Raw genomic sequence first — 109,260 nt, forward strand, 5'->3', positions numbered from 1 at the left:
GCGTGGCTTTCAACGGCGTGGCTTTCAGCGGCGTTACTTGCACGCGTGACTAGAGCGCTTGCATGCGGCGGCATCGTATTTACCTGCATACCCTCCTCTCTGGTAATGTCGCTAGTCCTGCGCGCACGCACGTTCTAAACCCAAATCGGCATTCTTCGTGCTTGCCCGAACCGGTTACTCCACAGCCCAATCCGTTCAAGTGCTTTGGAACACTGTGAACGAAGCGTTCAACGCTTCGAACGACACGCGCGCGCGTAAAGTTTTCCACTTCGCTGCCAAATATGACGCTGCAACGTGAGGAGTCCGACGCCGATCCTGCCGCCGAACAGAGGCAGGATGAACCGCCATTCCCGGTGGTTCCCGAGCGCAACTTCGCCGCGCAGCGCCTGACGCTTTATGCGTTGCTCGTCGCCGCCATTTTGCTGCCCTGCATTTACGTTGCAGTCACCGCATACACCGACTATCACGACCGCGAGGCGCTCGCCGCCGAAACCGTCGCCCGCAATGCACGCGTCGCCGAAGAGCACGCGCTCAAGGTCTTCGATCTCAACGTCACGCTGAACGAACGTATCGTCGATCTGCTCGATGGACTCGACGACGAACCGATCCGCCGCGACAGTCGTCTCATCCACGACCGTCTCAAGATGATGAGCAACAACTATCAGCAAGTCGCTGCCGTTTCTGTGTTCGGCGCCGACGGCAAGCTGCTCGTGACGAGCCGCACCTGGCCGACGCCCGATGTGTCCGTCGCGACGCGCGAGGACTTCGGTGGCATGCGCGACGACCGCAGCATCGAACAGATTTCGCGCGTGATGCTCGGGCGCGTGGCGGGCGAACAGGTCTTCAACACGGCGGTCGTGCGACGCACCGACAAGGGCAAGTTCAACGGCATCGTGTCGATTGCGCTGCGTCCTGCTTATTTCAACGCGTTCTATCGCGAACTGCTCGGCGACAGTCCGACCGTTTCGCTCGGCCTTGCACGCAGCGATGGCGAAGTGCTCGCGTGGTATCCGCAACGGCCGCCCGACCGCATGGCGCTCGCGGCCAGTTCGCCCTTGCGCGAGGCATATCGCGCGGGACGGCGCAGCGGCGTCGTGGAGATGATGTCCGGGCTCGACAACGAGCTGAAGATCGTCGCGTTCCGCAGGGTCGGCGGCTATCCGGTCTATGTGTCGAGCGGCTATCCGATCTCCACGTTATGGGCCGAGTGGTATCGGCATTTGAGCGTGCTCGCGTTGTCGATTTTCGCGCCTTGCATCGTGCTGTGGGGCGTCATCGGGCAATCGCTGCGGCGTCTCGCCATCGAGGAAGAAGCGTGGGAACGCTGGCAAGCCGAAGCGTCGATGCGGCGCTCGATCGAATCTGCCTACCGGCAGGCGCGCAAGATGGAAGCGCTCGGCAATCTCGTTGGCAGCGTGGCGCACGACTTCAACAATCTGCTGATGATCGTCTCGACCAACGTGCAGATCGCGCGACGGCGCGGCGCGCCCGGTCTTGAACGTGAACTCTCCGCGATGGAACGCGCGCTCAAGAGCGGACAGTCGCTCACGCGGCAGTTGCTCGGCGTGGCGCGCAAGCAGCCATTGCGCAGCGAAACCATTGCCATCGGCAAATGGGTGCCGGCGGGGCGCGAACTGCTGCGCGCGTCGCTTGGCGCGAAGGTCGCGCTCCACGTCGAAGTGACCGCAGATGTCTGGCCCGTGCGCGTCGACCCCGCCGAGTTGGAGCTTGCGCTCATCAACGTCGCGGTCAACGCGCGCGACGCGATGCCAAGCGGCGGCACGTTCACCGTGCGTGCCGACAATGTGCGCTTCCGTCACGAAGACGGCTTTCCGATCACCGGCGATTTCGTTCAGGTCACGCTGGAAGACACGGGCTTCGGCATGAGTTCCGAAGTTTTGGGCCGCGCATTCGAGCCGCTTTTCACGACCAAGCCGAAAGGCATGGGCACCGGTCTCGGCTTGCCGCAGGTGTTTGCGTTTTGCGAGCGCGCGGGCGGACTCGCGACCATCGACAGCGCAATCGGCGCGGGCACGGCGGTGCGTCTTTATCTGCCGCGCGCGGCGGCTGAGACCGAGGCCAACGCGGCGGTTAAAGACGAACCCGCCGTGGTCAAGGAGACCGAAGGCTTGCGCGTGTTGCTCGTCGAAGACAACGAGGAAGTGGCCGCCGGCACCGAGGCGCTGCTCGCCATGATGGGTCATCACGTGAGCTATGTATTCAACGCCGATACCGCCGTCACCGTGCTCGAAGGCGCGCGCGAAGCGTCCGAATTTCCCTTCGATGTCGTGCTCTCCGACATCCACATGCCGGGCAAGATGAGCGGCATCGACCTCGCGGAAATGCTGCAACGCTTCGAGCCGCGCATCCCCGTGATTCTCGTCACGGGTTATGCGGAAGAACTGGACCGCGCCCGTCACGTCGATGCGCGCGTGCTTTCAAAACCATTCGATATCGCGCTGCTCGACGCCTTGCTGCACGAGATTCGCGAACGTCTCAACGAAGCTCGCGCAATCGGCCGCTGATCTGCTTTTTGTACCAGTTTTGTAAAAGCGCCTTGCGTGATCCATCGCTGCGAGCCTTGCCAGACGCGCCACGGCGCATCCGGCACGCTCGTTGCGTGATGGGCAAACATGCACGGCAACTTCGCAACGTTGCCGATTTCGAAGTTCCGCCCATCCGCAGGAGGCGTATATGCGACACACCGTCATCGGAGTTTTCGACACCTACGCGCAGGCCGAGGACGCACGCTCGGCCCTCGTTACAGCGGGCTTCCCGCGCGCTGATATCGAGTTGCAAGCGAATCCAAAACGCGACGATGCCGCCGAGCCGTCCGTCATGCCCGATGCCCAAACGCACGCCGAACCAGGCGTGCTGGCGAACATCGAGCGCTTCTTCAGCATGCTTTTCGGCGGGCGCGATCACCCGCCAGAAGTCGCGCATTATTCGGAAGCCGTGCGTCGTGGCGCAGTGCTCGTAGCCGTCGATACCCCGAGCGAAGAGCAAGCCGATGTCGCCCGCGCGACGCTTGCGGATCAAGGCGCGATCGATATCGATGAGCGCGCCGCAAGCTGGTCCACGCTCGAACACGGCACCGCGATGCCGCAAGCCGGCGTGGATGACCGCGATCATTCGATACTCGACGAACTGGGACTCGGACGCGGCAGTGCAGTGCCGGGCCGCGAGCCGGTGAACGATGCGCGCATGGACGTAACGCGCGCCCGCGCTTATCCGCGCACCGACGCAGCAAGCCCGGCTACAGGCGCCGCCGCCGATCCGCTGCTCGACCCGCTTGCCGATCCGCTCGGCGACCCGTTGACGCGCCGCGATGCCGCCGCACTGGGTGCACGCGACTTCGTGAGCGACCCGGCAGACGATTCGCTGATGCCGCATGCCGGCACGACGCGTCACGAGACGACGCGGTACACGCAAGTCGAGACGCGCACCGCCGCCGATCCGCTGTCGGGACGCGATCCCGTCACTGGCCGCGATCCGCTCGCCACCACTGGCATGGACCCGCTCGCTGCCCGCGACCCACTGACCGGCACGCCGGCCGACCCGCTCGCCGCCCGTGACGAACTCTCGGGCGAATCGCTTTCGGAGCGCGACGCTCTTGCCGGGCGCGATCCGCTGCGTTCGGGCAACATGGGCGATCCGCTGCCCGGCGTACGCACCGATAACGCCGCCGACTGGCGTCCGGTCGAACCGCTGAGCCCGCTCGATGAACCCGCGCAGATTCGAAGCGGCACGCTGAGTCAAAGCCAGTCGCAATCGATGGGCGCGATGGGTTCACCGGCTGGAACGGCTGCTGTGCCGAACGAGTACATGGAATATGAGGAAGACTTCCGCGCCGACTACGACACCCGCTACGCTGCAACCGGCGAGCCGTACGAGGATTATCAAGGCGCGTATCGGTACGGCGCCACGCTCGGCAACGACGACCGCTTCCGCAGCCGCGCGTGGGACGATCAGATGGAATATGAGATGCGCCGTGAGTGGGAGACGCGCCATCCGGAAGACGGAACCTGGGAGCGCTTCAAGGCTGCCGTGCGCCATGGTTGGGATCGCGTGACGGGACATCATCACGTCTAAGTGCAAAACGCTGCAGGCAATAACGAATCGGCCCGCACGCGCGGGCCGATTCGTTTTGGAACACGCCTTCTTATCCGGCGATTTTCTTGACCCACGCGACGTATTTATCGACGAAGGTTTGCAGATACTTGCGCGTGTCGTCACTGACGATTGCGCCGTTCGCATCGATGCGCGAGTCATCGTGCTTGATGTACATCTCGGGCTGACCGAGCATTGCAATGTCGAGATACGCGCACACGCCACGCAGATGCGACTGCGCGATAGCCGTACCGATCGCGCCCACCGAGGTGCCGATCACCGCGCCCGGCTTGCCGCCCCAGGCGCTTTGGCCCCACGGCCGCGAACCCCAATCGATCGCATTCTTGAGCACGCCCGGAATCGAGCGGTTGTATTCCGGCGTGACGAAAAGGAGCGCGTCTGCTTCCGAGATCTTCTGCTTGAATTTCACCGCGACTTCGGGATAGTCGCTGTCGTAGTCCTGGCTGTACAACGGCAGGCTGGCAATATCGAGATGCTCGAACGAGAAATCTTCCGGTGCGAGCGATTCGACTGCGTGCGCAAGCCGCCGGTTGAACGACTCCCGTCGCAGACTTCCGACGACCACCGCAATCTTGTAGGCCATGAGGTTTTGCTCCATGAAGGATGCCAACAAATCCGCGTGCGAAAACACGACGCGGCTTCGAGTCAACATCATAGGCGAGCCGTCTGACCGCCGTCACGAACCAAACAGACTGCCTATTTTTGCGATGATTTGAGCAACCCAGTTCCCCCCGCATTGTTGCGAGGTTTGTGGCCGATTATCCCCACTGTTATCCACAGAAACTGTGGATAACTCGGTGTTTGCCGAAAAGATGGTTCGAAAATGTTACTTTGACGAAACATTCCCGCGATAAGAGCATGATTTCAGTGCGTTCGACCCGCTGCGCCTCGGCAGATCAGTGGCCGAAAAACACGCTGCATTGCGATGCGGGACCTTGGCAGGATGTCGGATTCGAATCGGCGGCTTGCGCTGCGCCGACTGCCGAAAAAAGGGCCAGCGACGCGAGGACAGCAGAAAGAATGCGCTTCATTTGACATCTCCAGAATGAGTGTTTGGCCGACCGTGTTCGATCGATGCCGTGACTCTATCTATGAAGCATCCGCATAAAAAGCCCACAAAACTCAATTTATTCTTACCAGCATGGTAAGAATCGCGCTTGGTGACACCCGCCAATCCGCGATTCGTGCGCCAGCATTCAACCATTCCCGACAACAATGTGTTGGCTCAATGGGTATTTTTGTCCAATAGGAAAACTCCTAGACTTTTCTCAAGCGTCAACCGGACGCAAGCGAATCCAGGAGTTCTTCCATGAAAAACACACTTATCGGCGGCCTGCTCATCTCGGCGCTTCTTGCAACGGCTCCGGCCTTCGCTCAATCGGCTTATGGCGCAAAGTCGCGTGCCGAAGTGAAAGCGGAACTGGCGAGCGCCCGTCGCGCCGGCGATCTCGAAGCGGTCAACGCATTGAGCTATCCGCAACTGCGGCCGTATCAGGAACGTCATGCGCAAGTGCGAGCCAACACTCGCAACGATGGCAGCGCACAGTAATTAAGGACAGGCAGAACAAACCGGCCCTCCTCCACCATCGAACAGAAGGTGGCTTTGCCCGACGCCCGCGCGCCGGGCATTTTTTATCGCGGGCGAGCGACGGGTCGAATGCGGGCGAAGCCGGTTCAAAGCAGCACAGTCAGACAGAGCGTCACGGTGACGAGCGAAAGCACCGTGGAAAACAGAATGGCGCTCGAAGTGACGCCGCCATCGCGTCGATAAAACTCCGCGAGCATGAACGGACCGGTGCCGGTTGGCAGCGCGCTTAAAATCACGGCGGTCTTCGACCATAGCGGCGGCATGCTGAAGACATGAAACGCCAGCCAGTAAGTCAGCAAGGGCTGCGCGATCAATTTGAGCGTGACGAGTGCGCCCGTCGTTCGAAGACTGCGCGCCTCGCCTTTCGCGCCGAGAAAGAGTCCGAGCGCAACCAGCGCACAAGGACTCGCCGCGCCGCCGAGCAGCTTTAGAAATGCTTCGGCGCCATCCGGCACGCGCGCGCCCGAACCGCTCAGCAACGTGCCCGCAAGCGGCGCGATCAGAAGAGGGTTCTTGCCAAGCGACTTCGCCACGCGCCATAGCGTCCAGAAGATATGCTTTTCGCTTTGCAAGCCGAGTTCGAGAAGCACGATCGCCACGGCGAACAGCACGCACACAGTGATGATCGTCGCGATGACGGCGGGCGCGAGACTTTCCTTGCCGAACGCCAGCAAACAAAGCGGCAAGCCGACGAAACCGGTATTCGCATAAGCAGCGTTGAGTCCGTCGATGCTGGCATCGGCGAGCGGACGCGCACGCACGAGCCGCGCGATAAGCGTAAGCACGAACACCACGGCTGACCCGATGCCGAACACCGCGATGAACGCCGGTTGATCGAGCATGCTCCACGGCGTCCTGGACATCGTGTCGAAGAGCAACGCGGGCAACGCGAGATAGACGACGAAGCGGTTCAGTTCCGATGCGGCGGCGGGACCGAGCTTGTTGAGCTTGCGGCACGCGTAGCCCGCGAGGATGAGTCCGAAGACCGGCAGGATGATGGTGAAAAGCGGCGTGAGAAGCGAAGACAGCGAAGAGAAAGCGAAATGCAGATGATCCGGCGATGGCATGACAAGGCTTCAACAGAAAGGAGCCGAGAGAATAACCGCTGTCAAAAAGGTGAGGCATTTCGGGAGCGGCGTGATGGTGAGCCGCGAGAGCCGCCCAAGGCTCACGCCTCAAAGTTTATCCGTACCGCGAAACGTTTTAATGTGCTCTAAGTTCTTTCGGCAAGCCATTGTTCTGTAACGTTTTCATCTTGACGTCGAAAAATGCCAACCAGCACGCCGATTCGACACTGGACGACCGCTGAAGCGCTCCGTCCGTACAGCCGTTTGCCTGAGGTGAGCGAATACAGGAGCGCGTCAAAACGACCAGTCGAATCGACCTCGGCTTAGATTTCGACGAACGAAAAACGATATGGGACAAGGAGTTGCCTTCTATGCCGCAACCTCGGGAGACATGCAAAAGCCTTTTCCGACGCTCGAAAGGTGAGGCTTTCCGGGAGTGCAAAAACATCGGAATGAAGTTTGCTCAATGCTAGGTCTTCGCAATCAAAAGTAGACGCGCAACATGAAAATCAGAAGTCCATGGATCTACGGCGCCGCTGCGCTCATCACGCTTGGCGGCGTTGCGGCGCTTGCGGCATGCGCCTCGAACGGCGCACGCAAGAGCGGCAACGAGAACGTGCCCGAGCCTTCGAAGGCTGTCGATCTCGATCGATACCTCGGCCACTGGCATGAGTTCGCCCGCTACGAAAACCGCTTCGAACGCGGCTGCGAGGGCGTGACCGCGAACTATGCGCGTCGCGAAGACGGGCTCGTCTCGGTCATCAACGCATGCCACGAAGGCGGCTTGAGCGGGCCATATAAAACATCGGAAGGACGCGCGAAGATCGTTCCGGGATCGAACGGAACGAAGCTGAAGGTGTCGTTTTTCGGGCCGTTCTATGTCGGCGACTATTGGATTCTCGATCACGCCGACGACTACAGCTGGTCCATCGTCGGCGAACCGACCGGCCGCTATCTGTGGATTCTGACGCGCGACGCGCGGCCATCGCCCGATATGCGGCGCTCGCTGATCGAACGCACGCGCGCACTCGGCTACGACGTGACGATGCTGCGGGAGACGCAGCAAAGCTGACAACGGTCAGTCGTCGATAGCCGCATACACGAGCCGCTCGTACTCGCGCGCGAGCGGGAACGGTTCGAGCGCACGCCGCTGAATGAGCATGATGCCGATCATGTCCTCGACGGGATCGGCAAACCAGCTCGTTCCGAGCGCGCCCGGCCAACTGAACGAACCCGTCGAACGATATCCCGCAGGCAACTGAAACGCCGGATTGTCGACAACCGACAGCCCGAGGCCGAAACCCTGCGCGCGCCACAATGGATAGCCGAACGCCGGGATCTCGCGCTGCGCAGGCGTGAGAAAGTTAGAGCGCATCAAGTCGACGGACTTGTGCGACAGAAGCCGCGGACCTGCTGCGCGCTCTTTAGCGTTGCCTTGCAGACGGCCGCGTCCAAGCAACACACGCGCGAAACGCAGATAGTCGTCGGCGGTGGACACGAGCCCGCCGCCACCGCTTTGATAACGCGCGGCGTCGATCCAACGGCTCGACGAAGGATGATCCTCCACCACTGGTTGCGCGCCCGGGGAATCGACGACATAGGAGGTCGCAAGCCGCGTCGCCTGTTCGGGCGTCACGGCAAAAGCCGTGTCGTGCATGCCAAGCGGCTCGAAGATGCGCGTGCGGAAGAACTCGCCGAGCGGCATGCCTGACACGCGCTGCACCAGCGCGCCGAGTACATCCGTGGACACGCCGTACTGCCAGCGCTCGCCGGGATGAAACATCAACGGAATTCTGGCGACGTGTTCCAGCCAACTCGCGGGATCGACCATCGCATCGAAGCCGTTGAATACGCTCTCGTACGCGGCGGCGAGTTCGCCCGTCGCGGTGAAGTGATATGCGAAGCCCGCGCGATGAGTGAGCAAGTCGAGCAGCGTGATTTGCGTGCGCGCCGGTTCGGTCTGCGAGAGCGGGCCTTCGGGGTCGAGCATCACCTGCGCGTTCGCCAGTTCGGGCAACCACTTCGCCACCGGCGCTTCGAGCGCAAGACGGCCTTCCTCGACCAGCATGAGCGCGGCGACGCTCGTCACCGGCTTGGTCATCGACGCAATGCGAAACAGTGTGTCGCGTGTCATCGGGGTGCGCGTGCCGGTGTCGCGCCAGCCGAGCGCATCCACTTGTGCAATCTCGCCGCGCCGCCAGGTGAGCGTGACGATGCCCGCGACCTCACCGGAATCGACGAAGCGTTGCATGGCGGCGCGCATTTCGGCAAGGCGCGCGGAATCGAAACCGGCGTTGGACATCGGTGCTCCTTCGAAGAACAGAGAAAGACGCCGCATGCGGCATCACGCTTCGATGAGGAAGCGCGCGACGGGTTCCAGCTAGTTTGCGTTGCAGGCGATCAACAAGCCGTTCTGGTTGTCGGCGCTGGATTGTTCGAGCACGTCGTAGCCGCTCGGGCAGGCGACCTTCGCGTTGTCGGTGCAAAGACGCCAGCCGCCGTAGGCCGGGCATTGCACGAGCTGAGTGGGACGGCCATCGGCTGAGAAAAGAGGCGGCGCGCTGCTGCATCCGGCGAGTGCCCATGCACTCGCGGCGAGCATCACGGAAAAGCCGATCGCAGTGCCGAGTTTCATCCCTTACCCCTTGTTTTCAGTCGTTATTTTCGATGTCGATGCCTTCGCGAGTATGCCACGCCGGCCTTTCGCGACGATTGCCGCAAATGTGCGCGCGCTCACGTTTGACACAATCTCACATGCCTTTACATGTCCTATACGTCGATGCCCAACGCGGCGATCTTCTTGTAAAGCGTCGCCCGCCCGATGCCGATGCGTCCCGCCGTTTCCGCCACGCGGCCATTGTTCGCGCGCAGGGCGTCGGACAGGAAGCGACGTTCGAAGTCGGTCATCGCGGCGGCATAGGGCATGGACGCGCTTTCGATTGGCGGCGCGGGCGCGGCCGGTGTCGAATCGATGAAGCCTGCGAGCGCGCGGGCATCGATATGTTCGCTATCGGAAAGCATGAGCGCGCGTTCGAGCGTGTTGCGAAGCTCGCGCACGTTGCCCGGCCAGGCGTAACCGGCTAGCAGCCGCAGCGCGTTTTCATGCAGCACGAACTGGCGGATGCGGCCCGTGCGCGCCTCGCCCGACAGGTCTTCGAGAATGGCATAGGCGAGCGCTTCGATATCGCCCGGACGCTCGCGCAAAGGCGGCGCGTGAATGGTCAGCACGTTCAGGCGATAAAACAGGTCCGCGCGAAAGCGCCCCGCCGCGACAAGCGCGGGCAGATCGGCGGAAGTCGCGGCGATGATGCGAACATCCGCCCGCACGATGCGGTTCGACCCGAGCGGCTCGAATTCCTTGTCCTGCAGCACGCGCAAGAGCTTGCCCTGCAACGGCAGCGGCATGTCGCCGATTTCATCGAGGAACAGCGTGCCGCCATCGGCGAGTTCGAATTTGCCGACGCGTCCCTTGCGCTCCACGCCGGTGTACGCGCCAGGTGCCGCGCCGAAGAACTCGACTTCGAGCAAGGTATCGGGAATCGCGGCCACGTTGACGGTGACGAGCGGCTTCGCGGCGCGTGTCGAGGCACCGTGGATCGCGTGTGCAAGCAGCTCCTTGCCGGTGCCGGTTTCGCCGAGCAGCAAGACCGGCGAGTCGACGAGCGCCGCGCGCCGCGCTTGCCGCTTCACTTCGAGACTCACCGCACTCGTGCCGACGAAGCTCGCGAAGGTGTACTTGGCGCGCCGCGCCTGCGCGAGCGACTGGCGCGTCGCGATGAGTTCCTGCTGCACGCGCGAGTAATGCGCGAAAAGCGGCGTGAGCGCTTTCATCTCGTCGAAGAGCGCGAAGCCGATGGCGCCAACGGTCGCGCCCCGCTCGTCCTTCAGCGGCAAACGCGTGACGACGAGCGGTTCGCGGTCGGTCTCCAGCACGTCGAGCAGAATCGGCTTGCCGGTCGCGACGACTTCGCGCATCAGGCTATTGGGAATGACCGCTTCGCAATCGAGGCCGATTACGTCGGTGGGATCGGGGAAACCGAAGCGCGCCGCGTAGCGCTTGTTGATCCAGACGACGCGGGCGTCCGCATCGACGATGAAGGTGCCTTCGCTCAAATTTTCGAAGGTCTTGAAAAGCGATTCCATCGCGCGGCGCATGACGTCGCTATAGTCCAGGGGAACGTTGATCCAGTCGTTGAGCATGCTGCGTTTGTCTCCGATATCTCTTTATCGAGACAGGATATCTCAAACGGGAGACTGCCTGCATTGGGGCAATCTGCTAGGCTTCGAGGCGCGTGCCCGACCGTGACGCGCGAGAGTTTGTCTCGGCACAGAGACATTCCGAATGCATTTGCGGCCTTCATGCATGGTCAAACGAGCGCAAAGCCCTGTGACTACGCGGATGGCACGGAAGCTGCATTTGCCCGCGCGGCGCGCGATCAATCGCGTCGAGGGTCTTCAAGAGAGACCCGTGATAACAAAACATCAATGGAGACTCCATGTCGTTCATCATCGTGCTCGCCGCCCTGGCGTTCCTGATGCTGGCCGCTTATCGCGGTTACAGCGTCATTCTTTTCGCGCCGATCGCCGCTCTCGCGGCTGTTCTGCTGACCGATCCGGCAGCCGTCGCGCCCGTGTTTTCGGGCATCTTCATGGAGAAGATGGTTGGCTTCGTCAAGCTGTACTTCCCGGTGTTCCTGCTTGGCGCGGTGTTCGGCAAGGTCATCGAACTGTCGGGATTCTCGGAGTCGATCGTTGCCGCAGCGATTCGCTATATCGGCAAGTCGCGCGTCAATGCGGTGATCGTCGCGGTGTGCGCGCTGCTCACGTACGGCGGCGTGTCACTGTTCGTGGTCGTGTTCGCCGTGTATCCGTTCGCGGCGGAGATGTACAGGCAGAGCAATATTCCCAAGCGCCTGATGCCGGGCGCGATTGCACTCGGCGCGTTCTCGTTCACGATGGATTCGCTGCCGGGCACGCCGCAGATTCAAAACATCATCCCGACGACGTTCTTCAAGACGACTGGCTGGGCCGCGCCGTGGCTCGGCGTGATCGGCTCGGTGTTCATCATCGTGGTGGGACTGACGTTTCTCGAATGGCGCCGCCGCCGCGCGATGGCCACGGGCGAAGGCTACGGCACCTCGCTCGTGAACGAGCCTGAGCGCGTCGAGTCGACCAATCTGCCGAATCCGGCGCTGGCGATTGCGCCGCTGATTCTCGTGGGCGTCGCCAACTTCGCGCTCACGAAGTGGATTCCGACGTGGTACGGCGCGAGCTATACCATCGCGCCGGAAGTGCTGCCCGGCGTGCATGCGCCCGTGACCACGGCCGTCAAGACGGTCGTCGCGATCTGGGCAGTCGAAGGCGCGCTGCTGCTCGGCATCGTGCTCGTGTTGCTGACGGCTTTCTCGCGCGTGAAAGATCGCTTCGCCACGGGCACGCGCGTAGCCGTCGCGGGCGCTTTGCTCGCGGCGATGAACACGGCGTCGGAATATGGCTTCGGTGGCGTGATCGCCGCGTTGCCGGGTTTTCTCGTCGTCTCCGATGCGCTGAAGAGCATTCCGAATCCGCTCGTCAATGCGGCGGTATCGGTGAGTTCGCTCGCGGGCATCACGGGGTCGGCGTCGGGTGGCATGAGTATCGCGCTGGCCGCCATGTCCGATACCTTCATCAAGGGCGCCGAAGCCGCACATATTCCGCTGGAAGTTCTGCACCGCGTCGTGGCCATGGCAAGCGGCGGCATGGACACCTTGCCGCACAACGGCGCCGTCATCACGCTGCTCGCGGTGACGGGTCTGACGCATCGGGAGTCGTATCGCGACATCTTTGCGGTGACGGTCATCAAGACGCTCGCGGTGTTCTTCGTGATCGCGGTGTATTACATGACGGGGCTGGTTTGAGAGTTGGAAGTGCTGTTCGCGTCGCGCTTCAGAACGACGCCGAGCGGATGAAATCCAGAAACGCACGCAGCGGCGTCGGCACGTAGCGGTGACCGGAATAGTACAAAAACGGCCCCGGAAACCGCTGCCACCAAGGTTCGAGCACAGGCTCGAGCGAGCCGTTCTCGAAGAACGGCTTCATCCAGTCGTCGAAGAGTTGCACGATGCCGCAACCCGCCAGCGCGGCATCTATTCCAAGATCGGTTGCGGCGCCCGCTCGAACGATGAGCGGGCCGCTCGGCTCGACGCGAATGTGCTCGCCGTCGCGCTCGAATTCCCATGTGGTCATCGCGCCGCTCGCGAAGCGATAGCGCACACACGCATGCTGCAAGAGTTCGCTCGGATGCTGAGGACGACCGCGACGCTCCAGATAAGCGGGTGACGCACCGAGCGCCATTCGTTGCTCGCGCGGACCGATAGGAACGGCGATCATGTCCTGCTCCAGACGTTCGCCGTAGCGGATGCCTGCGTCGCATCCTTCCGCCATCAGGTCGATGAAGCCATCGTCGGCAATCACCTCCAGTTCGATATCCGGGTAAGCCGCGAGAAACGCCGGCACCAGGCGCGGCAGGATGAGTTTGGCCGCGACCACCGGCACATTCAGCTTCAACTTGCCAACTGGCTTGTCCCGAAAGCCGTTCACCACGTCGAGCGCTGCGTCGAGGCCATCGAGCGCGGGCTTGAGTCGAGCCAAGAGACGCGCACCCGCTTCGGTCGTTGTGACGCTGCGTGTCGTGCGATGAAGCAAACGCACGCCGGTGCGGGCTTCGAGACGGCGCACCGCTTCGCTTACGCCGGAAGGGCTGCTGCCGATGGCGCGCGCGGCATCGCGAAAACCGCCCGCTTCGACGACGGCCACGAATGCTTCCAGTTCCTTGAGGTTGGGTCCCATTGTTCGCTCTTTCAGTACACCCTGTGCAGACTCGAGCACGTTATCTTTCGAGGCTCGGTTGGCTATTCTGTCTCCTGTCACAGGAGAGCAAACATGTCCGCAGAAAAGATTGCGATTGTCACCGGCGGCAGCCGGGGCTTAGGCCGAAACACAGTGCTGAATCTCGCCAAGCGAGGCGTCGATATTATCTTTACTTATCACCGGAATCGCGAGGAAGCTGAAAACGTCATCCGATCCGTGTCCGATCTCGGTCGAAAAGCAGTGGCGCTTCAGCTAGACACCGGAAACGTCGGCGCCTTCGATAGCTTTATCGGCAAGGTCCGCGAAACTCTGGCCGAATGGAAAGCAGAACGCTTCGATTTCCTCATCAACAACGCGGGTACATCACATCACAACAGCATCGAGAAAACGACCGAGGAAGAATTGGATGGCCTATATAACGTGCACTTCAAAGGCGTGTTCTTTTTGACGCAGAAACTGCTGCCGCTTATTCGCGACGGCGGGAAGATCGTCAACTTGTCTTCCGGGCTGACGCGAATCATCGTACCGGAAAGCGGCGCTTACGGCTCGCTTAAGGGCGCGGTCGAAGTATTGACGAAATACATGGCGAAGGAACTCGCGCCGCGCCGGATCGCAGTAAACGTGGTCGCGCCTGGTGCTATTCAGACGGATTTCAGCGGCGGAATAGTTCGGGATAGTGCCGAGTTGAATAAGCGCATTGCCGACATGACAGCGCTGGGCCGTGCCGGATTGCCCGACGACATTGGCCCGATGATCGCGTCGCTGCTCTCCGAAGATAATCGGTGGATCAACGCTCAGCGTATTGAAGTGTCGGGCGGCATGGCGATTTAACGCCTACGCATAGGAAAATAGATCGCTGCGCCCGTGGTTCGAAGCGGGCGCGGGCGAGCTTTCTTTCGACTTAATGCTTTTCGGGGAATAGCGCGGCTTGAACCATCGCGCGGACATTTTCGCCCTTGTCGACGAGAAACTCGTCGCGGTCTTTTCCGGCAATCCATTGCGGCGCGCGGCCGCGGCCGCTCCAGGTCGCGCCGCTCACCGGGTCGCGATATTTCGCCGGGGCGTCGGCGCGCTGGGCGCCCGACTTCGGACCAAACAATTCGTTAAGCGAAATACCGTACTGTCGCATCTTCTGAACGATTTCCTTCAGTACGAGCTGCGTCTCTTGTTCTTTTGCTTCGTTCAACTGCCGCTCCAGCGCTTGCTGCTGCGCGACGAGGCGGGTAATTTCAGGGTTTTGATAAGCCATGTGCGTAGTATTTGTTCGATGAGCCGTATCGCCATCGATGCGTGGAGTAGAAGCATTATAAGACTTCTCGCGCAAGCCATGGACTCGAAACGAGTCTGCTCGTCCGTTTTGCGTCTTACGTCCACGCATGGAATCTCGCAGCGGCTTCGAATGCTCAAAGTTCGCGCGCAACCGTGAATCTGGTTCTGACGTGTTTTGGATTCTCCAGTTCATCGACCACTGCGACCGCTAAATCGGCGACGGAGATGCCGGCCGGCTTGTCGCCATCCATTAAAAGGTTCTCCGAGCCAAGTCGATAAGAACCCGTGCGCTCACCTTCTTCGAGAAAAGCGGGCGGGCTTACGAAAGTCCAATCCAGGACCGTGTTGCCGCGAATTGCATTGAGCGCGTCGCGGGCGGCGGTTGCGCCCGGAATGATGTTCGCCGGCACATGCGAACTGAACTCGTCGGTATCGATGAGTTGCACGCCAGGCGCGACGAACAGGCTCGCGGCGCCGCCAATGACCACATAGCGCCGAACGCCGCTTGCCTCGACGCCGCGAACGATTGCCGAATTGCCGCGAGTGAAGTTCTCGAACAGTTCGGGGTCGTTCCATCCGGGGTTGAACGCGGACACCACGGCATCGTGACCGCGCACGGCGTTCGCCACCGACTCCCACGAATACGCGTCGCCGACAACGACTTTGAGACGCTCGGACGACGCCGCGCTTGCGGCGTTGCGAAGCAATACCGTGACCTCGTGGCCTCGTTGAAGAAGTTCTTTCTTGAGATGCGTTCCAACAAAACCGGTCGAACCAATGAGAGCGACTTTCACGTGACATCCTCTAAAAAAATAGCGATACGAGGATGCTAGCTTCTCAAGCAGCGATTTATAATCCGCCGAAAACGACAATCAAATTTAAGTCACACTTCAAAATGAATGATCTTCGGCCGTTCGTGATCTTCGCGGAGACCGTCTCCCACGGTTCCATGAGCGCTGCCGCTGCGCGTCTAGGGATGAGTGCATCGGCGGTGAGTCAGGCAATCAAGGCGCTTGAACGGGAATCCGGTGTGACCTTGCTTCATCGGTCGACGCGCAAATTGACGCTGACCGAGGACGGCGAGCGCTGTTACGCCCATTGCCTGAGGTTGATCGAGGCGTGGAAAGCAGCGTCCGAATCGCTCGCTCAGGCACGGGACGCGCCAACCGGCGAATTGCGCGTCGCCGCGCCGATTGGCTTCGGGTCGTATATCGCGCCCGCGCTGGCTCCGGTCCTTTCCACGTGGCCAAAGTTGCGACTGCGCCTTTTGGTCAGCGACGAGATGGTCGATCTCATCGATGCGCGCGTCGATATCGCCATTCGCGTTGGCAAGCTCGCGGATTCCGGTTGGGTCGGCCGTCCACTCTGCGAACTCGAAACGATTCTCTGCGCCTCGCCGGCGTACTTGCAGCGTCACGGCACGCCGCAAAGTCCGCAAGAACTGACGACGCATCATTGGATATCGCTGGAACGCGAACTGGACGAATCCGGCCAGAACGCCAGCACGCCCGACGATGACGCACCTTCGCTCGTCCTCGATTTGCAAGGAGACAAGCGCGTGAAAGAGACGGTGCGCGCGCCAGTGCGCATTGCAAGCACTACACAACCCACGGTTCAACAGATCTGCGAACAAGGTTTAGGCATTGCGCGCTTGGCATATATCGACGCGCAAAGCTCGATCAAGCGTCGGACGCTCGTTCATGTGCTTCCAGACTGGCGGCTTCCTGTGCTACCGGTGACGTTGGTATCGCCGAAGAAGAGCACCGAGCCTGCGAAGGTTCGCGCAGCGGTCGAAGCGTTGAAGGCTTACTTCACCCGTCTTCCGTCGACTCGGGATAGGTGAACACCCCGCGCCCCAAAAACATCCAAAACATAAAAGTGAAAAGAGTTTGCAATTTGCAAAGACTTTTCACTAGAATGGCACGCATACCCCGAGTCGACGAACAACAACCGTCCGATGCCCCGACCATGAGCGCCGTCGCTGAACGCATTCTTCGTGTGCTGGAAGAGCTTGCCAACTCGCCGGAGGGCAAGACGCTCTCCGAGTTGTCGACGAGTCTCGACCTGCCCATTACGGCGACGCACCGCTTGCTCGCCGACCTCATGGAGCAGGACTACGTTCGCAAAGACGAACGGCGCGGGGAGTTCACGCTGACCATGAAGATGCCGTCGCTCGGACTGCGTTTCTTGAGCGCGGGCGGCGTCGTCGATATTGCGCAGCCCATTCTGGAGCGTCTCGCATCGACATCGGGAGAATTGGTGCGGCTTGCAATCGTCGATGGCGAACAACTGATCTATGTCGCGAAGGCGCAAGGCGCGCGGCAAGGCATTCGCTACGACCCGGAGATGGGACGCCCCGTTACGTTGTCCTGCAGTGCGGCGGGAATGATTTGGCTCGCGGGCAAGAGCGACGAAGAAGTCATGCGGCTCGTATCGAAACAGGGATTCGGCGTGCCGTCGGATTTCGGCCCGAACGCGCCCACGACGTTCAAGGCACTGATTCCGCATATCGATGCCGCCCGCACCAACGGCTATGCAACCACGCACGACATGTTCTTGCCTGCGATGAGCTCGATGGCGACAACCGTGCATGCCGAGAACGGCGAGGTTCGCGCAATTCTGATCATCGCGGGACCCATGTCGCGATTGACCGACGCAAAGATGAAAGAGCTCGTGCCGTCATTGATGTCGACGTCGAAAGAGCTGTCTGAAGCAAGCGGAGTGTCGCCCATGCTTCGTCAGGCGATGAAAGGCCCTAACTTCGCGGTCAGCATCGCTAGTTGATGCGCGGCGAAACAAAGCGTTGAAAACGCGTCCTCATTAAATCGTATAACTAAATATATAACCCGAAGATCGGTTCTGACACATCAGGAGGAGACACAAATGGGAATGGAAAACGCGGACGGCTCGCAACGCTCCATGGCGAATCGCGCGGTAAGCGCCGCCACGCTCGGAACGGCGCTCGAATGGTTCGACTTCACGCTTTACGGTTCGGTCGCGGCCACGGTGCTTCCCAAACTCTTCTTCCCGAGCATGGAGCCAAACTCCGCGCTGCTGGCGTCGCTCGCGACCTTCAGCGTGGGTCTCGCGGCACGGCCGCTTGGCGCCATCATTTGCGGCCATTTCGGCGACAAGATCGGACGGCGCAACCTCATGCTCGGCACAGTCTCGGTGATGGGCATTACCTCCGTGTTGATGGGCCTGCTTCCGACTTATCTGCAGATCGGCATGCTCGCGCCCATTCTGCTCGTCGTCTTGCGCATCATCCAGGGATTCGCGCTCGGTGGCGAATCCACCGGCGGACAACTGATGGCGCTCGAACACGCGCCCGCGGACCGGCGCGGAAAATATTCCGGCTTGATCGGCATGTGTGCGCCGCTGAGTCAGATCCTCGCGAATGCCGTTCTGTTGATTCTATCCGCAACAATGAGCGCCGATGCCTTCACGAGTTACGGCTGGCGCATTCCCTTCGTCATGAGTTTCCTGCTCGTGATCGTCGGCATCTACATTCGTCTGCGCGTGTCGGAAACGCCCGCATTCGTGCAGATGAAGCAGTCTGCGGTAGCCAACGTAAGCAGCCCGCTCAAGGACGCGTTTCGTCTTCACTACAAGACCATCATTCGCATGATGCTCTTCTTCTGCGGCCCCACGGCACTGTTCTATCTTGCGGTCGTGTTCACGCTCGGTTATCTAACGAACTCGCTCGGCGTGCCGAAGCAGACTGGGTTCACGCTGCTAATGATCGGCAACGCATGCGCAATCGCCGGTTCCATTCTCGGCGGATTGTTGAGCGACCGCATCGGCCGAAAGCGCGCGTTGCTCATCGCATCCGCAGCGACGTTCGTCATCATGATGTTCTACTTCCCGCTGCTCGCCACGAAGAACTTTGCGACGATGGCGATCGCCATGGGCCTCTTCATGGGCTTCGTTCAGGTTCAGACGGGCATTCAGCCGGTCGCGTTTGCGGAAGCCTTCCCGACGAACGTCCGATACTCGGCATCGGCACTCGCGTTCACCGGCGCAAGCCTCTTCGCAGGCGGCCCGATTCCGGTTGTCGCCACGTGGCTTTTGAATCTCAGTCACGGCTCGCCGTGGACATTGGTCGCACTCGTGGCGTCGTTGAATGCGCTGTCCTTTTGCATGATCGCGATCGGACCGGAGACGAAAGGCATCGACATGAATCGGCTCGATTCCACCGACGACGTCATCGGCAAACAGAATTCGAGCGCACATCAGGCTACTTACTGAGACGCGTGGAATCACGCCTCCATCCACCATTCAATCGATACCGCGAGAAAACACATGACCGATCGACACACAGGTTTGCTCGCCATTTGGAGCACGATCGAAGCACACAACGAAACCGATTACTTGCACTGGCTCACGCGTGAACATGTCTTCGAGCGGGTAGGCGTGCCGGGATTTCGTTCGGGCCGCGTATTCAAGCGTCGCGCAAGCAAGCCTTCGGAATACCTCATGCTCTACGAGCTCGACACTGCGAACGTGATGTCGAGTACCGGCTATCTTTCGCGTCTCAACGACCCGAGCGAATGGACGCAACGAATCATGCCGAACCTGATGCGCTTCCGGCGTGGCGGGGGTTCAGTGGTGCTGAAGGGGGGTCATGTCGGCGGGTATGGAAGTCATATCGCCATCGCACGCTTTGAAGACATCATGCCGGACGAGTTGACCGGTTCGACAGGGCAAGAACTGATCGACGCTTTGGCCCGGCTCGACTGGGTCGTCACCGTTCAGGCGATGACGGTACAAACCGACGGAACGTCCATTGCCACACGAGAAAAGTCGATGCGGCGTAGTCAGGAAGGCGCTTTCTGCGGGCTGCTCGTGATTGAGGCGCTCGATCATGCATCGCTCGATAACGCCATTACTCACGCAACTCGCGTGCTTCCGACGACCGAAGGAAAATTCGAGTTGTTCGACGCCATCTTCAGTTGCCATAAGCCTTGAGGCGCACGAGCCTAAGTGCCGTTAGACTAAAGGCATCCCCGGCCTATCCATAACGCGCGACATGAACGATATCGAATCGAGAATTTCATCGAGCTTCTTTGCTCAAGGCTTGATGAAAACGCTTGGCGCCACATTGATGTCGGTATCCGAAGGCGAAGTCCGAATCAGTCTGCCCTTTTCAGCGGCTTTATCGCAGCAGCAAGGCTTCGCTCATGCCGGTGTGATTACGAGCATCGTGGACAATGCTTGTGGCTATGCCGCTTTAACCAAGGCACCGGAAGGGCACGACGTGGTGACGGCGGAATTCAAGGTGAATTTTCTGCGGCCCGCAATAGGAGCGTCGTTTCTAGCCGTGGGCAAGGTCGTCAACGCGGGCAGGCTTCTGACTGTTTGTACCGGCGAGGTGTTCGCTATTGGCGATGCTCAATCGGCGCCGAAGTTGATAGCGGTGATGCAGGCAACCATCGCTACGGTTTCCTCGAAGGCATGAAGCACCGTTGAAAGCCGGCGGCCCTGGTGAGATCAGGAACCACTGGCAATGTGTCATCGTTCAATTAAAGCTTTAAACGTAGGCTTCGCGCTGCCACGGTCCCCACTCACCGCCCATCGCCTTGGTGCGCGTGTACGTTGCGCTTTGGCCTGTCGGCGTGTCCGAGGCATCGTCGGCCTGCACTGCATCCGTGGTGTGAAGCGCAAAGGCCTGGCGGTCGTGCGTATCGACAGTTACGCGTCCAATCGGACCCTTGACGGGTTCCGCATCGCCCTCTTGCGATGATTCAAGCAACGCGAGGTAAGGTGTCAGGCGTCCCCAAAAGTCGGTGAGCTCTTCCTGTACGTAACGCGTCATAAAGTGTCTCCCAAAGCCCTCTAGCTTACCGCACATCGCGCAAACGTCCTTCTTTGTCGGAAGATGAGTCGAGACATTGCGTCGGAGCGTGCGACTTCAAACGCCCGTCGCCATTCCCGTAAGTAGCCTTTCGACGGCCGCGCCGATGTGTGGTGTAGCGAATAGAAACCGCAGGCCTGTGACGTTACTTTGGTACACGAGAAGCATGGCCCACGCGTCCGAGGATGCAAGCGGATCCGTGACGTCCCGACAACGTAACGCCATTGAAGCAACCGTTAGAAAAGCAGCCAGAGCCATGCCTACGACCAACAAATACCTCTCTGAGAACTCGCAAGTGCGAATTGGCCTCGTCACGCAAGGCCACATTTCGACTATCGAGTGCATGCTGGAAGGCGGAGCGGCGTGGCCCGACATCGGCCGCGCAATCAACTGGGACCCCGCGGCCGCGGCTCAGGATTATGCAATCTACGCGTTCACGCAGCTTAGGCGCTTGCGTCAGGGGGCTAAAGATCACTAATCGCGTGAGTCGCGGCTAGCGAATAGAAGAAGGATGATGCGCCAGCGCAGTCACCTGCATCGTCATGAACGGAAACAAAGGCAACGCGGACAAGATCGTATGAAGCTCGTCATGCGAGTCCACGTCGAAGACGCTGAAATTCGCGTACTCACCAACCACGCGATGCAACTGCTGCCACTTCCCTTCACGCTGCAATTGCTGCGAATACGCCTTCTCGCGAGCCTTGATGTCTTCAGCTTGCGCTTGCGGCATGTCGTGCGGCAGATGCACGTCCATTCTTACGAGATACAGCATATTTCCTCCTAAGCGGCGACGCTGATTCCGCATGCGAAAACAAGCGTCATGTCTCATCCGGCAATGAACCTTCAGGCCTTCTTGTCGCGACGATAAAACGCCAGCTTTTCCTCGTCGATTTGCAGCCCCAGCCCCGGACCTGCCGGCATATGCAGATCGAAGTCGCGATACTGCGGACGAGCGGTCACAATGTCGTCCTTGAGCAATAACGGCCCAAAGAGCTCCGTACCCCAAGCGAGTTGCGGAAGCGCGCTAAAGCCATGTGCGGAAGCAACGGAACCGATACTCCCTTCTAGCATCGTCCCGCCGTAAATCAGCACGCCCGCTGCATCGGCAATCGCAGCCGTGCGCATCATGCCGAAGATGCCGCCGGACTTCGCGATCTTCAGCGCGAATACATCGGCGCATGCGTCGCGCACGAGTTCGAGGGCATCTTCGGGACCGGTCACGCTTTCATCGGCCATGATGGGCACGTTGAATCGCGCGGCGAGCCGGGCAAGCGCGCCGCGATGCTCACGCGGCGTCGGTTGCTCGACGAGATCGACGCCCGCCGCTTCCAGCGCTGCAATGCCGAGCGTGGCATCGACTTCGCTCCATGCCTGATTGACGTCTACCGTTACCTTGGCCCGGTCACCCAAAGCCGACTTTATCTTCGAGACATGGGCCACGTCATCGCGCACGCCGCGGCGGCCGATCTTCAGCTTGAACACATTGTGGCGGCGTTCGGCGAGCAGCATCTCGGCTTCTTCGATATCGCGATTCGTGTCGCCGCTGGCAAGCGTCCACAGCACCGGCAGCGTCTTGCGAACCGCGCCACCGAGCAACGTGGACACCGGCACGCCAAGGCGTTTGCCTTGCGCATCCAGCAGCGCCGTCTCGATCCCCGACTTGGCGAAGCGGTTGCCACGCGCGACCTTGTTCAGCTTGAGCATGACCGCGTTGATATTGTTCGCGTCCTGTCCGACGAGCGCCGGAGCCAGGTAAGTATCGATGGTCAGCTTGATACCCTCGGGACTTTCCTCGCCGTAAGACAAGCCACCGATAGTCGTGGCTTCGCCGATGCCCTCGATGCCATCGCTCGAACGCAGGCGGATGATGACCATGGTTTGTTGCTGCATCGTCGCCATGGAAAGCTGATGCGCGCGAATGGTCGGCAAATCGACCAGAATCGCCTCGACGGATTCGATGTGAGGGTTCATACCTGGATTGGCGAAGTGGATGGGTTGAACGAAGTATCGAACGGCGAATAACACCTTGTCCAAGACCTTCGACGTCTAATGCCATACTCGCCAGGTATCGAAACTTAGCGCCCTCGGTCGGTGCGAGGCGCGTAAGGCACGTGTTCCTCATCGTAGAGCCGATAAATCAATTCGAGCATCTCGCGAATGTCGCGCGATTCGTCGAGCGCTCGCATGCTCATGATGATGGGCGAAACCAGCGTGGGGTCGTCCAGGTCCTTGTAACTCACATCATCACGCTTGAGGCCATACACACTGCTCGGCACGATCGAGATGCCTTCACCCGCCGCCACGAGACCAAGCGCTATCTGCAGCTCGCGCACTTCGTAAATTCGCCGGGGTTCGAGCGCTCGGTCCTTGAAAGCGGCAAGCACCTGGTCCGCGTAACTCGGGCGAGGCGCCTTCGGATAGACGATCAACGTCTCGTTGAGCAAGTCACGCAGCGCGAGCACCGGCTTGAGAACCGAGAGCGCATGCCCCTGCGGAAGCGCCACGATCATCTTTTCTTCCCGCAGAATGACCCGGCGAATATTCGCGTCTTCATTGCGGATTCGACCGAACCCCACGTCGATATGACCGTCCTTGAGCGCGCGAAGCTGGTCCATCGTCGACATCTCATGCAGGCTCAACTCGACGGTAGGATTTTCGTCGCGAAAGCGGCGGATGATCTTGGGCAGCATGCCGTATAGCGTCGAGCCTACGAAACCAACGGACAAGCTGCGTTCGATATTGCCAACGCGCCTTGTCATCGATTCGAGTTCGGACGTCTGCGCAATCAGCTGCGCGGCATGCGAATAAAAGAACTTGCCCGTCTCTGTCAGCTTGAGCGGCCGCGAGTTGCGCTCGAGCAGTTGAACGCCCAGCGTCTCTTCGAGCTGCTGAATCTGACGGCTCAGTGGCGGCTGCGCGATGTTGAGCCGCTGCGCGGCGCGCGTGAAGTTCCGCTCTTCCGCCACGGCCACGAAATAGCGCAGGTGTCGCAATTCCATTTCTATACCTCCTTGGTATAGCCCGATACCAAATCAGTGTTGGACGGCGGTCTGGCGGCTCATTATTCTGCAATCACACTCTGTTTTCGCCGCCGATCATACCTTCCAAACATTATACGGACTGCGGAAAAACGAGGGTTAACCCCCACCGAACAAGAGATTCAGGAGCAGACAAATGAGCGTCAAAGTGTTCGATTCGAAGGAAGCGCAGGACCTCTTGAAGGCCGCTGCGAATCTCGGAAGCAAGGACGGTAACGCACGCGCCAAGCAGATCACTCATCGCTTGCTGGGTGACCTCTTCAAGGCCATCGACGACCTCGACATGACACCCGACGAGATCTGGGCCGGCGTGACCTATTTCAACAAGCTCGGACAAGATGGCGAGGCTGCACTCTTGGCCGCTGGTCTCGGTATCGAGAAGTATCTCGACATCCGCATGGATGCGGAAGACCGTGAAGCAGATATCCACGGCGGCACGCCGCGCACCATTGAAGGTCCGTTGTACGTTGCCGGCGCTCCGGTGCGTGATGGCGTCTCCAGAATCGACATCAACGCGGACGAAGACGCGGGTCCGCTCATCATCCGCGGCACGGTGACGAGCCCGGATGGCAAGCCCGTACCGAATGCGGTCGTGGAATGCTGGCACGCAAACTCGAAGGGCTTCTATTCGCACTTCGACCCGACGGGCGCGCAAGACGCCTTCAATCTTCGTGGCGCGGTAAAGACGGGTGCCGATGGCAAATACGAATTCCGCACGCTCATGCCCGTGGGTTACGGCTGCCCGCCGCACGGCGCGACTCAGCAACTGCTCGACCTCATCGCGCGCCACGGCAATCGTCCGGCGCACGTGCATTTCTTCGTGACTAGCGACAAGACTCGCAAGCTCACGACGCAAATCAACATCGAAGGCGACCCGCTCATCTGGGATGATTTTGCCTATGCGACTCGCGAGGAACTCGTGCCGCGCGTGATCGGGAAGACGGGCGGTGCTGCGCTGGGACTCAAGTCCGACGCGTACAAGGAAATCGAATTCAACATCGAGTTGACTCCGCTGGTTCAAGGTAAGGACAACCAGCTGGTCAATCGCCCTCGCGTATCTGTCGCGGCTTAACCGCCCGCGCGGCCGCCGCTGTTACGCGGCCAAACCTCTTTCGCAAATTCTTTGAACCGATGCAAGCGCTTCGCACGAAGCCTGCATAGGGAGACGAGTCATGCCCGCAACCATCGATAAAGCGCGACAACTGGACGACTTGCTGAACAACGCCGTTCAGGATGACAAGGAAAGCGGTGTGTTCCGCTGCCGCCGCGATATTTTCACGAACGCCGATTTGTATGAACTCGAAATGAAGCACATCTTCGAGAGTAATTGGGTGTATCTCGCGCACGAGAGCCAGATTCCAGACAACAACGACTACTACACCACGTGGATCGGCCGTCAGCCGATCGTCATCACGCGTGACAAGGTTGGCGAATTGCACGCCGTCATCAATGCTTGCGCACACAAGGGTGCGATGCTCTGCCGTCGCAAGCATGGCAACAAGGGCAGCTTCACGTGCCCGTTCCACGGCTGGACGTTTTCCAACGCAGGCAAGCTATTGAAGGTCAAGGACGAGAAGACGACCGAGTACCCGGTGCAGTTCAATAAGCAAGGCTCGCACGACTTGAAGAAGGTTGCGCGCTTTCAGAACTACCGTGGCTTCCTTTTCGGCAGCCTGAGCGAAGACGTCATGCCGCTCGAAGACTATCTCGGCGAGACCAAGGTCATCATCGATCAGATCGTCTCGCAGGCGCCTGAAGGTCTCGAAGTGTTGCGCGGCAATTCCTCGTACATCTACGACGGCAACTGGAAGATGCAGATGGAAAACGGCTGCGACGGCTATCACGTCAGCACCGTGCACTGGAACTACGCTGCAACCATGGGCCGTCGCAAGGTCGAAGGCACGAAGGCCGTCGATGCCAACGGCTGGAGCAAGTCCGTCGCTGGCGTATATGGCTTCGAGCATGGACATATCCTGCTTTGGACCAACACGATGAATCCGGAAGTGCGTCCGGTGTATCAACATCGCGAAGAGATCGCAGCACGCGTGGGCGACGAAAAGGCGAAGTACATTGTCAATCAGACACGCAATCTTTGCGTGTATCCGAACGTGTTCTTGATGGACCAGTTCAGCACGCAGATTCGCGTGATCCGCCCGATCAGCGTCGACAAGACTGAAGTGAACATCTTCTGCTTCGCACCCAAAGGCGAGAGCGCGGAAAGCCGTGCCATCCGCATTCGTCAATACGAAGATTTTTTCAACGTCTCGGGCATGGGCACGAGCGACGACCTCGAAGAATTTCGCGCGTGTCAGGCGGGCTATGCGAGCACGACATCGATGTGGAATGACATGTCGCGCGGCGCGCCGCTATGGGTGCATGGACCCGATGCAAATGCAAAAGGCATGGGACTGAAGCCGCTTATCTCGGGCGAGCGCAGCGAAGACGAAGGGCTCTTCGTGGTGCAACACGAGTACTGGATGCACGTCATGCGCGAAGCTCTACGCAAGGAACAGACGGAGGCGACGGTATGAGCATCGACTATCAAAAGGTCTGTGCCGCGCTCTATCAAGAGGCGCGCTTTCTGGATGACCGTCAGTGGGACGAGTGGCTCGCTTGCTACACAGAAGACGTCGAGTACTGGATGCCCGCCTGGGACGACGATGACAAGCTCACCGACGACCCGCACAGTCAAATCTCCTTGATGTACTACGCCGACCGCGGCGGCCTGGAAGATCGAGTGTTCCGCATCAAGACCGAGCGCAGCGGTGCGTCGATGCCGGAACCGCGCACCAGCCACAACGTGACGAACGTCGAGCTGCTGGCCGAACGCGCGAATGAAGTGGACGTGCGCTACAACTTCAATACGCAGAGCCATCGCTACAAGATGACCGACTATTTCTTCGGCACCATTTTCGTTACCTTCCGCAAGGTGGATGACCGTCTCTTGATTGCCAGCAAGAAGATTGCGTTGAAGAACGACTATATCCGCCAGGTACTCGACGTCTATCACGTCTGAAGCGCTTGATGGGAACGAGACACGAAGCAGGAGACAACATGTCTAGCTACAACATCGCATTGAACTTCGAAGACGGCGTGACTCGCTTTGTCGAATGCAAGGCGGGCGAGAAGGTCCTCGATGCCGCATTTCGAGCCCGGATCAACTTGCCGATGGATTGCTCCGACGGTGTATGCGGCACCTGCAAATGCCGCGCGGAAAGCGGCGCGTACGACCTCGGCGACGACTATATCGAAGACGCGCTAAGCGACGACGAAAAGGAAACCGGCCTTGTCCTCACGTGCCAGATGGTGCCGCAAAGCGACTGCGTGATTGCAGTGCCGGCATCGTCAGTAGTGTGCAAGACCGAGCAAAGCAAATTTGCCGCGACCGTCGCGAAGGTTGAACCGCATAACGACGCAGCCGTCGTGCTCGAATTCGATGTCGAAGCTGCCGCGCCTGTGTTCCTCGCCGGTCAATACGTCAATATCGATGTGCCGGGCAGCGGGCAGCATCGCTCCTATTCGTTCTCTTCCGCGCCTGGTGAAAGCAAGGTCAGCTTCCTGATCAAAAAGATTGCGGGCGGCGTAATGAGTACCTGGCTCGAATCCGCGCAGCCGGGCGACAAGACCCAATTGACAGGGCCGCTGGGTAGCTTCTATCTGCGCCCCGTCGAGCGGCCGTTGCTCTTTCTTGCGGGTGGCACTGGTTTAGCGCCCTTCTTGTCGATGCTGGAAGTCTTATACCGGACGAACGCGCAGCAAAGGGTTCATCTCATCTACGGTGTGACGCGAGACCTCGACCTCGTGCAAACCGATGCAATAGCTGCGTATGCCATGAAGCTCCCGCACTTCACTTACAGCACCGTCGTGGCCGATGCCGAATCGAATCATCCACGCAAAGGCTGGGTCACGCAGCACATGTCGGCAGAGTCATTGAATGACGGTGACGTCGATGTCTATCTCTGCGGTCCTCCTCCAATGGTCGATGCCGTGCGCAAGTACTTCGACGATACCGGCGTGAAGCCGAATAGCTTCCACTACGAGAAGTTCACCCCTAACGCCGCGCCGGAGACCGCATGAACACCAACCGATTCGCCGGCAAAGTCATGGTGGTCACAGGCGCGGCGCAAGGGATCGGGCGGGGCGTTGCACTTCGTGCGATCGCGGAAGGAGCGAAGGTTCTATTCGTCGATCGAGCGGACTTCGTGGCGGAAGTCGCCGCTGAAGCACAAAGCGATGATGCGGCTGCGTTTGTCGCCGATCTCGAAACCTACGACGGTGCGGCATCGACGATGGCTTTTGCAAAGAACAGGTTCGGTCGGATCGACATTCTCATCAACGGCGTGGGCGGCGCCATTCGCATGCGCCCTTTCGCGGAGTTCGAGCCCGCGCATATCGATGCGGAGATTCGGCGTTCGCTTATGCCAACGCTTTACGCGTGTCATGCCGTGCTTCCGTACATGCTCGCGCAGGGTTGCGGCACCATCGTCAACATTTCATCGAATGCGACTCGCGGGATTCGGCGCGTACCGTACTCCGCGGCAAAGGGCGGCGTGAACGCGATGACTCAATCGCTTGCGATGGAGTATGGCGCGTACAACATCCGCGTCGTTGCGGCTGCGCCCGGCGGGACAGAGGCACCTCCGCGACGAGTGCCTCGTAACGCCTCAGGCGATAGCGAGCAAGAGAAAGCATGGATGGGCGAGGCGGTCAAGCAGGTCACCGAGTCGACCTTCCTCAAGCGTTACGGCACGCTCGACGAGCAGATAGCGCCGATTCTCTTTCTTGCCTCGGATGAGGCGGCGTATATCACGGGTGCGGTGCTGGCCGTGGCGGGTGGGGATAATGGGTGAGACCAAGGAACACGCTGCTGCTCAGTGTTCGCAATGGCCCCTCACTCCACCGTGACCGACTTTGCCAGAGTCCGCGGCTTATCCACATCCGTGCAGCCCTTCGATCAATACGGGAACGATATTGCGTTGGGTATGGCGCCGACGATGCCATACATGGCTTTGCTCTCTCAGATGATGTTGTTCTTCGTTGCGTTCAATTCGCTGGTAGCGCTCCTGTACCTACCGTGGCGAGCGCGCCATCGGTGACATAGGGCACGATGCCGTCGGCCGCGATGCGTGCGGCCGTCGCGGCCTTGCAATCGGCGTCGGCGGGTGCGCAATAGTCGATCGAAAGGACCGGCAGATGGTATCGATCGCGGATGGTCGTGGCCTGCATCAGCAGCCAGTCGCGGTCGGCCTGCGGTACTTCCGTATAGCGTTGCTTGCCTGCATCCCAGCCGCGATACAGCGATTCGAACGCGACCATCCAGGCTGATTCATGCACTTGAGGCAGCACTTCAAAGCCGCGATTGAAGATCAGCTTCGCTTCCGGATAACGCGCCTTGATGGCGCGAATGACGCGCACGAGTCCCGCTTCCTGTGCCGCACGCGCGGCATCGGTCGTGGCGATCAGCTGATACGAATCGAGCGTATCGAGAAAGAAGCCGCGATAACCCTTCTTCCACAACGGTGCGATAACCTTGTTCACGACGAACGCCGGCCATTGCGCCGCCGTTTGATCCACCACATGCGACGCCCACGCCTGATTCACGCCAGGCATCCACGCAGACGGAATTGCCTTGAAGTAAGCGCGATGCGGATTCACTTCGCCGATGCTCACGTAAGCAAACCACGCCGTGTGCGTATCCGCATGAGCTTGCGGATCGAAATGTGCATCGGGCTCGACTACGACGACATCGAAACCGGTGAGTTCCTCGACAGGCGGATTTGCGCCGTAATACAGCGCGACCGATGGCGTTTGCGCGTGCGCGGCCGTCACCATCGCCCCGAAGGCGGCGATCCGCGCGAAATGCAGCAATGCGCGCAGGCCAGATCGTCGGACGAATTTTTTCATGTCGTTAAGCCACTCAGCCGCGCAGCATGTAAGTCTCGTATTCGAGAGACAGGAACTTGCGGTCGAGCACCTTCACGGCGGCCACCACGACGACGAGCAACGCCAGTGCGAACCCATAGCCGTAGAGATCCGGTCCGAGCCGCAACGTAATGCCCGTGAAAAGGCCATTCAACAGGACGAACGCGCCGGTGAGCTTCATGACGGTGCGTCGTCCATCGAGATAGAAGAAGACGTTGAGCAGGCCGAGCAGCAGCACTTGCAGACTCGCGGACACGACATCGACGACCAAGAGCGGCATATACAAGGGCGAGATGCCGAGCAAGCCCAGCACGCGCTCACCGAACGCAACGATCAGCAGCAGCACCACCGTCTGCACCTTGATGATTTCATAGAGCCCGGCACGCACGCTGCCCACCATCATGTCGCGCATCTCGCTGATATGGCGCAGCGTCGCGCCGCTGCGCACGGCGTCGTAGAACGCGTCGTAGTATTCGACGAAGTCCGCTTCGATACGGACGAGGAACGTCGCCATGCCCGGCATCACGCATACGTAAGCGATAAAAATGGGGATGTCGTAAATCACCGATGCGTTCAGCGGCCCAATGACTCGCGTGCCCGTGCCCGGCGCATACCAGAACATGAACTTGTCGAGCCACACGCCGATATTGAACAGCAAGCCGACGAGCGCGAGACTAGGATAGGCATAACGTCTTTCGAACACTTCGAACGACACGAAGCGCTCGCTGCGATAGTTCCGGTAAATCAAGCCCGACAAACCCGCCAGCAAGACGATATGGCCGGCCACGAAACCGCCCAGCAAACCGATGAGTCCATAGCCGTTCAGTGCGAGCGCAAGACAAACGACGCACGCATAACCCACGGCGAACACGTAAAGAATCTGCCGATACTGCTTCACGCTCGACAGAAAGATCACCGCGATCCAGATATTGCTGACCACCACGAAGCCGGTAATCATCAACAGGCGATAGACGATCGGCTCTTCACGAAAGCCTAGTAACATCGCAACGACCGCAACCACGCTCGAAAGAGCCGAAGACACGAGCACGACGCCGTTGTAATTGGACAGCACGAGGTCATCGCGCTTCTCGAACAAGCGGTCGGAAATGAAGCGCGTGAACGAGAGTTGCAACGGTCCCGTCAATATCAGACTAAGCGCGATCAAATATGTCACCGACACCTGAAACTGCACGATCGCAAACTTCGGTATGACTGAAGCCAGGCTGATGAGCCCGATGATCAAAATGCCGAAGATCGACAGAATGAGCGGACCTGAACTGATCAACCCTGCATAGGCATACGCGCGCGCCACGCCCGCGAGCGTGTCGCGGCGCATGATCTTGCGCAATTCGAAACCAATGCCGGCCATCAGCGTGACTCCTGCGATGCAAGCGGCTCTTTCGCGGCGCCTGCCGGTTTGTGATGATGCATCGGGCATTGCGCGGCGCTGGCCGACATGCCGCTGCGCGCGCGATCCGGCAGTGCCGACAGCCGGTCATACAGCGCGCGATAACGGTCGATCATCTGCTTCTTCGTGTAATAGCGGCGCACGCGTGCGAGGCCGGCTTGTTGTGCGGCTTGCCAGCGCGTTTCATCCGCGAGCAAGGACAGCACGGCCTGCGCGAACGCGGCCGGGTCCGCAAGCTGCACGACGCCGCCCGCCGATCCGAGCGCGCGATCTTCCTCATCCACGCCTTCGATCAATTGGCGGCACGACCCGACATCCGTCGTGATGGCGGGCACGCCCGCTGCGAAACCTTCGAGCACCACGAGCGGCAGCGCTTCGCTGATCGAGGTCAGTGCGATGACATCGACTTGCGGCAGCATGTCGTCAATACGCTGAAAGCCGAGAAACCTGAGATTGCGGCTCAAGCCGAGACTCTCCACCAATGCGCGGCATTCGAGCGCATAAGCGGGATCTTCTTCTTCCGGTCCGATGATCCAGCCTTCCAGGTCCGGCATGCTGCGCGACGCGATGAAGATCGCGCGAATGAAAGTCTTGATGTCCTTGATCGGCACCACGCGTCCGATCAGCGCAACCACGCGATTCGAACGCGGCTTGCGTTGCGCGACGAGCGGCCCGAGCGCATCGACGTCGATGCCGTTGGGGATACACTGCGTGCGCTCGGCACGCGCACCGTCCGTCACCTGACGCTGGCGATTCGCTTCGTAGAGCGCGACGATATCGTCGGCGGCGTCGTAGGCAAGCTTGCCGATCGCTTCGAAGAAACGCACCCACAGTTCGCGGAAGTAACTCACCCGCGAGATGTCGCGTTCGAACACACCGCGGTTGTCGCGAATCCACTGGCTTTGCAGCAAGTCGATCTTGCGTTCCTTCGTATAGATGCCATGCTCGGAGATCAGCAAGGGCCGTCCGGTACGGTAGTGCATCAACGCGCCGAGAAAGCCGCTATATCCCGTCGATACCGTGTGATAAACCTTGGCCGGCAACAACTGCTCCGCCACGCGCGCAAGCTGCCACAGCGGCTTGTGCATGATACGCACGGTCCAGAAGTAATCGGTAAAGGACGGGTCCGTGCAGAACTGCTCGTATTGATCGACGATGGTATGCCACGCCGCGCGACTCGTGAGGAACTGCTCTTCGTTGAGCGCGCCGCTCGTGCCGATCATCGGGATCATGTCGGCGAGCAACGCGCCAGCATCGCGGCCGTTACGCGGGTCGCGCAAGGTGTCGTGCAACTGCTGCGAGCGCACGAATGCGGCGCTGTCGCCAGCGGCCGCGCGCGGCGTGAAATCCGCCGTGGTCGGCTCGTACAGGTAATGCGTTTCGATATGCACGACGTTGTCGGGCAATGCATAAGCGACGCCCGCATAGTCCGACTTCTGACTGCCTATGAAGACGATCGCGAAGCGTGTGTCGGGGTAAGAGCGGATCATCTCGTTGACCCAGCTCGATACGCCGCCGCGCACGAACGGGAACGTGCCTTCGAGGAGAAGGCAGACATCGGCATCGGCGGCGCGGCGGATCGGGAGTTCTTTCATCATGACCAGTACTTCACAACCGGTTTGAGCGTGGGCAACGAAGCGGCATTGCCGAGCGTCGCCAGAAGGCTCGCCACGCGTGAATATTCGCCGCGCAGAAAGTCCGCTTCGGCAAGCCAGGGAACGAGACGTTCGCGCGGAAAGCCGAGCTCGAGCGCGCAGCCAATGTGTTCATGCGCTTCATCGGGCAAGCCGCTTGCGAGCGCCAAACGTCCGCGAATGAGCCACAGTGCGGCATCCGATGAATCGGTTTCGAGCGCGGCCTGCGCGTAGCGGTCGGCTTGCTGCAGCGTGTGCTTATAGACCGCGCCTTGCACGAGATTCTGGTACACGAGCTCGAAGTAGAGTTCGGCAAGCAGTCGATTCAGCGCGTGACGCTCGGCCGGCTTCTCGGTTGCTTCGAGCGTTTTGCTCGTTCTGAAGATTTTCTGCATGATCTCGTTCTCGGCATGGTCCAACGTGCCGTATGCAATCAGGCGAATATCTTCCAGGGGATCGGCGAGCAAGTCGCGCAGCAAGGTGCCGGTGGTGCGGGTCGGCATGCTCTGGATGGCAACCAGCGCGGACAGTCGATCCGTCGATGCCACCTGCGTGTTCGCAAGACGTGCCTGCAAGCGCGCGCCGCCGCCATGCTGAACGCGCGATACCAGATACGTGACGAACTTGGGACGCGCGACATCGTCGAGTTCGCCGCTTTCCTTGAGCGCGGGAAAGAGCGCTGCCCAGATGCAGCTCACGAGCACCACGACGCCACCCAAGAGCGGTACGAACGTGCACGCAAGCCACAACGAGAGCAACGACCACGCGAGCGGCTCGCGATAGTTTTGTGGCAACCAGGCGCGAAACGCAACGGCTTCGGCCAGACCCGCTGCGGCCTGCCAAGCCAGGAAGCGCATGAGCGGATCGAACGCGCCCGGCGCCTGCATCAGGCTCGCAATCGCAAGGTATTGCACGATTCCCGCGACGATAGCCGCAAGCGCGCCGAGGAGGAGTGAGGACCCTTTAGACATCGAGGCCACTTCGCTTGAGAAGACGCTTGAGCGCCGCGCCAGGTTCCTCGCCTCCGAGATGCAGCGTATGCACGCCAACGCGCGCGCCTTCGAGGTCGGTATTGAACTGCGCTTTCAGACTTGCTTCGATACGCGCGAGATAGCCGTCGATGCCGGTCGTATCCGTTGCGGGCATGAGATTGAGCAGCACGGATTGCCGCGGCGTCTGCACGGGCCACATGACGTCGAGCGAACGGCGGCGGCGTATGACGTGTTCGAAGAGTTCATCGCCTTCTTCATCGCGCGGAAACACGAGCGCGACCAGCGAGGAAGCCACGCCCGCCTTCTTCTGCAGACGCGTCAGACGGCCGAGATCGAGCGCGAATTCATGCGGGCAATCGGGTACCTGATCGACGATGCGCTGCACGAAGGACGCGTGCGCCACGCCATCGGCGTAGTAACCCAACAGCACCAGCAGGAGTTGCAGATTGTCGAAGTTGAGCGACAGGAACGGCATGCGCTTGATGACGAGCAACGCACGCAATTCGCCATCGGCGGAAACCAGTGGCGCGCAGACGAGATACTCGCTGACCGGCACGGTCGAATCGACGTTCTTCAGATGCGCGACGTTTTGCGTGGCGAGCGCATGCATGACGAGTTCATCGTCGAGCTTGAGCGTGAAGGCATCGCCGAGTTGGGCGATCGGCTCCATGCCCAGTTTGCCGCGATGCACCGGAAAAAGCGCGGCCACTTCAATTTGACATGCTTGCGCGATGAACTCGAGCAGGCCATCCGCGCCGCGCATCGATGAATCGTTCTTCGCCGTGTCGCCGGCGACGGAAAGCCGCCGCAACTCGGTGATCGAATCGCGCAACGTCGTCGGACGCGACAGCAGATCCTTCTCAAGCCGCTCATGCGAAAGACGCAGCAAGTAGTGACTGTTGGTCAACGCAACGAGGCGGTCGTTCAGATAATCGTTCAGCGACGATGCACGTTCCGCGCGGCTGCCCCACGTATCGCCGAAATGACCGGCAAGGATCGTCTGACAAAGACCGCCCGCGAAATACAACGCGGGAAACGTGCCGCCCGGCGGATAGAACAACTCCCACACACCGAACATGATGGAGCTGGACAGCAAGCCAAGCAGCGTACCGTAGCGCAACGCGACGAGCAGCGGCACCATCCATAGCCACGGAAAGCCGCCGCGCACGAGTAAGGGATCGTCATGCTGAAGCCAGCGCGCGACAGACAGCATGATGAGCATCAGCGCGACGCTTTCGACGATAGCGAAGGGCCGCGCCACCGCGGGCGCGAGAAAGCGGCGCACGCGGCCCAGATTGCCGAACGGATGCGCGTGGCGCTTGGCGGCGCCCGGGTTGGTTTCGACGGCTGCGGTATTCACGGCCATTTCCTTTTCTTGTCTCGTGCTTATTTCGTATCAACCTGCATCCTGTATCTCGGCGGCAGGCAGGCAAGCTTGATCGGCGACTTACTGGCGCGCTTGCAACGGCGACAGCACATTGCCGATCAAAGTGGTCGCCACACTCGACAATGCCGAGCGGCTCCAGCCCGTACGCGTTCCCGTTGCGCTCCAGACGACCGAGCCGTTCGCGACATCGATCAGTTCGAAGGTCACGCCCACTACCGGTTCGCCATCTACGCCGGTCTTGTAGCGCCATTCCTCGACCGCGCCCGTCAGCACATAGCGCGCGTTTTGCGAGCGTGCCCATTCGAGCGACTTGTCGCCATCGCCGCGTTGCGCGTTATCGAAGAGCGCGTTGCGGTTGGTATCGGCGGGAGCGATACGTACATCACCGACACCGCCTGCGCGCAGCGTATTCGCCGCGATGGATTCTGCGCTCTTGCCCGCATCCGGCGTTTCCGTGTAGTTGGCGATGGACACGACAGCCACCTTGTCGCCATGCGTGAGCGTCGGGCCGGCCGTCTGACGCACCGTTCCGCATGCGCTCATTGCAAGCGCGAGCGCGGTTGCCGCCACACACCATGCGCCTGAACGCGCGAGTCGTTTGATACCGTGCATGTTGCTTCCCCTTCCGTGGATCCAGAATCGTTTCAATAAAACCAGCTATAGCGCGCACCGATTTGCGTGACCGGCGTACCGAGACGCGACACACGCTGATGCGAGAAGTAAAGCGCCGCATGATCGCCGCCGAACACAGTGCCCGCGAGGCCAAGACTGATGGACGGTCCCCAGCCCTGATTCGAGTCGTGCAGCACGCCTGCATCGAAGAATGGCCGCCATGCGCGCGTGTATTGATCGAGCAGATCGTTGCCGAAACCGACGAACAGGCCGTATTGCGAGTAGCTTTGCGGAATGAAGCTCGCGGCACTCACCGGACCGGCGGTCACCGGAATGAGGCGCGAGATCAGGCCATCGGCGGCGCCACTTGCGCCGTATCCGCCATGCGCGCCCATCAGGCGCAGCGTGTAATCCGGATAGTTCGTGCGAATGCGATAACCGATCTCGCCCGCCGACAGCACGCCGCTACCGAGATAGTTACGCGCCTGGCTATAGAAGCGATCGGCTTCGACCGTGCCCGTGGCATAGAGGCTTTCCGTCGCGCGATACATCACGGTGCCTGCGACGTTGTCCTTCACACCGCCCACTTGCAACACTTGCGACTCGCGTGCGGTCTGGTTGTAGCCCGCCTTCACGGCGAGCGACAAAGCGGAATTTCGGCCCCATTCGGCACCCGCCGATACGCTGTAAAAACTGTCGAGCGCTTCGCGGCGGCCCACGGTGACCATGAACGCCGTGTCGTAAGTCTGGCTGCGCGCGAAGACTTCCAACGAGCGATCCACCGAAGGGACATCGGTGAGTTGCGATGAATCCGTCGAATGCTGGAAGCGTTGAACGCCCTTTACGCCGATCATGTATTTGTCCGCGATCTTGAGGCTGCCGCCAAGCGTCTGCTCGATGTAATCGAGCGGATGTTCGACATAACTCGTGACGCTTGCATCGAGCGATTGCGGCCACGTCAGTGAGGTCTGCACGAGGCGGCCATGAAGTTCGTCGTCATAGGGCGCATCTTCGAGGCCTTGAAACGCGAGCTTTTGTGCATCGCCCGGACGATCCACCGCGATCGATGCATCGATACGGTCATAGATCGGCAGGCGCGCCTTCTGATCATCGAGAAGACGTTCCATCGCGGGCTTGTCGTTGTCGGCAAGCGCAATGGCGATCAACTGCTCCGAAGGCTGAACCAGCACGTCGGCGTATTGACGCGCGAGCCAGCGCTTCGCCAACGGATTCGCTTCGTGCGACATGGCCCAGGCAAGCGCGACATCGCGTGCAACGGACGAGGTCAGTTGTGTCTCTTTCGGAGATGCATTCGCGTTCGATGCCTCCAATTGCGCAGCGGGAAGACCGGCCGTATCGCCCAACAAGGTGCGGCGTGCGGCGGTGTCGTCGTTGCGCCCGGCATCGGTTGCGAGCAGGTCGATCAGCAATGCCTTCGATACATCCGCGTTCTCGAATATCGATGCCAGCGTCACGCGCCGGCCTTGCAGTTGTTCACGCACTTCACTGCCTTGCGACTGGTGCGTCTGCACGATGTTCTTTCCCACCGCCGTGTTCGCGCGAACGGCCGCTTCCTCGTCCTGCATCTGGCGCCAGACATTGCGGCGAATGGACCATGCGACGTCGCTGCGTCCCGCGATCTCTTGCGCCTCGGCATAGCTCAACTGCCACAGCGGATCACGCGATGCGGACGCCGCTTGCAGACGCAAGTACTTGAGCGCGGCTTCAGGCTTGTTCAAGCGCATATAGGCAGCAGCGAGCGGGCCCCACAACGCGGGCTCTTGCGCAGGCGTATCGCGCCATGGCTTGAGCGCGTCGTGCAATTGCGCATCCGTGCCGTAGTCGACGAGCGTCCAGAGCAATGCCGCGCGCAAGTCGAGCGCGGCACCCGGCAGCGTGACGGCATGTTGAAGATCGGCGAGCGCATCGAGCGGACGGTTCGTCTGTCGATAGTATTCGGCGCGAATGCGCAGGAACGACGGCGACTCGGACGCAACGGCGAGTTGCTCCGGGCTCAGGCTTTTGAGCAATGCATCGGCGCGATCGTATTGCTCGGCATCGGTGTAATAGTGGACTGCGCTTTCCAGCGAGCGCGGCGAACGATCGCGGCGATACTGCAACTCCGAGGTGCGAGCGGCATCGACTGGATAAGCGTCGTAGAAGTACGTCATGGCGCTCAAGTCTTCGGGCGTGGCCTCGCCGCTTGCAAGCAGATGCTTGTATGCGTCGTTGGCGATGTCATCGCGTTGCAGAAGACGCGCGAGTTGCGCCGCGTTGCGCCAGAACAGAATGTCATCGTTCCTGGCGCCTTGGCGTGCAGCGAGCAAGGCATCGAGCGCACCCTTGTAGTCGCCATGACGATACAAAAGGCTCGCGGTGCGCAATGCGTATTGCGTGTTCGCCAGATTGCGCTTGTTCAGCGCGCGATAAGCGGCGAGCGCTTCATCGTCGTGGCCCGAGCGTTCCGCAAGTTGGCCGAGCCGCAAAACGATGGCCTCGTTCGATATCGTGCGCTGACGGGTGCGCAGGAACGCCAGTGCATCGTCCGGACGGCCGAGACGTTCGTATGCCGCGACGACCGAGTCGAGCAGCTTGAGATCGGCGGGTGCGGCATTCGATGCCTGGATCAACGCGGCGAGATACGCGTTGTCGTCGTTGAGCATCGGAGCCAGACGCATGACGTTTTTCCAGCCTTCCGGGTCGTGCGTGGCTTGCGCGTAAGCGAGCCACATCTTGAGCGCGAGCGGCGACGCGTGATTCCATTCGGATACTTGAGCGAGCCGCTTCGTCCACACCGTCGAGCCGGGATTCTTCTCGACCTGTTCGCTCGCGACGCGCTGTGCGTTCTGCAAGTCGTTCGATTCGAGGAACGATTGATACAGGAGACCCGGGACATCGTCCGTGGCGTTCGGAGCCGATGCAGGCGTGGCAACACGAACGACATGCACATCGTGACGGTGCGTATGCATCGGCTGCGAACCATCCATATACGCATATTCTTTCTGTGATGCGCGCTCGCGAAGATACGCGACCAGCCGTAGCGCGCCGTCTTCATCCGTTGGCTGCGCTTGCGCATACCCTGCGAGCGCCTTTGCATAACGATCCACGAGGTCCGGCCGATGCGCCGCGCGCGCCAGATTCAGCAGCACGACAAGCGTCGCGTGATCGTGCGCGAACGCTGCGCCATGTTCCTTCGCGGCGCCAAGCGCTTCATCGAGCAGATTGCCCGACTGCAGCGCGCGAATGCCGTTGATGAAGCAATCACGCTTCGCATCGAACGTGGGTGCCTTCGCTTGCAAACGGAACCAGCCTTCCGCCGCGCCGCGATAGTCGCCGCCATACATGGCAAAGCGCACCACTTCGCGATTCCAGCGCGTCTGTTGTGCCGGGTCCTGCACGGCAAGCCGCGCATAGAGCTGCCCCGCAAGCTGTTGCGCATTCGCGGATGCAGCCGCTTCGGTCAGCATTTGCAAGTCCGCATTCGACCACGACAGCGCCGCCGCCTTGGTCAGTTGCGTGCGCAGGCGAACCAGCGCGGCCTCGCGGCCCGGATCGTTCGCGGGCAATGCGAAGGTCTCGCGCGTATCCACGGTCAGGCGCAGCAACTGTGCGGCGCGATGAAGCTCGTCACCAGGCGCGGCGGCCATGCGGTCAGCAATGCGGCGCGCATCTTCATCGCGCCCGAGACGCACGTATTGCGTGCCGAGCACCGAGAGAATCTCCGTGTTGCCGGGCTGCACGCGCAGCCACGCTTCAAGATAAGCGATGCTGAGATCGCTCGGTGCATCGGTGGATGTCAAGCGGTTGCGCAATCCGCCACGCGGATGCATGAACCATAGCGTGATCAACACGACGCCCGCGAGCAACATCACGAGCCACGTTGGCGCAATACGAGGGCGATTAACGAGCACAGGCGACCTCGACCGGCTTGTAGTTCAAGATAGATCCGACGTCGGCCGACGTGTCGAAGCGCAGGAAATCGCCATCGCGTCGGACAGCAACGCTTTGACCGTTGACGCGAACCTTGCACTGCTGCGCGTTCGCTACCTTGACGAACGGCTGATAGTGGCCGGCAAATTCGAACTGCATGCCTTGCGGCGTGCGGCTAAAGTTGCGCACGAAACCATTTGCCTCTTCGATATACGGCGCGGTCGTGGTACCGCCCATGGCAAAACGCGCACTGCCGTTATCGATATGGATGTAAGTACCGTCAGGCCCTGGCGCGAAACCCGTGACGCCCGAAGCATCATCGACCGATGGCTTTGCCGCTTGCGGCCAGTGCAATTCCCGCACTTCGCCATTGCCGCGCACGAGCCATTGACCGGACTTCGAATCGATGTCTTTTGCCACCGCGAAGGTATGCCAGTCGAGCACCTTGCGGATGTACTCGCTCACATAGACCGGCATCACCGGCTGCTTGAGTGTCGTCGAAAAGATCTGATCCAACGCGCGCAGCGACGCCACCTTGGTGCCGCTATACATGTGGTAATAGATGTCGATCGGCTTGAAGCGCTGCGGACGCTCGGTCATCGCGAACGTTTCCAGCACGCGCGTGAAGCCATAGAACGGACCTTGCCAGTCGTTCGTGTAGACGTTCTCGTCTTGATTCGGCGCATAGACCTGATATGCGCCGGGTCCCTTGTCCACACCGACCGGCGCGATATTGGTCCAGCTACTGGCCGACTTCGTGATGACCGTATCGCCGCCATTGAAGTTGTAGACGCCCGCCTCGGCCACCTTGCGCACGACGAAGCCAGGCGGACGGCAGTCGCCGGACCATTGCAGGAGCACGGTCTTCTTGCCGGCAGGTGCAAGACGCGAGTTGATATAGTCGATCGAGCCCGTGATCTCACGATCGATATTGAAGCGATATCCCGGGATATTCAACGAGAACGCCGCGTCGCCACCGCCGCGATCCATCTGTGCGCCCTTGCTGTCGACCTGTTCCCACTGAAACGGATGCGAGTACGTATGCGTGCCGATCTCGACGTGCGGCAGCGCGAACATCTTGCGCGCGATGGCTTCCAGACGGGGCGAGATATCCGGATGCAGACCGGCAGGACCGACTTCGCCTTCGATGACGGAGAGCGTCATCGGCACTTGATAGCGCGTGAAAATCTGCTGATACAACGCTTCGCCCGAGTAGTCGGGACCGGGGAATTCCGCGCGTGAGGCGAAGCCATCGCCATCCACGTGCGACATGAAAAGGCGTCGGCCGTTTTCCGTCGTCACGCTCGGCGCGGGCATGTCTTGCAGATGCAGCGCCGCCTTCATGAAGGCCATTGGTTGAATGGCCCAGCGTTCCTGTTCGATGCTGTCCAACGATACGACTGTGTAAGGACTCAGCGCGTACCCGCCCCACGGCGTGAGCGCGACTTGGTCCACCTCCTCTCCGCTTGCCGAGACGCGCAGCAAAGCTTGACTGCGCGGACCCACGCGCACGCCTTGCAGATCGCGCGGTTCCGGTTTCGGGCTGATCTCGAAGCCGATCATCGGATCGCTCTTGACGACCGTGACGGGCGCCGCGAACGTTCCGCCGACCGGTTGCAGATCGAGCGCGGCGCCAGCGGAACCGGCTGAATCGAAACCGAACTGACCGAGAAACGCGACAGGAATGTGATCCGCCATGCGCGCGGCAACCCATCGTTGCCAGACTTGTGCATCGGGCACCGCGCCGCGCTGAATCCATGCGACCACGCCTGCGTAACGGTCGGGTGTGATGTTATCCGGCAAGCGCGACGAAAAGTCGGCGTACTCGACGTCGTAGCCCATGTAATTGAGCGGCGTGGCGAGGTCACGCACCCCCGCGCTTAAATCGAGCGGGTCCTTGGTATCGCGGTCCTGCACGACGAGAATCTTGCGCGGCAGCACTTCTATCTTGCCGATGCCGACCACATCGCGCGCCTTGCTCGTCACGTAAGGCAGCATGCCTGCGGACACGACGCGGCTCGCTGTATCGCGCGCGCACTGCCGGTCGTTGCGATTGCAATACTCGATCGACACGACCGGCACGCCGCTCTGCTGCGTGAATTCGCGCGCCGCCGCCATGCGCCGTGCGCGCAACGCTTCAGGAACTTCCGTGAACTGACCACTTTCGTCTATACCGCGAATCAGCGAATCGCCGACGACCGCATACAGCGCGCTTGCATAGGGCAACGCGCTTTGCGCAATGTTCTCGCCACCCGCGATAAGACGCGCGTCCGGATGCGCCGCATGAATTCGAAGGGCTGCGGCAAGAGCGATTGGCGTATCGAGGAAAAATCCGCGATAACCACGCTGCCACAGCGCTTCGATTTCAGCGGCATTGCCGCTTTGACTACGCGCGATCCATGTCGTATGCGCGAGCGGATGCATGGACGGATCGAAGCCCGCTACCGGGTCGAGGACCACTGCGTCGAATGCCTGCAATTGATCGACAGGCGGATTCGCCGCGTAATAGAAAGCGATATTGGGTTGAGATGCAGCGGACTGTGAAGCGCGCGGCGCATTGGACTGCAGCGCCGCTGCTTGCGCATAAGCGATGAACGGATCAAGGCCCGCCGTGCTCAACAGAACGGCTGCCAATACGCGCATCACGAAACGTTCAGGCGCCCGTTCCGCACGCGCGCAAGAGAACATACCGGCGCGTGCCCGGGTCCACTTCTCCATCGGCAAGATCTTTTCCCCGTTTGATTTTTATACGAGTGCAGCGCGCTTTTCTCAAGGACATCGCCTTGAGGAAATCGTCACCGCAAGCTCATTCGGCTAGCCGCAATCGCGCTACGCAAAGCCCGCGTTGCGCGGGTCGCGAAGCAATATTTTTTTGCTTAAATGCCAAGGGCGCGCACGATAGCACATGACCTTTAGCCGCTCAAGACCGCTTATGCATCGAAAAAACCAGTGCACGTTGCTAGGCATTAACGACCATGTTCAATAGAACTTTAAGGCAAACGTTTGGCGACGCGCTGAGAGATAACGAGTCGTCCAAGCGTCATCAAGCGATGCCAAAGATTCCTTTTATTACGCTAAAGAAATCTCAAAGCCTGCCGTTAGGGGAGAGGGGCAAAACCGGAGTGATCCGGCGACGCAAAACTAAAGGGACTTTCTTAACGAGAGTTTGCCAGTTGCCCGCCGTCTGTGCGGCGGGCCAAAAGACAGCGGCGTGAATGACCGCGTCAGGAGGCTAAATGCTGAACGCAGCTTTGAAATGCTTGAACTGTCTGAAGTGGGCAATGCCTCTCGCCGCCTTGTTGGGCACCGGTAGCACGGCCTTCGCGGCCACAACGGTCAACACGGCCACCAGCGTCGTCATCCCCTCGTATTTCAATGCCACGAGCAGCGTCTCGAACTGGAACAGCTTGACCGCCACCGCGCGCAAGGTTCCGACCACGGCCATTCTGAATCCGAACAGCGGTCCCGGTATCAAGGAAGACGTCGCCTATGCCGCCGCCGTAACACGACTTCATGCGGCGGGCGGCAAGGTGATTGGCTATGTATCGACGTCGTATGCAAAGCGCTCGCTTTCGGCGGTCGTGGCGGACATCAACGCGTACGTGACGCTTTATAAGGTCGATGGCTTTTTCATCGACGAGATGACGGCCGATAGCCAGATGTCGCACGTCCAGTTCTATCAGTCCATCTACAACTACATCAAGGGATTGAAGTCGACATACTCGGTCATGGGTAACCCGGGAACGAACGTTCCCGAGCTTTATGCGAGCCTGCCGACCGCCGATCAGTTCGTGGTCTTCGAAAGCACGGTCAAGAGTTACGCGCGCTATCAACCGATGAGCTGGCAAGCCGCGTATCCGAAGAACCGCTTCGTGCATATGGTGTATGGCGCAACGGCCGCGCAGTTGCCGGGCGTCGTTCAGTATGCGAAGACACATGGCGCGGGCGGCGTGTATGTCACGTCGCTTGCCGGTTCGAATCCTTATAAGGCGCTGCCGCCGTATTGGGATCAGGAAACGGCGGACGCCATCGCGCCTTGAGATCACGGCCACACGAAGCGACGCCGGACACAGGGCATCGCATTCAAAGCGCCCGAACGATTCCCCCATCGACGCGGATGTTCTGTCCGGTGATATAGCCCGCGCCGTCCGACAATAGAAACGCCACGGTCTTCGCAATCTCTTCGGTCTTACCGAAGCGCCCTGCCGGAATGCGTGCGACGATCTCCGGCGTTTCCGGCCAGCTATCGATAAACCCCGGCAGCACGGAATTGATGCGAATGTTTTCCGCCGCGTGCCGCTCCGCATAGAGGCGCGTGAATGCGCTCAACGCCGCACGCAACGCCGATGAAACCGGCATCACCGGCTCCGGCGCCACCGCTGCGAAGCTCGAAATATTGACGACGGCGCCGCCGCCCTGCTTCTGAAACACCGGCGTCACGCGGCGCAGCACACGCACCACGTTGAGGATGATGAGGTCGAGGCCTTCGTGCCATTTGGCGTCGTCGAGTGCGAGGAGATCGCCTTTGGGCGGATGCCCCGTGTTGTTCACCACGGCATCGATGCGGCCGTATTTTTCGAGCGTACCTTGCACGAACTTTTCGATATCCGCGTCCTGCGCCACCGAACCCGTCATGCCGAAGCCGTTCAACTGCTCCGCGAGCGTAACGGCGCTGCCCGAAGGCGACATCAGCGCGACTTTGTAGCCGTTGGCCGCGAGTTCCTTCGCGATGGCCGCGCCCATGCCCTTGCCCGCCGCCGTGATCAGTGCAACCTTGTCCGTGGTCGTCATACGTTTCTCCTTCATAGAGTCGAATGAAGCACTCTATGCGCTGCAAGCGCCTATGTCGAGAACGTCGCCAAATGCCGCGCTTCCGTTGCATCGTCGGCGGGAAAGAGACACTCGATGCGCAACTCCTGCGCGGCGATGGTTCGCGGCGTGCCGACCGTCGTCACCATCGAGAAGTAGTCGAGCACCGTACCTTCGAAAACGAAGCCGAGCGGAACGACCGGCAACGCGGAAGCGCCGCGTGATACTTCCCGCGAGCGCCAGTCGCGCGGCACATCGGGATAAGCGAGCAAGGCATCGAAGAGATTACGCGTGCCTTCATCGACAAACTGCCCTACTGCTTCGCGATGCACGCGTTGCAAGAGACTGCGCGCGACGTTACCCCAGTCCGCGATGAACGGGCGCATGCCCAGCGGATCGAACATCAGATGCAGCATGTTGCGCGGCCCCGTGCGCGCGGACATATCGATGAAACGATTGAAGAAGCGCGGCGCGGCAGCGTTGGTCATCAGCACGTTCCAGTGCCGATCCATGACGATGGCGGGATAAGGCTCGTGCTGACGCAACACGCGTTCGAGCGCGCGCACGACGCCCTGCATCTCTTCGGCGTTCCACGGCGCATCGGAATAGAGCGGCGCGTAGCCTGCTGCAAGCAACAGCGCATTGCGCTCGCGCAGCGGCACGTCGAGCGTCTCGGCAAGATCAAGTACAGTCTGCCGGCCCGGCACGCTGCGGCCGCTTTCGATGAAGCTAATCTGCCGCTGCGATACGCCCGCGTCCAGCGACAAGCCGAGCTGACTCACGCCGCGCACATCGCGCCAGTAACGCAGCAGGTCGCCGATAGCGTTCGACGTTCGACTTTTCTCGGCGTGAGCGGCTGTCGTCATGTGCTTTCCTCAACGTGTCGGCGCTTGCCACGCATACTCGGCGAACTGCGCTTCGAGCGGCGGTTGCGTGACGCTACCGGTGTAGTTCGTGATGGTCGATGCCGCCACGACCGCGATTACATCGAGTATCTGCGCGGCGCCGAAGCCGGCATCGATGAAACGCTTCTCGTCGGCGCGATCGATCCGGCCGCGCCTGTCGATGAGCGTGCGCGCCAGCGCCGAGAGCGCGGCGAGGTTTCCATCGGCGGGCAAGCGTGCTTCGCGGATGGCATCGACATCGGCGCGGCTCACGCCCTGTTGCAACGCGAGCGCCGTATGAAACGCGGCGGCCCATTCGCTGCGGTTCGTCACCGCGTTGGTGAGCAGCAGCGTCTGAATCTGCGGCTCGCTGAGCCTGCTCGCGTGCACGCGCTCGAACAAGCCGATGAAGCCATTGATCAGCGTGGGCGATGCAGCCATCGCGCCCGCGATGTTCGGCACGAGGCCGAAGGTTCGTTGCAGGCGTTCGAGCACAGGCTTCGATTGCTCGGGGGCGGTTTGAATCGTATGAACGGTATGGTTCGACATGAGAGGCTCCTTGTTCTCGAACGCTGCGGCCAACATGGCTGCATCGCGATGATGAGAGAGTAGGAGCGCGCGTGAGGCTCGCCAATTACATGGCATGTAATTAGGCGTTTTCGCGCTTTTCTCTTTCCTGTCATCCACTTAGGTTCGTTTTCCGCACGAAATCGCATGCCCTGAAATGCACAACACGGCACTAATAGAATCAAAGACATACAGCGGCATTCTAGACGGCGTTACTTTCGGTCGCCTAACTTCCAGCCGCAGTGCGCGATGCCCATTTTGAGGTTCGCCGTTACCTGGTCAAGGAACGGTCGAGACATCGCGCGCACGTCGGCATCGGTCGGCGTCTCGGGCTTGAAATACAGACACGAGTTATCGACGACCCGGGTCGGTCCCGGCACTTCCTTGACCTGTTCCGGGGTTGTCTGCACCGGAGCCGTGGAGCAGCTTGAGAAGCTCATCGCGAGCAGCGTCATCATCGAGACGCGCCTGAGTGTTTTCAACATCGGTTCTCTCCTGCGCGGCGGTGGCCGCAGTCTTTGCCGCGTCGGCGTCGGCTTGCACATCAGCCGTCTTGCGTGCGTTGAGGTTGTCTTCGGCAACGTGTTGCTGTGCCTTGGCGGCGGCGATGGCGGATTGAGCCTGCTGCTTCGTATCAGCGACCGTCGCTTTGGCGTTCATGTGCGTGAAAACTGCCCACGCGCCCACTAGGCCAGCGACGATCCATGGCCCAAGTTTCATCACTAGTTCGATCATTTCCCGTCCCTCATCATGTTGGCGAGGCGCAGCGCGCGGCCCGGCTTCGCGGCCGTGCCAATGCCGACGTCTTCGCGCGCCCATTTCGAATCAAGCATCTCGGCGGCGGCCGTCGAATAGTTCGCCGTGCGCGCCGCGGCGAGCATCTTCGTGAACCCGAGCAGACGTCCGATTCCCATGTTGAAGCACATGTTCGCGATGACCCGCTGCCGGACATCGTCGAGCGCACGCCACCACGACAGGTTGCGATCTAGATCGACGTACACGTCGTCGAGGTCGTCCTCGAGCAGCTGATCGACCTGGCTGTCCGACAGCGGGTAGGTCCACCCGGCCGGCAGCGGCTTCGCATTTAGGTTGTGCCCTACGCCGGTCGTCGGTATGCCTTTAGAGTCGAGGTAGCGGGTGTATTTCACGCCCTCGTCGCGCCGCAGCTCGTCGACGAGTTGCATCTCGTTCTGCGGCGTAATTGTCGGGAGCCGGGACGACAGAGCTACGGCGGGCGCGGAAGGCGTGGGCGCAGGTGGCGGAGGAAGCGGCTCAGGCGTCGGCAAGGGCTGGTAACCGCCGCCCTGCTGCTTTGGCTTGAACAGCGCGAGAATAGCGTCGAGCCAGCTCATTGCCGCGCCTCGCTATCGACGGCTGGAATCCGACGGATCGACGTGTAGCGGATCGCGAGGAACGTCAGCCCGAAGATCGTATAGGCGATCCACTGCTGCGCCGACTGCGGAAGCACTGCGCGCAGCTCCATCGGCATACCGGCCCATGCACCTGCGAGCGCCGGGCCTAAGCCGACAACCGTCGTGAACGCCGTACCGGCGATGACGGTGCCGCGGGTGTGAAGCTTCCGCCAGTTATCCGCGAGCGTGAGGCGCCAGCGAGTGAAGGGAATATTGAACATGCGACCTCCAGAATGCAAAAACCCGGCGCGCGGCCGGGTTGGTGTGAAATGAAATGGTCTATCGGCGGTTGCCGGCCCAGGGTTGAGGTGGAAGAGCGGGATGCTGCGCAGTCTCAAGTTTTTTGTCGACGGACTTGACGACGGTCGCGGTTTCTTCAAGCTTCGCCGCAGCCACGCTCGCTTTTTGCTCGGCGACCTGCGCCGTTTGCTTTGCGTCGACCGCAGCCTGCGCGGCGACCTTTGTCTGCTTCATCATGGCCGCGGTGCGTTGATCGTTAATCTTGGCGCGATCACCGAGAAAGCGAAGCGTGTAAGCTGCGAGATCGTTTGTCGTGGCCATCAGCTTCTTCATGTCGGCGACATCATCGGCTTGCTGCTTCGACAGCGCCTGTACGCCGGTGAGCTTCGCCTCGTACTCGCGGGTGCAGGACGCTCGCTCTTCCGCACGCACTTCTGGAAAGCGCTTGATGTACGCCGCACGCTCCGTTTCCCATGACTCACGGGCTATTGCATCGACGCGGTCCTTAACCGAATACGTGATAGCACAGCATGCAACAAGCAAGACCACTCCAAAAACTGGGCCGTCGACGCGGCGCCAGATTTCCTTAATCGGCATTCCGTTGATTCCTTCGATCCACCAGTGCGGTGAGTTCAGAGACATTCCGTTTGAGCATTGCGACTTCGTTTCGCAACGTCTCCATGACTTCGCGGTCCGCTTCGCGATCGGCGCGCCACGCCTTACGATCGGCGTCGTGTTCTCTTTCGGTAGTGCGTAGGTCCATTTCGGCCGCCTTTCGCAAAACGCGCTCTTCCTCGATCTCTGCTTCAAGGCGCTCGCGCGTCGCTTTGTGCGCTTCGAGTTCCTTTTTGTAGAGGCTGGAATCCTGGCGTTTTTCACCGAGCCAATCGACAACACGCTTCAGCGCATAAATTGCTATGCCGCCGAGAATGCCTGTTGTGCCGATCGAGTCCCCATCCAACGCCATTTCGAACCCTCGTAAGCCGGTCTTCCGGTCATCAATTGTCTAAGCACAGATTCCGCCCTACAGTGGTCTGCTGCCTAATCAGCAATTTGTGCGCCGATGAAGTTCGCGCGCGCGGCAGTCGGCGACGTCTTGTCGTCGGCGCTCGCGACGATCTTCTGCTCTGCATATTCGCGTGGATCAAGACCCGCCGTCGGCAGCTCTGAGAACTCGATCGACTGAGTAAATACCGGCTGCTTGCCATCTGAAAAGGTTTGCTGGTTCACGAACGATTCCAACTGCGCGGCGCTGCGCCCATTGCGATAGTCGATGGTTACCTGCTGGACGACGTGAAAGCTCGCCGTGGCGCCGGTGCCAGGCGTTACGTAGTCGATGATGATGGACATGGTTTTCCTCTCAATTACATGTTGGTGACGTCAACGATGATGTACGCGTAGCCGTTCCGCGCCGTCGAATTGATAGCCGGCGCTGGATCCTGCCGCGAGTAATCGATCAATTGCCCTGAAGAGGCAGAGAAGGTGTTGTTAGAAACTGCAAATGGCATAGCCAAAAAGTTCACGATGCCGCCAGTCTGCGGATACGGTGGTGTGCTAATTCCCCACGAATACCAGAGCTGCGTCTGCACCACTGCGATTGTTTTGCTATACGGCGTCGAAAGCGAAACATTCGTGCCAGTGCCGTTGATGAAATCGAGGATGCGCAGGTAAGACATCCGGCTGTCGAACACCGGCGACCCGCTGCTGTTCCGCACGATCAACCCATACGATCCCGAACCGGTGATGCCTGCCGGCGAGTCGAACAACCAATACGTGATGGCGACGCCGCTTGCGTTGCAGTAGAACTTATACGTGATGTTCGATCCGCTCACGCTCGTCGAGACGAGCACACACTGCCCGGACGCTGGTCGAACCGCCAACATAGGCGAGACGCCGTATGCGACGGTCAGGGTTGCGGCGTACCATCCGTTTGCCGTCGCCGCTCCGCCCGAGGTGATCGAGCCTTTCTGACGGAGCCCCAGATTGGCGTATGTGCTGTCGATCTGCAGGAAGCCATTCGCGTTCACGACCTTCAGGCCAAAGTCAGCCATCAGTACACCCCATACATCACGGTCACCGCACGCGTGCCATAAGTCGTAGACGGGAACGTCCACGAGATCGTATTGCCACTCAGCGTGACGATCGGCGCCAGAACCGTTCGCGAATACTGCGAATCGTCCAACACCATGAACCAGACAGAACCGGTCACGTTGACCGTGAAGCTCCCGTCGCTGCCGCCCGTCGAGAACGTGCCGATCACGCGCGTTAGACGATCGGTAATGTCCACGGTGATATTGCCGCTAGCATCGCGGCATCGAAGACCGTAAGCCATCAGGCGATGTATCCAAGTTGCACACGATTCACGCCACCGGTGTCATATACATAAACGCCGTTGTTATTTAGCGTAGTGCGCCCTCCTCCGCCCGTGCCGTTGATCTCAAACGTACCCGCCTTGTTGATCTGCCAGCCTTGCTGTCCGGAGACATAGTTGTCGCTCTGGATCGTGCTGCCGATCATCGCGTTCGTGATCCAGCCCGTGCCAATGAGCGCCTGGCTGATGAACACTTGGCCGCCCTGGATGACGAAGGGCAGCGTCACGACCGAGCCATTCGGGTCGAGCACGGCGAACCGGCTCGCCGCGACCAGCACCTGTGATTCGACGACGCCGCTGCTGTTGTCGACACCGATACCGACACCGGCGATGTACGTACGACCGTTTGACGTGATCTGCGTCTTGATGGTGTAAGACGCCGCGACCCGGCCATTCAGATCGGCATAGGAGGCCGCATTGGTCTGAACCGCTGCAGTGAGCGTGTTGTTGTTCGCAGTCACCTGCGACTGAACGTTCGTGATCTGAGATGCCTGCGCGCTGTCGGCGTCGACTCGCGCCTGCGTCTCGGTCTGGACTGCCGCAATGAGACTGGAATTGTTCGACGTGATCTGCGCCGTCACCGTCTCGACATTCTTGGCAATCGCAAGATCCGCCTCGGCGCGCGCGCTTTGCTCGGACCACACGCCGGCGTAGATCTGCGTTGAACCAGCATAATCGCCAGTCGAGCCAGCGAGCGGTGGAAGGAGTACTTGCGCACTGACGACATCAAGCCGCGTCGACAGAGCGTTGTCACCTTCGATGCGCGACTCAGTCTCTTGCGTGATCGCCGCGGCGGTTTCGGTAACGCTCTGCTGAAGATCCGGAATCAGCTCGATCTCGGAGAGCAGATCCTGCGCGAGTTGCGTGGCGGTGATTTGTCCAAGCAGGTAAGTCAGGATCGCGTCGGCGTCGTCGCTCGATGCCCCGAGCACACCCGCGTTCGGGTCCGTCGGATACCAAGGCCCGATGTTGCCCGACGTGTCTACAAGACGCCCCCAGAAGAAAAACTGCTGCCCCGCCGCGAGCCCCATCAGATGCGCTTGCGACTGCGGGTATGCGTAATCCGCCTGCTTCACTGCAGTCGACCGGTCGTTCGTGCGGCTATACCAGATCTCCGAGCGCTGCGTGTCGCCGGCAGAACCGTCCGCGGGGAACGTCCAATCGACCTCGATAGCGAAGATCTGCGAGATGGTCGTGAGCGACGTCATCGACGGCGGCGGGCTCGTCTTACCGGTGAGCTGCGTGTCTACGCCATAGGCCGGCACTGACGTGACGCCCATAGCGTTCTGCGCACGCACGCGCGCGAGATACGTGCCCTGATAGATCCCCGGCACTTCTGCCTGCAGCCCGCCCGTCGAACTGACCGTTACCCACTCGCCGTTGTCTTTGCGCCACTCGGGCAGATACGACACGGCCTTGTCGGCCGCATCCCAGGCGATGACCATGGTCGTTTTCGAGATGCCTTGGTCGATAGTCGAATAAGTGGACACGCGCACATTCGTCGGCGGCGGCTGCACCGAAGGCGGGATGACCGTAATCGGCCGCACTTGAATCGCGGCGCCATTGTCGATTGCCGCGTACTTGCCGGGCTCGTACTGCGTTGCGTTGACCGTGTACGTGATCTGTTCATCGTCGTCGGACTCCTGCACGCTCACGACGCGGAACAGTTGCGCAGCGAGGTCCGAACTCTCGAGCATCCACACCGCGCCGGCCGACGGCTGGGTGTCGAAGGCGGCGGTCACCGTGACAGCATCGCCGGCTGCACCTTGCACCGTGCGCGCCTGTGCGACGCCCGACGGTAGGATCACCGTGAGCTTGTCGCCAGCGGCGACGGTCGGTGCTTTGTCGAGAGTAATGACGCGCCCGTTGCTCGCGCGAATGCGCCCGCCCGTCCGTCTTCCTGCCTTCGCCGGATCGGCCACGGCAATGACACTGCCCGGCGGGCAGAGCGTACCGTCAAGGCCGACATTGAAAGAGACGGTGTTTGTCTCATATCGGCTTGTGAGAAGAGTCCACAAACCGAGTCGATGAGCTTGCCCCTGCGACGTGGTGCCGAACGCGGTGATCTCCGCTTTCATCACGCCGTAGCGCGCCATGCCGTCTTCATCCGGCACATACTCGACGGCTTGTTGATAGCCGTTCGCCGGATCGTTCCAGCTGATTAGTGCCGTCGTGTAGCGCGTCTTGCGCGACGAGCCGACATACTCGAAAGTCCCGTTCACCACGTTAGCGGCGGTGTAGACGTATTCAGGATCTTGCGGCATGTCCGCGTTGGCGACGACTTGCCCCGGACCCCAATATGCGATGCCGCGGAACACGGTCGCTAGGTCTTGCAGAACCTTGTATGCATCGGCGCGCGACTGGATGACAGCGTTGCATGTGAAGCGCGGTTCTTGGCCGCCCTTTCCATCCGACACCATGACGTCGCAATACTGCGCGATCTGATACAGATTCCACTTGTCGATCATCGACGCGTCGACCAGCTTCCCGAGACCGTACCGGTCGTTGATCACCAAGTCATAGAAGATCCACGCCGGATTATCGGTCCAAGCCGTCTTAAATGTGCCGTCCCAAGTACCTGCGTATGTCCGCGTGTCAACGTCATAGTTCGTCGGAACGCGGATGATGAGGCCTTTGATGTCGTAGGCGCACGTCGGCACCGAGCTGAACGATTGAGCATCGAAAGACAAACCGACGAGCGCGCTCATCGGATAGCGCAGCTTCCGATCGATGATCTCGGTGATGGCCTCAATGTTCACCGTGTCGGCGATCAGGGAACTGTGCGCATTAGCCGTGAGGCGCCGCACGCGCACGAGCCAGCCGGTCGTCGCCGGCGGCAGTTCGATGCGCACGCTGCGCTCATAGAGCGATGTCGTTTTCCCGTCGAACGCGCCGCTTAGCACCTGCGCATATGCGCCGCCATCAACCGCGACATCGATCGCATACTCGATTCGGTAGCCGGTGACATCCCCCGTCGATTGGTTCGACTGTTGCAGTTGCGGCACGCCGAAGCGAATGCGTGCCGCTGTGAGCTGCACGTTCTGGAGTTGGTGGACCCACGGCGTGTCCGACGTCAGCGCCGTGCTGACCGTGATCTCGTTTTCAACCGACGGAAAGCCAGACATGAAGGTCTGGTCTTGCGTGCCTGTCCGCGTGTCGACTGAATAGTTCGTGAAGTTGGTCGAGCCGTCGCTGTTTTGAATCGGCGTGTCGTCAAGATAGACCGACTGCAAGCCGTTCACCAAGCCGACGATCGGACCTTCAGAAACGATGTCGAGCACCTTAGCGGTCGCGGTCGAGTGCAGGCTATCGGGCGATTCGGTTGCCGTGCTCGACGAGCCGCCGCCCTTAGAACCGTAGAGGCGCATGTCAGACTTGGTCCTCTGCGTAGATGCCCGCGCTCGCTCTCTTCGAGCCGACGCGCATGCGGCCGTAGACGATAGGCACGCAGTCGCCCTGCGCCGCGCTATTGACGGCGCCATTGAAGTAATAAGACGTGCCGTTGTCGCCGCTCGAACTCGCAAGCCCACTGGTCTGTGGGCTGAGCATTTGCACAACGCCGCCGAGTGCCATTGAAGCACCGAGCCCAAGCAAAAGCGAAGACGCGGGCGCAAACGCTGGAATGAAAGACGCGCCGATCAGCGCGGCGCCGAGCAACACCTGAAACAGCCCGCCGCTTTTACTGCCAATGATGATCGGCGCGATCCGGATGTCATCGTCGCCTATCGGCTGCGCGAGTTGCTCTTCCGAGAGATTGCGGCGGCCATTGAAGACAGCGAACGTCAGGCCGTTGTCCTTCGCGTTCAACATGAACTTGCGGAATCCGGGCAGGATGACGCTAAGCGCGCGAACAGCTTCGCTCGTCGACGACACGGCAAGTTGGTGCATGCGCCCGAAGCGCGCGCCGAGCACGCCATATAGACGGATGGTCCGGAGTTTGTCGCTCACGCCCCTTCCCCTTTGTATCGAAGCACCGTGCGCAGCGCGTGCGCCCACATACCACCCCATACCGTTCGACCCGACAAGCGGCCGTACATGTGATGAAGCATCTGGTTATTTCCGAGATAGATGCCCGCGTGGTTCGGCACCTTCGATCTGATCTGCATGAGCAGGACATCGCCTTCCTGCAGCGCAGCGTTCTGGCCGAGGTCTTCGAAACCCGCTTCGGCGAAGTGATCCATATAGAGATTCGTTTCGCCGTCCTCCCACCACTTCTCCGCACGTTCGAAGTCGGGCAATTCGATGCCGCGCTCAATGCGGTACCAGTCGCGCACGATGCCGTAGCAGTCGAGCGTTCCGTGTGCCCACTCGCGGCCGATGAGCGGCGCGACATACCCGCTCGGGCCAAATTCGCACCAATCCTCAACGCCGTTGCTGCCACTCGCCTGCACACCGACCGAAATGATTACCCACTTGTCGACGCCGCTCTTCTCCGCCATCGCTTTGTCCGCCATGCTCGGGCGCGCCGGCGCGCCGGGATGCGAATGCACGACAGCGAGGATCGGTCCCATGTCTTCCGCGAGCGCGTAGTCTTCCGGCGACATCACGAAGTGCTCGCCCGGCGCGGCAGAGAGATTGCGGCACGGGACATAGCGCTCGATGCCGTCGTGCGCGACGACAAGTCCGCACGACTCGCGCGGGTACTCCGCGAGCGCATGATCTGCGATCGCTTTCTTCGTCTCTTCGTTCATCAGGAAAGGGTGTCGCTGAGAAAGCCGCCGAACGACAGCGGCTGGTTCACGCCGAAGCGGCATTCACAGCCGCTGATCCGTTTGCTGCATCGGTCTAGCGCCGGATCGCCAACCGGCTGATCGTTCGCGTCAAAGTAAGCGCTGCCCGTGTAGCCGCAATTCGCATCACGGTATTGCCATTGACAGATGGTCACGATCTGCCGCGCGGGAAGCTGTTGGCCACCGAAATCAAGAGCGCTCGAAAGCGTGAACTCGACCTGCACGTTCGTCTCGCTGCTCTTCTGCTCGACGTACCAGAGCTCGGTCGCCATCTCTTCCGACGGGTCCGCAGTCGGATTGCCGCCTGGGAAGTTGACGGCGTCGAGATACTTGCTAAGCGTGCGCCGCCGGCGCACTTTCGCGCCTACCAGATTAGCGAGGAAAACGCACAGTGCGGAGATCGTGCCGCCCGTGTTGCCGACCGTCAGCTTCGGCTCGGGCTGCTGCGCGTCTGACGTGTGTTCGAAGCCAGTGCCCTGAATTGGCCACGGCTTATATTCGTTGCCCTGCCAGAAGATCGACGCGGTCTGGAGGTGTCCTTGGAAGCGAAGCAGATCGCCGCCAATAGCAGTGCAATCGACCTCAAACAACTCGATCAACCGACCCGGTTCGAGTTGTTGAATGTCCGACGAGATCAAGACGACACCTTGCTTTCGAGCACCGCGATCCGGTCAAGCGCAGAAGCCAACGCTGACTTCAAGTACTGCACTTCAGCATCAACTTCAACGACACCTTGAATTGCCACGGCAGACGCTTGGGAATAGTTGAATGTCAAAGCGCGTCGGCACTCGATCGGCCCGCTTGGCGGCAATAGCTCTACGCCGTCTTCGTCGAACTGGCGCGAAACGAAGTCTCCATCGCTGTCGATCTCCGCTCCGTTTTCGCTGACCAACTCGGGAAAATCGTCTTTCCACTCTTGAGCGATAACTCCAACTTGCAACGGGCCGACGCCACCGCCATCAACCGCCGCAATCTTCATGCGATAGTTGACAATTCGCTTGTCGCGAAGCTTTTCGAGCACCGATGTGTACGGGACGACGGCCGTTTTTAGTGCTGCATCGGACGTCTGCGTCACGCTGAGGCAAGTGAGCGTGATGTATGCGCTGTTGGCGCTATTGACCAGCGAAAAGCCGAATGACGTCTGATCATACTGAATCTGACCGATAGCACCGCTACCGGTCTGCCATTTCATCGTGATTGCGCCTGCGGTACCAACTGCCTTGACGGTGGTACTGCCTCCACCGAAGACGGTCGTGCCGTTGAAGTTCGCCGCGCCCGCCACTGCCAAAGATTGCGCGGTCAAAAGTCCAGCGTCGGATAGCGACATCGTGACGCCGCTATTAGCCGTGTTGACCCATTCGGTCAGCGACGCGGTGCCGTTCGCTCTCACACGCGCCGTGTATCCGTTCGGCGCCACCATTGTCAACTGGGAACTATAAGTAGATGCGAGCGGCGCGATGGCGATGTTCCCGCCCACAGTCAAAGCGCCAGAAACGGTTTCGTTTGCGCTGTAAGTGCGGCTTCGCATCAGGCATCCAAGCGTGTGAATGCCATCCGAATCTATGATCGTCGATTCGCCGGCCGCGAGCGATGTGAGAGCAATCGTATCACCGGAGCCAGACGCAATAGCTAAAGTGACAAGCGTTGAACCTTGATTTCGTAGATGCACGATGCCATCAAGGCCCATCGTTGCAGCCGACGGAAGATTGATCGTGCCGGCTGCGGCGAGATTGATGTTCACCCGCTTACCAACGTGCGCGGCTGTGAGTGCTTGGGCACTCGTGATCGTCGCGGCCGCGCTCGTGAGCGTGGCTTGAGCATTCAGCACGTCCACGTTCGCGTTGGCCTTCGTGTTTGCGCCGCGCACGGTGTCGCCGTCAACCGCTGTCGGCGGAGTGCCGAGGTTGACCTTCTGGAGTGTGCTCATCGAGGTTTAAGGTGCGTAAGTCTGGTCGAAGGTTGCGGTGATCGTGTAGGTGTTGCCGTCTTTCGTCGGCTCACTCCACGTCTCACAGGTGAACAGCGCCGGGGCTGCCCATAGAAGCGGTGTCCACAGGAACGCGGTCGCGCCGGCATGCGCGCGCAGGAAAGCGACAATCGCGCTGATGGTCGCGGCGTCGCCTATAAATTGAAGGCTGAAGCTCGAAGAGGCGTTGTTCAGACCGTCAGCTACTCGTTGGGCGTATCCATCGCCGAATTGAGCTTTCCGCGTCTTCAGCGTCGTGCTGCCAGACGAGCCCGCAACTGTCGGCTTCCAGATAAATGTATCGGCCATCACGCAATTCCTTGCTGCATCTTCCAAAGCGCCCCGCCTTGTCGGCGTTCGTTCACGACGACGGCTCGGACAGCGGCAGTGATTTTCTTCTGGAGATCAGCGGCACCTGAAGCGTTGGCGCCGGCATCAGCGCCTCCTTGCACAGAAATTGGCGCACTTACGGTGATGTCGCCGCGCGCGCCAGGCGAGACGCCTGAAGCTGCCCCGACTAGCCCGCCGGAGGCAAAACGCGCTATGGCGTGCACAGCGGCGCCGCTGTTCATTGCATTCAAGCTCGATACGCCTATGCGGCGCACGGCGTCAGCGGTCATTACAAACTCGCCGTTGCTCAGGCGCGCCGGAATGCTGTCGCTTGTGCCGGAGCCTGGCCCAGAGATATAGCCACCAGCGGCGTGGCCGTACCCTGCGATGAGATCGTCAGGCGTGCTAGTTGCGGAAGCGCCCACCGCTTCGCTTCCACTCGCACCGAAAAAGTTGAACGAGGCGAGAATTGCTTTCGCTATCAGCGCTTCGGTCTCGAGTTTGATAAGGCTGCCGACCGCCGCTTTCACGAAATCGCCAAAGCTGAGTTTCCCGGACGTCGCGAACTCTGCAACTGCGTCGCCGAGACTGCCGATAGCGTTCTGCGCGGTGTTATTCGCGGCAGATGCAAGATCGTTTGTCTTATCGATGATGTCCTGCAGGCCACCCTTCGCGCCAGACATCCAGTCTTGGCTCGCGATGTCGCTTTTGTCGAAGAAGTTCGACGTCTCGTCGCGCCTGGCGTCGAAGCGCTTATTGATCGAGTCGCGCTCGTCCTTATCGTCTTGCGTGCCGTCTAGACGCAGCCCTACTGCTTTCTTCTGCCACTCCGCCAATTCTTTTTGGCGTTCTGTTTCGATGCTGAGCAGCTCGACTTGGCGTTGCCGCTCCTTAGTACCAAGGCTCAGCGTATCCAGCTGAATCTTGTGCTGATTAGCGATCGCGTCGTTTTGGTCGACAATCTTGAGGTTTGTCTCGTAGGCGTCCTGGTTCAGCTTGTCGCTTCGCGTGCGCAGGTCGAGCTGCTTTTCGAGCGACGCATTGAGGCTGTACTGCGCGAGCAGTTCGCTCTGGTGCGCGAGCACGCTCTGCTGCGCCTTCGTCAGCGTCTTGCCCGCGTAGCCGTCGATCTCCGCTCGCAGTTCGACTTCCTTGGCTGCCCAGCCCGTCAGCTTTTCCTGCCCGCTCAACGACGCTTCGAGAGTCGCCTGGGCCTGCTTCGCCTGATCAAGTAACGTGTCGCCGTGGCTCTCTTCATAAGGCTTCGGTCCAGCGTTGTTACCCTTCGAAAAATTAATCTGACCGGTGGCAGCGCCGCCATGGCTATCGCCGCCCGGTACGGTATTCGACCAAAGCCGCGACATGAAATCTGCATAGCCCTGCCCCTGCCGCTTCAAGTTATCGAAGCCGACCTGCGCAGCCGCCGAGGCGAGCTTGAACTGCCCGGTCAGACCATATCCGACAACTGTGGCAAGCGTAGCGACCACTTCCGCTGTCTGTTCGAAGCCAATCACGAGCGTGGCAACTGCGCTCGCCGCGCTCTTCATGATGAAGGCGACGCCCGTATAGAAATCAGTGAGGAGCGGCTTCAGCGCGACGTTATCAGCAAGCGCGTCCGTCAAATTGATGATCGTGGGCAGCAGCGCGGTCTTCGCCGACAGAGAAAGCGCCTCCATCTTCGCGTGCGACAGTTCGAGCTGCTCTTGCAGAGCCGACAATTGCGCGATGGTCTTGCCGGACAGCACGGCGCCGACGTCAGTCGCAGTCGCGCCGAGCTGATTTAGGCGCGCGGAACCCTGATCAAGCAGCGGTATGAGGTTCTTGCCCGATGTGCCAAAGAGTTCGTTCGCCACCGCGGCCTTGCCCGCGCCGTCAGCGCTCTTCGCGAACGCATCAGCGACGCGTCCAAGAAGGTCTTCAGGAGTCGCCGTCTTGAGCGTCTTGAGGCTGATCCCGACTGCCGCGAATGCTGCCGCCGCATCTTTGTTGCCGTGCTGCGCCTCGTTCTGCGCCTTCGTCAGATCCGCGAGTGCATCCGCGGCGTCTTTCATCTCGACGCCGACCGTCTTGGCAGCGAATCCGAACTTCTGGACATCATCGGTCGAGACGCCCGTTTGCTTCGAAATCTTCTCGACCGTCTCGCCGTACGTTGCGAGCTCTTCGCGCGCAGAGAATGTGGCATGGGCAGCAATTGCCAGCACGCCAATAAACGCGCCTACGCCGAGCACGACCGGATTGAGCAGCGCATTGAATGCGCCGGTCGCTTCGGCCATGACCAGCAGCGAGCCGGCGAACTGCTTGTAATTGCCCTGCGACAGTTCATGCCCAAGCACAAGCAATTCACGCTTTGCCGCCGATGATTCAAGGCTGAAACCGTGCGTGTGCTCCGATGCTTTCGCGATCTGATCGATGAAAGGCTTGACGGAGTCCGACAGGCCGAGATTCGCCGCGCGCATCGAAAGGATTTCGGCGCGAGATTTGCCCGCCGTGGCCGCGTTTTTCAGCAGCGCATCAGTGAAGGACTTTACCGCCCTTGCGCTAACGTCGGAGCCGTTCGCCGTCGCTTCTGCAATCGCCGCCTGCGCGACCGCGCTGCGCTGCGCCATGTCCGACTGCGTGTTGATGAACGCGTTTGCCGACTTACGTGCTTTCTCAAGCTCGGCGGTATAGCCGGACGCGTCGGCTCCTACCTTAACGACGGTTTCATTCGCCACGCCTGGCCTCCTCAGCCTTGTTTTGGATCACTTCTACGACTGCGTCAGCCGCAGCACGCTTCTTCGCTTCGAATGCTGGTCGAAGGAACGGTTTCGCCGCAGCGCGCGACGTGCCGAACTCGACGAACCGACCGTAATACGCTTCTTTCGACCAGGTCACGAGATAGATAGCCAAGTGACCGGTGATCGACTCTTCCTTGTCGTACGCGATCAAGATCGAGCGTCGCAACGTGCCCGGCGTGTGCTGAGTTCCCTTGCGTTCGTAGGCGATACCGATCGGCGCACGAAGGCGCACCTCCGCATGGATCACGCGCGCGCCTGCAACGGCCGCCTGCCGCAGCACTTCTTCACTCGCGACGGTTTCGAGACGGTCTAGAAAGTCGGTGAGTGCCGACGGATTGACGATCTCAATCTTTTTTGCCACCGCCGCCTCGCTTGATTCTGTACTTCTTGCCTTTGGCTTTCGCGAGGTCGATGCCGAATACCGCGAGCGCAACGAACTGCGCTTGCTCTTTCGGATCCTCAAAAAGGACAGCTTTCGGCGGGGCCTTGACCCACGGCATGAAGTCCGCTGGCTCGAAGGCTTTCGTCTTCGGGTCGCGGTGAATGTTTGCCGTTGTCGCCGCCAGCATGCCCATGCGGATGTCTGCTATCCGCTCGCCAAACGGCTCTATGTTGTAAAACGCCATCCAGTCGGCGAACTCAACGCTATCGATCTCGCGTTGAGCGCGCACCACTGACATTCCGAGCGCGAGTGCTAGGCGGTGCCAGAAGAGTCGCTCTGGATGGCGCCGGAGTTTTTTTCAGCTTCCTGCGTCTGCGACGCGCCGAGCGCGTTGACCTTGGAGCAGGCGAGGCCAATCCGGCGAACGGTCTCAGCGCTCATGCCTCGCAAAATGTCCAGATCGGCAGCCGAGAACATGGGTTCGCCCTTCTCGTCGACAACCGTCGCCACGATCACGGCAGAGAAGTAGACGCTATCGCTCGTGCCTTGCTCCTGCAGCGTCTTCTGGAGCAGATCGCGCGCGAAGCCGTCCATGACTTTCACGCGGATTTCGCCCAGACCTTCAACGTTTACGGTCTCGATCGCAGGCTGCGCTAATGCCAGAAGTTGCTCTTTCGTAAGCATGCTGTTCAGCGCTCCTTTAGGCGGTCGCCGGGGTGACATCGATGTCGCCGGTGATCTTGATTGCGACCGTGCCCTTCACGACGTTGTCGACGCCTGCCGTGATCGGGAAGCTCTTCACATAGGCTTCGAATTCGATCGTCGTGCCGTCGCTCAACAGCACCTGATACTGCGACACGACGCCCGAACGCTTGTCGGCAAGCAAAGCAGCGTGGCTTGCTTCCTTCATGTTGACGTTGATGTCGAACGACACGGTGTCCCAATCTTGCAGACCTTGGCGATACTCTTTCGCCGTGCTGTCGAAGTCGGTAACGTCGATGTCGCTCGCCGAGCCGGCGAAACCGTTAAGGTTGGACACGTTTTTGATCGCGGTCCACACCGGCGTTTGCGTCGTGCCGGTGTTCTTCGAGATCTTCGTGCCCTGCGACGAGATTGCGGTGCTGGTCATCTTTTCACTCCTTCCACCAGATTGAGAAATCCTGCTGACTGCCGTATAGCTTCGTGTCGTCATCGAAGACGCTCACCGGCGCGCCGATCGGCACACCGCGAACAGGCTCGGCAGTCAGCGCAGCACGAACCTGTTGAATGATGGTTGCCGCATCGCCTCGGCTGGTCGCCCAAACCGAAACCTGCATGCGGCTGTTTTGCAACGTGTCCGCGCCGTCAAACGTCGTTTCATCGACGCCGCCGACACTCTGATAGACGATGTATGGCTTAACGGGACTCGCAGGCGCGACGTCCGGATATACACGTCCGCCCGCCAGCGTCTTGATCGCCCCAAAGGTGACCGATTCCGCGCTAGCCATCGTTGCTTCCCGTGCTGCACGCCAAATCCGTGTAGTCGCGCGCGGCGATATTCGGAAGCGGCTGCAGGATGTTGAAGATCACGCCATCGACGATCGCCCGCATGCCGTTCGTGATGTCCGTGCGATAGCGGATTCGAATGCTTGCCGACGCGGTGCCGACATCAGCGTCCGACGTCAGGGTTTCCTTGCCGGTGAGCATGCGCACATTGCCCCAAACCGTGGCGACCTCCATCCAACCCTCGATCGGCTGACCGAGATCGTCGAAGCCGCCGCCGTTGCGCTCGATGCGCACGCGCCGGTTTAGATCGCCCGCGCGCACCGTCATACGCCGAGCCCTGCGCGGTATGGAAACAGCAACTGTTTCGAGCCGGCCGGCAATTCCATGACGCTCGACGATGTGCCGACTACAACATCCTCGCGGAATGCATAGAGCTTGCCGAGAATCAGCAGAATTGCCGCGCGCACCGCGTCGTTGATGACGATCGGATCGTCGCCAGCGGTGCCATCGAGCACAGCCGCTGCCATGTCGTCGGCGTTCGCGTAAATCTTGCGGTCGAGGTAGTCAGATGCCGACTGCACGGCCGCACTGATATAAAGCGCGATCAGGTCATCTTCCGCGCCGGCATCCGTGCGCAAATGCGCGAGCGCCTGCGCCGTCGAGATGATGGGCGTCGGATCTGCCATTTACTTCGCCGCCTTGCTCTTGTTTTCGGGCTCGGGGGCCTTCTTGTTGCTCGGCACCGGAGCAGCCTTATCTTCGACCGGAGCTTCGGTCTTCACAAGACCGGCCTTTTCGAGATCCGCGATCACTTCCGGCGTGTCGTGCACGGCATCGCCTTTGCGATAGTTCTTGCCGTGCATGAAACCGGTCGTGGCCTTCGCTTTTACCTTGCTCATGTCCGTCTCCAAAAAGAAAACCGCCCCCGAAGAGGCGGTTCTCAGTTCTTACGCTACCGTAGGTGCGGTTGCTTACGACACCAGGCCGAAATCGCCCTTGATGAACGCTGCCGGGCGATACACCGCCAAGCCGAGGCGCTCTTCCGCGCGGATCGTGACCATGTTGGTCGTGAAGTTGTTACCGTCTTCCGTCGACACTTGCACGTTCGCATCTTCGCGATCGAACACTTGCGCGCCGAGCTTGAACGCGCCGACGAGGAACGAATCGACGTCCATCGCTTGCGTGTTCACGACCGGCCGGCCCCACAGCGTCGGGCCGGCGATCGACTGCGGATTGGCGAAGAGATAGGCGCCGTCCGTGGTCTTCGTCAGTTCGATGCGAGTCCAGTCAGTCGGGTTCGTCACGATGCCGGTTGCCGGCAGTTCCGCGAGTTCCGACTGCAGCAAAGCGAGGCGCAGCATGTCGATGCTCGTCGCGCCCGACAGGACGAACGGCGCGGCGTAGGCGATAGCCTGCGTGTAGATGCCGTTCAAATGGCCGCCGGTGCCCGAACCCTTCAGCAGTTCGAGTTCTTCGACGTAGGCCAGGCCGTAGCGCAAGCGACCGTCGATGTACGAGGCGAGCATCGCCGCATCGTCGAGGATCTGCTTCGATGCCTTGACGAAGTGAGCGATCGTCGCGACCGTCGTCGTTTGCAGGTCGAACTTCATGGTCGATTCGGCCTTCGCCGCGCCTTCCGTCGCCTGGATGGCTGCGTTGTTCGTGAAGCCCGTTTCGCGCATGTACTCGATCGCGTTCGACGTCGTGCGGCCCGGCGTAAGCAGGTCGCGCACGGTCATACGGCGTTGAGGCGGAGCGACGATGCCCTGCACGCGGTCAGCGTTGACCAGCGCGCCGGCCGAGCCGTCCGCGTTCGTGGTCAGGCTGGTGATCGCCTTCAGGCCCATACGCGCCTTGCCTTCGCGCGCCGCCATCACTGCCTTGATGCCCTCGTTTTCGGTCACGAGTTGGCCAAGCGACTTGACTTGCTCGCCGCCCTCGCTGCCGCGGCGCGAGAGCTTCTGCTCAGCTTCCGTCAGACGGGCCTGCAGTTCACCCTGCTTCAGCAGCAGCTCGTCGACCTTGGCCTTCGTCTCGGCGCTGACATCGCCGGCGGACTTCGCTTGCTTCAGCGCTTCTTCGCCGGACTTCTTCACCTCGTCGCCGATCCGCTTGAGCTCCGCGGTCACCTTCTCCATTACCTGCTCGGGATTGTCGCCGCCCGCGCCGCCGTTCTTGCGACGGAAGCCTTCCGCCGCTGCAATGGAGCCGATGCCAGCGAGCGACCACGCATGATCGCCGAGCGCGCCCAGCATGTCACCGTGCTGAAGAGCGTGCTGCACCATGACGGAAGCGGCATGCGCGTCGACCGCGAAAACCATAGCGAGCAGAACGCCCGCCGCCATGAAAACCTTGCCCAGAATGTTGCGTTGCATATCGAGTTTCCTCAGAAAGTGAGAGATTTGAGGCTGTCCAGCAGCCGATTACCTACATCGTTCGCCTCGCTGCCAGACTCACTCTGGAGCAGGTGCTTCAGCCCGCGATTGGCGATCACCGCGGACTGTGATTTCGAGAAGTCTGCCTCACGCAGGAACCGCTCGAATTCTGAAAGAGATGGCATGCCGCCGTGTGCGATGACCGACTTCACGGCTTCAATGCGCGCGTCTGGGTTCGCCGGGTTCGTCACGATGCTGATCTCGACGAGATCCAGCTCGTTCAGCGTACGAACGCCGGTTTTTTCGTTGTAGCTGGAGTCCAGCACGTAGTAGCCGATCGACAGGCCAGTGATGGCCTTCGATTTCATGCCGCGATACGCGATCTTCGCGTTCGGCGCATCGTCGACCCACAGCTCGCCATCGCCGAAGAGGCCGTGATCATCCTCTTTCAAACCCGACCACGATCCGATCGGCGTATAGCTGTCGTGCTGCCACAGAATCGGAAGCGCGCGGCCGCTCGACTTGAGTTCCGTGAGGCTTTTGCCAAACGCGCCAGGCGCGACGATCTCGCCATAGCTGTCGACATTGCCGAAGACCGAGCCGTAGCCGGAGAAGTGCCCCGCGTCATCGACCGATTTGACGTCGAGATCGAACGCGCGGACCTTATAGCCGCCCTTGCCGCTCTTACGATTCATCCTTTTGCTCCTGATTCAGCCAATTTTTTAGCGCGTCCTGCGCTTGCGACGCCGCCGATGTCTCGCCGAGCTTGTCGATCGGCAGAAGTGCCGACTGGACGGTGAGAACTCCCGCATTTCCGCCCATCGGCGGCAGGTTCTCTTTCACGCGGCATTCGTCGCGCGTCATGAGCCCGTTTTGCGTCATCTGTGAATAAAAAGCCGCGCGCCCGGCGCTGTCAGCGCGCAAAAGACCCTCGACTGAAAACTCGGCGTAGTACTGATCGCGCTCGGAGATCGACAGACAGCCCTTCCGCACGGTCTGCTCGATCCGCGTGAGCCACGGACGCAGCGAGAACGTCAGGAAGCCGATCATTTGCTGCTCGATTCCAGTCCCCCAGCTCGTCGACTTCTCGCTATGGCCGACCATGAATGGCGGCACGCGAAACCAGCGGCAGATCTCTTCGACGTTGAATGCCTTCGTCTCCAGCAACTGCACGTCGCCGGGATTCATCGTGATCGCCTGGTACTTCATGCCTGCTTCAAGCACCATCGTCTTGCCGGCCTGCATCGCGCCGCCGAATTGCTCGGTCAGGCTCGTTCGAATCTCGTTGCGCTTTTCCTTCGCCAACACTTGCTCAGTCGACAGCACGCCGGACGGCCGCAAGCCATTGCGAAAGACGCTGCTGCTCGTCTTATTTGCCGCAGTGGCGTTGCCGATGACCTCGCGTGCATACGTGATGACCGAAAGGCCAAGCAGGCCGTCTAGGCTGAACCCTCGGAAATGCAAGACATCGTCCTCGGACAAGGTCGATGTCGTGCCGTCGAGGTCCTGATACGTGTATTGCAGCGCGCCGGTGTTGAGACGCTTCACTTGCGTCCGCTGCGGCAGCATGATTTCAAGGCCGATGAGCACGCCTGCAGAGCGCATCTTGCGCGCATAGCCATTGCCCCACAGCAACATGCTCGCGACGATCACTTCCCAGAACTCGGTCGCCGTGTTCTCGGCGTTCGGCTGGCTGTGCAAGATGCCGTAAAGCTGATGCGATGTCGCAATGCTGCGTGTACCGTCCGAAGCCTTCTTGTAAAGGTTCATCGGAAGCGTTGCGATCGTCTCGGCAATGAGCCGCACGCATGCCCATGCGGCGGACAGCTGAAGTGCCGAGTCGACCGTCACGTTCTCGCCGCTCGACGAGTTCTGACCGCCCCATGCTGCCCAAAACGAGCCGTCCGTCAGTGAAATAGGCACGCCAAGCCACTTCAGAACGCTCGCCTTGACGCGCCCTGGCGACTTTTGCTTGTCCTGTTTCATACGATGATGGGGTTCTCGAAGAAGTCGTTGATGCCCGCGAGGCTTTCAGGATTGAGAGCCATCAGCGAAATCGCATCGAAAGTCGCCATCAAAGGGTCGATTTTTCCCGTCCCCGAGGCCTGTTTTGTGATGTTCACGGCGTTGCCCACCGGCACGACGCGCGCATTTCCGACACACCACGCCATAAGCGGCTGGCCGCCATGGATGAGCACGCCTTCAGCAAGCTTCCGTTCCGCCGTTTTGATCGCGCCGGACAGCTTCCATCCTTGGGAGATGCCGATGACCTTGTCCTGAGGCACTTCCGCCTCGACGAGCGCGTCGAGCACGCCGCCGATGCCCGCCGGGTCCGCACCGACGCGATCGAGAAGCCCCGCGCGCTCGATAGTCGCGACAATATCGGCGACGTCCGTTACGTCATCGCCGATTTGATCCACAACTGTGAGGTCACCTTCCTTCTTGAAGTCGAGAAGCATCGGCGCGATCTCTTTGCGCCGCTCGAATACGGACGGATGCGCCCATGCGTGCGTCCACAGCAGCCAGCGGCGCGTCTCACGCTCGCGACCGACCACGGCTAGGCCCAGCAAGTCATCAAGCCCGCCACCGTCGATGCCGACATCGATCACTTCGCTGCGCTCGATGAGTTGCTCGAGCGTGATGCGCGGCGCGCGCGCAGCTTGCTCCCAAAATTCAGCACCGGCCCACCGATCGCTGCGCAACGCGAGGCCGATTTCGACGTTCGCATGCTTGGCGAGAAAGCCCCGAAACGACTCTTCGCCCTCTTCTTTCGCCTTCCGGAACTCGCGCTGCAAGAAAGCTTCGTCGACCGAGAAGCCCAGGTTTGGGTTCACCATGCCGAGGTTTTCGGCCAGCAGATGCTCCTTGCGGGCGACCATTTCGGGCGGATGCTCGAAGATCACGGGCACGAAGCACGGATCGTGAACCTTGCCGTCGCGCACGTCGCGCGCGTATTGCAGCTTCTGCTTGAAGACGCCCGCGGGCGGGTCGTCGGACTGCGTCGTCAGACAGATGACAAAGCCTTCAGGCCGCGACGCTAAGCCGCCGATTGCTTCGCGCAGCATGTTCTCGGCATTCGGCTGCTTGCCGAACAGCCACACCTCGTCGACAAGCGTGCCGACGCTCTTCTTACCGCCGACCGTGTTTGAATCGGCCGCGACGACCTTCAGCGTCGCGCCGCTCGTGCGGTGCGTGATCGTCTTGATGTGCGTCTGCACCTGGAACAAATCGTCGAGCTCTTCCTCGTGCTTGACCATGTCGCGGCTCGGCGCGAACGAGTTATTCGCAACCTCGATCGTCGGCGCCAAGATCGCGTATTCGGCCGACATACGCCAATTCAGGATCATCGCGGTCATCATGATCCCGGCCGCCAGCGTCGACTTGCTGTTCTTCTTGGGGATGCACACGAACCATTCGGTGATAAGCCGCCGGCCGGATTCGGCGTCGTAAGCTCCGAAGATCGATGCGACCAGATCGAAGACCCACGGCGCGCACGACTCGCCGAACGTCGGGCTGCCCGGCGCGTCGACGATCTTGAGCTCCTTGAACACTGCGAGCGCTTGCTCGGCTTGCTCGGGGAAGATCGGCGGCGGAATGATCGACCGCCCCGTCTTGAGCCGCTCAGCCCAATCGAGACACGCCGTCGTCCATTCCACGCTCAGACCTTCTTGCCGCCATTCGCGACCAGTTTCGGCGCAGTGAGCGCCGCGAATTTGCTCGCGGCATTCTTAGCGGCTTGAGCCTTTGCGTCTTTCTTGCCGCCCTCGCCAAGCTTCTGGTGCATGAATGGCATCAAAACCTGCGCGGCAGTGACGCGCAGCCGCGGCTCCGTCCGTCCATCGTTCATCGCCGCCAGCAGAAACGCCTTCGGATCGGAGAAGTGCGTCATCGCGTTCAGGTCGAACCCCGCCGCGCGCGCAGCGCTCGCCATAGCGTCAGCCGCGCTTACCGCATCGCTTTCATCCGCCGCTTCCTCTGCCTCGTTGGACGCTGAGGCCGCTTTCGGTGCTCGTACAGCCTTCGCGCCGCCCTTTTTGCGCCGCTCGGACAGGTACGCAGCGATGTCCAAGTCTTTAACAAGACGCGAGCCAGCAGCCGATGCCGTCTTAACGCTGTAGCCCGCCGCGACAGCCGCGTCCTTATTGGATTTGCCGGCCAAAACAGCGTCGGCAAACAGCCGTTTCTTTGCTGTTAAAGCCATTAACAAATCCTCAAAATGACGATTTTTTCTGTCCGTGCGGGAACGGGCGGTCTAGGCCAAAATTACCTGTGAACTTTTGACCCACCCCCACCTTTACAACGGCAAATTATACAATCCGCACCGATTTGGTGCTGGTCGCGCACCATTCGTTGGTTTCACACAACAGTTTCACGAAATACGGCCCGGCTGCTCATATATGAGGCAATCCAGAGCCCTCGTCATGCTTTTTCCCACTCAGCAATAAGACTTATATTGCCGAGTAAAAACCATGCCAGCTTTGCGCATCAGACCTGCGATTCCTGTCGCTGCTTCTCGCCGCTGTGATGCCGCGCGCACAGCGACTGCCACCGCGCACTGTCCCAGAAGACCTTCATGTCGCCGCGATGCGGGTCCATGTGGTCAACGACCGATGCGTACGGCAAAGCGAGGCGGCGCTCAGTGCATGCAAGGATGATGGCTTCGATGCTCGTCGCCGTGATGCCAGCGTCGCGCAGGCAGAACGCACAAAAGGGATGCGCGGCAAGGAACGCCGCACGCGCTTTCTGCCACTTGAAGCCGTAGCCACGCTGCGCGCTGCTCGTCTTGTCCGTGCGCCATGAGCCGGGCTGCATCGTTGCCACTCGCGCACTCGCCTGTTGCAGGCGTGGCTTGAGCGTTTGCAGTTTCGGTCGGTTCATGGCGCTTGTTGGTAGCGGGGTGCGGAATCGAACCGCATGCTTCGAGCTTATGAGACTCGCTGTCTACCGGTGGCTTACACCCGCTGTAGAATCTTTGCGCCGGGTGGGCCGGCACATCAAAGGAAAAATTATGGCTAAGAACGAGAAATCATCGAAAGCGATGGCTTCGCTTGCCGGTAAAGTCTTATCGCAAAAGAGTTCGACTAAGGCTGCAAGAGAATTGGCTGGGTCGGTACTCACCCAAGCGCCTGATAAAAAGAAGCCGCCGAAAAAGAAGAAGTAATGCAAAAAGCCCGCTTGGCGCGAACCGAGCGGGCTTTTCTTTGGGCGAGCGAACGCCCCACGCGCGAAATAGTACGATACGACGGACGGGTTTACAACCCCTTCGTGCAAATAAGCCCCTTCCCGATTAATGCCGGCCGCATCAGAGCTTTCGCTTCCACATAGTCGCGGTCCTGCGTCGCCGGACTACGCGGATTCTGGAATACAACCGCGCCCGCGATGAAGTTGCGCACGGCAGTCATCACAGCGATGCGATGCGCAAGCGACAGCTTCTGGATGATCGGATCAACAGCTTTGCCGGTTGCAGCGCGAAGCTGGTTGTCTACTAGGTCGCTCAGCTCGGAATGATCCATCCACTGTCGGCTGATCTTGAAATCGCGACACGTAGAATCCGCCCGGCCATATCCGAGCGCTGGCTCATAGGCCTGACTCCACTCATACCATTCAGTCAGCACAGCGTTGATCTCGTCCGCAGCAATGGCGCTCGTCGTCATGTTGGTCCTCTTTCCGTATTGTTCGCAGCGGTGTCCGTGATTCTTGCCAATGGCGCAGATGGTTTGCATGGAGCCGATGAATTCGAAAGTTCGTTGGTGCGGGCAGCCCTTGCAGGTGCTGCTCTCCTTGTCGATCAGTTGCCGAAGCGGATCGCGGAATGAGCGCGGCGCGCGCGGTATCACTCGGCCACCTCGAAGCCGAACGCCTCGGCCACGCGCAGACGACAGATCGCCACCTTCGGCGACTCGTCCGTGCACATGCCATGAAAGTCGGGATTGAGGTGCGCTTCCGCCAGCCATTCGAGCTTTCCGTCTTCGCGCAGGCGCGGATATGTCAGGTAGCGCTGGCGTTCGGCAATCGGTGCGGTGATGTGCCAGTTCTCAGACGGCTGATACTTGAGATAGCCGACGTGTTGCACGTCGATTTGGCACCAGTCCGCGCCGCACGCGTGCTTCACTTCAGCTTGCATGCCTTCGGCTCTCGCGACCCAATAGTCGAGCTGCGCGCCGGTCAATTGATCGACGTTCATTTGGCGTCCTTCGGCACACAAAGAGCGTGCACTGATGCTCGGCTGCTCCCATAAAGCTCTTCGGTCTGCGCTTTCACCTGCGCGCGGACGGTGTCCGCAGCCTTCGCGCAGGCCAACTGCGAACCGAACTCCTGCATGGCGACGGATGTTGCTGGGGCCCATATGCCGCCCGAGTAGAAATTCCATGCCGTCGAAACAACGAGGATCCACGCGTTCATTTCTGCTCCACAGGTTTAGTCCAATCACGGCGCTTGATGCCGAGCGCCACCCAAAGAGGATCGAAGTTGTCTGGGATCATTTGATACCTCGTTTGAGACCTGCCTCAAACCCGACGGCAATGAGCTCCGCAATGGCATCGGGAAGCCTCAGGGGCATGCCGGCAAGTTCACGCGCTCTTTCAGAGACAGCTTTCCGGCATGCATCCTGATCGAACGCAGGTGCAAATTTCGAGTTATCGAGTTCGTTCATGCTGCGGCTCCTTTCGATGTCGGCGCGTCCGGCGCCATCCAGATGTAATCGTTGCAGTCGCGAAATTCGGCTAGCGACTTCCAGTTCTCTGCGTACAGGCAATCGACCCAGGCGTATTCACGATCCACCCATGCCTTCTTCGGGATCGAGCCGCGATAGCCTTCAGGAATAAATGCCAGTGCCAAGCACATGTATTCGGCGCCGCTACGGTCGAGATGCCGGACGCGGCGCAGGCCGTGCACCATCGTGTCTTTCGGCGTCTTCTGCGTCATGTACGTGTAGCGGCCGCGCATGCCTTGCTCAGTCACAAGACCAACGACGGGTATCCGCACCGTCAACTTCTTCGGCTCCATCGTGTTCACGCTGCTTCTTCCTCTTTCAGACCCATCTTTCGAGCACGCACCGGCTCCCAGCGCTCGTATGCGCGATCCCACGTCGCGAACTTGACCTCGCGTGATGCGTTTCCCCAGTCGATCCATGCGTGACACGTCATGCACCCGGGCACCGTGAATTCGTGGCGCGCTTTGATCCCCATGCCTTTGCCGTGCCGGCCTTGGTTGCTATGCGCGGGCACGACCGTGCCGCCGACCGAGCCGATGCAGACACCGGGCACGGCCAGGAAGCACCGCTCTCCGCGGCATGCCGCCAGATACTTCGAGCCTTCGGCGACGGTCGGCTTCTTCACGCGCGCCTTGATCTTTGCGCGCTGCTGCATCGTCGAGCGGCTGGCAATCTTGCTGTATTGCTTGCCGGGCTTTCGCTGGAAAGCGGAGCGCTTCATTGGTCGCACCCTTTGCCGACGACGTGCGAATCACCCGGCGCGGTGAATTTCTGCCAGTGCACCCAGCCTTGCATCGGACAGTGAAAGCCCCAATGGCGATAGCGCGGACCGGTTACGAAAAGCGTCCAGCACTCGCCGTGTGTCAGCTCGATGCGGTGCGCAAACGTGCCAAGCAAACGCAGCTTCCATTGGCCGGCCGTGCGTTCCGTGCGCACGTTGATGCCGCCTGGATCGATCGTGTGCTCGGTGTACGTACCGCGTAGCAAGATCGACAGGTTCGACCACGGGTGATCGTGCAGCGCGCGGTCGTCGTCACTGCGCATGAAGCGATGCAAGTAGACGTTGAAGAGCCGATTGCGCGGGATCACCCACCAGCGAATTAGATACGGGTCGTCATGCCCGCCGATGACGACGTCGGGCACGCGGCGAGTGATACGCGAGATGAGCCATTCGGCGAGATTCATGCGGCCACCTGTTGGGCGATGGTTGAAAACGGGTTGTGGCCGTGCCGCTTCAGTTGCTGACGGAAGCGCCACTCACGGCAGGCTTGACTGGCCGATTTGCGCGGCGGCTTCACTGCGTCATCGGCTTTACCGACCATCCAGCGCGCAGTCAGATTTCCGTACTGGCTCATGCGCTGATAGCCTGCGATGTGAAACGCTCTGCCGTGGCGGCGGCGAAGCACCGTCTCGATACCGTGAAACGAATGTCCGGTGCGCTCGACCATCTCCTTTATCGTCAAAGGGATCCCTTCTTCGAGAATCGCAGCAACGACGCTTTCGAGATGCGAATAGCCGGTGCGCCCGAGCTTCTTCTTTCGGTAGGTCAGACCAAGGCGTTGCGCTTCGGCGCGCGCGGAGTCGTACGAACGGCCAGGCAACTGCTTCAAGCCGACCTTGATGGACTGTTTGCCGCGCCAGATCTTGGCGAGAATGGCCTTTTCTTCTTCGCTCCAAAACCGCTCATTAGCGATAGCCATCCCGTACTTCGATGCCTTCGACTTGGCAGAGTGAAATGTGCGGCCTGGAAGCCGATGCATGTTTTCGGAAAGGCATGCTTCAGCGTCGTAGATCTCGCGCAGCACAGCCTTTTCCTCGTCGCTCCAGCGCTTGCCGCCCATTACGCAGCCTCCAGCTCGAAGCGCTTTGTCAACGTGCCACGCTTCACGCGGACGACCTGACGCGACTCGACGCGGCGCAGCGATTCGCCGTTCGCACGGGTGTATTGCAGCTTTGTGACCGTCTCCAGCAACTGCTCGAACAACTCGATGCCAGCGTTCACCGCAGGCAAGCCACCCGTGCCGAACACGAGCCGCGCGCGAGTGTTGAAGTTTTCAGCGCACTCGATCATGGCGTTCTGGGCAGCGAAGATCACGTTGATGCCGATCTCGCGATTGCCAGCTTCCTCGCAAAGGATCTGGGCGATGTTGAGAGCGTTCGTCACCGTATGCCAGGCGTCCTTCTCGTTCGTGCCGCGCGACAGCGAGAACGCGGCAGCATGCACCGCCGTTAAGATCGACGTGCGCGTATTGGCATCGAGCGGCTCAGATCCGTTCGAGATGAACGAGATGATGTCGGTCCGCTTCGACTTCGGCATGTAGCGCTTGCGCGGTTTCTTGGTCGTGCCCATCAGATTTCCTTCACCGAGATGTTGTGCACCGCGAGCATCTGCTTACGCTTTTGGATGTAGGTGCGGTTCTTCCGCGTCGCGATAGACTTCACGTCTTCGACGACTTCCTTGCCGGCATCGACATCGAAATAGACGAAGTCGGCGACATACTTCGATGCCCGTTCCCATGTACCGTCGTCGCGCTGCTTGCGGGCGGTGAGGACATACGGGACCTGCAAACGCAGTTCGCGGATGCGGCCGGCGGCTTGCAACTGGACCAAGTGGAACCAGCGCGAACGCTCTTTCTCGCTGTCGAACTTGATGCCGTTGTGCTCGCACTTTGAGTTGCGGTACTTCGGCGGCTTCTTCGACTGCATGTGAAGCATCAGTTCGCGCGACGGCTCGAACCGCGCGGCGCAACTCGCGATCGTTTTGCCAAACGGGTCAAGCGGGTCGTCCAGCGCACTCGACTGAGGCGGATTGCCGGTGCGCTTGTAGATCTCGCGCTGGGCGTGCGTCATCTGAGGTAGAACGCTGTCGTCGCGCACGCGCGCGGTGCCGACGTTTTTCGTTCCTTCAGGCACGTACATCGGCCAAGGTGCGGAGCGCTTCGTCATGCGGCACCCATGCGTTTATCGTCTAGCTGCAAAAGCGTCGCGGCCTCGTCGCCTCCGGCGTGGCCCACAGCTTTCGCGATTAGAACGTGCAGGCCACGGATGCCGTCTTCGGTCGTCAGGCCGCCTTCGCGTTCGAGTCGAGTCTGTGCGATCGCACGGCGCGCGCGCTCGATCTGCTCGGTGCGCAGCGCTTCGCTCATCTCTAAGCGCGGCACGTCGCTTTTCGAGATCCACTGACGCGGCATGAGCGACTTGCAGATGTCGCGGAACTCAGGCAACGTCGGCGGAAACGTCTTGTGCTTTTCCGAGCACTTCGCCAGCGCTTTCAGCACCAGCGGCTGCGAAAATTCGCGCAAGCCGTTGAGCCAAACTTTGCGCGCCGACACCATCCCGACGTCTTCGCCGTTCTCAACCTGGCCAATGCGATACTTGTCGAGCACCGAGTTCCCGTACATGCCATGCAGAAGCATGAACAAGTTCTTGATTTGCACTTCGTCGATAGCGTCAGACATCGATGTACTCCGCAGGAACGTTGCTGGCCGGGAAAATCGCGGCAGCTGCTGCCGATCGATCGTTCTTGCCCGTGCTGCCGCGCTTGTTCTGCCCGGCCCAATCTGCTCGGATCGCCTCCATGAAGGCCTCATCCCAATCGGCGTACGTGTAGCCTTTGGCTCGGCACTTGCCGACGAACGAATCGAAATGCGCTTGCAGGTTGCGATGACCCTTCTCCGCCGCCCAGGTACGAACGCGCTCAGAGATCGAGAAGTCAGCCGAAATCGTCGTCTTTGTCGGAGCACGTTTCCGGGCGCGCGCGGGATGCGCAGCATCCTGTACTTGGTTCATTGACGGTTTAAGGACGGTTAAGGACGGATTGGGTGTCACCGTGACACCCCGTGATGCCTCTTTTGACACCCCGTTAGCGTCTGGCTGACACCCCGTTGCCGTCTCCGTGACACCCCGTTCGTCACGACCCGTCACGGTGACACCCCGTGACTTCTTCATCGACATGTCGTAGCAGACCGGCCGACGGTCACCGCGAGCGATATATGCCGCGACGACTTTCTGGTTTCCTTTCACGATCAAACCGAGTTCTTCAAGCAAATCCAGCTTGCGGCGGATGGTGCTTTCCGACATGCCCGTGTCTTGCTGCAGAGTCGCTGTCGATGGGAATGCTGCCTTCCCGGTGTTGTCTGCGTAGTTGGCCAGACACAACAGCACGTGGCGCGCATGCGCTTCGGTGACGATCTGCTGTTCGATGGCCCACGCCATTGCTTGGATACTCACGCTACGGCTCCCACGACGCGCGAAGACACGAGCCCATGCAGATCAGCAAATCGCTCTACGTACCAGTGCGGCTGCGTCTCGCGCGGGCTGTTCGGATTGGTGATGTTCTTGCCGTAGAGAAGACCTGCCTCGGTGACCGCCCAGAAGCGCTTCGTGCCATTTACGGCGCGCTTCGACGTGCTTTTGCGCACTCGCTCGGCTTGCATGCCCGCGTCGGCGAGAAGGCGGTTATACGTGCGCGGCGAGATCGAAATGCCGTGCGCGACGAGCAGCTCCGTCAGCGGCTTGGTTTCCATCGAACTGCCCGCCGTCGAATCGGAAGCAGCATCAACGGCATACGCCGGCAGAAACGTGGATTCCAGACCATGGTTCTTGGCGATGTGAGCCAGCATGGCGATCTGGCTCGACGGAGAAGGCTTCAGCAGACGCGTGAAACACTCAGCGATAGCGATCTCGCCCGCAAGTTTCGATTGCGAGAGCGTCGGCTGCGTGCGCGTCTCAAGTTCCGTCCAGCGATCGATGATGCGAGCGCGCATCTGGATGTTGTATCCGGAGACGAGAATCAACGTCTCGCGCTTCGGAAGCTCGAAGATTTCCACTTCACGAACCGAGCCATTCGGACCTGCAATTTTTGCTACTGCTGAAAAGTCAGCCGCAGCTTTTCCAAGATCCACAAGCATCTTGCGGATGTCTGCGAGCACGTTGCGGTGCTCTTTACCCGTCAGCTCCGCGATCTCTCGGCTGGACATCGTCGGGCCACTGAGTTTTGCAATGTCGTTCATGGATGACCTCACAGGTCGTTGTCGTGACCGCACGGCAAAGAGCCGTCGGCGTTTTGCTTCGCACCGCACGCGATGCAGATCTTTTTCGGCTGTTGCGCGCGCTCGCGCTCTTGCCATTCGGCAGTGAGCGGACCGTCGAACATGCGGCCGGTCGTGATGAAGTCGGGGAATGCCATCGGGATGAAGCCAGGGCCGGCGCTCATCACGAAACCTTCTTCACGAGCGCCGCGGCAGCCGATTGCGGCTCGCGACGGTAGATGCGCTTCGTCAGCATGTTGATTTCCTCGACGGCTCGGTGAATCAGGCCGCCGATGCGCTCAAGGTCAGCCATTTCCTGATCGTCGACTTCGCCATCAGCGGTAGCTTCGCGGAAGCGCTTGGCGAGCTGGCCGTAGTGCACGGTCAGGCTCATGAACTTGTCGACGATCTCTTCGTTGTCGGGCTCTTCGCACGCGTCCGGCAACTTGACCATCACCGCATTGCGTTGCGCGAGCCAAGCTTCGATGATTCGCTCGTCGTCGGTCATCTCCGTCATCTGGACGGCGTTCATCAGCGTCAGGTGATGGGTTTCAGTGTTCGGATTGACCTTGCTGCGAAGCACAGCTGCCGACATTCCAAGACGCGGCGCGAGCGACTCACACCCGCCTTTGTAATCGTGAGCAACTGCGTGCGCTGTATCGAGGATGTTCAATTGAATCTCCAGACGAACGTTTTTACTAAGGGTTGACCCGGTTACAGTGGCGTCGTAGGTAAAAAGAACGACATGAACGGGGTAAAACAAAAATGACAACAAGCGCGAGTGACCAAAGCGCCGTTAGTACTGCGAATCACAGACCGGTGAGCCATCCACTCAAACCGGCAGCAGACTCGGCGCCGCTTACTTCGTTACTTTTGCTGGTCCTGCTGAGTCCGTGTGCAGTTTGCGGGCTTGCAGGACCGCTTCTTTACGCGCCTCGTCGAGTTGGTTACCTCGAATCCCCGCCGCGATAAGACCGAATAGCATCGTTCGAATCTCTTTCTGGACAGCCGCGCTGATTGGCGTCTCGGTCATACAGCCGCCCGCTGAGACACCACCTGCTCGTACAGCCGGACAATCGCCTGCAGCGTTGTGCCCTTGCAGTCAGGCTGACCATTGAGGATGCGGTTGACGGTCGGCTGCGAGGTGCCCAATTTCTCGGCGAGCGCGATCTCACCAAGCCCCAAAGCGGACTTGATCTCTTTCAGCATTTGGCGGGCAGTTGGCGTGTTCATAAAAATCATTCTATACGCAGATGGATAGACGGTCAATACATCAATGGATACTTGTTTGTCTAGTTCTTATACGCCCGCGTATATTCACGGGATGAACATCTCAGACCGTCTCGATTTGCTGATGAAGCTTCGCAACATCGGCAGCCAAAGCGCGCTCGCGCGCAGCTCAGGGGTTCCTCAGCCGACTATCAACCGTATCCTGAAAGGCACGACCTCCAGTCCGGACGTTCCGACGCTTCAGAAGCTCGCGACTGCGCTCGAGAGCAATGTGAACTGGCTTGCCGAGGGCCTCGGCCCAGGGCCTGATAGCCCCGATCACCGGCCAAAAGACCCCGTTATTCACGGGATTGGGGACGGCGGCCTCGCCGCTAGAATTAAGTCTTTGCTGGAGGACTTAGGCGGGAACGAGACCCGCCTAGCAGCGGGCGCGAAGACAGATCTCGCGACGGTGCTCGACCTTCTCAGCGGCAAGATTCAGCGTCTGGACGTCGATTTGGCGGTTGCGATGCAGGAGGCCTTCGGTGTCAACTCAGTCTGGTTGATGCTCGGTAAGGGTCCGCGGAAGACAGCTATCCGGCACAACGACCCGTATGAACCAATCCCTGTCACAGGCTGGCGGGGTGTACCGGTAGTGGGAATGGCCCAGTTAGGAGACAACGGTTTTTGGGCTGACGTGGAGTACCCCGTCGGCCAAGGCGATGGCTTCGTAGATGTGCCGACGAAGGACAAGGACGCGTACGCCATTCGTTGCAGCGGGGATTCCATGCGCCCGCGGATTAAGGATCGTGAGTTCGTTGTGATCGAGCCGAACCATCCGATCGAGCCAGGCGACGAAGTGCTCGTGAAGTCGAAAGACGGCCGGGTGATGGTCAAGGAGTTCCTGTACAAGCGATCTGGGCGCGTGCATTTGATCTCAACGAACGAGCAGCACGGCACCATCTCGTTTGCGGATGAGGAAATAGAGAAGATGCATTACGTAGGATGGATCGCCAAGCCTTCTGCATGGCGCCCTGATTAAAACAAAAAGGAAAATATGAACACCACGAGAGAGCCGGCATGGCAGGAAGAAACGACGGCAGCGTCATCGAGGACTGAGCGGGTATTCATGGACGAGGGACCTATTCGCGTGACGAGCGCGCGGTTCCTGGTTCCGGGGAACACCTTCGCAATGAGCGGCGTCACTTCGGTGAGACATATCGAGAAAGATCCGGCGCTCGTTTTTGGTTACCTTCTGATCATCGGCGGTGTTTTCTTGTGTCTAAGCCCAAGCTTGATCGCGATGGGCGTCATTTTCGTCTTGGGCGGTGCCATCTATCTGTGGAAAGGAAAAGGGAGATACAACGTCCGACTGCAAACCGCGTCTGGCGAAATCAAAGCTTTGACCTCCCGCGACAAGGATTTCGTCCGGCGCGTGGTATATGCCTTGAACGAAGCAATTGTCTACAGAGGCTGAACGCATGCGCAGATACGTTTTCGCCTTAGTACTTAGCGCCTCGATCGTAGGCTGCGCATCGAGCGGCGACATGCGCGAGCGCGCGCCTGTATTTTCTGGAAAGACCTCCCGGCCGGCAGTCGAATATGCCGGCTGCGTGCAACAGGGTTGGATCGACGCCGGTTACCTTGGCGTCAATTTCGTCCCTACGCCTGGCGGCGTTACGTTGAGCACCACTGGTGTCTCGGGAACATATCTCCTGCTCGACGTTGTAGCGGATAGCGATACGCGGCGAGTGACGTTCTACAGCCGCGCCGTCTTCGGCGAGCAGAAGTACATCGATGTGGCGCGGAAGTGTTTGTAACGCCCATGTCTTTCCACAAGATGGCGGACCTATGAATGAAAACGATGTCGCCTGGACGAAAATCCAGATGTTCAAAGCCATCCGGGCCTACCAAACCGGGTTAGCAGAAATCTCCGCTCGGGCAGACGATTTCTCCGGGCAGCTGCAAGGGGCTGCGCTTACTCCAGAGGTGCGCACGTTTCTCGACCAGATCGCCGGCCTAGTCGTCAGCACCACAGTCGACGTAGCGGAGCTACTCGACAAGTAAGGCGCGGTGAAGCTACGCATCGCGGGGCCGCCTTCGGCGAGCATAGGTACGTTGATGTGGTGAGGAAGTGTTTGTGAATATGTAGACGGTTACAGATTTAGTCCCACATCCTAGGTGTGGTTCGGCACAAATATTCGGCTAGCCGGGTTGAAATGTGCTATCACAGACAATATCATGAATAATGCGAGACTTGAGAAGGTCAAGCGCGAGCTTCGCGAGGTAAGGCGGAATCCTCAGAACAGACGAGCAACTGAACTTGAAGCGTTTGCTAAGCAAGTAGGAAGGAAGCGTGATAACCGCGGAAAAGAACCCACTTGGGTCCGAGAAATCGACCCCCAGCTCAGTCCTCCATTGAGCATACCGCACCACTCTAAAGATATTCCGCCAGGAACCGTTAGAAGCATCGTAGACCAGTTAATCGACGATGTAGATGAGTGGATACAGTTTCTTCAGGACGAAGATGAATACGACGATGACGACTCCTAGTGAGATCCTCAGCAAGCCTTACGCGCGCCGGATTGTTAGAGATGAGAGCGGAGCGTACACGGCATCAATTTTGGAATTTCCGGGGTGCCTCGCTTACGGCGATTCTGCATCAGATGCTTTGGCTGAACTGGAAAAGGTGGCCGAGTCTTGGCTTACGGTGGCGCTAGCCAACGGGAACCCAATCCGCGAGCCATTCGATTCCGACGGCTACAGCGGGAAGATCGCTCTTCGCTTGCCGCGGACCCTTCATCGACAAGTGGCCGAGTTCGCTGAACTGGAGCATACCAGCATCAACCAACTGCTTGTTCACGCAGTATCCCGTTACATTGGCGGGGCGGAGACGATACGAAACGCGGCTTCCGCAATGTTCTTTCCCATCCACATCAACCTTGCCAACCTAGGCAGCCTGCAGAACTTTCGCGTAACGCGAAAGCTCCCAACTGCGGGGACGATGATTGCATCTCCGGAGGCGCTAGCTCCTCTTACCAAGACTGTGACGGGCGTTGAGGTAATCCATGGCTGAACCTACTCAATTTATGTTAACTCATAAAGAGCTTGTGACAGTGCTTGTGAAAGAGGCTGACGTTCACAGCGGCATTTGGCAGCTATCGTTCAATCTGGGCTTCGGTGCTGCCAATATGGGATCTGGGCCCGAGAAGGACGACCTGAATCCCACAGCCATAATCCCTATTCTGGGCGTAGGCATCCAGCGAGTCGATGAAATCACTAATTTGTCTGTTGATGCCGCGCAGGTAAATCCTGTCCAACGTTGATTGGGATACGAAACCCGCTCCGGCGGGTTTTTTGTTGCCCGCACGCTTGCCTTCGTTGATGCGTCTCCTATACTCGAATCGGCCATAGCTCAACTTCAGTCGTCCACACGACTTGAGGCCAATCCCGCACCAATCTCCCCGGTGCGGGATTTTTTTTGCCTACGCGCAGCACCCTCCCCGGCTGTTACAAATTTATCCGTCGATCTATTCATTTGCGTATTGACTGCGTCTATTCATCGACGTATAGTTACTCCCATGCACTCACTCACCGACCTCGGGAGACGAACATGGGAAAGCTCGCTGCAATAAGCGTAGGTCTCTTCGTTGGCATCCTCGCGACGGCGGGTGGTCTTTGGCTCATGACCATCTAACCGGGGAAAGACGATGGAACGCGCAATCAACGACAACGCTCTGCTGGACATCGCTCGACTGAGCCGCGTTGATCGGATCTACAAGACGATCGGCATGGGCTCGGCGGTCGCAATCTCGATCGGGATGGTTTGGTTCCTCTGCGTCGCTGTGCCGGCCGGAGCGCTCTGGAAATGAGCCTGCTGAAGATCTGGGGCGTCGTCCTCATCGTCGCGGCCGTGTTCCTGGTCATCGATTCCGAGACGTCTCACCGCAAAGCTGAAATGGAACGCTGCGCGCATACGCGCTGCATCTGATAACGCATCCCGAAAAGGCTCACCCTCATGTCCACTTTGCCGATAGTAGTCCTCACCGTTTGGTCGCTCGCCGCAATTCTTGCCCTTCTCTTCAATCGCGGCGCCGCTGCTTTCGAAAAGCAGCAGCAGTGGCTTGACTCGGTGCAGATCCAGCGCCCCGCCTCGAACTAATCACCCAGCGAGGGGAGGCCGCCGTCCATCGAACCAGGCGTGACAGTTCGGAGAGACGGCCAACTAACAGGGGAAACGAAATGGGCGAACTAGCCGACAAGCTGGAAAACGTGCGGGTTGAACTTATGGATTGCTTGCGCTTGGCAGATGAGGACCAGAGCAACGCGTTTGTTGGACAGCTTGAATTTATTGTCGAAAGACTGGAACTCCTACAAAAGAAGGTCGAGTAACGGGACACGACGCGACACCTGCCGGGCCTGTTGTGGGCGCAAAGAGTGGTGTGACAGCCGGAGAGACGGCTTGTTGAAGTGTGGCGAATGCGCAGGCTGATGCGGTCGTGCATGAACCGATGCCGATACATCCGCGCATGCGTGCGTGGAATGTCAGAAAGCGGCAACGCCGGAGATCAGCACCGGCCGCCACCCTTGAACAGAACGCACAGGGCGAAGCCCGCAGCACCTACGCGGAAGTTGCAGGCGTAGGCCGTTAGCTGAGGACGGGCTCCTCGGCCTACCCGCCGGAGATGGTGAATATTCCCGGCGCCGGACGAAGGGTAACCGGCACATATAAAACGGCCGCACGTCCGCCACGTGCATTTCACGAGGAGCACCAGAAATGAAGAAGCAAATCGCATTGGCAGTCGTCGCAGCAGCATTCGCATCGTTGTTCAACGTTGCTCACGCAACGGGTATCGAAGGTGGGATCGTCGTCGGCGCCGGAGCATCGGCATTCGGCGGCAGCGTGTCAGGCTCGGCTGCCAGCATCAGCAACGGCAACGCAGTGACGGCCGCGCAGGTCGGCGGCACGGGCGCTTCGTATCAGAACGCGTTCAACAACACGGGCGGCACAGCAACGATTGGCGGTGGCGTGAATAGCGTCGGCGCGACGGTCGTCACCAACACGACGCAGTTCTCGAACTCAGGTGTCACGGGCTCGGCGGTCGGCAATGCCCCGACGAACGTCGGCAACAGCATCGCGAATGGCGGCGCGGCATACGGCAACACGACGACGGCCGCACAAGGCAGTGCGCAGTTCGCGACGGGCGCCATCGGCGCGGTTGGTGCAATCGGCGGTATCGCAGGTATCTCGGTCATCCACTAAGCGCAGCGCTTCCCATAACCGGTAGCGGGGTCGAGCGACCGACCCCGCGCCCAGGAGCCTCACATGAAAACGACTTTCATCGCCCTCATAGCGCTCTTCGCGGTTGCACCCGCGATGGCTCAAGTGTCGGGCAACGCAGAGAACACGTCAACCACGTCTTCCGTGGCAGGCGCGACGAATCAAGGCAACGCTCAACAGATCACCTTCAACAGCCCCAACAAGATCGAGTACAGCGGCAGCTACACGGCGCGCACGACCGGCAATGCGGTCCTCCCTGGCTTCGCAGGTTCGTTCTCTGGTGATTATTGCGGCGGAACGGCTGGTCTTGCCGCTGGCGGACCGGGTTTCGCGGTAAGCGTTGGCGCGCCAAAGATCGACGAGGCGTGCGTGATGCTCCGCACCTTCGAACGCGTGCAGCAAGCCGCGGTATCTGATCCCGAAAACGCAAAAGAACTCCGATCGGCAGCGCTGGACATCCTCGCTTCGATCGACCCGAGAGTCCGCTCGATCTTCGTGAAGCACAAGCTGCTGAAGGGCGAGACGGAAACGACAACGACGAACGCCGATGGCCAGCAAGTCTATGCGGTAGCGCAGCCCGAGTCGACGCGCGTTTCATCCGGTAACTGAGAATCCGCAAATGATGCCCCAGAGAGCCTTCACCTCAGTCGTCTCCATAAAGCTCTTGGCCGCTCGGTTCATCTGCATGGGTCGACGCGAAGCTTTGGCACTGCTGCATCACGAGCGAAATGTATCTCTCGATCTCATCTATCCGCTTGCTCCAATTGAGAGCCATATCTTCGGTAATGGGGACTGTGGGATCTTGAGAGCCTCTGGCTATTTGTTTGACGATCTCTTCTCGCGCGACTTCATGAAGCGATATTGCTTTGGCAAGCCTGAACCCGCTTTTTTTTGGCAGTTCGGCGAGTGCCTCAAGATCCTCGCTCGAAACGCGCAGAACCGGAATATCCAGAAATTCATCTGCTTCCTGCTTAGCATCGCCTCTATCGTTGTCAGTCGAAAAATCAAGGCGCGCAGATGCTGCCGCCAACTGATAGCGAAGACGGGCAAGTCTTGGATAAAGTTTTGCCGCAACCAACGCAGCACGCGTTCGATTGATGCCCAAGCTTGTTCGATAAGCCAAAACAGATGTCCCGACCGCAACTACAACTGCAAGCGTCCCAGCGGAAGCCTGTGCAAAAGAGAGCCAATCTTCATGGTGCCAACTCATGCGTGACCTCCCGATTTTATTTTCTGGCGCGATGGTACGAGCCATCCTCGACGGACGCAAGACACAGACGCGGCGCGTCGTGAAGGCGCGACCGGGCTGGCCCATTGGATTCGTCGGCGGCGCCGGTGACCAGAACGACCCGCGATGCTACGGCTTTGAGGACTTGAACACGGCGCAATGGTGGACGCTGCAGGCCGACGGTAGTTCTGACAATCACCAGATTCCATGCCCGTACGGTGCGCGCGGTGATCGTCTGTGGGTGCGCGAGACGTTCCAAGGCCCTATGTGGGAGGAAGGAACGTGGGATCCGGACACTGACTACCACTCGCCGAAGTATTGCGAGTACCGCGCCGACGGAGGTCCGACGCCGGAGTACGTCGACTTCGAGGACAACCTGCATCAGGGCTGGAAGCCGTCAATCTTCATGCCGCGCTGGGCGTCGCGCATCGCGCTCGAAATCACCGGCGTGCGCGTCGAGCGCTTGGAGGACATCGGTGAAGAAGACGCTCTTGCTGAGGGTGTCGAAAGAGGTCACGAAGGCTACCACATCGACGGCGGGCGACACTTTCACGCGGCGAGCCCGCGCGGCTCCTTCGCGTCGCTTTGGGACAGCCTGAACGCCTCACGCGGTCTCGGCTGGGACGTCAATCCATGGGTCTGGGTCGTCGAATTCAAAAGGATCGAAGCATGAGCGGCGCGGAGATCAAATTTTGGGGCGAGCGCGCATTCGAGGCTGTTTACAGTGCCGAGGCATGGTGCGCAGAAAACGGCTACTCAGTCGGCGCTGCGCAACAAGGCGCACCTCGCGGGCTTCTTCGTGGTGACTTTGCGATTGCCAAATGGCGGAATCTCTCGCCTGCTGAGCGCCTTTCCCTCGACGGAACGATGACCGGCGACATGCGCAACGGACCCGTCACCATCCATATCAAGGCAACCGGAGAGAAAGCATGAGATTCACCATCGCTTGCAGAAACGGAGAGTCTCTCGAAACAGTCGGCGATCCTGTCGCGCTGCCGAACACGGGCGACGAGCTTTTCGTCGTGCACTTCAACCCGTTCTTCAAGAACGATTTCATCGAAGCGTACGGCGGCGCGGCTCCGTTGTACGAGAGCGAATTGTTCCGGGTGTCACACGTTCTCAGCGGAGCCCGCGTCGCGGGCGGCGACACGATCGACGAGGCTATCGAACACGCGATAGCGAAGCTCATCGACAAAGGCGAAGAGGGTTTTCAGCGTGCGCTCCGGCGCGTCAACGAAGAACGTGGCCACTCGGCAGGCTGATTTGCTTTCTGCGGTATCGCACCCGCGCCCATAAAGGAGAAGAACGTGAACGCCGGAAAGCTCGAAATGTGGATGTCGCCACTGACGAACCGGATCTTCATCGGCAAGTCTCGCGCCGACGCACACGGGCGCGTTGCAACGTCGAAACAGGACGTCACCGCGCAGTGCATTAACGGCGCGATCGCGCACCTGGTGGCGCAGAACGACATGGAAATCATCGTGACGCTGGACGAAGGCAAGCGCTATCGAGTGCGCATCACGCCCGAAACGGAATGACGCGAGCCTACTACAACGAGATAGACCCATACGCCGCGCAGTGGATGCGCAATCTTATTGAAGCCGGGCATATCGCGCCCGGCGACGTTGATGAACGGAGCATCGAGGATGTCAGACCTAGCGACTTGCGCGGATACACACAATGTCATTTCTTCGCCGGAATCGGCGTCTGGTCGTATGCCCTTCGTCTCGCTGGATGGCCTGACGACCGACCTGTTTGGACCGGTTCCTGTCCGTGCCAACCTTTCAGCGCGGCAGGCAAAGGACTTGGGTTTGATGATGAGCGGCACCTTTGGCCCGCTTGGGCATGGCTCATTGGCGAGTGCCGGCCTCCAGTCGTCTTTGGAGAGCAAGTTGCAAGCAAAGACGTCGAACCTTGGATCGACCTTGTTCAAGCTGACGTGGAAGCGATGGGTTACGCCCTCGGGTGTGTCCCGTTCCCGTCTGCGGGCGTCGGTGCTCCGCACATCCGCGACCGATCGTACTTTGTGGCCCACACCAGCAGCCAGGGATTGGAAAAGCGAAAGCGCGACGGACGAATTCAACGCGGAACGATGGGCGCACGCTCGCGGCAAGCCATTGTCGGCAGTGGCAACGCTGGCAGCTTGGAATACCCCAGCGGCAGCTCATTGCCAGGGATCGCACGGCGGCGGCCAGTGCTCGGACTTGAGAACGCAGGTAGCGCTGGCAGGATGGCCGACGCCGACAGTCGGGAACAGCAAGGGATCGCAGTCGTTCGACGGATTGAGCGCGACGGGTCAGACGTCAGACGGGCGCAAGGTGGCAGTGAGCTTGAATCACGTCGCGACTTTCGCGAGTTGGCCGACACCGACATCAGCACTCGCAGACAAGGGTGTGCGCTCGACGGAAGGCGGAATTCGGGAGGCGATGCGATCGCACGGGCCCGACCTTGCCGCGATGGCCTGCCTTGCGAGTTGGCCAACTCCGAATGCGCATCCGGATGCGCCGAACATGAGCACGAATCGGGGCGGCGGAGAAAGGGCCCGGCTGACGCTACAGAGCCTCGGGGCGATGGCAAAGAGCATGTTGCCGGCCCGACTAACGGCTTCTGGCGAGATGCTGATTGGCTTCTCTGCAGGGACGAAAAGTGGCGGCCAGTTGAACCCCGCACATTCCCGCTGGGTGATGGGGCTCCCTCCCGCGTGGGACGCTTGCGCGCCTACGGCAACGCGATCAATCCGCACCAAGCCGCAGCGTTCATCGAAGCCGCTGACGAAGCAATGAGCTCGAACGCCTAAGGAGAACAAGATGAGCACGAAGACGCAGAGCACGCGCAATCATTGCGGAGATGAATAAATGACCTTCGATGAATGGTTCATAGAACAGGTATGGAGCGGGTCTAAGCTCGCTCGGAGCGTTGCGGAGAAAACGTGGCAAGCCGCCATTGAATCAATGAAGAGCGACAAGAAAGAGGCGAAGAGTTGCCGCACAGGATATTACGATATTTGTCATGCCGCGAAATTCGATGGCGTCGTGTGTCCAGAAGACGAATGCGACATTGATGATGGCGTTCGGGCTGTTGCTAAGCGCGACAAGCAAGAGGCGATGACCTGCAGGTGCAGGTGCAGTGGCTTGGGTCCATGTGAAAAACTAGCAAATTGTCGTCTGCGTAAAAGCGACAAGCAAGAGGCGGTAATGAGCCGCGAGGACTGGAAAGAGCTATACAACATCGCCTACGACCATGATTCGTTCGAGCGTTTCATGGAGACCGCGAAGTTCAATCTCGCAGCTAACCGCGCATCCGAGGAAGGGGGTTCCAATGGTTGAGCGATCCTGTAACGAATCGCGCGGCTCTGACTGGCCCTGCAAACACTGCAAAGTCGCTGACGTGTGGTTCACGTCCGATGAGACGTTCGACGGAGCTTATGACCGTTATCACTATCGCTGTCATTCATGCGGCAAGCAATGGACAGTGGTTGATGAGACCGACTGATAAGCGTATCCACCGACACGAAGGAGAAGACGTGAGCGATGTTCGAAAACTACCAACGCCGAGCACCACCGACCGACCTGCCCCAAATCGAATCATGCGTCCGTGCGAATGGGGTCTGCTCGGCACAGTGCGCGATCTTAAAACGCAGAAGGGAAGCAATATCTCGCTACGCCGCACACGTGGCGTGCGAAGAGACGCCGCCATCACGAAGGATCTATGAAAATGAACGACAGCCAAGAGCGGTTCGAAAAAGAGTTTGGCGTGATCGAGGCACACCCGATCGCATGGGCAGCGTGGATCATCGCTGAAAAGCAGGCACTTGAGCGTGCGGCGCAGATGTGCGACGACAATGCAGCCGCGCTCGAAAGCGTTCCATCGACTGCAACCGCTGCGTTAGCGCTCGTCTGTACTGCGCGAGATATTCGCGAGTTGGTATTGGATGACGCGCATACCGGACAGTAGAAAAGCGATGAAGATTCCAGGAGTTGAATCAAAGACGCTCAATCCTCAATGGCCTATGCGGGTTCGACCTTGGCTAGACATCAAAACTCTCGAGCCTGTGTATTCCGTGGAAACGCGTCATCCTGAGTTCAAGGTGTGGCTAGCGATATACACGAAGAGCCGCGGCCTCAAGCGGTTCAAGTCACGCGAAGCCGCACAGGCATTCATCAACGAAGCCAAGAACAAGCCATGTGCGCCCACTGCGGAAGCATGAATATCACGGAAGGAGAAGCATGATGGGCTGGAGCATCGGATACGACGAACACTGGAAGCGCGATGTCGGCTATGGCGTACCGACGTACTGCGATCATCCGGAATGCAATGAGGTGATTGACCGCGGATTGTCGTATGTGTGTGGCGGCGACATATTCGGCGGAGAGCGAGGCTGCGGTCTTTACTTCTGTGCCCGCCACATGTACCTGCCGATGCGTCGTCCTCAGATGTGCGAGCGATGCGAGAAGCGCCGAAAGCCCTTCAATGCGAAGCCTGATCATCCAGATTGGATCACCTGGAAGCTGACGGATGCAAGCTGGCAGCAATGGCGCGACGAGAACCCTGAGTTGGTCGCCGCGCTGCGCGCCATTATCGAATCGGAACTGAAGTGACCTGCAACATCGAAGAATTCATGCGCGTGACGCGCGCGTATCTCGGAGTCGAGAAATGGCGAAGCTAGTCTCCCTTGAGCAGTGGGCTGAACTGCTGTTCGGAAAAGAGAAGCCGCATCGAAACACGCTGCGCAACTGGCGTAAAAATGGCCGTATCGTGCCGCAGCCCATCAAATGCGGCGCCAAGTATTTTGTCGAACCGACCGCCGTTTACTACGACGATGCAGGCGAGATGCAACGGAGATTTGGGAATGGCCGCAAGGCGTCGTGAAGCAAAGCGCTGGCACTGGCCCGCGAACCTGTATCAGAACAGCACGGGCTATTTCTACTGGCGCAATCCTGACACCAAGAAGGATTACGGTATTGGCCGCGATCAGGCGAAGGCGTTTGGCGAAGCGCGCGCCGCCAACGCAGAGCTCGAACAGAGTCGAGGCCATCGATCGATCGTGCAGCGCATGACTGCACCGGATGACAGGACGCTGCGCGCCTGGTCGGCAGAGTACGCTGTGATCTATGCGGAGACTCGCAATCCGACACCGAGCACGATGAAGACTGTTCGCGCCGGCATCCGAGCCGTTTGCACCGCGCCGTTCGTCGACAGGCTCCTGAGAGAGGTGAAAACAAGCGAGGTCGCCGACTTTATTCTGACCGCTACCACGGCACGCGGCGCGCCTATGGCCGCTCTGATACGCAAGACCATGCACGACATGTTTCGCGAGGCTGAGACGAAAGGCTTGATCGAAGGAGGGAAGAATCCTGTTTCCGTCACGCGGCGGCCCGACATTGAAGTCGTGAGATCGCGGCTCACCCTGGAGAACTTCCTCGCCATCTATAAGCAAGCGCAGAAGTCGCCTGATCCGTGGATCGCGCGAAGCATGGAGTTGGCACTCATCACTGCGCAGCGCCGGGAGGATGTCTCGAAGATGCAGTTTGCCGAGGCGAAAGATGGATTCTTAGCGGTCGTTCAGACCAAAGGGCGAGGATCTGTGCGGCTGCGCATTCCGCTGTCGCTTCGACTAGGGGCGATCAAACTGTCGCTTGACGACGTGGTGAAGCGGTGCAGAGACGACGCCGTATCCGCGTACATGCTGCATTACACCGAGACGCGCGGCGGTCAGAGAAGAAGCGCCCGCGTAACAGCTGAAAAACTCACACGAGCATTTGCAGACACCCGCAACTCGACACCGGGTTTAACGTGGGAGGATGGTCGCACACCGGCTTCGTTCCACGAGATTCGGAGTCTTGCGGCACGTCTCTATACCGAGCAGTACGATGCGAAATTCGCTCAGGCGCTCCTCGGTCACAAGTCGGCGGAGATGACGTCTTTGTACCGCGACGTGCGCGGCGCGGAATGGACGGAATTGAAAATTGCCATATAAATCGTTTCAGACGAATAGTAGACGATTCTAGACGGTGGCCCGCCAGCAAAGGCTTAGCGGGCCGCAACGATTACATGGCATGTAATCATTCACAAGACTTGCGCTTCAATCGCCGCCTTATCGATGACCGACCACACCCGCTCGATACGCTCATCGCGAAACCGATAAAACACGTTCTCGCGAAAGCACACGCGCCGGCCGTTCACGGGCACGCCGAGGAACGTCCCTTTCGGCGAGCAATCGAACAGCAGGCGCGCCGCCACCGTCTGCGTATCCTCAATGAGCAGTTCGATATTGAAATGCAGATCGGGAATCTGCTCGTAATCTCGCTCCAGCATGCCGATATAGCCCGCCAGCGTGCCTGGCACGTCGTTATACGACACCTCGTCGTGAACGAACTGCCCGAGCTTCGTCCAGTCCTTTTCGTTCAGGCAGGCAATGTAGTCGCGGTAAATGAGTGAGAGCATGGGTCGGGCTCCTTGGGATTGCTGGCAAAGATAACATCGGCTCCTTGCGGCCGTGTTTCGATGCGCGGTGTTTTACGCACTAGGCAAACTTAGCGACGTTTTGTAAAGTCAGCCGAACGCGCATCTCCCTTCAAACTCATCGAGAAACCCGTCCATGACTCAACTCGCATCAAAATCGCTCGCCGGCAAGACCGCACTCGTCACCGGCTCGACGAGCGGCATCGGCTTAGGCATTGCCACGGCGCTTGCGCAAGCCGGCGCGAATCTCGTGCTGAACGGCTTCGGCGATGTGAACGGCGCCCTCGCGCAGATCGAAGCCATCGGCGTGAAAGCGGTGCATCACGACGCCGATATGACCAAGCCCGCCGAAATCGAAGCCATGCTCGCCTTCGCCAACGAAACCTTCGGTGCGGTCGATATTCTCGTGAACAACGCAGGCATCCAGCATGTCGCGACCATCGACCAGTTCCCGGTGGAACGCTGGGACGCGATCATCGCCATCAATCTCAGCTCGACGTTTCACACCATGCGCGTCGCGCTGCCCGGCATGCGCGAGCGCGGCTGGGGACGCGTCATCAACATCGCTTCGGTGCACGGACTCGTCGGGTCGGTCGGCAAGTCCGCTTATGTGGCGGCCAAGCACGGCATCCTCGGACTCACGAAGGTCGCCGCGCTCGAAAACGCGCGAAGCGGCGTGACGGTCAACGCCATCTGCCCCGGCTTCGTGCATACGCCGCTCGTGCAGAAGCAGATCGACGATCTCGCCGCACGCGAATCGCTCTCGCCTGACGACGCCCGCGCGAAGTTGCTCGGCGAGAAGCAGCCGTCGGCGCAATTCGTGACGACGGAGCAGATCGGCGATCTCGCCGTGTTCCTCTGCTCCGACGCCGCGAGCGAAATGCGCGGTTCGGAGTTGAAGATCGACGGCGGCTGGAGCGCGCAATAAAGCGCCCAGCGAAGCGGCACCGTTATCGGCACGAAACGCACGCCTCGTCACGCGCACGACGCGCCAATGCGTGCTATCGACGAAGCAGTGAACCGCGTATGACGATCATCATGGAAGTGGCGAAAGCCAGCAGCGAGCAGGCGGATGGATCGCGCAAGTGAATCAGGCAGTCTCGCATCTCGACGATTCGACCCAGCAGAACGCGGCGCTGGTCGAACAGGCGGCGGTGACGGCCAAGCGCCCGGCGAAGCGGGCGGTGGTGCTGGAGGAAGCGGTAAGATTGTTCACGGTCGCCGGCCCAAAAGCGACGGCTTGAGTCGGAGTTGGACCGCGAAGGCTTCCGCGCTTGATAATATCGGGCATTGTCAACAAGGAGTGCCCCACATGACCGCAGAAGCCAACCGGCAAGAAGAAGCGCGCGCGATGGAACGCATCGTCAACGCGACGCGCCAGGTTCAATCCGCCTTTCTTGCCTTGCAGAAGCAGTTCGCGCCCGAAGGCGACGGCCGCCCGACGCAACTCGCGCTGACGGCTTTCGACGCCGCCCTGCAAGAGCTCGAAGAGGCGCAAGCCGCATTCGACACCATGCTCAACGACTTGTTCGACGGCAACCGCTAAGGCGGCCGCAGGCTTCAGCCGTTGCGCAACGCCGGCGCGTCCTCTTCGGGCGCGGGCGGTCCTTCGAGCGCGGCTTCGCCATCCGAGGGATCGAGTCCGGTCCATGAGACGCCATCGGTCGATTGACGGCGCGCCGCCGCCACGCATGCCTCGACCAGTTCCTTGAACGACACCGCCGCCGAACTCGTGCGCACCAGCGCTTCGCCCTGCAGCGGACTTTCGGGGAACACGAGTCCCACGATCAGCTCGGCTGCCGGCGCACGCTGATGCAGGCGGCGCAAGAGATTGCGCAGATATGGCGGCGACTCGGCGGCATCGAACGAGACCACGCAGATGATCGACACGCCGTGCAGGTTCACTTCGCCGAAGCGTCCGCGCGAGAAGCGTTCGTAGCCCGCCAGATCGGCGCCCAGCCCGTGCTTCCTAAAGAGTTGCACCGCGATTGTCGCGGCCAAATCGTCCAGTTCGCTGCGCCCTGCAATGCACAACACCGACGCCGTGTGACCTTCCGCTTGCGCGTCGAAATGCGGCGGCGGCGCTTCGTAGGCGAGCGGCACCGCTTCGTCCGGCGACTCCAGACTCGCGGGCGGATCTTCGCGATGAGGCGGCGGCAGCACGGCGGTATCGTCGGTTTCCTCCAGCCCTTCGATGATGTCAAGCGCCGACTCGTTGATGCGCCGCAGCTGATCCACCGTCACCACGCCGCGCAGCACGTCGTTATGCGCGAGCCGCAAGCCCTCGAGCGCGACTTCGTCGTAGTAAGCGATCAGCGAGCGTTCCGTCAGCAGCGATTCCGCTTGCGCCAGCGCTTCGTCGGGATCGTTGGCAAGCAGGCGCTGATAAAAATTTTCCGCAGGGGTGAGCGCTGGCCGGTCGCCGAACAGCACATCGAGAAATTCGAGGCGATCCACATGGCGCCCGAGAATCACGAGGCACAGCGTGAGCGGCGTCGACAGCACGAGACCGATTGGCCCCCAGATCCAGCTCCAGAAGATTGCCGCGACGATCACCGCGAACGGCGAAAGCCCGGTGCTGTGACCGTACAGGAGCGGCTCGACGATCTGTCCCGCGACGATGTCGGTCACGCCGAACAACACGATGGTCCAGATCAGCATGGTCCAGCCGGGGCCAACCGCCGCCGCGAACACCACTGCGACGAGCGCGGCGATCCACGTCCCGACGTACGGCACGAAGCGCAGAAGCGCCGTCATCACGCCGAACAGCAATGCGCCCGGCACGCCGATAACCGCGAGCCCAATCGAAATGATGATGCCCACGCTCACGTTGATGCCGAGCTGCGCCAGAAAATAGCGCGAAAGACGGCGCGCGGCTTCGTCCATCGCGGTGGTTGCCCGATGCAGATCGCGCGAGCCGAATAGACGGATCAGCCGGTCGCGTAGATCTTCACGCTGCAACAGGATGAACACGGCGACCACCAGCACGATGCCCGTCGTTTCAAGCGGACTGATGACCGGCGAGAGAAAGCGCTGCGCCAGTTCCAGCGGCGACGGCGATGGTTCGTGCACTTCCACCGGCATCGGCTGATCGATCGGCGAGGCGGCGGGATTGTTCTCGGCGGTGCGCTGCTCCTGCTCGCGCGCGGGCGAAATGCGTTTGAGCGCACGCGATGCGCGCCCGAGAAATTCGTCGGCGCGACCGACTGTCAGGCGCTGCACGGAGTCGATCTTGCGTTCGACCGCGACCTGATACTTCGGCAGATCGCCCGCAAGTTGCGCGACCTGCGCGCCGATCAGCGCGCCGACAGCCGTCAGCACCGACAACGCCAGCAACACCGCGACGATCACCGATGGCACTTGCCCGAAGCGAATGCGCCGCAACATATCGACGAAAGGCGCGAGCAGAAAGCTCAGCAGAATCGCGAGGATGATCGGAATAAGTACCGCGCGCCCGAAGTACAAAGCGCATATGACGATGACACCAGTCACCAGCGACGCCAGCGCGCGCAGGCCAGGCGCGTCGGGCGGCAGTATTTTGGCGGGTGGACGGCGCGAGCCGGGTGCGGGAGGCATTTGAATTATTCGCTCGCTCGTGAGGAGGGAAAAGCGTCATCGGCGCAACGGACGTGTCACGCATTTGTCCGCATGAAGCAAGCGTCATGCCGCAATTCGGGTCAAAGGTGAGGGTTTGCGGGGCACCGCTAGGCGGCGCTATGAGGATCATCGAAACAATCAGTTGGCGACGCGGGCACGCAGCGTGCGAAATTGTTGGCCCACTGTCACGCCCATGCGGCACTTTCACGGATAAATCATGGGAGTCGATTCGCCCTGCATCAGCATCTGCAAGTTCGATGAAAAGACGGGCTTCTGCATTGGTTGCCTGCGCACGAAGGAAGAATGCAAGGAATGGAAGAAGATGAAGGACAAGCATCGCGTGCGGATAATCGATGAGCGCGGCAAGCGCAAAGCCAAACTCAAGAAACACAAGAAATAGCGCGCGCTTGAGACAAACGCTGGACTGGTCGACGGTAGGGAGATCAGCGTTCGTCGCACGGCGCGGGTTTAGACTCAAGCAATGCGGACCGCTTCGCGCCGCCACCTCGGGAGTTTTGTCATGAACGTTCGCCTTTGTGTTTTTACGGGGTTGTTGCTCGCGGCGTCGAGCGCGTTTGCGCAGTTGCATCCGCCGAGTGCGGAAACGGATATGAGCGCGCCTCAGAACAACCCCAAGCTCATGCCGGACGCGCCGCTTGGAAGCCAGTACCCGACGCACGGGAATGCGCAGGCGGGAGAGTTGAATTTGAATCCGAGCGATCCGCGAGCGCAACTAGTCAATGGACTGCCTAATAACGCGAATAGTGGCGGGTATGGGTCGCCGCTGGCGGGGAACAAGGCGAATGTGCCGCCCCAGAATTAAGGTTGCGCGTGGCCTGCGGCGCCTGATGCGCGTAGCAGTCTCGTTAACAATGAGCGCGCTTGCCCGGTAACTATTCCAAATCGCGGCTGATACGACCGTTCGCTTCGTTGGCTCGGCCACACGGCGCAAGGCGCTGTGTTTATCGCGTGCTGATGGCACTGTCCTTGCATACGGAGCTAGCAACTCAACCAACGCGCGAACGGGGCGACTTATGCAAATTCTGGTGTTGGACGACGATCGCGATTTCGCGGCAGGCATTGCTTCGCTGATCGGCAAACTGGGGCATCAGGTTCAGCTTGCTCACGATTGCGGCGTCGCACGCGAACTTGCGCATGCACATACCTTCGATGTGATACTCGCGGATGTCGAGCTACCCGATGGCGACGGCCGTGAAATGTGTGAGGGCTTGCGGGCCGAAGGCGCTTCTCACGATGCATACATGATCGCGATGACAGGGCGCACGGAATTGGGCGACAACGACTTTCCGTCGTTCGACGGGTATATGCATAAGCCGGTGACGTTTAGTGGTCTCGAACGAGCGCTCGAGGAATGGCAGGCTGCGGCGGGATTGGATTGAGAGCGTTGACGCGATGCTGATGGCCCGTGTTGTTATGCGGGCCAAGTCTAAGAAATGATCGACTTGCCTTTGCCATGCACACGCGGTATCGAGCCTTTGATGCCATACATCTCATAAAATCTTATTAATTTCGAGGCCATTGCGAGCTTGTATTCGCGAGGCAGCGCCGCGCTTTGCGCGTTCTCCGTATCCGCTCGGGAACCAGGAGTCTCTTCGCAAAAAGAAATCCGGGCTTCGTATCCGCTCGGGAACGAAGCGCCTCGCGACGCGCATTTCAAATGCGGTCGCTTGCAGTTCAATTAAGCTGCCCTTCCACCGCGCGCCTACTCAAGCGTGAATCAAAATCTCCCAAATACCTCACCGTTCTCCAAACAAGAACAGTGATTTGAATCTATCTGGTATTCAACTCAGCAGGGCAAGTCCCCATACTTGGTACGTACACGGAGAGACCCTCCGTGAAGGTCAGCGAAACGCGCCTCCGCGTCAGAAGACCGCCAAGAACCAACCATAAGGACTGAAGCCCGCCATGAAGCTCTATCACCATCCCCTCTCCGGCCACTCCCACCGGGCGCGGCTTTTCTTGCACCTTCTTGCCCTCGATCACGAAGAAGAAGTCGTCGACCTCGCCGCCAACGCGCACAAGTCGCCTCAATTCCTGCGCCTGAATCGCTTCGGCCAAATCCCGGTGCTTACCGACGGCAATCACGTCATCGCCGATTCGAACGCCATCCTCGTCTACCTCACGAAGAAAAGCGGCGATGCCCGCTGGCTCCCCGAAACGCCCCTCGAAGCGGCCCAGGTGCAACGCTGGCTCTCCGTTGCCGCAGGCCAGATCGCCTATGGCGCATGCGCGGCGCGTCTCGTCACCGTGTTCGGCCGGAAGTTCGATACCGAAGAAGTCATCGGCCGGGCGCACGCTTCGCTCGAAGTGATCGACGAAGAATTGCAGTCGCGCGACTGGATCGCCGATATCGGCAGCTCGCATCCGACCATCGCGGATGTCGCGCTCTACAGCTACATCTCCAGCGCGCCCGAAGGCAACGTCGATTTGTCCGGTTATCGCCATGTGAACGCGTGGCTGGCGCGCGTGGAAGCGCTGCCCGGATTCATCGAGTTCCAAAAGACGGCGGCCGGGCTGCGGGCCTGAGACGATCATGTCCTTCTCCAGTCCCGTCACGATGGACGCGCCGTGGCATCGCGGCGAAATCACGCTGCAGAAAACCGCGGGCGTCTACGAGCGCATGCAGGAACAAGGGCGGCGCGTGGTGCGCAGCTTCATGCCGGAGCAGCATCGGCAATTCTTCGCGCAGCTGCCGTTCATCGTCACGGGCGCGGTCGATCGAAACGGCGACGCCTGGGCCACGCTCCTCGCGGGCCGTCCCGGCTTTCTGCAAACGCCTGACGCGACGACTCTCGCCGTCAGGCATCCGCGCGACAAGAACGATCCCGCCGATGCCGGCATGAACGATGGCGCATCGGTCGGCATGCTCGGCATCGAACTGCATACGCGGCGGCGTAATCGCATGAACGGCGTAATACATCGCCATGGCGACCGCGCGTTCAAAGTGGCCGTCGAGCAGAGCTTCGGCAATTGCCCGCAATACATTCAACTGCGCGATTTCGAATTCGTGCGCGAGCCTTCCGAGCCTTCGAGCTCGAAGCCGGTCGAAGAAGATCCGCACTCGCCACGCGCAAGGGCGATGATCGAACGCGCCGACACCTTCTTCGTGGCATCGTATTTCGACCGCGAAGACGGGCATCGTCAAGTGGATGTGTCGCATCGCGGCGGCAAGGCGGGTTTCGTGCGCATCTCCGACGATGGCGTGCTCACCATTCCCGACTTCGCGGGCAACCTCTTCTTCAACACGCTCGGCAATATTCTTGTGAACGGACGCGCCGGTCTGCTCTTTACGGACTTCGAAAGCGGCACGCTGCTGCAACTTACGGGCGACGCCGAAGTGCTCACCGATTCACCCGAAATCGCGGCGTTTCAAGGCGCGGAAAGGCTGTGGCGCTTCACGCCGCGTCGTGTCGTGCTGCGCGAGAATGCGCTGCCCTTGCGCTGGGCGCTGCGCCGCGAAGGCTTTTCGCCCAATGCGCTGATGACGGGCGACTGGGCGGAGGCATCCGAACGCATGAAGGCGGCCGCGCTCGCCAACGCGTGGCGGCCGTTCAGGGTGAGCCGCATCGTCGATGAAAGCGATGTCATCCGCTCTTTCCATCTGCAACCGGCGGATGGCGCGGGCATTGTGGCGCACGCGGCCGGCCAGCATTTGCCGATTCGCGCGCATCTTCCCGGCGAAGCGAAGCCGCTGATCCGCACGTACACGCTGTCGGTGGCGCCATCGGACGGGATGTATCGCATCAGCGTGAAGCGCGAAGGACGCGTGTCCGCGCATCTGCACGACACATTGAAAGTGGGCGATGTCGTCGAGGCGCGCGCGCCGGCGGGCGACTTCACCATCGACGCGCTGGAGCGACGCCCGGCCGTGCTGATCGCGGCGGGCGTCGGCATAACGCCGATGATCGCGATGCTGCGGCACGTCGTCTACGAAGGCCTGCGCAAGCGCCGCATCCGCCCGACGTGGCTGATCGTATCGGCGCGAACGCTCGCCAATCGCGCGTTCGCCGCCGAGATCGATGCACTGGTGCAAAGCGCGGGCGGCGCGGTGCGCGTGATTCGCGTGCTGAGCGACCCGCAAGGCGCGACCTTCAAGGAAGATTACGAGGTGTCGGGGCGGATCGATATCGACTTGCTGACGAGCTTTCTGCCGTTCAACGACTACGACTTCTATCTGTGCGGACCGGGCGCGTTCATGCAATCGCTCTACGATGGCTTGCGCGCGCTCAACTTGGCCGACACGCGCGTCCATGCCGAAGCCTTCGGTCCCGCATCGCTGCGACGCACGGCCGATCGCGGTATCGAGACGAAGCCGATGCCGCCAGCGGCCACGCAAGCCGTATCGGTGAGTTTCCTCAAGTCGGACAAGCGCGTGCAATGGTCGCCCGAAAGCGGCTCGTTGCTCGATCTGGCCGAAGCAAACGGCGTCGACGCGGAGTTCAACTGTCGCCGTGGAACGTGCGGCACGTGCAGGACGCGCATCAGGGAAGGCGCGGTGACCTATGCAAGCGAGCCCGCGTTTCATGTCGGCGACGACGAAGCCTTGATCTGCTGCGCGCTTCCCGCGGAACAAAGCGCGCCGCTGCTACTCGATCTCTAGATTGCGCGGCGCGCCAGCATGCCCGAGAATGCACGGCAACTTCCCAGCCCGCAGGCCGTGCGCCCCAACATGGATCGTTTCCAGGCAATGTCGACCTTCGTCACCGTGGTCGAAACCGGAGGCTTCGCGTCCGCCGCGCGCAAGCTCGAAGTGTCGCCATCGGTGGTGAGCCGCGTCGTCACGGAACTCGAAGAACGGCTTGGCGTGCGGCTGCTCACGCGCACCACACGCGTCGTGCGTCTCACCGACGCAGGCCGTGGCTACTTCGAGGACTGCCGCCGCATTCTCGGCGAACTCGACAGCGCCGACCTCGCCGCGACCGGCACCCATTCGTCGCCGCGTGGCGTCCTCGCCATCACCGCGCCAGTCATGTTCGGCCGACTGCATGTCATGCCGGTGATGCTCGACTACCTTTCGCGCTATCGGGAAGCGGACGCCAGTTGCTGGTTTGTCGATCGCGTGGTGAATCTCGTCGACGAAGGTATCGACGTGGCGGTGCGGATCGCGGAACTGCCGGACTCGTCGCTGCAGGCGATTCCCGTGGGCCACGTGCGGCGGGTGCTGTGCGCGTCGCCCGAATATCTCGATGAACACGGCACGCCGCAACATCCCGCCGACCTCGATGACCATACGATCATCACGTCCACCGGCTCCTCGACGCCGCCCGAATGGCGTCTTTACGAGGGCGAGCGGCATATCGTCGTGCGCGCGCGGCCGCGCCTTTCCACCACGACCAACGACTCGGCGATGGAAGCCGCGCTCGCGGGCTTCGGCATTGCGCGGCTGCTTTCTTATCAGATCGCGTCGCATCTGAACGAAGGCTCGCTCGTCACCCTTCTCGCCGATTTCGAACCGCCGCCGCTGCCGGTGCATCTCGTGCATCGCGAAGGGCGCCATGTCGCGCAGAAGGTGCGCGCTTTTCTCGATCTCGCCGTGCCTGCGTTGCGCGCGAATCCATCGCTTAACTGGCGTTAGTTTTTGGTTGCGCGCGGCGGGCAAGATACGCGCGCTTCGAAGCTCGTCCGCTCGAATCGAACGGCCGTTAGCGCGCGCCCCGTGCAAAATGCCGGCAAACCATGCAACATAGCTCTCTCGACCGGATGTCACGGTCGCCGCGCTTCGGCTTTCCTGAACCTTCAACGGCTCACGCACCATGACGAATCAAACATCTTCCTCGAATGAACGCCCGCTCGACATGATCATCTTCGGCGGCGGCGGCGACCTTGCCGCACGCAAGCTGCTGCCCGCGCTCTACATGGCTCATTCGCATTGCAATCTGCCGCCCGACACGCGCATTCTCGCGATCGGGCGCAAGGACTGGACGCGCGAAGACTATCTGAAGAATTTCATGGAGAAGCAGTCGCGCCCGTTCATCGACGAAAAAGGCTTCGATGCGCAGTCGTGGGACAAATTCCTCGCGCTGTTCGATTACGTGCGCGTGGATGTCGAAAACCCGGACGACTTCCGCCGTCTCGCCGAAGCATCGCGCGAAAACGCGCAGCGCGTGTTCTATCTTTCGACCTCGCCGGAACTGTTCACCACCATCTGTGACAATCTCGCGGCAGCGGGTCTCGTGGACGAGCAGTCGCGCGTCGTGCTGGAAAAGCCGCTCGGTCACGATCTCGCCTCGGCGGTCGAGATCAACAACGCCGTCGGCAAGCGCTTCAAGGAAGAGCAGATTTATCGCATCGACCATTATCTCGGCAAGGAGACGGTCCAGAACCTGATGGTGCTGCGCTTTGGCAACGCCATCTTCGGTCCGCTGTGGCAAGCGCCTTACATCAAGAGCGTGCAGATCACGGTGTCGGAAACGGTGGGCGTGGGCAGCCGCGCGGGCTTTTACGACCACACCGGCGCGCTGCGCGACATGGTGCAGAACCACTTGCTGCAACTGCTGTGCATCGTGGCGATGGAACCTCCCGTCTCGCTCGATCCCGACGCCGTGCGCGACGAAAAGCTCAAGGTGCTGAAGTCGCTGCGGCCCATGTCGGTCGCGGATATCGCCCGCGACACCGTGCGCGGTCAGTATGCGGCGGGCGCGGTCGGCGGCGAGGCGGTGAAGGGCTATCTGCAGGAAGACAACGTGCCCGCCGAAAGCCGCGCCGAGACCTTCGTCGCATTGCGCGCGCATATCAACAACTGGCGCTGGGCCAACGTCCCGTTCTTCCTGCGCACCGGCAAGCGCATGCAGAACCGGCGCTCGGAGATCGTCATCGACTTTGCCGACTTGCCGTTCTCGATCATTCCGGCGGGTCCGCGTCATTACGGCAACCGGCTCACCATCACGTTGCAGCCGGAAGAATCCATCCAGTTGCAGATGATGGCGAAGGAACCCGGCAGCGGCATGCAAATGCTGCCCGTCAATCTGAACCTCGATCTGCAGCAGGCGTTCACCGAGCGCCGCGCGGAAGCGTATGAGCGTTTGCTGATCGACGTGATTCGCGGCCGTCTCACGCACTTCATGCGCCGTGACGAACTCGAAGCGGCTTGGGCGTGGGTCGAGCCCATTCTCAACGGCTGGAAGGAACTTGGCGACAAGCCGCGCGGTTATACGGCGGGAACGTTCGGCCCGGCGGCTTCATCGGCACTGATGGCGCGCGAGAATCTCGCGTGGGCCGAGGAAGCGTGATGCGTTGACTTCACGCTGACTTCGCGGCGGGCGCTTTATCGCATCATCGAGCGAGCGCCCTGCCGCGCGGACCACGCCGTGCCGACCGCCATCACCCAGGCGAGCACGACGATCCCGCACAGAATGCCGGACAGCCGCAGCACGGCGGGCATCGGGTCCGACGACCAATGGTGGTCCTGCACGAAGACCATGATGAACGCGATGCTAAACTGCCGCCCGACATAGCTCGCGCCCTGCGAGCCCGTCTGCACGTGACAGCCAAGCCACACGCCCGCGCACAGGGCGAGCATGCAGGCGAACGCGTTGTCGCCCAGCAGTGGCAAAAGCGCGAGGCTCACCGCTCCCGCCAGCAGACAGCCGACGAGCCGCTGCACCATGCGCTGCGTGACGGGTTTTTTCGTCGGCTTGTCCAGTGCGGATGCGGGCAAGATCAGCACGGCAACGGCCGTTACCATCGCCTGCGCGAAGCCGGGCAGATTCCACGCATACGCGAGCGCCGCGAGAATCATGATCGACCACGCGGACTGCCATGCCAGGCGCTTGCGCATGACGTCGGCAACGTGCTGCGCGTGCGCGGCTTCGAGCGCTTGCACGGCTTGCGCGGCATCGGAGGGAACGAGCGTGATGGCATGCGTGACGGCGAGGCTGTTGGCATTCACCCTGTCGGCCGTGGACGACGCCTGCGCGCCCGGCACGAGCGCCGCGCCACGCTTTTTCCGATAATGCTGCACGCCCGCGTGAAAGAGCGCCGACACGGCCACGCACGCCACGGTGCCAACGATCACCTCGACCACGCGCAGCACCGCGAACGAAGCCGTCGCCGATGCCGAATCGAGCCGATGCGCCTCGAACGTCACCATCAGCGCGGTCACCGCGCCGAGCACCCAGGCGTAGCCGGCATCCGAAACGAGCGCGCGAAACACCGAGAAGCCTGCGATCAACCCGAGCAGCGGCACGAAGAGCCACGGCACATCGCCGATGAGCGGCCCAGCCACCGCCCCGAGCAACGCGCCCGCCACCGTGCCGAGCACGCGATGCACGCCGCGTTGCGCGCACGCGGAGAACTTGGTCTGCATGACGGCGAAGCCGCTGATGGCGGCCCACCAGATGTGCGTCAAGTGAAACGCGTAGGCTAGCGCGACCGCGAGCGCCACCGAGAACATCGCCTGCGTGGCGAAGAGCGCGCGCTCGGGCGTCGGTTTGATCGCGATGAGTTCGCGGCCCAGCGAGACGAAGGCATCGCGCAGAACGGGCGCGAGCGCGTCCACGCCGCTCAGGGCGTCACGTTCGAGCGGCGGGGCGGCTCGGGTCGAGTTTTCGTTGGGCATTGTCCGAGCGTCTTCGAGGATGCACTTTGCAGCGTAGTCGCGATGCGGCCCGAGCGCAAAGGCAAGACAAAAAGACGGCGGATTGCGTCAGACCCGCGAAGTCAGCAGTCGAATGCCTGCAACTGCAAAGACGAGCGCGAGCGCGGCGTCGAGACCGCGCTGGATGCGCGTGTAGATGCGGCGCGCCGATGCCATCGAAAAAAGCGCGGCATAGCCGCCGAACACGCATACGCCGATACACAGACAGCCCGCGACGACCGCGAGCATGTGCGCGGTGCCCTCGCCCGCCGATGAGCCGAGCGCCGCCACCGACATCCATACGAGAATGGCCTTCGGATTGGTCAGATGCAGCAGCGCGCCGCGTGCATAGAGCTTGCGCGTGTCTGGTTGCCCAGTCGTTTCCACCGACGATGCACGGCGCGCCGGCCGCCACGCCGAGCGGCCCGACTTGAACGCGAGCCACAAGAGATACACGCCGCCACACAGCTTTACCGCGACGAGAAAGCCCGTGTATGCCGTCAACACGGCGGAAAGGCCGAGCGCGGCGAGCATCGCCCAGAAGAAGGAGCCGGAGATCACGCCCGCCGCGAAAGCGAACGCCGCGCGCCGGCCGGAAGTGCTCGCAATCGACATGATCGCGAGATTGCTCGGGCCGGGGCTTGCCGTGCCGACGAAATAAGCGGAATAGGCCAGCAGAAGGTTGGCGCTGACAAATGCGTGAGCAGACATGGAGTGGCTCCGGCGAGTCGAGTGTTTGCCGATGAGCGCGACTTTCGCGCCCGCCGATATTCTCGCCGACCGAAGCACCCCCGCACATGCACGATTCCCACGTGAACCGGCAGGCCAGTGCGTGATCAGTCCGCATAGCGCTCGATGCCATCCGCCAGCGCGTCGAACACGGCGCGGCAGCGCGGACTGCCGCGCAGATCTTCGTGCATCGTCACCCAGGTTTCGAGCTGAAACGTGAATATTTTCGGCAGCACGCGCACGAGCGACTCGTTGCGCCGGGCGAGCGCCACCTGACACATGCCGAGGCCCGCGCCCGCGCGGATCAGCGCAAGTTGCGCGAGGTCGCTGTCCGAGCGCAGGGCGAACGTATCGCGCGAAAATTCCGGCAGCGACTTGCTCGCTTCGCGTACGAAGGCGTTCGGCTGATCGAAACCGATGATCGCATGCCGATCCAGCGCCGCGACGTTGCGCGGCGTGCCATGCTTCGCGAGATAGTCGCGATGCGCGTGCAAGCCCACTTCGATCCGCCCGACGCGCCGCGCGACGAGTTGCGTCTGCTTCGGCCGCACCATGCGCACGGCGATGTCGGCTTCGCGTCTGAGCAGGTCCTGCACGCGATTGCTGAGGACGAGTTCGATCACGAGACGCGGATGCCGCTCGCGCAACGCCGCGAGAATGGGCGGCAACAGTTCGACGCCCACGACTTCGCTCGCCGATATCCGCACGGCGCCCTGCACGCTTGCGCCATCCGCATGACCCGTCGCGGCGCGTTCGAGCGATGCGGCCGTGCTGTGCATCGCCTCGGCATGCGCGCGCAGGTCGAGCGCGACATCGGTAGGTTGCAGGCCGGTTTGCGAGCGCGTGAACAAGCTTACGCGGAGCGCCTTTTCGAGCGCCTCGATATGCCGTCCCGCAGTAGGCTGCGTGATGCCGAGCGAACGCGCCGCGCCCGAAAGCGAACCTTCCTGCAAGACCGCCAAAAAAGTGCGGTACAGCTCCCAGCCAATACTCTCTGCCATACGAATTTGTATATCTGCTCAACGAGGTTAGGCAATTTTATTGTATCGCTGCACGGCACAGAATAAGGTCTTCGATCCATAAGAGGCGCAAGACATGACACACGGCGAACAGGCATTGGTGCTCGGGGCGAGCGGCGGAATTGGCAGCGAAGTGGCCCGGCAGCTGCGCGATGCGGGCTGGCGCGTGCGCGGCATGAAGCGGGGCGCACCCGACGCGCGGCCCGACGTGCACGGCATCGAATGGATTCAGGGCGATGCCATGAACCGCGCGGATGTCACGCGCGCCGCACGGGGCTGCGCGGTCATCGTGCATGCGGTGAATCCGCCGGGCTACAAGCGCTGGGCCGACTTCGTCTTGCCGATGATCGATCACACCATCGCCGCCGCGAAAGCCGAGGGCGCGACCATCGTGCTGCCGGGCACGGTGTACAACTTCGGGCCGGACGCGCTGCCCTTCATCGATGAGCGCGCGCCACAGCGTCCGCTCACGGAAAAAGGCGCGATACGCGTGGAGATGGAAGCGCGACTGGAACGCGCGAGCAAGGAAGGCGCGCGCGTGCTGATCGTGCGCGCGGGCGATTTCTTCGGGCCGAAAGCGGGCAACAACTGGTTTTCGCAGGGACTCGTGACGCCGGGCAAACCGGTCAGGAAAATCAGTTGTCCCGGTGCGCGCGGTGTCGGACATGAATGGTCGTATCTACCCGATGTGGCGCGCACGATGATCGAGTTGCTTCGACGCCGCGATACGCTCGCACCCTTCGCGCGCTTTCACATGGGCGGACATTGGGACGAAGACGGCATGCAGTTCGCTCGTGCTATCCAGCGCGTCGCCGCGCGCAACCGGCCGCGCATCGTCGGGTTTCCGTGGTGGTTGCTCGCGCTGGCATCGCCCTTCAATACGACGTTTCGAGAGCTGCGCGAGATGCGCTACTTATGGCGCACGCCGGTGCGCATGAACAATGCCTTGCTCGTCCATACGCTCGGCCACGAACCGCACACGCCGCTCGATGAAGCCGTCGAAGCCACGCTCGTCGGACTCGGCTGTCTCGATCTCGGCGAGCGCGCCTGACCGAAGCGCGGACTACTTCTGGGCGCAATGAAGCTCGGCTTCGTAAGCAGCCGAAGACGACGGCTCCCGAAAGCGCTCACCTTTAGACGCTCGAAAGCCGCCAAATCGATGGAAAAGCCCTTTGTTTTCAAGGCTCCGTGCCAACCGCGAGCATGCCTCCCGAATACCCTCACCTTTCGCGCTGATACACGTCATCCGCCTCGCACGCGCTAGCGGCTTTTTGCCTGCGCTATGCTGCCTTTCCTTCCAACGGCGATTGCAGGAGACAAGTCCATGAGCATTACCGCGCCCGCGCCCAAGCAGCAAAGCGACGCTTTTCCGCCGCAAGGTCTCACGCCCACGCGCGAGCAGATCATCCGGCATCTGCGGCATTCGAGCGTTATCGCCGAGCGTGCAACCTTGCTCGGTCATCATCCGTTCGGCGCGATCCTCGTCGGTCCTGACCAGGAAACCGTGTTGATGGAGCAAGGCAATGTCGATACCGTGAATCACGCGGAGTCGGTGCTCGCGCGCGTCGCGGCGCTCAACTTCACGCCAGAGTACTTGTGGAGCTGCACGCTCTATACGTCCGTCGAGCCGTGCTGCATGTGCGCGGGAACCGCGTATTGGGCGAATATAGGACGCGTGGTGTATGGACTGACGGAAGCGCGTCTGCTGGAAGCCACCGGCAATCACGAAGAGAATCCGACCATGAGCGTCTCGTCACGCTACGTGTTCGATCACTGCCAGAAGCCCGTCGAACTGATCGGCCCGGTTGCCGAAGTAGAAGACGAGGTGCTACGCGTGCAACGCGAGTTCTGGGCCAAACGCTAGACAAGCCTCTTGCAGTGCAACATGAAGCAAGCAAGATGGATTGGCCGTCATGCGTTGACTGCATACATGAGCCGGGTTCATGCATGGATGAACATCGATCGTTTGTCATCGGATCGCGGCGGGGAGACTATAACGATAACGAGGCAACAAACATTGGAGACCCGCCATGAACGAAGTGCTCGAAAAACCCACATTGTCGATCGTCAAGGAAGGCAAGGTATCGATCTATCAGCCGGAGCAGGAAGGGCTGATCTTTCCTGAATTGCCGGAATTCAAGAATGCGGCCGAACATCGGCAGTATTTGAAAGAGCGGCTAGTGGGTGCATGTCGCGCGTTCGCGCTGCAAGGCTTCGATTACGGTTTCGCCGGGCATCTCACCGTGCGCGATCCGGAAAACCCGGGCCTGTACTGGACTAATCCGATGGCCATTCACTTTTCGCAAGTGAAGGTGTCGAATCTGATCTGCGCGGATCACAAGGGCACCGTCGTCGAGGGCAATCACGCGATCAATCGCGCCGGCTTCGTGTTGCATGCGGCCGTGCATGAGATGCACCAGGATATCGTCGCCATGTGCCACGCGCACACGCTCTACGGCACCGCGTTCGCGTCGCTCGGCAAAGCGCTCGAACCGATCTCGCAAGACGCCGCTGCTTTCTTCGAAGATCACGTCGTGATCGGCGAGGAAGCGGGCAAGGTTGCAGTGGAAGTGAAAGGTGGCAACAAAGTCGCGCTCGCCTTCAAGGGCGTGAAAGCCGCGATCCACCAGAACCACGGGCTGCTCACGGCGAGCCGCCACAGTATCGACTCCGCGGCGTTCTGGTTCATTGCGCTGGAGCGCTGCTGCCATCAGCAACTGATGATCGAGCAAACCGGCATCACGCCTAAGCTCGTCACGCCGGACCGCGCGCGTTACAGCCGCGAACACGTGGGCAGCGACTATATCGGCTGGCTGCACTTCCAGACTATCTGGAACGACCTCGTCGCCACGCAGCCGGACATGTTCGACTGATCAGATCACGTTGAGCATGTTCAACGCCGTCTCCTGAAGCGGCGGCAAGACCCGAGCGAGCGCAGCCTCGCTCGTTTCTTTTCCGATCGGCATATTTGCCGACAAAGCCGCGACCACCTGCCCGTGACGGTTCTTCATCGGCACGGCGATCCCGCGCACGCCCACCTGCAATTGCTGTTCGATTGCAACGTAACCCTCCACGCGCGCCGCGCGAATCTTTTCGTACAACCTTTCCTTGTTGGTAATGGTGAGCGGCGTGAACGGCTTGAACTCCGTGGCGTCGAGCCACTTGCGCACCGCTTCCTCGTCCGGCTTGTGCGCGAGCAGAACGATGCCGCCCGACATCAACGCCGCCGGCACGCGCGCGCCGAGCACGAACCCGGTGGTCATGACGCGCGTCGAGCCGTTTCGCGCGATGATGACGAGATCCCATTCGTCCAGCACACTCACATACACTGACTCGTGGATCAGCGCGCTCAACTGCTGCAGATAAGGCTGCACGATACGCGGCAGCCGCGCCGAGTCGAAGTACGACCAGCCCACGCGCAACACGCGCGGCGTCAGGTTGAAGAGCTTGCCATCGGTTTGCACGTAACCGAGATGTGCCAGCGTCAGCAAATATCGGCGCGCGGCCGTGCGCGTCATGCCGGTGCGCACGGCGGCTTGCGTCGGAGTCATGCGAGCGTGCTGGTCGTCGAAGGCTTCGAGAATGGCTAGACCTTTCTCCAGTCCGGCGATCCAGTCGCGCTTGTCGAGTGTCGATGTTTTCGTCATGTTCGTTGCTCGAATGGGGCAGCCGGCGTGCACTGACAAAGCCGAAAGGTCAGTGCTAACCCCCAGTTCGGTCGATTATCGGACACACGCGTACGATTATCGCGCAAAATGCGTCATAAGTCGTTGCCGCGATCAGCCAGCGCTCTTATGCTCGAAACACTTCTGAGCGAGGCGTATTCCGGTGATCCGAATGCCCTGCCGCTCGGCCACGAGCAGCAGGCCAGAAAGCGGCGGCCTCGGTGGCAAACGGGTTCTACTCATAACCATTGTCGGAGACATTACATGGCTAGCCTTCAGGACGAAGCACACGGCGGCCGCCAGGCGAAGAAAGCGACGGCGAGCGGCTGGATCGGCTCGGCGCTCGAGTACTACGACTTCTTCATCTACGCCCAGGCGGCAGCGCTCATCTTCCCGCAGTTGTTCTTTCCCTCGGGCAATCCGAAGGTGGCTATCGTCGCGTCGCTCGCGACTTACGGCGTGGGTTATGTCGCGCGTCCTATCGGCGCATTCGTGCTCGGCCATCTGGGCGACACCCACGGCCGTAAGAACGTCCTGCTGGTCTGCATGTTCCTGATGGGCTTTTCCACCATGGCCGTGGGCCTGTTGCCGACATATCACAGCGTCGGCATGCTCGCACCGACCTTGCTCGTGATCTTGCGTCTGGTTCAGGGCTTCGCCGTGGCCGGCGAAATCTCCGGCGCAAGCTCGATGATTCTCGAACACGCGCCTTTCGGACGACGCGGCTTCTTCGCGAGCTTCACGTTGCAAGGCGTGCAGGCGGGCCAGATTCTCGCCGCCGCCGTGTTCCTGCCGCTCGCGTACTTCATGCCGGAAGACACGTTCAACTCATGGGGCTGGCGCATTCCGTTCCTGCTGTCGGCGGGCGTGCTGGTCGCGGGTTACATCATCCGTCGCGAGGTTCACGAAACGCCGGCGTTCACGGCAGAAGGCAAGCACGGCGATCTGCCGAAGTCGCCGATCAAGGAAGCGTTCGCCAACAGCACGCCTGACATGCTGCGCGTGATCTGCATGGCGCTCATGAACGTCATTCCCGTGGTCGCCACGATCTTCGGCGCGGCTTACGCGGTGCAGGCTTCCTACGGCATCGGTTTCTCGAAGAGCGTGTATCTGTGGATTCCGGTCGCGGGCAACATCCTCGCCGTGCTGGTGATTCCGTTCGTCGGCAATCTGTCGGACAAGATCGGGCGCCGTCCGCCGATCATCGTCGGCGCTATCCTGTCGGGGCTGCTGTCGTTCGCTTATCTGTGGGCGATCAGCATCCACAACGTGCCGGTTGCCATCGTCATGTCGCTGCTGATGTGGGGTCTCGTGTATCAGGGCTATAACGCGATTTTCCCGAGCTTCTTCCCGGAACTGTTCCCGACGCGCTCCCGCGTTTCGGCCATGGCGATCGCGCAGAACATCGGCACCACCATTACCGCGCTCTTGCCCGCCCTCTTCGCAGCGGTCGCGCCGCCGGGATCGAACAATATTCCGATGACGGTCGGTTGCATCACGCTGGTGGTCACGATCATCGCGGCGCTTGCAGCATGGTCGGCTCGCGAGACCTTCCGCGTTCGCCTGAACGATCTGGGCAAGCCGGACGCCGTGCCGATGACCCAGCAGGAATACGACCGTCAGCGCGCCGACTCCATGGCCGTGGAAAAAACCGCCAAGGCGCACGCCTGATCAGAAAGAACACGCGATGTTGGAGTGATTGCCGGGCTTTTCGAAGCCCGGC

The 109,260-nt window shown here is 60.5% G+C and carries 128 protein-coding genes, 1 tRNA gene, 2 pseudogenes and 1 riboswitch; of the genes and pseudogenes, 55 read left to right on the forward strand and 76 right to left on the reverse strand.

Annotated features, from left to right (window positions below; translation table 11 throughout):
* Window positions 1-281 precede the first annotated feature (281 nt).
* Both NCT04_RS21280 and NCT04_RS21285 read left to right on the forward strand, forming a co-directional pair.
* Complete coding sequence (locus tag NCT04_RS21280; RefSeq protein ID WP_250467582.1) at window positions 282-2,525, forward strand: hybrid sensor histidine kinase/response regulator family protein; 2,244 nt, start codon at window positions 282-284, stop codon at window positions 2,523-2,525.
* Window positions 2,526-2,694: 169 nt separating this feature from the next.
* Window positions 2,695-4,092 (forward strand): hypothetical protein, encoded by a 1,398-nt coding sequence (locus tag NCT04_RS21285; RefSeq protein WP_250467583.1) that lies wholly within the window; start codon window positions 2,695-2,697, stop codon window positions 4,090-4,092.
* 70 nt (window positions 4,093-4,162) lie between these two features.
* On the opposite strand, the gene NCT04_RS21290 is transcribed toward NCT04_RS21285, so the two are convergent.
* Window positions 4,163-4,714: an NADPH-dependent FMN reductase gene (locus tag NCT04_RS21290; protein ID WP_244828871.1), complete on the reverse strand. Its 552-nt coding sequence runs from the start codon at window positions 4,712-4,714 to the stop codon at window positions 4,163-4,165.
* Window positions 4,715-5,440: 726 nt separating this feature from the next.
* Between NCT04_RS21290 and NCT04_RS21295 the strand changes: the two genes are divergently transcribed.
* Window positions 5,441-5,680 (forward strand): DUF4148 domain-containing protein, encoded by a 240-nt coding sequence (locus NCT04_RS21295; RefSeq protein ID WP_250467584.1) that lies wholly within the window; start codon window positions 5,441-5,443, stop codon window positions 5,678-5,680.
* Between the two features lie 125 nt (window positions 5,681-5,805).
* Here the strand turns inward: NCT04_RS21295 and NCT04_RS21300 are convergent, their stop codons facing one another.
* Window positions 5,806-6,786: an AEC family transporter gene (locus NCT04_RS21300; RefSeq protein ID WP_250467585.1), complete on the reverse strand. Its 981-nt coding sequence runs from the start codon at window positions 6,784-6,786 to the stop codon at window positions 5,806-5,808.
* Between the two features lie 502 nt (window positions 6,787-7,288).
* Here NCT04_RS21300 and NCT04_RS21305 point away from each other — a divergent pair.
* Window positions 7,289-7,858 (forward strand): lipocalin family protein, encoded by a 570-nt coding sequence (locus NCT04_RS21305; RefSeq protein WP_250467586.1) that lies wholly within the window; start codon window positions 7,289-7,291, stop codon window positions 7,856-7,858.
* 6 nt (window positions 7,859-7,864) lie between these two features.
* Here the strand turns inward: NCT04_RS21305 and NCT04_RS21310 are convergent, their stop codons facing one another.
* The 3 genes from NCT04_RS21310 to NCT04_RS21320 form a co-directional block, all read right to left on the reverse strand.
* Window positions 7,865-9,088 (reverse strand): serine hydrolase domain-containing protein, encoded by a 1,224-nt coding sequence (locus NCT04_RS21310; protein WP_250467587.1) that lies wholly within the window; start codon window positions 9,086-9,088, stop codon window positions 7,865-7,867.
* A gap of 78 nt (window positions 9,089-9,166) precedes the next feature.
* The gene (locus NCT04_RS21315) at window positions 9,167-9,421 is read right to left on the reverse strand and encodes a hypothetical protein (RefSeq protein WP_250467588.1); all 255 of its coding nucleotides are present in this window, start codon (window positions 9,419-9,421) and stop codon (window positions 9,167-9,169) included.
* 134 nt (window positions 9,422-9,555) lie between these two features.
* Window positions 9,556-10,986 (reverse strand): sigma-54 interaction domain-containing protein, encoded by a 1,431-nt coding sequence (locus NCT04_RS21320; protein ID WP_250467589.1) that lies wholly within the window; start codon window positions 10,984-10,986, stop codon window positions 9,556-9,558.
* A 296-nt stretch (window positions 10,987-11,282) separates the two neighbouring features.
* Here NCT04_RS21320 and NCT04_RS21325 point away from each other — a divergent pair, with 296 nt between their 5' ends.
* Window positions 11,283-12,683, forward strand: a complete 1,401-nt coding sequence (locus NCT04_RS21325) for a GntP family permease (protein ID WP_250467590.1) — start codon at window positions 11,283-11,285, stop codon at window positions 12,681-12,683.
* Window positions 12,684-12,711: 28 nt separating this feature from the next.
* Here NCT04_RS21325 and NCT04_RS21330 read toward each other — a convergent pair whose 3' ends face one another.
* A complete protein-coding gene (locus NCT04_RS21330) occupies window positions 12,712-13,614 on the reverse strand; it encodes a LysR family transcriptional regulator (protein ID WP_250467591.1) in 903 nt (300 codons plus the stop codon).
* 93 nt (window positions 13,615-13,707) lie between these two features.
* Between NCT04_RS21330 and NCT04_RS21335 the strand changes: the two genes are divergently transcribed.
* Window positions 13,708-14,466, forward strand: coding sequence for an SDR family NAD(P)-dependent oxidoreductase (locus tag NCT04_RS21335; protein WP_250467592.1), 759 nt, complete (start codon window positions 13,708-13,710; stop codon window positions 14,464-14,466).
* Between the two features lie 70 nt (window positions 14,467-14,536).
* Here the strand turns inward: NCT04_RS21335 and NCT04_RS21340 are convergent, their stop codons facing one another.
* Together NCT04_RS21340 and NCT04_RS21345 are read right to left on the reverse strand one after the other, a co-directional pair.
* Window positions 14,537-14,959, reverse strand: coding sequence for an H-NS histone family protein (locus NCT04_RS21340; protein ID WP_350029314.1), 423 nt, complete (start codon window positions 14,957-14,959; stop codon window positions 14,537-14,539).
* 79 nt (window positions 14,960-15,038) lie between these two features.
* Window positions 15,039-15,698: an NAD(P)-dependent oxidoreductase gene (locus NCT04_RS21345; RefSeq protein WP_250467593.1), complete on the reverse strand. Its 660-nt coding sequence runs from the start codon at window positions 15,696-15,698 to the stop codon at window positions 15,039-15,041.
* A 101-nt stretch (window positions 15,699-15,799) separates the two neighbouring features.
* On the opposite strand from NCT04_RS21345, the gene NCT04_RS21350 reads away from it, so the two are divergent.
* The 5 genes from NCT04_RS21350 to NCT04_RS21370 all read left to right on the forward strand — a co-directional run bounded on the left by NCT04_RS21350 (window position 15,800) and on the right by NCT04_RS21370 (window position 20,362).
* Complete coding sequence (locus NCT04_RS21350; RefSeq protein WP_250467594.1) at window positions 15,800-16,747, forward strand: LysR family transcriptional regulator; 948 nt, start codon at window positions 15,800-15,802, stop codon at window positions 16,745-16,747.
* A gap of 125 nt (window positions 16,748-16,872) precedes the next feature.
* Window positions 16,873-17,688: an IclR family transcriptional regulator gene (locus NCT04_RS21355; RefSeq protein WP_250467595.1), complete on the forward strand. Its 816-nt coding sequence runs from the start codon at window positions 16,873-16,875 to the stop codon at window positions 17,686-17,688.
* A gap of 99 nt (window positions 17,689-17,787) precedes the next feature.
* Window positions 17,788-19,152, forward strand: coding sequence for an MFS transporter (locus NCT04_RS21360; RefSeq protein WP_244828885.1), 1,365 nt, complete (start codon window positions 17,788-17,790; stop codon window positions 19,150-19,152).
* Window positions 19,153-19,206: 54 nt separating this feature from the next.
* Window positions 19,207-19,872, forward strand: coding sequence for a DUF4286 family protein (locus NCT04_RS21365; protein WP_250467596.1), 666 nt, complete (start codon window positions 19,207-19,209; stop codon window positions 19,870-19,872).
* Between the two features lie 61 nt (window positions 19,873-19,933).
* Window positions 19,934-20,362 carry a PaaI family thioesterase gene (locus tag NCT04_RS21370; RefSeq protein ID WP_250467597.1) on the forward strand — a complete coding sequence of 143 codons (429 nt, stop codon included), beginning with the start codon at window positions 19,934-19,936 and terminating at the stop codon, window positions 20,360-20,362.
* A 72-nt stretch (window positions 20,363-20,434) separates the two neighbouring features.
* Here the strand turns inward: NCT04_RS21370 and NCT04_RS21375 are convergent, their stop codons facing one another.
* The gene (locus tag NCT04_RS21375; RefSeq protein ID WP_244828888.1) at window positions 20,435-20,719 is read right to left on the reverse strand and encodes a hypothetical protein; all 285 of its coding nucleotides are present in this window, start codon (window positions 20,717-20,719) and stop codon (window positions 20,435-20,437) included.
* Between the two features lie 295 nt (window positions 20,720-21,014).
* On the opposite strand from NCT04_RS21375, the gene NCT04_RS21380 reads away from it, so the two are divergent.
* Entirely contained in the window at window positions 21,015-21,236 is a 222-nt protein-coding gene (locus NCT04_RS21380) for a hypothetical protein (protein ID WP_250467598.1), read from the forward strand.
* 15 nt (window positions 21,237-21,251) lie between these two features.
* On the opposite strand, the gene catC is transcribed toward NCT04_RS21380, so the two are convergent.
* The 3 genes from catC to NCT04_RS21395 form a co-directional block, all read right to left on the reverse strand.
* A complete protein-coding gene (catC, locus tag NCT04_RS21385) occupies window positions 21,252-21,530 on the reverse strand; it encodes a muconolactone Delta-isomerase (RefSeq protein ID WP_250467599.1) in 279 nt (92 codons plus the stop codon).
* Window positions 21,531-21,601: 71 nt separating this feature from the next.
* On the reverse strand, window positions 21,602-22,729 hold the full coding sequence (locus tag NCT04_RS21390) for a muconate/chloromuconate family cycloisomerase (RefSeq protein ID WP_250467600.1): 1,128 nt from the start codon (window positions 22,727-22,729) through the stop codon (window positions 21,602-21,604).
* Window positions 22,730-22,833: 104 nt separating this feature from the next.
* Entirely contained in the window at window positions 22,834-23,757 is a 924-nt protein-coding gene (locus NCT04_RS21395; protein ID WP_244828892.1) for a LysR family transcriptional regulator, read from the reverse strand.
* A gap of 175 nt (window positions 23,758-23,932) precedes the next feature.
* Here NCT04_RS21395 and catA point away from each other — a divergent pair, with 175 nt between their 5' ends.
* The 5 genes from catA to benD all read left to right on the forward strand — a co-directional run bounded on the left by catA (window position 23,933) and on the right by benD (window position 28,646).
* Window positions 23,933-24,868 (forward strand): catechol 1,2-dioxygenase, encoded by a 936-nt coding sequence (gene catA, locus NCT04_RS21400; RefSeq protein ID WP_244828893.1) that lies wholly within the window; start codon window positions 23,933-23,935, stop codon window positions 24,866-24,868.
* Between the two features lie 100 nt (window positions 24,869-24,968).
* Window positions 24,969-26,327, forward strand: coding sequence for an SRPBCC family protein (locus NCT04_RS21405; protein WP_250467601.1), 1,359 nt, complete (start codon window positions 24,969-24,971; stop codon window positions 26,325-26,327).
* Complete coding sequence (gene benB / locus NCT04_RS21410; protein ID WP_250467602.1) at window positions 26,324-26,812, forward strand: benzoate 1,2-dioxygenase small subunit; 489 nt, start codon at window positions 26,324-26,326, stop codon at window positions 26,810-26,812. Before NCT04_RS21405 ends, benB begins: the two co-directional genes overlap by 4 nt.
* Window positions 26,813-26,850: 38 nt before the next feature.
* A complete protein-coding gene (benC, locus tag NCT04_RS21415) occupies window positions 26,851-27,873 on the forward strand; it encodes a benzoate 1,2-dioxygenase electron transfer component BenC (protein ID WP_250467603.1) in 1,023 nt (340 codons plus the stop codon).
* A complete protein-coding gene (gene benD / locus NCT04_RS21420) occupies window positions 27,870-28,646 on the forward strand; it encodes a benzoate diol dehydrogenase BenD (protein ID WP_250467604.1) in 777 nt (258 codons plus the stop codon). The genes benC and benD overlap by 4 nt, the downstream gene beginning before the upstream one ends.
* 205 nt (window positions 28,647-28,851) lie before the next feature.
* Here benD and NCT04_RS21425 read toward each other — a convergent pair.
* The 8 genes and pseudogenes from NCT04_RS21425 to NCT04_RS21460 form a co-directional block, all read right to left on the reverse strand.
* Window positions 28,852-29,700: pseudogene (locus NCT04_RS21425) on the reverse strand (endo alpha-1,4 polygalactosaminidase); the annotation flags it as partial.
* A 13-nt stretch (window positions 29,701-29,713) separates the two neighbouring features.
* Entirely contained in the window at window positions 29,714-31,087 is a 1,374-nt protein-coding gene (gene pelG, locus NCT04_RS21430) for an exopolysaccharide Pel transporter PelG (protein ID WP_250467605.1), read from the reverse strand.
* Entirely contained in the window at window positions 31,087-32,724 is a 1,638-nt protein-coding gene (pelF, locus tag NCT04_RS21435; protein ID WP_250467606.1) for a GT4 family glycosyltransferase PelF, read from the reverse strand. Before pelF ends, pelG begins: the two co-directional genes overlap by 1 nt.
* Window positions 32,721-33,731, reverse strand: coding sequence for a hypothetical protein (locus NCT04_RS21440; protein ID WP_250467607.1), 1,011 nt, complete (start codon window positions 33,729-33,731; stop codon window positions 32,721-32,723). Before NCT04_RS21440 ends, pelF begins: the two co-directional genes overlap by 4 nt.
* A complete protein-coding gene (locus NCT04_RS21445) occupies window positions 33,724-35,112 on the reverse strand; it encodes a PelD GGDEF domain-containing protein (RefSeq protein ID WP_250467608.1) in 1,389 nt (462 codons plus the stop codon). The genes NCT04_RS21440 and NCT04_RS21445 overlap by 8 nt, the downstream gene beginning before the upstream one ends.
* A gap of 87 nt (window positions 35,113-35,199) precedes the next feature.
* Window positions 35,200-35,751 carry an LpoB-related protein gene (locus NCT04_RS21450; protein WP_250467609.1) on the reverse strand — a complete coding sequence of 184 codons (552 nt, stop codon included), beginning with the start codon at window positions 35,749-35,751 and terminating at the stop codon, window positions 35,200-35,202.
* A 32-nt stretch (window positions 35,752-35,783) separates the two neighbouring features.
* Window positions 35,784-39,662: a tetratricopeptide repeat protein gene (locus NCT04_RS21455; protein WP_250467610.1), complete on the reverse strand. Its 3,879-nt coding sequence runs from the start codon at window positions 39,660-39,662 to the stop codon at window positions 35,784-35,786.
* The gene (locus NCT04_RS21460; protein WP_250467611.1) at window positions 39,652-42,399 is read right to left on the reverse strand and encodes a bifunctional glycoside hydrolase/polysaccharide deacetylase family protein; all 2,748 of its coding nucleotides are present in this window, start codon (window positions 42,397-42,399) and stop codon (window positions 39,652-39,654) included. The genes NCT04_RS21455 and NCT04_RS21460 overlap by 11 nt, the downstream gene beginning before the upstream one ends.
* Before the next feature lie 382 nt (window positions 42,400-42,781).
* Window positions 42,782-42,862, forward strand: a riboswitch (cyclic di-GMP riboswitch).
* 100 nt (window positions 42,863-42,962) lie between these two features.
* Between NCT04_RS21460 and NCT04_RS21465 the strand changes: the two genes are divergently transcribed.
* A complete protein-coding gene (locus tag NCT04_RS21465) occupies window positions 42,963-43,721 on the forward strand; it encodes a spherulation-specific family 4 protein (RefSeq protein WP_250467612.1) in 759 nt (252 codons plus the stop codon).
* A 43-nt stretch (window positions 43,722-43,764) separates the two neighbouring features.
* On the opposite strand, the gene NCT04_RS21470 is transcribed toward NCT04_RS21465, so the two are convergent.
* From NCT04_RS21470 to NCT04_RS21630, 33 genes are all read right to left on the reverse strand, one after another.
* A complete protein-coding gene (locus tag NCT04_RS21470; protein ID WP_309848310.1) occupies window positions 43,765-44,472 on the reverse strand; it encodes an SDR family oxidoreductase in 708 nt (235 codons plus the stop codon).
* Window positions 44,473-44,522: 50 nt separating this feature from the next.
* On the reverse strand, window positions 44,523-45,356 hold the full coding sequence (locus NCT04_RS21475; protein ID WP_250467613.1) for a helix-turn-helix domain-containing protein: 834 nt from the start codon (window positions 45,354-45,356) through the stop codon (window positions 44,523-44,525).
* Between the two features lie 9 nt (window positions 45,357-45,365).
* A complete protein-coding gene (locus tag NCT04_RS21480) occupies window positions 45,366-45,923 on the reverse strand; it encodes a carboxymuconolactone decarboxylase family protein (RefSeq protein ID WP_250467614.1) in 558 nt (185 codons plus the stop codon).
* Window positions 45,924-46,292: 369 nt separating this feature from the next.
* Window positions 46,293-46,676 carry a hypothetical protein gene (locus NCT04_RS21485; protein ID WP_250467615.1) on the reverse strand — a complete coding sequence of 128 codons (384 nt, stop codon included), beginning with the start codon at window positions 46,674-46,676 and terminating at the stop codon, window positions 46,293-46,295.
* Entirely contained in the window at window positions 46,673-47,293 is a 621-nt protein-coding gene (locus tag NCT04_RS21490) for a glycoside hydrolase family protein (protein ID WP_250467616.1), read from the reverse strand. The genes NCT04_RS21485 and NCT04_RS21490 overlap by 4 nt, the downstream gene beginning before the upstream one ends.
* Window positions 47,290-47,574 carry a DUF7940 domain-containing protein gene (locus NCT04_RS21495; protein ID WP_250467617.1) on the reverse strand — a complete coding sequence of 95 codons (285 nt, stop codon included), beginning with the start codon at window positions 47,572-47,574 and terminating at the stop codon, window positions 47,290-47,292. Before NCT04_RS21495 ends, NCT04_RS21490 begins: the two co-directional genes overlap by 4 nt.
* 58 nt (window positions 47,575-47,632) lie before the next feature.
* Entirely contained in the window at window positions 47,633-48,190 is a 558-nt protein-coding gene (locus tag NCT04_RS21500; protein WP_250467618.1) for a hypothetical protein, read from the reverse strand.
* On the reverse strand, window positions 48,180-48,560 hold the full coding sequence (locus tag NCT04_RS21505; protein WP_250467619.1) for a hypothetical protein: 381 nt from the start codon (window positions 48,558-48,560) through the stop codon (window positions 48,180-48,182). The genes NCT04_RS21500 and NCT04_RS21505 overlap by 11 nt, the downstream gene beginning before the upstream one ends.
* 74 nt (window positions 48,561-48,634) lie before the next feature.
* Entirely contained in the window at window positions 48,635-48,943 is a 309-nt protein-coding gene (locus NCT04_RS21510; RefSeq protein ID WP_250467620.1) for a hypothetical protein, read from the reverse strand.
* Window positions 48,944-48,957: 14 nt separating this feature from the next.
* A complete protein-coding gene (locus NCT04_RS21515; protein ID WP_250467621.1) occupies window positions 48,958-49,644 on the reverse strand; it encodes a hypothetical protein in 687 nt (228 codons plus the stop codon).
* A complete protein-coding gene (locus NCT04_RS21520; RefSeq protein WP_250467622.1) occupies window positions 49,644-49,925 on the reverse strand; it encodes a hypothetical protein in 282 nt (93 codons plus the stop codon). The genes NCT04_RS21515 and NCT04_RS21520 overlap by 1 nt, the downstream gene beginning before the upstream one ends.
* Window positions 49,925-53,332, reverse strand: a complete 3,408-nt coding sequence (locus NCT04_RS21525) for a TipJ family phage tail tip protein (protein WP_250467623.1) — start codon at window positions 53,330-53,332, stop codon at window positions 49,925-49,927. The genes NCT04_RS21520 and NCT04_RS21525 overlap by 1 nt, the downstream gene beginning before the upstream one ends.
* Window position 53,333: 1 nt before the next feature.
* Window positions 53,334-53,912 carry a tail assembly protein gene (locus NCT04_RS21530; RefSeq protein WP_250467624.1) on the reverse strand — a complete coding sequence of 193 codons (579 nt, stop codon included), beginning with the start codon at window positions 53,910-53,912 and terminating at the stop codon, window positions 53,334-53,336.
* Window positions 53,909-54,655: a C40 family peptidase gene (locus NCT04_RS21535; protein ID WP_250467625.1), complete on the reverse strand. Its 747-nt coding sequence runs from the start codon at window positions 54,653-54,655 to the stop codon at window positions 53,909-53,911. The genes NCT04_RS21530 and NCT04_RS21535 overlap by 4 nt, the downstream gene beginning before the upstream one ends.
* Window positions 54,655-55,332, reverse strand: a complete 678-nt coding sequence (locus NCT04_RS21540; RefSeq protein ID WP_250467626.1) for a phage minor tail protein L — start codon at window positions 55,330-55,332, stop codon at window positions 54,655-54,657. The genes NCT04_RS21535 and NCT04_RS21540 overlap by 1 nt, the downstream gene beginning before the upstream one ends.
* Window positions 55,329-56,621 (reverse strand): tail fiber domain-containing protein, encoded by a 1,293-nt coding sequence (locus NCT04_RS21545; RefSeq protein ID WP_250467627.1) that lies wholly within the window; start codon window positions 56,619-56,621, stop codon window positions 55,329-55,331. Before NCT04_RS21545 ends, NCT04_RS21540 begins: the two co-directional genes overlap by 4 nt.
* 6 nt (window positions 56,622-56,627) lie before the next feature.
* Entirely contained in the window at window positions 56,628-56,969 is a 342-nt protein-coding gene (locus NCT04_RS21550; RefSeq protein WP_250467628.1) for a phage tail protein, read from the reverse strand.
* A complete protein-coding gene (locus NCT04_RS34730; RefSeq protein ID WP_250467629.1) occupies window positions 56,969-59,704 on the reverse strand; it encodes a phage tail tape measure protein in 2,736 nt (911 codons plus the stop codon). Before NCT04_RS34730 ends, NCT04_RS21550 begins: the two co-directional genes overlap by 1 nt.
* Window positions 59,694-60,128 (reverse strand): HK97-gp10 family putative phage morphogenesis protein, encoded by a 435-nt coding sequence (locus tag NCT04_RS21560; RefSeq protein ID WP_250467630.1) that lies wholly within the window; start codon window positions 60,126-60,128, stop codon window positions 59,694-59,696. Before NCT04_RS21560 ends, NCT04_RS34730 begins: the two co-directional genes overlap by 11 nt.
* Window positions 60,112-60,447: a phage tail assembly protein T gene (locus tag NCT04_RS21565; RefSeq protein ID WP_250467631.1), complete on the reverse strand. Its 336-nt coding sequence runs from the start codon at window positions 60,445-60,447 to the stop codon at window positions 60,112-60,114. The genes NCT04_RS21560 and NCT04_RS21565 overlap by 17 nt, the downstream gene beginning before the upstream one ends.
* Before the next feature lie 14 nt (window positions 60,448-60,461).
* Entirely contained in the window at window positions 60,462-60,833 is a 372-nt protein-coding gene (locus NCT04_RS21570) for a hypothetical protein (protein ID WP_250467632.1), read from the reverse strand.
* Window positions 60,834-60,849: 16 nt separating this feature from the next.
* Entirely contained in the window at window positions 60,850-61,278 is a 429-nt protein-coding gene (locus NCT04_RS21575) for a phage tail tube protein (RefSeq protein ID WP_250467633.1), read from the reverse strand.
* 4 nt (window positions 61,279-61,282) lie between these two features.
* Window positions 61,283-61,636, reverse strand: coding sequence for a DUF3168 domain-containing protein (locus NCT04_RS21580; RefSeq protein WP_250467634.1), 354 nt, complete (start codon window positions 61,634-61,636; stop codon window positions 61,283-61,285).
* Entirely contained in the window at window positions 61,629-61,961 is a 333-nt protein-coding gene (locus tag NCT04_RS21585) for a phage head closure protein (protein ID WP_250467635.1), read from the reverse strand. The genes NCT04_RS21580 and NCT04_RS21585 overlap by 8 nt, the downstream gene beginning before the upstream one ends.
* Complete coding sequence (locus tag NCT04_RS21590; protein WP_250467636.1) at window positions 61,958-62,320, reverse strand: head-tail connector protein; 363 nt, start codon at window positions 62,318-62,320, stop codon at window positions 61,958-61,960. The genes NCT04_RS21585 and NCT04_RS21590 overlap by 4 nt, the downstream gene beginning before the upstream one ends.
* The gene (locus NCT04_RS21595) at window positions 62,321-62,533 is read right to left on the reverse strand and encodes a hypothetical protein (protein WP_250467637.1); all 213 of its coding nucleotides are present in this window, start codon (window positions 62,531-62,533) and stop codon (window positions 62,321-62,323) included. It abuts the gene before it with no gap.
* Window positions 62,534-62,605: 72 nt separating this feature from the next.
* Window positions 62,606-64,009 carry a phage major capsid protein gene (locus tag NCT04_RS21600; protein ID WP_350030034.1) on the reverse strand — a complete coding sequence of 468 codons (1,404 nt, stop codon included), beginning with the start codon at window positions 64,007-64,009 and terminating at the stop codon, window positions 62,606-62,608.
* A gap of 11 nt (window positions 64,010-64,020) precedes the next feature.
* Entirely contained in the window at window positions 64,021-64,704 is a 684-nt protein-coding gene (locus NCT04_RS21605; RefSeq protein WP_250467638.1) for an HK97 family phage prohead protease, read from the reverse strand.
* On the reverse strand, window positions 64,694-65,995 hold the full coding sequence (locus NCT04_RS21610) for a phage portal protein (protein ID WP_250467639.1): 1,302 nt from the start codon (window positions 65,993-65,995) through the stop codon (window positions 64,694-64,696). The genes NCT04_RS21605 and NCT04_RS21610 overlap by 11 nt, the downstream gene beginning before the upstream one ends.
* Complete coding sequence (locus tag NCT04_RS21615) at window positions 65,992-67,665, reverse strand: terminase large subunit (RefSeq protein ID WP_250467640.1); 1,674 nt, start codon at window positions 67,663-67,665, stop codon at window positions 65,992-65,994. Before NCT04_RS21615 ends, NCT04_RS21610 begins: the two co-directional genes overlap by 4 nt.
* Before the next feature lie 2 nt (window positions 67,666-67,667).
* Window positions 67,668-68,210 (reverse strand): terminase small subunit, encoded by a 543-nt coding sequence (locus NCT04_RS21620; RefSeq protein WP_250467712.1) that lies wholly within the window; start codon window positions 68,208-68,210, stop codon window positions 67,668-67,670.
* Window positions 68,211-68,494: 284 nt separating this feature from the next.
* The gene (locus NCT04_RS21625; RefSeq protein WP_250467641.1) at window positions 68,495-68,887 is read right to left on the reverse strand and encodes an HNH endonuclease; all 393 of its coding nucleotides are present in this window, start codon (window positions 68,885-68,887) and stop codon (window positions 68,495-68,497) included.
* Between the two features lie 9 nt (window positions 68,888-68,896).
* A tRNA-Met gene (locus tag NCT04_RS21630) sits at window positions 68,897-68,972 on the reverse strand.
* Window positions 68,973-69,017: 45 nt separating this feature from the next.
* Here NCT04_RS21630 and NCT04_RS21635 point away from each other — a divergent pair.
* A complete protein-coding gene (locus NCT04_RS21635; protein ID WP_250467642.1) occupies window positions 69,018-69,170 on the forward strand; it encodes a hypothetical protein in 153 nt (50 codons plus the stop codon).
* A gap of 91 nt (window positions 69,171-69,261) precedes the next feature.
* On the opposite strand, the gene NCT04_RS21640 is transcribed toward NCT04_RS21635, so the two are convergent.
* The 16 genes from NCT04_RS21640 to NCT04_RS21715 form a co-directional block, all read right to left on the reverse strand.
* Window positions 69,262-69,846: a hypothetical protein gene (locus tag NCT04_RS21640; protein ID WP_250467643.1), complete on the reverse strand. Its 585-nt coding sequence runs from the start codon at window positions 69,844-69,846 to the stop codon at window positions 69,262-69,264.
* On the reverse strand, window positions 69,843-70,193 hold the full coding sequence (locus tag NCT04_RS21645) for a phage protein NinX family protein (RefSeq protein WP_250467644.1): 351 nt from the start codon (window positions 70,191-70,193) through the stop codon (window positions 69,843-69,845). Before NCT04_RS21645 ends, NCT04_RS21640 begins: the two co-directional genes overlap by 4 nt.
* Window positions 70,190-70,411: a hypothetical protein gene (locus NCT04_RS21650; protein WP_250467645.1), complete on the reverse strand. Its 222-nt coding sequence runs from the start codon at window positions 70,409-70,411 to the stop codon at window positions 70,190-70,192. The genes NCT04_RS21645 and NCT04_RS21650 overlap by 4 nt, the downstream gene beginning before the upstream one ends.
* A 76-nt stretch (window positions 70,412-70,487) precedes the next feature.
* Complete coding sequence (locus tag NCT04_RS21655) at window positions 70,488-70,661, reverse strand: hypothetical protein (protein ID WP_250467646.1); 174 nt, start codon at window positions 70,659-70,661, stop codon at window positions 70,488-70,490.
* Window positions 70,658-71,023, reverse strand: a complete 366-nt coding sequence (locus NCT04_RS21660) for a hypothetical protein (RefSeq protein ID WP_250467647.1) — start codon at window positions 71,021-71,023, stop codon at window positions 70,658-70,660. Before NCT04_RS21660 ends, NCT04_RS21655 begins: the two co-directional genes overlap by 4 nt.
* Complete coding sequence (locus NCT04_RS21665) at window positions 71,020-71,442, reverse strand: DUF1364 domain-containing protein (RefSeq protein ID WP_250467648.1); 423 nt, start codon at window positions 71,440-71,442, stop codon at window positions 71,020-71,022. Before NCT04_RS21665 ends, NCT04_RS21660 begins: the two co-directional genes overlap by 4 nt.
* Entirely contained in the window at window positions 71,439-71,906 is a 468-nt protein-coding gene (locus NCT04_RS21670; RefSeq protein WP_250467649.1) for a hypothetical protein, read from the reverse strand. The genes NCT04_RS21665 and NCT04_RS21670 overlap by 4 nt, the downstream gene beginning before the upstream one ends.
* Window positions 71,903-72,562, reverse strand: coding sequence for a hypothetical protein (locus NCT04_RS21675; RefSeq protein ID WP_250467650.1), 660 nt, complete (start codon window positions 72,560-72,562; stop codon window positions 71,903-71,905). The genes NCT04_RS21670 and NCT04_RS21675 overlap by 4 nt, the downstream gene beginning before the upstream one ends.
* Window positions 72,562-73,071 (reverse strand): hypothetical protein, encoded by a 510-nt coding sequence (locus NCT04_RS21680; RefSeq protein ID WP_250467651.1) that lies wholly within the window; start codon window positions 73,069-73,071, stop codon window positions 72,562-72,564. The genes NCT04_RS21675 and NCT04_RS21680 overlap by 1 nt, the downstream gene beginning before the upstream one ends.
* Window positions 73,071-73,667 carry a DUF1064 domain-containing protein gene (locus NCT04_RS21685; RefSeq protein WP_250467652.1) on the reverse strand — a complete coding sequence of 199 codons (597 nt, stop codon included), beginning with the start codon at window positions 73,665-73,667 and terminating at the stop codon, window positions 73,071-73,073. The genes NCT04_RS21680 and NCT04_RS21685 overlap by 1 nt, the downstream gene beginning before the upstream one ends.
* Complete coding sequence (locus NCT04_RS21690) at window positions 73,664-74,179, reverse strand: hypothetical protein (protein ID WP_250467653.1); 516 nt, start codon at window positions 74,177-74,179, stop codon at window positions 73,664-73,666. Before NCT04_RS21690 ends, NCT04_RS21685 begins: the two co-directional genes overlap by 4 nt.
* Complete coding sequence (locus NCT04_RS21695) at window positions 74,172-74,951, reverse strand: helix-turn-helix domain-containing protein (protein ID WP_250467654.1); 780 nt, start codon at window positions 74,949-74,951, stop codon at window positions 74,172-74,174. Before NCT04_RS21695 ends, NCT04_RS21690 begins: the two co-directional genes overlap by 8 nt.
* Window positions 74,948-75,733 (reverse strand): Rha family transcriptional regulator, encoded by a 786-nt coding sequence (locus NCT04_RS21700; protein WP_250467655.1) that lies wholly within the window; start codon window positions 75,731-75,733, stop codon window positions 74,948-74,950. Before NCT04_RS21700 ends, NCT04_RS21695 begins: the two co-directional genes overlap by 4 nt.
* 8 nt (window positions 75,734-75,741) lie before the next feature.
* Window positions 75,742-75,936: a hypothetical protein gene (locus NCT04_RS21705; RefSeq protein ID WP_250467656.1), complete on the reverse strand. Its 195-nt coding sequence runs from the start codon at window positions 75,934-75,936 to the stop codon at window positions 75,742-75,744.
* Window positions 75,936-76,424 carry a phage regulatory CII family protein gene (locus NCT04_RS21710; protein WP_250467657.1) on the reverse strand — a complete coding sequence of 163 codons (489 nt, stop codon included), beginning with the start codon at window positions 76,422-76,424 and terminating at the stop codon, window positions 75,936-75,938. Before NCT04_RS21710 ends, NCT04_RS21705 begins: the two co-directional genes overlap by 1 nt.
* Before the next feature lie 356 nt (window positions 76,425-76,780).
* Window positions 76,781-76,984 (reverse strand): helix-turn-helix domain-containing protein, encoded by a 204-nt coding sequence (locus tag NCT04_RS21715; RefSeq protein ID WP_250467658.1) that lies wholly within the window; start codon window positions 76,982-76,984, stop codon window positions 76,781-76,783.
* A 91-nt stretch (window positions 76,985-77,075) separates the two neighbouring features.
* On the opposite strand from NCT04_RS21715, the gene NCT04_RS21720 reads away from it, so the two are divergent.
* The 12 genes from NCT04_RS21720 to NCT04_RS21770 all read left to right on the forward strand — a co-directional run bounded on the left by NCT04_RS21720 (window position 77,076) and on the right by NCT04_RS21770 (window position 82,850).
* On the forward strand, window positions 77,076-78,002 hold the full coding sequence (locus NCT04_RS21720) for an XRE family transcriptional regulator (protein ID WP_284509401.1): 927 nt from the start codon (window positions 77,076-77,078) through the stop codon (window positions 78,000-78,002).
* Between the two features lie 15 nt (window positions 78,003-78,017).
* Window positions 78,018-78,437 carry a DUF6232 family protein gene (locus tag NCT04_RS21725; protein WP_250467660.1) on the forward strand — a complete coding sequence of 140 codons (420 nt, stop codon included), beginning with the start codon at window positions 78,018-78,020 and terminating at the stop codon, window positions 78,435-78,437.
* Window positions 78,438-78,507: 70 nt separating this feature from the next.
* Window positions 78,508-78,780 (forward strand): hypothetical protein, encoded by a 273-nt coding sequence (locus NCT04_RS21730; RefSeq protein ID WP_244828917.1) that lies wholly within the window; start codon window positions 78,508-78,510, stop codon window positions 78,778-78,780.
* Between the two features lie 31 nt (window positions 78,781-78,811).
* A complete protein-coding gene (locus tag NCT04_RS21735) occupies window positions 78,812-79,027 on the forward strand; it encodes a hypothetical protein (RefSeq protein WP_250467661.1) in 216 nt (71 codons plus the stop codon).
* A gap of 460 nt (window positions 79,028-79,487) precedes the next feature.
* Window positions 79,488-80,036, forward strand: coding sequence for a type II toxin-antitoxin system HicB family antitoxin (locus NCT04_RS21740; protein WP_250467662.1), 549 nt, complete (start codon window positions 79,488-79,490; stop codon window positions 80,034-80,036).
* A complete protein-coding gene (locus NCT04_RS21745) occupies window positions 80,029-80,286 on the forward strand; it encodes a hypothetical protein (protein WP_250467663.1) in 258 nt (85 codons plus the stop codon). Before NCT04_RS21740 ends, NCT04_RS21745 begins: the two co-directional genes overlap by 8 nt.
* 384 nt (window positions 80,287-80,670) lie before the next feature.
* Window positions 80,671-80,832: a hypothetical protein gene (locus NCT04_RS21750; RefSeq protein ID WP_250467664.1), complete on the forward strand. Its 162-nt coding sequence runs from the start codon at window positions 80,671-80,673 to the stop codon at window positions 80,830-80,832.
* Window positions 80,829-80,951: a hypothetical protein gene (locus tag NCT04_RS34465; RefSeq protein WP_284509394.1), complete on the forward strand. Its 123-nt coding sequence runs from the start codon at window positions 80,829-80,831 to the stop codon at window positions 80,949-80,951. The genes NCT04_RS21750 and NCT04_RS34465 overlap by 4 nt, the downstream gene beginning before the upstream one ends.
* A gap of 27 nt (window positions 80,952-80,978) precedes the next feature.
* A complete protein-coding gene (locus NCT04_RS21755; RefSeq protein WP_250467665.1) occupies window positions 80,979-81,122 on the forward strand; it encodes a hypothetical protein in 144 nt (47 codons plus the stop codon).
* A gap of 80 nt (window positions 81,123-81,202) precedes the next feature.
* A complete protein-coding gene (locus NCT04_RS21760) occupies window positions 81,203-81,352 on the forward strand; it encodes a hypothetical protein (protein ID WP_250467666.1) in 150 nt (49 codons plus the stop codon).
* A 385-nt stretch (window positions 81,353-81,737) separates the two neighbouring features.
* Window positions 81,738-82,223 (forward strand): hypothetical protein, encoded by a 486-nt coding sequence (locus tag NCT04_RS21765; protein WP_250467667.1) that lies wholly within the window; start codon window positions 81,738-81,740, stop codon window positions 82,221-82,223.
* A gap of 63 nt (window positions 82,224-82,286) precedes the next feature.
* A complete protein-coding gene (locus NCT04_RS21770; RefSeq protein WP_250467668.1) occupies window positions 82,287-82,850 on the forward strand; it encodes a hypothetical protein in 564 nt (187 codons plus the stop codon).
* A 34-nt stretch (window positions 82,851-82,884) separates the two neighbouring features.
* Here the strand turns inward: NCT04_RS21770 and NCT04_RS21775 are convergent, their stop codons facing one another.
* Window positions 82,885-83,451 carry a hypothetical protein gene (locus NCT04_RS21775; RefSeq protein ID WP_250467669.1) on the reverse strand — a complete coding sequence of 189 codons (567 nt, stop codon included), beginning with the start codon at window positions 83,449-83,451 and terminating at the stop codon, window positions 82,885-82,887.
* On the opposite strand from NCT04_RS21775, the gene NCT04_RS21780 reads away from it, so the two are divergent.
* The 10 genes from NCT04_RS21780 (at window position 83,450) to NCT04_RS21825 (ending at window position 89,446) form a co-directional block, all read left to right on the forward strand.
* Window positions 83,450-84,142 (forward strand): ASCH domain-containing protein, encoded by a 693-nt coding sequence (locus NCT04_RS21780; protein ID WP_250467670.1) that lies wholly within the window; start codon window positions 83,450-83,452, stop codon window positions 84,140-84,142. The two genes, NCT04_RS21775 and NCT04_RS21780, sit on opposite strands and share 2 nt — an antisense overlap.
* Complete coding sequence (locus tag NCT04_RS21785) at window positions 84,139-84,402, forward strand: hypothetical protein (RefSeq protein WP_250467671.1); 264 nt, start codon at window positions 84,139-84,141, stop codon at window positions 84,400-84,402. Before NCT04_RS21780 ends, NCT04_RS21785 begins: the two co-directional genes overlap by 4 nt.
* A complete protein-coding gene (locus NCT04_RS21790; protein ID WP_250467672.1) occupies window positions 84,399-84,731 on the forward strand; it encodes a hypothetical protein in 333 nt (110 codons plus the stop codon). Before NCT04_RS21785 ends, NCT04_RS21790 begins: the two co-directional genes overlap by 4 nt.
* A 45-nt stretch (window positions 84,732-84,776) precedes the next feature.
* A complete protein-coding gene (locus NCT04_RS21795) occupies window positions 84,777-85,007 on the forward strand; it encodes a DUF7446 family protein (protein WP_250467673.1) in 231 nt (76 codons plus the stop codon).
* A 44-nt stretch (window positions 85,008-85,051) separates the two neighbouring features.
* Complete coding sequence (locus NCT04_RS21800; protein ID WP_250467713.1) at window positions 85,052-86,266, forward strand: DNA cytosine methyltransferase; 1,215 nt, start codon at window positions 85,052-85,054, stop codon at window positions 86,264-86,266.
* Window positions 86,267-86,324: 58 nt separating this feature from the next.
* Window positions 86,325-86,795, forward strand: a complete 471-nt coding sequence (locus NCT04_RS21805) for a hypothetical protein (protein ID WP_250467674.1) — start codon at window positions 86,325-86,327, stop codon at window positions 86,793-86,795.
* A 388-nt stretch (window positions 86,796-87,183) separates the two neighbouring features.
* Entirely contained in the window at window positions 87,184-87,423 is a 240-nt protein-coding gene (locus tag NCT04_RS21810) for a hypothetical protein (protein ID WP_250467675.1), read from the forward strand.
* A gap of 272 nt (window positions 87,424-87,695) precedes the next feature.
* On the forward strand, window positions 87,696-88,067 hold the full coding sequence (locus tag NCT04_RS21815) for a hypothetical protein (RefSeq protein WP_244828931.1): 372 nt from the start codon (window positions 87,696-87,698) through the stop codon (window positions 88,065-88,067).
* 55 nt (window positions 88,068-88,122) lie between these two features.
* Window positions 88,123-88,338, forward strand: a complete 216-nt coding sequence (locus NCT04_RS21820; RefSeq protein WP_244828932.1) for an excisionase — start codon at window positions 88,123-88,125, stop codon at window positions 88,336-88,338.
* Window positions 88,319-89,446, forward strand: coding sequence for a tyrosine-type recombinase/integrase (locus NCT04_RS21825; protein WP_250467676.1), 1,128 nt, complete (start codon window positions 88,319-88,321; stop codon window positions 89,444-89,446). The genes NCT04_RS21820 and NCT04_RS21825 overlap by 20 nt, the downstream gene beginning before the upstream one ends.
* An 89-nt stretch (window positions 89,447-89,535) precedes the next feature.
* Here NCT04_RS21825 and NCT04_RS21830 read toward each other — a convergent pair whose 3' ends face one another.
* Entirely contained in the window at window positions 89,536-89,913 is a 378-nt protein-coding gene (locus NCT04_RS21830; protein WP_250467677.1) for an ester cyclase, read from the reverse strand.
* Between the two features lie 154 nt (window positions 89,914-90,067).
* Between NCT04_RS21830 and NCT04_RS21835 the strand changes: the two genes are divergently transcribed.
* The 3 genes and pseudogenes from NCT04_RS21835 (at window position 90,068) to NCT04_RS21845 (ending at window position 91,477) form a co-directional block, all read left to right on the forward strand.
* Window positions 90,068-90,859 (forward strand): 3-hydroxybutyrate dehydrogenase, encoded by a 792-nt coding sequence (locus tag NCT04_RS21835; protein WP_250467678.1) that lies wholly within the window; start codon window positions 90,068-90,070, stop codon window positions 90,857-90,859.
* A gap of 43 nt (window positions 90,860-90,902) precedes the next feature.
* Window positions 90,903-91,175 (forward strand): annotated as a pseudogene (locus tag NCT04_RS21840) (chemotaxis protein); the annotation flags it as partial.
* Between the two features lie 68 nt (window positions 91,176-91,243).
* Window positions 91,244-91,477, forward strand: a complete 234-nt coding sequence (locus NCT04_RS21845; protein ID WP_244828936.1) for a hypothetical protein — start codon at window positions 91,244-91,246, stop codon at window positions 91,475-91,477.
* 14 nt (window positions 91,478-91,491) lie between these two features.
* Here NCT04_RS21845 and NCT04_RS21850 read toward each other — a convergent pair whose 3' ends face one another.
* Window positions 91,492-93,507, reverse strand: a complete 2,016-nt coding sequence (locus NCT04_RS21850) for an AI-2E family transporter (protein ID WP_250467679.1) — start codon at window positions 93,505-93,507, stop codon at window positions 91,492-91,494.
* Between the two features lie 238 nt (window positions 93,508-93,745).
* Here NCT04_RS21850 and NCT04_RS21855 point away from each other — a divergent pair, with 238 nt between their 5' ends.
* The 7 genes from NCT04_RS21855 (at window position 93,746) to zwf (ending at window position 100,778) form a co-directional block, all read left to right on the forward strand.
* Window positions 93,746-93,928 carry a DUF1289 domain-containing protein gene (locus NCT04_RS21855; RefSeq protein WP_244828938.1) on the forward strand — a complete coding sequence of 61 codons (183 nt, stop codon included), beginning with the start codon at window positions 93,746-93,748 and terminating at the stop codon, window positions 93,926-93,928.
* 120 nt (window positions 93,929-94,048) lie between these two features.
* Window positions 94,049-94,351 carry a hypothetical protein gene (locus NCT04_RS21860; RefSeq protein ID WP_250467680.1) on the forward strand — a complete coding sequence of 101 codons (303 nt, stop codon included), beginning with the start codon at window positions 94,049-94,051 and terminating at the stop codon, window positions 94,349-94,351.
* A gap of 211 nt (window positions 94,352-94,562) precedes the next feature.
* Window positions 94,563-94,928: a response regulator gene (locus NCT04_RS21865; RefSeq protein ID WP_244828939.1), complete on the forward strand. Its 366-nt coding sequence runs from the start codon at window positions 94,563-94,565 to the stop codon at window positions 94,926-94,928.
* A 526-nt stretch (window positions 94,929-95,454) separates the two neighbouring features.
* Window positions 95,455-96,075: a glutathione S-transferase family protein gene (locus tag NCT04_RS21870; RefSeq protein ID WP_250467681.1), complete on the forward strand. Its 621-nt coding sequence runs from the start codon at window positions 95,455-95,457 to the stop codon at window positions 96,073-96,075.
* Between the two features lie 7 nt (window positions 96,076-96,082).
* A complete protein-coding gene (locus NCT04_RS21875) occupies window positions 96,083-98,149 on the forward strand; it encodes a 2Fe-2S iron-sulfur cluster-binding protein (protein WP_250467682.1) in 2,067 nt (688 codons plus the stop codon).
* Window positions 98,150-98,218: 69 nt separating this feature from the next.
* Window positions 98,219-99,124: a LysR family transcriptional regulator gene (locus NCT04_RS21880; RefSeq protein WP_250467714.1), complete on the forward strand. Its 906-nt coding sequence runs from the start codon at window positions 98,219-98,221 to the stop codon at window positions 99,122-99,124.
* A gap of 178 nt (window positions 99,125-99,302) precedes the next feature.
* The gene (zwf, locus tag NCT04_RS21885) at window positions 99,303-100,778 is read left to right on the forward strand and encodes a glucose-6-phosphate dehydrogenase (protein WP_244828944.1); all 1,476 of its coding nucleotides are present in this window, start codon (window positions 99,303-99,305) and stop codon (window positions 100,776-100,778) included.
* 35 nt (window positions 100,779-100,813) lie between these two features.
* Here the strand turns inward: zwf and NCT04_RS21890 are convergent, their stop codons facing one another.
* The 3 genes from NCT04_RS21890 to NCT04_RS21900 all read right to left on the reverse strand — a co-directional run bounded on the left by NCT04_RS21890 (window position 100,814) and on the right by NCT04_RS21900 (window position 103,854).
* Window positions 100,814-102,106: an FUSC family protein gene (locus NCT04_RS21890; protein WP_250467683.1), complete on the reverse strand. Its 1,293-nt coding sequence runs from the start codon at window positions 102,104-102,106 to the stop codon at window positions 100,814-100,816.
* 87 nt (window positions 102,107-102,193) lie between these two features.
* A complete protein-coding gene (locus NCT04_RS21895) occupies window positions 102,194-102,835 on the reverse strand; it encodes a LysE family translocator (RefSeq protein ID WP_250467684.1) in 642 nt (213 codons plus the stop codon).
* A gap of 125 nt (window positions 102,836-102,960) precedes the next feature.
* Window positions 102,961-103,854 (reverse strand): LysR family transcriptional regulator, encoded by an 894-nt coding sequence (locus tag NCT04_RS21900; protein ID WP_250467685.1) that lies wholly within the window; start codon window positions 103,852-103,854, stop codon window positions 102,961-102,963.
* 94 nt (window positions 103,855-103,948) lie between these two features.
* Here NCT04_RS21900 and NCT04_RS21905 point away from each other — a divergent pair, with 94 nt between their 5' ends.
* The 3 genes from NCT04_RS21905 to NCT04_RS21915 all read left to right on the forward strand — a co-directional run bounded on the left by NCT04_RS21905 (window position 103,949) and on the right by NCT04_RS21915 (window position 106,745).
* The gene (locus tag NCT04_RS21905) at window positions 103,949-104,923 is read left to right on the forward strand and encodes an NAD-dependent epimerase/dehydratase family protein (protein ID WP_250467686.1); all 975 of its coding nucleotides are present in this window, start codon (window positions 103,949-103,951) and stop codon (window positions 104,921-104,923) included.
* A gap of 273 nt (window positions 104,924-105,196) precedes the next feature.
* Window positions 105,197-105,736, forward strand: coding sequence for a nucleoside deaminase (locus NCT04_RS21910; protein ID WP_250467687.1), 540 nt, complete (start codon window positions 105,197-105,199; stop codon window positions 105,734-105,736).
* A gap of 166 nt (window positions 105,737-105,902) precedes the next feature.
* Window positions 105,903-106,745 (forward strand): class II aldolase/adducin family protein, encoded by an 843-nt coding sequence (locus NCT04_RS21915; RefSeq protein ID WP_250467688.1) that lies wholly within the window; start codon window positions 105,903-105,905, stop codon window positions 106,743-106,745.
* Here the strand turns inward: NCT04_RS21915 and NCT04_RS21920 are convergent, their stop codons facing one another.
* A complete protein-coding gene (locus NCT04_RS21920) occupies window positions 106,746-107,519 on the reverse strand; it encodes an IclR family transcriptional regulator domain-containing protein (RefSeq protein ID WP_244828951.1) in 774 nt (257 codons plus the stop codon). It abuts the gene before it with no gap.
* Window positions 107,520-107,801: 282 nt separating this feature from the next.
* Between NCT04_RS21920 and NCT04_RS21925 the strand changes: the two genes are divergently transcribed.
* A complete protein-coding gene (locus NCT04_RS21925) occupies window positions 107,802-109,208 on the forward strand; it encodes an MFS transporter (protein ID WP_250467689.1) in 1,407 nt (468 codons plus the stop codon).
* Window positions 109,209-109,260 lie beyond the last annotated feature (52 nt).

Source organism: Caballeronia sp. GAFFF2 (assembly GCF_023631485.1).
In the GTDB taxonomy this organism is placed as follows: Bacteria; Pseudomonadota; Gammaproteobacteria; order Burkholderiales; family Burkholderiaceae; genus Caballeronia.

Bases quoted from the DNA above. Each gene is read 5' to 3' on its own strand.
- NCT04_RS21900 (WP_250467685.1), bottom strand. From the start codon at position 103,854: ATGGCAGAGAGTATTGGCTGGGAGCTGTACCGCACTTTTTTGGCGGTC.
- NCT04_RS21460 (WP_250467611.1), bottom strand. From the start codon at position 42,399: ATGGAGAAGTGGACCCGGGCACGCGCCGGTATGTTCTCTTGCGCGCGT.
- NCT04_RS21860 (WP_250467680.1), top strand. From the start codon at position 94,049: ATGAACGTTCGCCTTTGTGTTTTTACGGGGTTGTTGCTCGCGGCGTCG.
- NCT04_RS21830 (WP_250467677.1), bottom strand. From the start codon at position 89,913: ATGCTCTCACTCATTTACCGCGACTACATTGCCTGCCTGAACGAAAAG.
- NCT04_RS21730 (WP_244828917.1), top strand. From the start codon at position 78,508: ATGCGCGAGCGCGCGCCTGTATTTTCTGGAAAGACCTCCCGGCCGGCA.
- NCT04_RS21850 (WP_250467679.1), bottom strand. From the start codon at position 93,507: ATGCCTCCCGCACCCGGCTCGCGCCGTCCACCCGCCAAAATACTGCCG.
- NCT04_RS21820 (WP_244828932.1), top strand. From the start codon at position 88,123: ATGGCGAAGCTAGTCTCCCTTGAGCAGTGGGCTGAACTGCTGTTCGGA.
- NCT04_RS21835 (WP_250467678.1), top strand. From the start codon at position 90,068: ATGACTCAACTCGCATCAAAATCGCTCGCCGGCAAGACCGCACTCGTC.
- NCT04_RS21815 (WP_244828931.1), top strand. From the start codon at position 87,696: ATGATGGGCTGGAGCATCGGATACGACGAACACTGGAAGCGCGATGTC.
- NCT04_RS21870 (WP_250467681.1), top strand. From the start codon at position 95,455: ATGAAGCTCTATCACCATCCCCTCTCCGGCCACTCCCACCGGGCGCGG.
- NCT04_RS21650 (WP_250467645.1), bottom strand. From the start codon at position 70,411: ATGAACGCGTGGATCCTCGTTGTTTCGACGGCATGGAATTTCTACTCG.
- NCT04_RS21765 (WP_250467667.1), top strand. From the start codon at position 81,738: ATGAAGAAGCAAATCGCATTGGCAGTCGTCGCAGCAGCATTCGCATCG.
- NCT04_RS21755 (WP_250467665.1), top strand. From the start codon at position 80,979: ATGTCCACTTTGCCGATAGTAGTCCTCACCGTTTGGTCGCTCGCCGCA.
- NCT04_RS21475 (WP_250467613.1), bottom strand. From the start codon at position 45,356: ATGACGACAGCCGCTCACGCCGAGAAAAGTCGAACGTCGAACGCTATC.
- NCT04_RS21845 (WP_244828936.1), top strand. From the start codon at position 91,244: ATGACCGCAGAAGCCAACCGGCAAGAAGAAGCGCGCGCGATGGAACGC.
- NCT04_RS21290 (WP_244828871.1), bottom strand. From the start codon at position 4,714: ATGGCCTACAAGATTGCGGTGGTCGTCGGAAGTCTGCGACGGGAGTCG.
- NCT04_RS21805 (WP_250467674.1), top strand. From the start codon at position 86,325: ATGACCTTCGATGAATGGTTCATAGAACAGGTATGGAGCGGGTCTAAG.
- NCT04_RS21315 (WP_250467588.1), bottom strand. From the start codon at position 9,421: ATGAAACTCGGCACTGCGATCGGCTTTTCCGTGATGCTCGCCGCGAGT.
- NCT04_RS21735 (WP_250467661.1), top strand. From the start codon at position 78,812: ATGAATGAAAACGATGTCGCCTGGACGAAAATCCAGATGTTCAAAGCC.
- benC (WP_250467603.1), top strand. From the start codon at position 26,851: ATGTCTAGCTACAACATCGCATTGAACTTCGAAGACGGCGTGACTCGC.
- NCT04_RS21890 (WP_250467683.1), bottom strand. From the start codon at position 102,106: ATGCCCAACGAAAACTCGACCCGAGCCGCCCCGCCGCTCGAACGTGAC.
- NCT04_RS21440 (WP_250467607.1), bottom strand. From the start codon at position 33,731: ATGTCTAAAGGGTCCTCACTCCTCCTCGGCGCGCTTGCGGCTATCGTC.
- NCT04_RS21800 (WP_250467713.1), top strand. From the start codon at position 85,052: ATGCGCAATCTTATTGAAGCCGGGCATATCGCGCCCGGCGACGTTGAT.
- NCT04_RS21285 (WP_250467583.1), top strand. From the start codon at position 2,695: ATGCGACACACCGTCATCGGAGTTTTCGACACCTACGCGCAGGCCGAG.
- NCT04_RS21775 (WP_250467669.1), bottom strand. From the start codon at position 83,451: ATGAGTTGGCACCATGAAGATTGGCTCTCTTTTGCACAGGCTTCCGCT.
- NCT04_RS21390 (WP_250467600.1), bottom strand. From the start codon at position 22,729: ATGAACCCTCACATCGAATCCGTCGAGGCGATTCTGGTCGATTTGCCG.
- NCT04_RS21715 (WP_250467658.1), bottom strand. From the start codon at position 76,984: ATGAACACGCCAACTGCCCGCCAAATGCTGAAAGAGATCAAGTCCGCT.
- NCT04_RS21670 (WP_250467649.1), bottom strand. From the start codon at position 71,906: ATGAATCTCGCCGAATGGCTCATCTCGCGTATCACTCGCCGCGTGCCC.
- NCT04_RS21535 (WP_250467625.1), bottom strand. From the start codon at position 54,655: ATGAACGAAGAGACGAAGAAAGCGATCGCAGATCATGCGCTCGCGGAG.
- NCT04_RS21605 (WP_250467638.1), bottom strand. From the start codon at position 64,704: ATGAATCGTAAGAGCGGCAAGGGCGGCTATAAGGTCCGCGCGTTCGAT.
- NCT04_RS21720 (WP_284509401.1), top strand. From the start codon at position 77,076: ATGAACATCTCAGACCGTCTCGATTTGCTGATGAAGCTTCGCAACATC.
- NCT04_RS21875 (WP_250467682.1), top strand. From the start codon at position 96,083: ATGTCCTTCTCCAGTCCCGTCACGATGGACGCGCCGTGGCATCGCGGC.
- NCT04_RS21575 (WP_250467633.1), bottom strand. From the start codon at position 61,278: ATGACCAGCACCGCAATCTCGTCGCAGGGCACGAAGATCTCGAAGAAC.
- NCT04_RS21310 (WP_250467587.1), bottom strand. From the start codon at position 9,088: ATGTCCAACGCCGGTTTCGATTCCGCGCGCCTTGCCGAAATGCGCGCC.
- NCT04_RS21610 (WP_250467639.1), bottom strand. From the start codon at position 65,995: ATGAAACAGGACAAGCAAAAGTCGCCAGGGCGCGTCAAGGCGAGCGTT.
- NCT04_RS21700 (WP_250467655.1), bottom strand. From the start codon at position 75,733: ATGAACGACATTGCAAAACTCAGTGGCCCGACGATGTCCAGCCGAGAG.
- NCT04_RS21585 (WP_250467635.1), bottom strand. From the start codon at position 61,961: ATGACGGTGCGCGCGGGCGATCTAAACCGGCGCGTGCGCATCGAGCGC.
- NCT04_RS21770 (WP_250467668.1), top strand. From the start codon at position 82,287: ATGAAAACGACTTTCATCGCCCTCATAGCGCTCTTCGCGGTTGCACCC.
- pelF (WP_250467606.1), bottom strand. From the start codon at position 32,724: ATGATGAAAGAACTCCCGATCCGCCGCGCCGCCGATGCCGATGTCTGC.
- NCT04_RS21280 (WP_250467582.1), top strand. From the start codon at position 282: ATGACGCTGCAACGTGAGGAGTCCGACGCCGATCCTGCCGCCGAACAG.
- NCT04_RS21790 (WP_250467672.1), top strand. From the start codon at position 84,399: ATGAGATTCACCATCGCTTGCAGAAACGGAGAGTCTCTCGAAACAGTC.
- NCT04_RS34465 (WP_284509394.1), top strand. From the start codon at position 80,829: ATGAGCCTGCTGAAGATCTGGGGCGTCGTCCTCATCGTCGCGGCCGTG.
- NCT04_RS21590 (WP_250467636.1), bottom strand. From the start codon at position 62,320: ATGGCAGATCCGACGCCCATCATCTCGACGGCGCAGGCGCTCGCGCAT.
- catA (WP_244828893.1), top strand. From the start codon at position 23,933: ATGAGCGTCAAAGTGTTCGATTCGAAGGAAGCGCAGGACCTCTTGAAG.
- NCT04_RS21550 (WP_250467628.1), bottom strand. From the start codon at position 56,969: ATGGCCGATACATTTATCTGGAAGCCGACAGTTGCGGGCTCGTCTGGC.
- NCT04_RS21380 (WP_250467598.1), top strand. From the start codon at position 21,015: ATGCCTACGACCAACAAATACCTCTCTGAGAACTCGCAAGTGCGAATT.
- NCT04_RS21355 (WP_250467595.1), top strand. From the start codon at position 16,873: ATGAGCGCCGTCGCTGAACGCATTCTTCGTGTGCTGGAAGAGCTTGCC.
- NCT04_RS21600 (WP_350030034.1), bottom strand. From the start codon at position 64,009: ATGCAACGCAACATTCTGGGCAAGGTTTTCATGGCGGCGGGCGTTCTG.
- NCT04_RS21305 (WP_250467586.1), top strand. From the start codon at position 7,289: ATGAAAATCAGAAGTCCATGGATCTACGGCGCCGCTGCGCTCATCACG.
- NCT04_RS21895 (WP_250467684.1), bottom strand. From the start codon at position 102,835: ATGTCTGCTCACGCATTTGTCAGCGCCAACCTTCTGCTGGCCTATTCC.
- NCT04_RS21300 (WP_250467585.1), bottom strand. From the start codon at position 6,786: ATGCCATCGCCGGATCATCTGCATTTCGCTTTCTCTTCGCTGTCTTCG.
- NCT04_RS21525 (WP_250467623.1), bottom strand. From the start codon at position 53,332: ATGCGCCTCTACGGTTCTAAGGGCGGCGGCTCGTCGAGCACGGCAACC.
- NCT04_RS21485 (WP_250467615.1), bottom strand. From the start codon at position 46,676: ATGATCGAACTAGTGATGAAACTTGGGCCATGGATCGTCGCTGGCCTA.
- NCT04_RS21920 (WP_244828951.1), bottom strand. From the start codon at position 107,519: ATGACGAAAACATCGACACTCGACAAGCGCGACTGGATCGCCGGACTG.
- NCT04_RS21335 (WP_250467592.1), top strand. From the start codon at position 13,708: ATGTCCGCAGAAAAGATTGCGATTGTCACCGGCGGCAGCCGGGGCTTA.
- NCT04_RS21490 (WP_250467616.1), bottom strand. From the start codon at position 47,293: ATGAGCTGGCTCGACGCTATTCTCGCGCTGTTCAAGCCAAAGCAGCAG.
- NCT04_RS21565 (WP_250467631.1), bottom strand. From the start codon at position 60,447: ATGTCAGTGGTGCGCGCTCAACGCGAGATCGATAGCGTTGAGTTCGCC.
- NCT04_RS21685 (WP_250467652.1), bottom strand. From the start codon at position 73,667: ATGACGAAGCGCTCCGCACCTTGGCCGATGTACGTGCCTGAAGGAACG.
- NCT04_RS21620 (WP_250467712.1), bottom strand. From the start codon at position 68,210: ATGGCTTTAACAGCAAAGAAACGGCTGTTTGCCGACGCTGTTTTGGCC.
- NCT04_RS21690 (WP_250467653.1), bottom strand. From the start codon at position 74,179: ATGTCTGACGCTATCGACGAAGTGCAAATCAAGAACTTGTTCATGCTT.
- NCT04_RS21635 (WP_250467642.1), top strand. From the start codon at position 69,018: ATGGCTAAGAACGAGAAATCATCGAAAGCGATGGCTTCGCTTGCCGGT.
- NCT04_RS21745 (WP_250467663.1), top strand. From the start codon at position 80,029: ATGGCTGAACCTACTCAATTTATGTTAACTCATAAAGAGCTTGTGACA.
- NCT04_RS21365 (WP_250467596.1), top strand. From the start codon at position 19,207: ATGACCGATCGACACACAGGTTTGCTCGCCATTTGGAGCACGATCGAA.
- benB (WP_250467602.1), top strand. From the start codon at position 26,324: ATGAGCATCGACTATCAAAAGGTCTGTGCCGCGCTCTATCAAGAGGCG.
- NCT04_RS21655 (WP_250467646.1), bottom strand. From the start codon at position 70,661: ATGAACGAACTCGATAACTCGAAATTTGCACCTGCGTTCGATCAGGAT.
- NCT04_RS21705 (WP_250467656.1), bottom strand. From the start codon at position 75,936: ATGAGCGCCGGCCCTGGCTTCATCCCGATGGCATTCCCCGACTTCATC.
- NCT04_RS21910 (WP_250467687.1), top strand. From the start codon at position 105,197: ATGAGCATTACCGCGCCCGCGCCCAAGCAGCAAAGCGACGCTTTTCCG.
- NCT04_RS21465 (WP_250467612.1), top strand. From the start codon at position 42,963: ATGCCTCTCGCCGCCTTGTTGGGCACCGGTAGCACGGCCTTCGCGGCC.
- NCT04_RS21625 (WP_250467641.1), bottom strand. From the start codon at position 68,887: ATGAACCGACCGAAACTGCAAACGCTCAAGCCACGCCTGCAACAGGCG.
- NCT04_RS21515 (WP_250467621.1), bottom strand. From the start codon at position 49,644: ATGGCTGACTTTGGCCTGAAGGTCGTGAACGCGAATGGCTTCCTGCAG.
- NCT04_RS21580 (WP_250467634.1), bottom strand. From the start codon at position 61,636: ATGGCTAGCGCGGAATCGGTCACCTTTGGGGCGATCAAGACGCTGGCG.
- NCT04_RS21825 (WP_250467676.1), top strand. From the start codon at position 88,319: ATGGCCGCAAGGCGTCGTGAAGCAAAGCGCTGGCACTGGCCCGCGAAC.
- NCT04_RS21295 (WP_250467584.1), top strand. From the start codon at position 5,441: ATGAAAAACACACTTATCGGCGGCCTGCTCATCTCGGCGCTTCTTGCA.
- benD (WP_250467604.1), top strand. From the start codon at position 27,870: ATGAACACCAACCGATTCGCCGGCAAAGTCATGGTGGTCACAGGCGCG.
- NCT04_RS21330 (WP_250467591.1), bottom strand. From the start codon at position 13,614: ATGGGACCCAACCTCAAGGAACTGGAAGCATTCGTGGCCGTCGTCGAA.
- NCT04_RS21905 (WP_250467686.1), top strand. From the start codon at position 103,949: ATGACACACGGCGAACAGGCATTGGTGCTCGGGGCGAGCGGCGGAATT.
- NCT04_RS21925 (WP_250467689.1), top strand. From the start codon at position 107,802: ATGGCTAGCCTTCAGGACGAAGCACACGGCGGCCGCCAGGCGAAGAAA.
- NCT04_RS21360 (WP_244828885.1), top strand. From the start codon at position 17,788: ATGGGAATGGAAAACGCGGACGGCTCGCAACGCTCCATGGCGAATCGC.
- pelG (WP_250467605.1), bottom strand. From the start codon at position 31,087: ATGGCCGGCATTGGTTTCGAATTGCGCAAGATCATGCGCCGCGACACG.
- NCT04_RS21785 (WP_250467671.1), top strand. From the start codon at position 84,139: ATGAGCGGCGCGGAGATCAAATTTTGGGGCGAGCGCGCATTCGAGGCT.
- NCT04_RS21510 (WP_250467620.1), bottom strand. From the start codon at position 48,943: ATGTCCATCATCATCGACTACGTAACGCCTGGCACCGGCGCCACGGCG.
- NCT04_RS21675 (WP_250467650.1), bottom strand. From the start codon at position 72,562: ATGGGCGGCAAGCGCTGGAGCGACGAGGAAAAGGCTGTGCTGCGCGAG.
- NCT04_RS21810 (WP_250467675.1), top strand. From the start codon at position 87,184: ATGAACGACAGCCAAGAGCGGTTCGAAAAAGAGTTTGGCGTGATCGAG.
- NCT04_RS21915 (WP_250467688.1), top strand. From the start codon at position 105,903: ATGAACGAAGTGCTCGAAAAACCCACATTGTCGATCGTCAAGGAAGGC.
- NCT04_RS21595 (WP_250467637.1), bottom strand. From the start codon at position 62,533: ATGAGCAAGGTAAAAGCGAAGGCCACGACCGGTTTCATGCACGGCAAG.
- NCT04_RS21495 (WP_250467617.1), bottom strand. From the start codon at position 47,574: ATGTTCAATATTCCCTTCACTCGCTGGCGCCTCACGCTCGCGGATAAC.
- NCT04_RS21725 (WP_250467660.1), top strand. From the start codon at position 78,018: ATGAACACCACGAGAGAGCCGGCATGGCAGGAAGAAACGACGGCAGCG.
- NCT04_RS21325 (WP_250467590.1), top strand. From the start codon at position 11,283: ATGTCGTTCATCATCGTGCTCGCCGCCCTGGCGTTCCTGATGCTGGCC.
- NCT04_RS21545 (WP_250467627.1), bottom strand. From the start codon at position 56,621: ATGAGCACACTCCAGAAGGTCAACCTCGGCACTCCGCCGACAGCGGTT.
- NCT04_RS21395 (WP_244828892.1), bottom strand. From the start codon at position 23,757: ATGGAATTGCGACACCTGCGCTATTTCGTGGCCGTGGCGGAAGAGCGG.
- NCT04_RS21865 (WP_244828939.1), top strand. From the start codon at position 94,563: ATGCAAATTCTGGTGTTGGACGACGATCGCGATTTCGCGGCAGGCATT.
- NCT04_RS21500 (WP_250467618.1), bottom strand. From the start codon at position 48,190: ATGCCGATTAAGGAAATCTGGCGCCGCGTCGACGGCCCAGTTTTTGGA.
- NCT04_RS21680 (WP_250467651.1), bottom strand. From the start codon at position 73,071: ATGGGCACGACCAAGAAACCGCGCAAGCGCTACATGCCGAAGTCGAAG.
- NCT04_RS21645 (WP_250467644.1), bottom strand. From the start codon at position 70,193: ATGAACGTCGATCAATTGACCGGCGCGCAGCTCGACTATTGGGTCGCG.
- NCT04_RS21740 (WP_250467662.1), top strand. From the start codon at position 79,488: ATGAATACGACGATGACGACTCCTAGTGAGATCCTCAGCAAGCCTTAC.
- NCT04_RS21320 (WP_250467589.1), bottom strand. From the start codon at position 10,986: ATGCTCAACGACTGGATCAACGTTCCCCTGGACTATAGCGACGTCATG.
- NCT04_RS21405 (WP_250467601.1), top strand. From the start codon at position 24,969: ATGCCCGCAACCATCGATAAAGCGCGACAACTGGACGACTTGCTGAAC.
- zwf (WP_244828944.1), top strand. From the start codon at position 99,303: ATGACGAATCAAACATCTTCCTCGAATGAACGCCCGCTCGACATGATC.
- NCT04_RS21505 (WP_250467619.1), bottom strand. From the start codon at position 48,560: ATGGCGTTGGATGGGGACTCGATCGGCACAACAGGCATTCTCGGCGGC.
- NCT04_RS21520 (WP_250467622.1), bottom strand. From the start codon at position 49,925: ATGGCTTACGGTCTTCGATGCCGCGATGCTAGCGGCAATATCACCGTG.
- NCT04_RS21750 (WP_250467664.1), top strand. From the start codon at position 80,671: ATGGAACGCGCAATCAACGACAACGCTCTGCTGGACATCGCTCGACTG.
- NCT04_RS21855 (WP_244828938.1), top strand. From the start codon at position 93,746: ATGGGAGTCGATTCGCCCTGCATCAGCATCTGCAAGTTCGATGAAAAG.
- NCT04_RS21665 (WP_250467648.1), bottom strand. From the start codon at position 71,442: ATGAAGCGCTCCGCTTTCCAGCGAAAGCCCGGCAAGCAATACAGCAAG.
- NCT04_RS21375 (WP_244828888.1), bottom strand. From the start codon at position 20,719: ATGACGCGTTACGTACAGGAAGAGCTCACCGACTTTTGGGGACGCCTG.
- NCT04_RS21470 (WP_309848310.1), bottom strand. From the start codon at position 44,472: ATGACGACCACGGACAAGGTTGCACTGATCACGGCGGCGGGCAAGGGC.
- NCT04_RS21760 (WP_250467666.1), top strand. From the start codon at position 81,203: ATGGGCGAACTAGCCGACAAGCTGGAAAACGTGCGGGTTGAACTTATG.
- NCT04_RS21780 (WP_250467670.1), top strand. From the start codon at position 83,450: ATGCGTGACCTCCCGATTTTATTTTCTGGCGCGATGGTACGAGCCATC.
- NCT04_RS21450 (WP_250467609.1), bottom strand. From the start codon at position 35,751: ATGCACGGTATCAAACGACTCGCGCGTTCAGGCGCATGGTGTGTGGCG.
- NCT04_RS21350 (WP_250467594.1), top strand. From the start codon at position 15,800: ATGAATGATCTTCGGCCGTTCGTGATCTTCGCGGAGACCGTCTCCCAC.
- NCT04_RS21880 (WP_250467714.1), top strand. From the start codon at position 98,219: ATGGATCGTTTCCAGGCAATGTCGACCTTCGTCACCGTGGTCGAAACC.
- NCT04_RS21480 (WP_250467614.1), bottom strand. From the start codon at position 45,923: ATGTCGAACCATACCGTTCATACGATTCAAACCGCCCCCGAGCAATCG.
- NCT04_RS21370 (WP_250467597.1), top strand. From the start codon at position 19,934: ATGAACGATATCGAATCGAGAATTTCATCGAGCTTCTTTGCTCAAGGC.
- NCT04_RS21570 (WP_250467632.1), bottom strand. From the start codon at position 60,833: ATGCTTACGAAAGAGCAACTTCTGGCATTAGCGCAGCCTGCGATCGAG.
- catC (WP_250467599.1), bottom strand. From the start codon at position 21,530: ATGCTGTATCTCGTAAGAATGGACGTGCATCTGCCGCACGACATGCCG.